This window comes from uncultured Nostoc sp. (genome assembly GCF_937863485.1).
Taxonomy (GTDB): Bacteria; Cyanobacteriota; Cyanobacteriia; order Cyanobacteriales; family Nostocaceae; genus Nostoc.
Map to the genome: position 1 here is coordinate 1 of NZ_CALMFY010000088.1, position 93,595 is coordinate 93,595.

The following is a 93,595-nucleotide window of genomic DNA, read 5'->3' on the forward strand; positions in this document are numbered from 1 at the left end:
AGGGATTTAGGGTGAGGGCAAAAACTACGGTTCTCAACATAGATGAGGTTTAATTTCCGTTAGACAACTTGAGAATTTTCTTAATTGAGATACTGTAAATCAATCGCGACAAATTCGTTACAACTTCTTATTAAACGTTTCCCAAGAGATTCAAGATATTATCGAAAATCGACGTTTTACCTGGGAAGCAAACGACCCTCTAAATGCGTTTCCTGTTTTAAACGCCAACCTGATAGCCGAAAGCAAGTTTTTGATGTTAATTCACTAGTACGTTACGGCGTAAATAGAGCAACCATTTAAAATCCCGAAAGAGCTTGTTGCATAATACTTTTGAATGCATGACTTTTGAATGCATGACTTCCGCCTTGCGGTACTAGCCGCCACCCTGAATACTACCATCTGGGATGATAGTGCTATAAAGAATAACTCAATATCAATTATTACTATGCATTAAAAATCGCTAATTGCACAATATATGGGTAATATTATCGACATAATACTTTTTATAGAGTATAAGAATTTATTGTTACTTATAAGGAGTTGTGTTAAAGATGATTCCCCCTAGTGTGTTTTCTAAGTACCGTAGCGAAGATGTTCTGATTGCAAAGCTGAAGTTTCTGAAATCAGCAAAGCTTTTATTTTTTAGTTTTTCAGTATTATCTTTTACCGTAGGCATGGTAGCGGTAAGTATAGCATTCTTGGGTACAAGCCTGGGTAGTGCGTCAGCGAAGCTCGCCGTTGGCGAAGCCTCTCGTAGAGAAGGCATCGCTCAGATTCCATTGACACCAAATTCAGCACCTCTGGGTGAAAAGGGAAGTTCTCAGGTGAACGTGCTGTTTGTCAACCCAAGTGGCGGAGATGACAGCAGAGGTAATGGCAGCGAATCCGCTCCTGTGAAAACGATTACCCAAGCGTTGCGATTAGCTAATACCAATACTGTAATTATGCTCTCCACGGGCACTTATAGCGCCGAGACAGGAGAGATTTTCCCCTTAATATTGAAACCGGGTGTTTCAATTCAAGGCAACCCTAGCAATCAAGGAAAGGATATTATCATTCAGGGAGGTGGTGATTACCTGAGCCGGAGCTTTGCCGGTCAAAATGTCGCAATTGTCGGAGCAAACCAAGCCTTCCTGACTGGGGTGACGGTGACGAACTCCAATCACCGTGGTTACGGTTTATGGATTGAATCTAGCAATCCGGTAGTCGCAGAAAATACATTTATTGGTAGTACACAGGATGGGATTTCCGTCAGTGGTAATGCTGCACCTACCATTAGCAAGAATTATTTTGATCGCAATGGAGCCAATGGCATCACAATTGCCGGTAACTCCAGTCCCCAAGTCAAGGAAAATGTCTTTCACCAAACGGGTTTTGGGATCAATATTGCCCAAAATGCCGCTCCTATAGTCATAGGCAATCAAATTCAGAATAATAGATCGGGAATTGTGGTACAAGCAAATGCCCGCCCGATTTTACGGAATAATTCTATTCAAGATAATAAAGAAGATGGTTTAGTTGCGATCGCTCAAGCAATGCCAGATTTGGGTAATGCATCCGAACCTGGGGGTAATGCATTTCAAAATAATGCTCGTTACGATATTAACGCCAGCGCTGCTAAACAAGTGATTTCTGCTGCTGGTAATAATCTTGTGAGTAGTCGCATCACTGGCAAGATAGATATTAACGGTACAACAGCACTAGCAACCCAAAATTCTCAACCCGCCCCTGTACCCAATAATGTGTTACGAGAAATACCATCAACTGGAGAAATCACCTTTTCGGCTGCTGATGTTTCTGAAACTACTAATTCACCAAATAATCCTGTTTCTACACAATTAAACAGTCAATTGCTGCCATTAGTGCCAGCTAACATGCCACTTTCCGTGCCCATATCCAATCAACAGCAAGCCACCTCTAAAGTTGCCGGTTTTCCTACTCCTAGCAGCTTGTCAAGAAGACAAATACCAACTAACACTTCAAGAGTTGCAACTTCCAGTCCAGCAGAGCCGCCTGATAGACCACAGTTGAATTATGTGCGGATTGATCCTAATACAATTGAGTTTACGGCTCCTCAGTACCCATCCAATTCAGTAGCACAGCCACCAGTTCCGAGCGTGAGGGATCAAACACAGCAGCCATTACCAATACTAGAAACTGCTGCCCCAAATGCTGAAGCACTTTTGCCAGTTCCCAATCACAATATCCCCATTGCTAATACTCGCAATATGCGAACAAGTTCTGCAAGTATTCCCTATAGTGGTAACTCTGCAAGACAACTTGGTGTACGTTATCGCATAGTAGTTCCACTCTTCACTAATAAAGATCAAGATTTAGTAAGATTCCTTGCTCCTGATGCATTTCCCACAGTTTGGCAAGGTCAAAGAGTTATGCAAGCAGGAGTATTTAGTAGTGAATATAACGCTAAAGAAATGCTAAAAACTCTCTCTAGCAACGGTTTAAGGGCCATTATGGAACCGTTGAATTGAGTAGGGAATTGGGCATTGAAAATGGGGTATGGGACAAAAGATATGGAATTGGCGAGAAAAGCACCTCAAAATGAATATTGATCCACTTGAGAGAGCGATCGCTTTCCGACTGGGGGGAGGCATCGCTCTTTTAGTCAAGGGGGTGATCGTATTTTGGGAAGTTGGTCAAAAGGCGATCGCAGTTAGGCATAAGTTATAGCATTCGCGTTCCTTTTCATTCCTTTTTTTGATTGTCATTGGCGATCGCGGTTCAAAATGAAATCAATCGACTTGAGACAACGATGCACTTCAAAATGAAATCAATCGACTTGAGAGAGCTATCGCTTTTCTAATGTAAAAGAGGCAATCGCGGTTTCATCAAGGGAGCGATCGCACACCCTTATATCTGCGCCGATTTGGCGACTTGCGTCTGGATACAGCAGGCTCAGTTTTTTCCGTTTTACCAACTTTCGGTGATTGGCGATCGGCTAAGATATCCAGGGCAGACAAATGACGAAACTCGACGGAACAAGGGGTAGCGTTACCATCAGTATCCCAGATTTTTATCGTTTTACCAACATTCGGTTATTTGTTGGATTTACAAAATATTTTTAAGGGCGTTTATTTTAGTTGCCTTCATGATAGCGGGTTATTTTTGACAAGCGAGGTACGCTCACCGTCGAAAATAACCCGTTATTGGGGTGTGTTCCACCAAATGGCTCTTTCGTGACATGCTGCATAAAGGAGTGCTGTTTATGACCTTAAGCATATTTATCGCGCAAGGATTTAAGATTTTCGTTCATCTGTAATTCCCCACCTTAGTTGTGTCATGGGATCGGGTTCTAACTGGCGAAAATCAACCCACGTTATGTTTGCTAGAAAAGGTGGTAATTCTTTTGGAGTTTGAACACAATCTGGAAGCAGTACAGGAATAACCGGACATCGTCGTTTAACAAATTCCTGCAAAAAAGCATCTAATTCTGCGTCTTGCCAGGGGCCAGTATTATTCTTTCCAATAAAGACAGCCACAGCTTTTATATTCCTGATCTGTTCTTCCAATGCCCGTCGCCAGGGCAAACCGGGTCGGAGTTCCCATTCATCTAGCCAAGGCAAAATCCCTAATTCTTTAAGCTTTTGGCCAATGAGCTTGACATTTGGCTTATCATCGCTGTTGTGGCAGAGAAATACGTCGAAGTCTTTTGTTGCAATTTTCCCTTGAACTGAAGAAGTCGCAGTTTCACGATTGCGTTGCAAGTTGGCAGTTTTATCCATTTCTGCAAGAGTGGATGCCTGTGTTTCTGTTATTTGCTCTGCCTGTTCTGGATCTATCAAAGAAATAGGAGTTTCACCACAAACGCTACAACCAATCCAGTCAAAACCACGTTCACGCCGCATCTGGATATACTGTTCAGGAATTGTTGCACCACAATTATGGCAAGCAAAAATGCGCCGCTGTTTGATACTTTCTGCTAACGCCCGTCGCTTCAAATGAATCAGGATGTAGTCTTCAAATTGAGAGCGGGTTTGTTCATTTGCCGCTCTGTCAAAAAAGAGTATTAATTCTCCCTTACCCTCTTGAACTTCCCGTAAGAACATACCGCATAATCCACCCACTTTTGCTTTGTAAGTTGCGGCATTCTTCCATAAGTCTTGTTTGATAAAAAATCCACTTCTTGTGAGCCTCACGGCTAAAGTCGCATAAATATTGAGAATTGCACCTTCAAATTCAAAGATTACTGTTTGACCTTCTGGATTAGGTGCATCGGGCCATTCACGGGTAAATTGTGATGGAAATACCAAATACGCGACATCGTCCGCCGATTGGCGTAACACTAACTCGTGGCATAGTAACTCTTCAACCGTTGCAATTAGCAGTAGTTCTTCGAGCGCTTTATCCTTAATTCGCTCATCTTCTGACATACGAAAACGCCCGTGTCGTGCATCTTCTTCAGCGATACTGCCTAAACCATCAGGTTCATCCTTAGCAGCATTAATTAGAGCAGAAGCGTAAGCATCAAGCAATTCGGGTTGCAGTAAAATATAATTTCCAAAAGAAATTCGTCGGATTAAGTCCCTCGACTCGACTCGTCCAATACAGATATCAAATTGGGAACGCAACTTTTCTGTCTCGGTAGGAGCGTTTTCAGATTTTAGGAATGCACGATATAGGTCATCTACTGTAGATAACAATCGCTCGGCTTTTTTCTCTGCAATTAAGAAATCTTTGATTTGCTGGAAGAGTTTTGTTGAGCTGACGCTTGGCAAAGCTTTCCAATTAATAGCGTTGCGAATTGCATCGACGAGTTCTGGAATTTTCCACCCCTCTTTGGCGCTAGTTTCAAAGTATCCATCAAAGCCTAATTCCTTTACCCATGTATCGATACGCTTTGGACTAACGCCGATACCACCCCGATCTGCACGAGCAGCAACCAGAAATTTCTTTAATGAAGAAGTACTAGAAGACTGAAGCCGTTGTGCTTGAGTGAGCGCCCGATCCCAGTGGCGCACTCCAGCGAAGGGATCGGTTTCACTACGAGTATCGAAGATAATGAGAGCGACAGCTACTTCGTTTAGGTGCAATTGATGAATCAAACGATAGCCTGGTTGCCCTGCCAGATCCCATAGCATAGTTTCACGAGTCTCTGCTTGAGAACTTTCTACAATGCCTTCCTTCTCAAACGTCCAAACTCGCCGTCCGTGAGTTGATTCCGTTGGCTGGAAGTATTCGCCACTTAGCACTAAACCAAGTCCAGATTTTCCTACTCCGCTATCTCCTACTAAAACAACTTTGGCATTGGCATAATGAACCGAAGATGAAACAGAAGGAACAGTCGATAAGGTAGGAAAGTCTAACTCCCAGATATGGATGATCGTGTCCTTTTCCCCAAGTGTGGCGAGAATAGGCAGCTTTGGATTGAAGGCAACGCTAGAGAGCCATTTACCCGAAGTGGATTCATGAATAACTGCTACAGTTTCCCAAGTTTTGCAATTCCAGAGTCGAACAGAGTTATCCAGAGATTTAGATACAAGAAATTGACCGTCAAAGGAAAAAGAAACATCAGTGACTGCATCTGCATGGCCTTCAAGAACCCTAGTTAGCGATCCAGTTGCAGTATCCCAGAGCATGATAGTACCATCAAGAATTGCTGATGCCAACACTTGACTATCCGGCGACCAAGCTATACCAAGAAATTTGCTATTTTCTAAATTTATGGACTCGGGGGATGTTTGAGTTATGTAATAAGCTACTAGCTCTAATTCATTTGTCTCGGCTAACTCGGCGTGCAACTTCCTTAGCTCTGCCATTTCAGCTTCTATGCTTTCCTTATTTTGAATCTCTATTAGAGTACTCAATATCTCTTTCAATTCTTGTGTTAATTGTTGTAACTTTTCTATCTTTTCTAAGTGCTTTTGCCGAGCAGCATTAATATTGTAAAGACTAATGCTAGTTAGATTTTGATCTAATAAGGCTAGCATTTGCCCGCTTAAATCCCAAACAATATTACCTAAACTTTTGTGTTCTAGTAGTTCATCTAATAGCTCACCAAAAGATTGACGTTTATACAAAAAATTTTCTGAGTAAAGATTCAAATTATTTTTAATAATTATATTATCACTCTTTATCTTCAGACTAATACTAACATTAAAAAGAGTTTCCTCAAGAATATTAAAAATCTTTTTCAAAACAGTTGGATTAACATTGTATTGTCTATAATGTTTCCTTGCTAGTAGAACATACTTTTGTAATCGTAGAGAAAAATTTTCAAGTTTTGCCCCTAGTTCCTCTATTTTTTTTTCGGTTTGTGCATCCCAAAACTGAATTTCTTTATTATTATGGTAATGGCTATTTCTTGATGCTAACGTCTTTCCAGATGGATTCCATGCGATCGCATTGCTGTTCTCATTTTCAATTGCAGATCGTAGATTGCCTGTGCTGGTATTCCAAATCTTTATTGTGTCATCGGCAGAGACTGATGCTAAAACTTCTCTATCTGGCGACCATGCTATTCCAAGTACAGTGTCTGTATGTCCTTCAAGTACGGAGATAAGCTCTCCAGTTTCTGTATTCCAAAGCTGAATTGTATGGTCTTTGGAGGCTGAAGCAAGATTTTTCCCATCCGCTGACCATGCAATTTTAGTGATTATGTCACTGTGTCCTTCTAGGGTATAGCGCAGCTTGAAACCTAAAGGTGGTGAGAGAACCGAATTTTCTTGCTCTGAACTTGCTACTTCAGACATACTGTCACTCCGTTTGGCACGAACTAAAGGATTCTAGAAGATTAAGGTCTACTGAGTTTTTTTCACGCAATCAAATAGGACTCCTATAGTTGAATTATATTTATAATACTTTTCAGCGCGATCGCCTTTGTTGGAAGTTAGGTTGAGCTAAGGAAACCCATCATCTAATACTCCAACACGACTTTGAAGTACCTCAAAACGACTTTGAAGTACCTCAAAACGACTTTGAGGTATCTGTTGCTTATTTGATGTTACTTTTTTGACAAATTTAATAAATACCTCAGTACAATCCACTAAAAATAATTAGGTCGATCTTAATTTGCTTTAATTTTTCCGAATTATTTCTCAGAGAAGTTTATGGTTGCATTGGCTAGAGTACATGCAGTAATCCTATAACTTCCTTCAGGAGCGCATTTTATGGCACGACTAAAACGCAGTTCACTGACTCTCGAAAACGCTCTCCGTCGAATTGCAGGAATGCGATCGATTAGCCCGACGCTAGAATTTGGCAACGGATTAAATTTGACAGACTACGACAGCCGCATCCAAACCTTGCAAACCCAGCTATCAACCTACAACACTTTACTCTCTAGCATAGATGAAATGGCAGGTCGCCTCTCTCTAATTGAAGAAGAATTGCGCGGCTACTCTGAAAAGATGTTAATGAGTGTGGCAACCCATTATGGCAAAGACAGTTTGCAATATATGCAGGCGGGAGGCAAGCCACGCAAGAAATTATCACGCCGTTCGAGCAACACCCAATCCCCATCTGAGAGTACAGCTACAATCTTGAATGGTGCAAACAACAATAGTAGAGAAACCTCTGTTGTTTTACCTTAATCGTTTAACTGCATCATCCTGACCGATTCAGTTATCAGTTTACTGTTCACTGTTCACTGATAAGTAATCTCCCTACTCCCTATCCTGGCTTATGATCCAAACGAGTCGCTTGCTCTAGAGCAGCTTTTTCTTTGGCTCGACGAACATAAGGTTGTAATTGGGCGCGATCGCAACCTGTTAAAATAATCAGGTTTTCTAAGGTGATCCCCCGCATTAACATTTCTACGCGCCAGGTTTGTTGTGCCTGGGCTATAGCTGGCGTTTGTCCTTGAGGAGTTAATAGTCCATCACTCCATACTTGCCAACGTGTCTGAAGTTCTGATTCTGAGAGTGGTTTGCCTGTTTCATTCAAAAACATGGCTGTTTGAGCATCTTTACGGCTTTTGTGCCATTTAATTAGAGGATTATTAGTGAAAGACCCATAGCGTTTGCCCAGAATCCACTGATTCACAGGTACTTGACGAACAAGTCCTGGGATTGTGATTTGCAGGAAGTGCCCTTGGGTATCATAGATTTGGTGTGATCGCTCCAAGCTAATTATTTCTGTGGCAGATAATCCAGCCCCAAATAACACATAAGCCAGAGCATAATCTCGTACTCCCCATTTTCTGGCTTGTTGCAGAATTTCATGAACTAAACTAGCTGGTAAATCAGTTACTTCTGTGGTAGTGAAGCCTCCTTGTAAGGAGTTTGTTGCTGATTCCGCTGAAGATGACATGGCTCCATGTAAAAACAACTCCACCAAATTTTCCAGAAAATCATCCCGATCCTCCCAAAGTTCGTGAAATTCGCTGGTGAACTCGATTACGGCATATCCTAAGATCATGCCATTGAGCAAACTGGCTAATTTTTCTGCGGGTAAATAGGTATTTAAGTGTCCTTGCTGGATTACAGTAGCTAAATACTGTGCTACATAGCGGTTTGCCTCTGTTACTCCCCTGCCTAGTGCGCGGCGATTTTCTGCTGGGAATTGGTCGGCTTCACCGACCACAGACCGCACGAACTCTGGCACTCGTTCTAATGCATGTAAGCTATCACTTGCATAATCTTTTAGAGCTTGGTAGACATTGCCGGGAGGCGTTGCCCGCCGCACCAGCGACTCACCTAAATCCTTGAAAGCTGCGGACTCTTCCAGCACAGCCAAAAGCAGTCCATGCTTATTGCCAAAATTCCGAAATAGAGTCACTTCGTTGACTTCGGCTTTTTCAGCAATTTGGCGGGTTGTGGTAGCACTAACTCCCTGAGCAGAAAATAATTCAAGTGCAGCTTGAATCAGGCGTTGACGAGTGGAAATGAGTTGAGACGACATAGAGAAATGCAAGTGGCACTTGCACGGATATCAGAGTTCTGCTAGCATAACAAATGAAAGTGATACTTGCTTTACTCTACCCTACAGGTGACAAGCAAATCGCTTTATCATCCATCAACAGGAATTTTTATGACCGCAAATTTTGGGGCGATCGCCCCTGAGAGAGGCAACTCACCTCAGCTCAGTTGGACAAATGTAGTATTTTTTGCTGCATTTCATGCTTTAGCACTTCTGGCACCTTGGTTTTTCTCCTGGTCAGCATTAGGTTTGCTAGTGTTTCTGCACTGGTTATTCGGGAGCATTGGTATTTGCCTGGGATATCACCGACTACTGAGCCATCGGAGTTTCCAAGTTCCCAAGTGGTTAGAGTATGCGATCGCCCTGATTGGAGCGTTGGCTTTGCAAGGCGGACCAATTTTTTGGGTAGGTGGACACCGCCAGCATCACGCCCACACGGAAGATATCAATTTAGACCCCTACTCTGCTCAAAGAGGATTTTGGTGGAGCCATATCCTGTGGATTTTCTACCCACGTCCAGAATTTTTTGACTATGACACCTATAAAAAATATGCCCCTGATCTAGCAAGACAACCCTTTTATTGCTGGCTGGATCGCTACTTCTTGCTGTTGCAAATACCCTTCGGGCTGCTGCTATATGCCTTAGGAGGATGGCCTTTTGTAATTTACGGAGTGTTTGTCAGGTGTGTCTTGCTTTGGCACTCAACCTGGTTTGTGAACTCAGCATCACACCTGTGGGGTTATCGCACCTTTGATGCCAATGATGGCGCTCGTAATCTTTGGTGGGTATCCATTGTTACCTATGGAGAAGGATGGCACAACAACCATCATACTTATCCCCACATGGCAAAATCTGGGTTCTCTTGGTGGGAAATTGATGTTACTTGGTGGAGCATCCTTGTTTTGCAGACTTTAGGTTTAGCCAAAAAAGTTGTTTCGCGTCCTCCTCAAGGTGCAACTCACGGCTAAATTGCAACTAAATTATCATGAATTTGTTATGCCGATTGCTTCCCACAGTCGGCTTAATAAGTTGTTATGCATTTTAATTGCATATTTACAGAGTTTCTGAATAATGGTGTGAGTGTTTGTCCATACTTAATGCAAAACTTATTGTCATTAGGAGTAAAGGGATTGGAGCAATTGGAATTAGAACAGTAAAGCATATTTGGGAATATATCAGCAGATAGTGTCTATGTTCAGTTTTCCCATTTTCTGTTGACTGGGTTTCACGACTCTCTATTTTTGAGCAAATTTACTTCTAGTGGTGTCTACAATCTCAAGTCACTTTTGCTAGCGTAGTGATATAGAGTTTATCGCTCCCCGGTAAGCGGCTGGAAGCAAAAGGATTAATATGGCTCATTTAAATCAACGTCGTTCCCAAAATCTCAACGGCGATTTTTATGTAGATACTACCTGTATTGATTGTGATACCTGTCGCTGGATGACTCCTGAAGTGTTTTCTCGTGTTGATGAACAGTCAGCGGTTTATCATCAACCAACGAATGATGCAGAAAGATTAGCAGCACTTGAAGCACTTTTGGCATGTCCTACTAGTTCTATTGGCACAGTTGAAAAACCAAAAGATATCAAAGATGCTCAACAACAGTTTCCAATATTAGTAGCAGAGAATGTTTACCACTGCGGCTATCATTCTGAAAAATCTTACGGTGCTGCTAGCTATTTAATTCAACTTCCAGAAGGTAACATATTGGTGGATTCTCCCCGCTTTACGCCACCTTTAGTTAAGCGTTTAGAAGAGATGGGTGGAATTCGTTATATATACCTAACTCATAAGGATGATGTGGCAGATCATCAAAAGTTTGCGGAGCATTTCCAGTGCGATCGCATCCTTCATGCTGATGATATTTCTGCGGGTACTCGCAATGTGGAAATACAGCTAACTGGTTTTGAACCATTTACTTTGACTCCAGATTTATTAATTATCCCAGTTCCCGGTCACACTAAAGGACAAACTGTCCTACTCTATAAAAATAAATTTCTGTTCACTGGCGACCATCTCGCTTGGTCAGAAAGCTTGCACCAACTGGCCGCATTCCGCGATTTCTGCTGGTATTCTTGGTCAGAACAGACTAAATCAATGCGTAACTTGGCTAATTACTCTTTTGAGTGGGTGCTACCAGGTCATGGGCGAAGGTTTCATGCTGATAAAGAAACCATGCGTCAGCAGATGCACAAGTGTATTGAGTTGATGGAATCTTTGAATTGACATTAAATAACTAACAATTCAGGTCATGTGGAAAACCCACGAAAAACCTAACCCCCTAACCCCCTTCCCGACGCGGGAAGGGGGAAAATTCAAAGTCTCTCTCCTTTTAGGAGAGAGATTTAGAGAGAGGTCAGACTGTGTTGCATACAAACGAAAAGCGCTATAACCTGGGTTTTAGCACCCTTTTAACCAAACACGGATTATGAAAAAGCTGATCAACAAGCCGGAAGACTTTGTGCGGGAAAGTCTAGAAGGTATGGCAGCGGCTCACTCCGATTTAATTAAACTGAACTATGATCCCGTTTTTGTCTATCGAGCTGATGCATCTATACAGGGGAAAGTAGCAATTATTTCTGGTGGCGGTAGTGGACATGAACCAATGCACGCTGGCTTTGTGGGCAAAGGAATGCTTGATGCAGCTTGTCCTGGTGAGGTTTTTACTTCACCTACTCCTGACCAAATGCTAGAAGCAGCCAAACGGGTAGATGCAGGCTCTGGTATCCTTTATATCGTCAAGAATTACAGCGGCGATGTGATGAACTTTGAGATGGCAACGGAGTTAGCCCGTGGTGAGGGCATTCGAGTGCTAAATATTTTGATTGATGACGATGTGGCAGTGAAGGATAGCCTTTATACCCAAGGACGCCGGGGTGTGGGAACAACAATACTGGCAGAAAAAATTTGTGGTGCTGCGGCTGATTTGGGGTATGATTTGCCACAAATAGCAAATTTATGTCGCCGAGTAAATCTAAATGGGCGGAGTATGGGAATTGCTCTAACATCTTGTACAGTCCCCGCTAATGGAACGCCGACATTTGAATTGGGCGATCGCGAAATTGAATTAGGCATCGGTATCCACGGTGAGCCAGGAATAGAACGTACAGCCATCAAATCAGTAGACGAAATCACCGAAATCTTAACGCGATCGCTCATTGAGGATACAGCATACAGCCGCACACTGCGTGAGTGGGATGAAAACAAGGGAGAATGGGTAGATATAGAACTAATAAATCTCCCATTTGCAAAAAGCGATCGCCTGTTAGCTTTCGTCAATAGCATGGGTGGAACTCCCATTTCTGAACTGTATATTGTTTACCGCAAACTCGCCCAAATCTGCGAACAGCAAGGATTGCAAATTGTGCGAAACTTGATAGGCCCTTATATTACATCTCTAGAAATGCAAGGTTGCTCCATTACCCTGCTGAAACTAGATGATGAGATGATCCGGCTATGGGATGCACCAGTAAAAACGCCGAGTTGGCGCTGGGGAATTTAACTAATTATGAATTACGAATTATTTTAATATGGTGAGTCAGGCGCAGATATTACAATGGTTGCAGGCATTTGCAACCGAGATAGAGCAGAATAAAGCATATTTGACAGAATTAGATGCTGCGATCGGAGATGCTGACCACGGGATCAATATGGATCGTGGCTTCAAAAAGGTAAGTACTCAGTTACCAATTCTTACAAATAAGGACATCAGCAACATTCTCAAAACTGTGAGTATGACCTTGATTTCTTCTATTGGCGGTGCCAGTGGCCCTCTTTATGGCACTTGGTTTTTGCGAGCCAGTACAGCAGTAGTAGATAAGCAAGAATTAACAGAACAAGATGTGTTAGGGCTACTCCAAGCAGGTTTAGACGGCGTACTGCAACGTGGCAAAGCGCAACTAGGAGACAAAACAATGGTGGATGTGCTATCTCCGGCTGTAGACGCTTTTAGACAAGCTGTAGGAGAAAGTAAAGGAACGCTAAAAGCTTTGCAACAGGCTGTAGCAGCAGCCCAAAGGGGGTTGCAAGAAACTATACCGATGCAGGCGAAAAAGGGACGGGCTAGTTATCTCGGCGAGAGGAGTATTGGACATCAAGATCCGGGAGGAACTTCTACTTATTTGATGTTGAAAAGTTTGTTAGAGGTGTTAGAAAGTTCTGGGGAATTTTGAGTTAAAATTTATTGCGGTTGCTAGGTGGGTATTAGTTTCAGAGTCAGAGCGATTGAAGAATTCAGGAATGAGAATCACTCTGACTGGAGGATTGGAATCACCCACTTCGTACTAAGCGAGCTTATCCTAGACATCGCCTAAAACTTCCAACTTATCTAATTGACAACAGATATACTCTGGATACGCCATTTACCTCGTTCTCGAATCAAATCATACCGAACTCGCAATTTATCATTAGAAGAGTTTTGAAACTGACCATTTTCATATAGCTGTGTTGCTTCCTTAACCGTAGCTTCCACTGCGGCACGATCTGCAAATAAATCAATTTTCTCTACAGATTCCACCTTCAGGCTATGGTTGTACTTGCGGTAGCGGTTGTCTGACCTATCCTGTTGAGCAATCAGCCGCCATTGAGATAAAGCCGAACCAGTTAAAATCTGCTCTAAATTATTAATCTCATGATTGGGCCCTAAAGCTGCGGCTTTAGTAGATAGCCAAGTCCGAATAACTTCCTCTGCCGTTGCATCTGTTAAAGGGCCATCTAGTGCTTGTGGTTTACTATTTGGATCAGGAATAGCTATTGGTGGTTGATTTATTTGTATAAACAACTGTGAGTCACGCACAGATGGTGTCGGAAAAAATAGATTTTTTAACCATCCAAAAGTTGTTGTGGCTAACACCCAGAAAACTAATATACTCACCAAAGAAATAAACACTCTCCATACCAGCCGTGTTTTCCCTTCTATGGTGTTAGCAAAGGTTCGCCGCCGCCGGGGACGGCGAGACTGAGGACGATTATCTGGTACACGCTCTCGGCTAGCAGATGGAGTCGGTTTTCTCCTTCTACGCTTTTGGTTATGACCGGGTGCAGCAGTCTTAGCTGAACCATTCAAATGCTGATTAGTATTTCTGCTCATCCGTTCGGCAGTAGGAACATCTGATTTTACACTTCCAAATGAATTCCACATTGGTGGTAATAAATTTGAATATTCGGGTGTTTGTTTTGTTGGTGTTTCTGGCAAATCTGGGTCAGGTGTTCTGCTGTGATTAAATTGCCCTGAAGTCCTAGTTGAATTGTTGGGGAAATGGGGATTATTTCTCTGGGGCTGGGGAAAATACTGGGGGTTAATTACAGCCCATTCATTAGTTGTTTCTGCATCAGTTGGCAGTGCTTCTAAATAAGCTTGCACCTGTTGGTTAGCAAAGTAATCTTTTAGGAAAGCTTGCTGGTTTACTAAATCTCGAAAATGGGGAAATACTTCGTGTTGCAACCACTGTTCTGCATATAGACACAGCCCCGGTAACAAATCTGGAGAGTCTTGAGATTTTTCCCGAATAAAAGCTAAAGCTTCGTACTCCTGACTAAGTTCTAAAACACGAGTTGCTTCTTGGGTTTGTCCCAAGAGTAATGCACATAGCGACTGTTCTAAATGTACATCTTGGCGTTTGCCCAGGCGCATGAGCATTTGCCTTGCTTGACGAATTAAAGCAGGTTGACGTTGAGCAAATCCGCGTGCTATCAAGGCATAAACAGCTAAGTAAGTGGCAACAGCAGAAGGACGTTTGCTTTGGGCTTCAAATAACTTGTGCTGCTCTGCGACTGTTAAGTGGTTGCGTAACTGCTGGATAAATCGCAGAAAGTCATCTATATTTAAACCAGATTCATCATTACTCGTGCCATCTATGCCACCACGATCTTCTAAGAGATTTTGCAATAATTCCAAGCCTTGGCGTCGTTCGGCAGTCTTTTCTTGAGGTAGTGCCAGCAACTCCAAAATTCGATATGGTCGCAATTTGTAAAGATCCGCCTGAATTTCTGCCTGTACGCTAGAAAACAACCCTTCGCGTGCTAGCAGTTCTTGACCAGTTTCTAGGGATATGGCGGCATTTTCATAGTGACCTTGCTGCCACTGTTCACGACCTAATTCTAGACAAGCAAGGGCAACAGTGAGAACAACATCTGGATGTTCAGCACTTTCGTGTATTTCTTCCTCTGCTAAATTATTGCCTTTTCTTGCACTTGTAGCACCATTTTTATTTACCAGGTACGGACGACCTAGTTTCAATACAAGTTCGTATTCCCCCAACTCTTGCAAAATTAATAAAGCGCCAACTAATTCGTCTTGGGTAATTTCGATCCCCAGACTCTGGGTGTCAATGCCCCGTTTAGTGCTTTCTGTACGATTTTCCAGTGCTACTGCGGCAGCAGCAAGGTTATCAGGGTCATAGGCGTGGGCAAGATAAAGCTGATCGTAGGTACTGCGTTCTTTTGGATCTGATAAAACCACGTAAGCTTCTTCTATGAGTTGTTTACGAGAAGAAATTGCTGCCTGAGAATACTCACGTCGTGGCAATTGTACAATGCGATCGCTATATGCCTGCCGCAATTGTTCATCACTTGCCGCCAACGGTAGTCCTAAAATTCGGTAGTAATCTAGCGGAATTCGCACAGCCTACTTCCCCTGCACCGTGATCAACATAATTCACCTAGAGCTTTCCAGGCCTGTAAAACTGTGCCATAAAAATGCCGTATAGAATTTACTCTACAAGTGTATATTCCAACAACTTGTTTTGTACCTTCCCGAAATTTTGAGTCACATTCTAGTACTAATTTTTTGCTTTCGCCTAGAAAGCCTCAATTGTTTGTCTTAATTCTTAGTATTTTTGTTTAACACGACTATTATCAGCCTTCGATACCACAAACCACAACTACCGCTTTTAATCACGGCATAAATGTTGTGGTTGCAAGAATCTATTGATGATTGATTTTTTTGGGACTTTCCCAGTAGGCGGTAACAAAAATACCACTATTGGGAGTTGACCCTGATAACAGGAGAAAAAAATCATATCATAATTAACTTTTAATTACAATTACCTATTTGGGTATAGAGACTTTTGCATCTTTTTTTTAAATTGTTAATGGATATGCAGAAAGCAGCCTATCTTGATTGCTAATCTATAAAGGGCAATCGTGAGAGAGAAAAACCCAAAGCGACAGATATTGTCGTTAGAGTCAAATCCTCACGGGGCATGGGCTGAAAACTTAAAAATCAAAAATTAAAAATTCAGCTATTCCCTAAGACCCTTTTTTGGTGCATAAATAAAGTTTGATTGTTGAGTCTTGCAAACGCTAGCCTGTTAAAAGCTGAGGTGTTATCAGACCAACTTATTTAAGACTGTAACTTTAAGTTGTACAACAGGGATACTCAAAAATAATGGTTCAAGAGCGTACTTTACCCACATTTAATCCTGCTACTACGCACATTACTAAGGAAGAAGGGTTACGGTTGTATGAGGACATGGTGTTAGGGCGCTTATTTGAAGACAAGTGCGCTGAAATGTACTATAGGGGCAAAATGTTTGGTTTTGTCCATTTGTACAACGGTCAAGAAGCCGTTTGCAGTGGGGTTGTGCAGTCAATGCGACCGGGTGAAGATTTCGTTTGCAGTACCTACCGCGACCATGTTCATGCTCTGAGCGCGGGAGTACCAGCAAAAGAGGTAATGGCAGAATTATTTGGTAAAGCCACAGGTTGCAGCAAAGGGCGCGGTGGTTCCATGCATATGTTTTCTGCTGAACATCGCTTGCTGGGTGGCTATGCTTTTGTGGCTGAGGGAATTCCTGTGGCAGCCGGAGCGGCTTTTCAAAGCAAATACCGCCGCGAAGTGCTAAAAGATGAAAGTGCTGACCAAGTGACAGCTTGCTTTTTTGGCGACGGTGCAGCTAACAACGGTCAGTTTTTCGAGACGCTAAATATGGCAGCCCTATGGAAACTGCCAATTCTGTTTGTAGTCGAAAATAATAAGTGGGCCATTGGGATGTCTCACGAGCGAGCCACTTCCCAGCCAGAGATTTATAAAAAAGCCAGTGTATTTAACATGGTGGGCGTGGAAGTCGATGGCATGGATGTACTAGCAGTCCGAGCCGTGGCCCAAGAAGCTGTAGCCCGTGCCCGTGCAGGTGAAGGCCCAACATTAATTGAGGCACTTACCTACCGCTTCCGGGGTCACTCCTTGGCAGATCCTGATGAAATGCGAAGCAAAGCAGAAAAAGAATTTTGGTTTGCCCGTGATCCAATTAAGAAGTTGGCAGCTTATTTACTGGAGGAAAACCTGGCGGATGAGCAAGAAATCAAAGCTATTGACCGTAAAATTCAGGATGTAATCGACGAAGCGGTTAAGTTCGCCGAAAGCAGCCCCGAACCAGACCCCAGCGAATTATATCGTTTCGTGTTTGCAGAAGACGAATAAAAAGTTAGAAGTTAGGAGTTAACAATTCTTAACTCCTGTACAGATGCGATTAATCGCGTCTCTCCTAAGTACAGACGCGATTAATCGCGTCTCTATCCTAAACTCAGGACTAAATTTGTGTTTACCATTGCAGTTCAACAGCAACAATACAAAACCTACATCCTTTCAGATGAAACCGCTGGTTCTCAACTGGAAGTTGTCCCAGAACGTGGTGGGATCATCACTCGTTGGCGTATACAGGGGCAAGAAATTTTCTATTTAGATACTGAACGCTTTGCTAATCCTGATTTGAGCGTCAGGGGTGGGAATCCTATTTTGTTTCCTATCTGCGGCAATATACCGGATAATACGTATACTCACAATGGGCAGCAGTATACTCTAAAACAACATGGCTTTGCCCGTAATCTACCCTGGGAAGTAACTGACCAAGTTACTCAAGATAAAGTTAGCCTCACCCTCGTCCTCAACAGCAACGAGCAAACATGGGCAGTTTATCCTTTTGACTTTCAAGTGCTGTTCACTTACGAACTCCAAGGTAATACTTTAGAAATTCGCCAGCAGTATAAAAATCTCTCATCCACATCATTGCCCTTTTCTACAGGTTTCCATCCTTATTTTTTGACGGTTAATAAAACTGGGTTAGAGTTTGAAATTCCTTCCCAAAAGTATCAAGACCAGATAACCAAAGAAATTTACCCCTTCAATGGTAATTTTGACTTTAGCCGCGATGAAATTGACGTTGCCTTTAAGCAGCTAACCAGTCAATCCGCCGCTGTGACAGACAACAGCCGCAAGTTGAAACTGACTCTGGATTATAGCAATGAATATCCGATTTTGGTGTTTTGGACGCTCAAAGGCAAAGATTTCTACTGTCTAGAACCGTGGAGCGCTCCCCGTAACTCCCTGAACACTGGTGAAAACCTGACTGTGTTAGAACCAGGAAGCAGCTACACGGCATCTGTGCGGTTAGCAGCGAATTTTTTCTAAAGTGCTTTACAAATCTATAAATTTATATGATATGATGGCAAAGTTGCGAAAAGCAAATTAACGGGTCGCTAACTCAACGGTAGAGTACTCGGCTTTTAACCGATTAGTTCCGGGTTCGAATCCCGGGCGACCCATATTCGAGAAAAAATACTTGCTAAGTCTTTAGGATAAAAGTCGAGGCTAGCTCTATCGCTATCAAGAAAATTGTGAATGTGATCGCTCTGGGGAATAAGAAATCAGATGAGCGTAGGCGTAGCCCGTCGTAGACATCGCTTTTCGCTGAAGATAAAAAAAAGATTACAGATTAATCGAAATTAACTGAGTTGTCTGCCTATTTCAGTGATTTTATGGCTACTTCTGCGAGCGCGGCTTGTAGATTCTGGTCTATCATTGTCCGCTATTAGACAGATACGTTCCTGCGTATTATCTCGTAACCTTTTTCAGAAATCAAATATGATTCCTATAAAAACTTAAATGTTAATTATTTAATACTTATGGGAATACTAATTAAAGTTGTGTAAAGCTGACTCTTTTCCTTTTATCGGAACAAAAGAAGAGTATTTGGAACAGACAATAGTCAAGAATTTGGGTATGCTCTTTATCTATTAATTTAGGAAGTAAATTAATATGGAAAATTTGACAAGAGAGCAAGCTGAAGAAGCTTTGTTTCGCCTAGCGGCAATTGTAGAGTCCTCTGAGGATGCTATTATCAGCAAAACCTTAGATGGAGTAATTGTTAGCTGGAATCTTGGTGCAGAAAGAATATTTGGCTATAAGCAAAAAGAAGTACTTGGTCAACATGGGACAATAATTATTCCTCCCGATCGGATCAAAGAGGAAGCCCAAATTATTCAGAAATTGAGGCAAGGAGAACGAGTTGAACATTTTGAAACTGTGCGTCAACACAAAGATGGCACACTGATTGATATCTCGTTGACAATTTCTCCGATTAAAAATTTGACAGGTACAATCACTGGTATCTCTAAAATTGCTCGTGATATCAGTGCTGGTAAACAAATTGAAAAAGCTTTGCAAGAGTCAGAAATTCAGCTGCGTCAAAAAGCAACTGAGTTGGAAACTACCTTACTTGAACTAAAGCGAACGCAAACTCAGCTAGTGCAAAATGAGAAAATGTCTAGTTTAGGGCAGTTAGTCGCTGGGGTAGCGCATGAAATTAATAACCCAGTGAACTTCATCTATGCCAACCTCAAGCCTGCCAATGACTATACTCAAGACCTATTAAGACTGCTGCGGTTGTATCAAAAGCATTATCCCAGACCAGTGGCGGAAATCCAGTACGAAAGCGAGGAGATCGACCTAGATTTCCTGCTAGAAGATTTGCCCAAGTTACTTTCCTCAATGGAAGTTGGAGCAGTGCGGATTCAAACGATTGTCCGCTCTTTACGGAACTTCTCCCGTATGGACGAAGCTGAGATCAAACAGGTCAACATCCATGAGGGCATTGATAGTACGCTGATGATTTTGCAGCATCGCCTGAAAGGCAAGTTTGACCAGGAAATTAAAGTGGTGAAGAATTATGGCAACCTGCCGTTGGTTGAGTGCAAAGCTTCTCAACTGAACCAGGTGTTTATGAATATCATTTGCAATGCAATCGATGCCCTTGAAGAACGAGATTTACAGCGTACATTTAGCGAGATTGAGCAACAGCCCAGTCAAATTCTGATTTGTACTAAGATGCTTGATTCACATTTGGTACAGATTCGGATTGTAGATAACGGTCAAGGTATCCCAAAATTCGCTCAAGAACGATTGTTTGACCCATTCTTTACTACTAAGCCAATTGGCAAGGGGACTGGATTGGGGTTGTCGATTAGCTACCAGATTGTTACTGAAAAGCATAATGGCTCATTGCGATGCCATTCCATACCCGATCGGGAAACCGAGTTTGTGATTGAGATCCCGATTCGACATAACTGTATAAACAATGTTTTATAAATTTAGGTATCTAATTTTACTTGAGTGCAGAACTTTTCGGTCTACTGAATTTGAAGACTTAGAAAAAGCGATCTTTGATCGTTCATTTAGGAAATGCGATCGCTTTTAATTTGAATTGAGATTTTACAGATGGTTTAAGTGCGATCGCAATCGCGTAGCGTCTGGCAGAAAAGCGTTCCTAACCGTCATATGCGCTTACCTTCAGTCAGGAATCTAGGATACAGAGCTACCAAAGCCTTTAAACGTAGGGTAGCTTACCATACAGTAGAATAGGTGAAGTATAGGGCATGTTTATGAGCAATGGCGTAAACTTTTTCAACATAGATACACGACACTAGTTATAATTTCCTATAAGTTGAAAAAACTCTTAAGATTTAGCGTAATCATTACGCTTCTTTCACACCGACTAGCTGACAACCACATTAGGAGGACTATCTATGGCGCTTGTACCACTGCGGCTGCTGTTGGATCACGCAGCTGAAAACGGTTACGGCATCCCAGCTTTCAACGTTAACAATTTGGAGCAGATTCAGGCGATCCTGAAGGCTGCTGTCGAGACAGATAGCCCCGTAATTTTACAAGCTTCACGCGGCGCTCGTAATTATGCAGGAGAAAACTTCCTTCGCCACCTGATTTTGGCAGCCGTAGAAACCTATCCTCATATTCCCATTGTCATGCACCAAGATCATGGGAATGCTCCTGCTACCTGCTACTCAGCAATCAAGAACAACTTCACTAGCGTGATGATGGATGGTTCTTTGGAAGCTGATGCTAAGACCCCTGCTAGCTTCGAGTACAACGTCAGTGTTACCCGCGAAGTCGTAAATGTAGCTCATGCTTTGGGTGTCAGTGTTGAAGGTGAACTCGGTTGTTTGGGTTCTCTAGAAACTGGTGCTGGTGAAGCTGAAGATGGTCACGGGTTTGAAGGTACACTCGACCACTCTCAACTGTTAACTGACCCCGATGAAGCTGTTGACTTCGTAGAAGCAACCCAAGTAGATGCTTTGGCTGTTGCCATTGGCACAAGCCACGGTGCTTACAAGTTTACCCGCAAGCCGACTGGGGAAATTTTGGCAATCAGCCGCATTGAAGAAATTCACCGCCGTTTGCCTAACACCCACTTGGTAATGCACGGTTCATCCTCTGTACCAGAAGATTTGCTTGCACTGATTAACCAATATGGTGGTGCAATTCCTGAAACCTACGGTGTACCTGTAGAAGAAATCCAAAAAGGTATTAAGAGTGGTGTACGTAAAGTAAACATCGACACTGACAACCGTTTGGCTATTACTGCTGCTGTACGTGAAGCTTTGGCTAAAAAACCAGAGGAGTTTGACCCTCGTCACTTCCTCAAGCCTTCTATTACATATATGCAGAAGGTTTGTGCTGAACGCTATCAGCAATTTGGCACGGCTGGCAACGCAAGCAAGATCAAGCAAATTTCTTTGGAAGATTTTGCTGCTAAGTATGCTAAAGGTGAACTCAACGTTGTTACCAAGTCAGCTGCTAAAGTTTAATTTTGACAACAAATAAATAGGGGCACAGTGCTGCTATGCTCCTAAAAGACTGAGGATTCTTAATATCGGCATAAACCGGGTGGTTACCCGGTTTTTTGTTTTATTCCCAGGTAATGGGCATTGATTATTTCCCCCCTGCTTCTCTGGTTACTGAGCGCAATCGTAAAGCCTGCGGCATAGCTACGCCCTAAGCGCCAGCCTCTGGTAGAGTTATATGCTCCCTCATCCCCCTTCCAGCACCTAGAATACTCGATGTTGTAAAGAGGGCATTTGACGGCGGACTTGTTCGAGCCTAGTGGGCTTGATTTGTGCGATCGCAATTCCCGGCTTTTCCCCAGCATCGGCTAAAATTACGCCCCAAGGGTCGATAATGACCGCGTGTCCGTGGGTTAGACGGCGGGCGTAGTTATTGCCTGCTTGGGCAGGAGCAATGACGTAGGCGGTATTTTCGATGGCTCTGGCTTGTAGTAGTACTTGCCAGTGGTCTTTGCCAGTTAAGGCGGTAAAGGCAGCGGGAACAAAGATAACGTCGGCTCCCTTCTCTGCTAGATGACGGTATAGTTCCGGGAAGCGGACATCATAACAAATAGAAAGTCCTAAATTACCAAGTTTTTCTGAGAAATGGACGGGGGGTAGTTGCGTACCAGCCACAACCGTGCTGGATTCACGATAGGTGTTACCGTCAGGGACGTTAACATCAAATAGGTGTACTTTGTAGTAGCGAGCAAGTTCTTGACCGTTTGGGTCGATGAGTAGAGTGGTGTTATAAACTTTGCCTGTATTGTCTACAGGAAGTGGAAAGCTGCCGCCCAAGATTGTAATTTGAAAGCGTTGAGCCATTTTTTTGAGAAATTTTTCACTTTCAAGAGCGATCGCATCACCTTGGGCGAGTTTGTCTTTTTCTTCTCCCATATAGGAAAAGTTTTCTGGCAAACCTACCAATTCAGCACCTTGACGCACGGCAAGCTCGATTAATTCTTCTGCCTGGGCCAAATTTTTCTGTAAATCTGGCACACTAGTCAATTGAATAGCGGCGGCTAAATAAGATTTCATAGGTTCAACAACGAACAGTTGATTTATGGAAGATAGATTATCAAAATATATCGCTAGTTAAACATTTGTGGAATTTAATTAGAAATGTGTCAGCGAAGATTTTCTTTAACGGACTTGTTTTATTGCTGATTTTAATATTCCTCTGGGTTCTAGCAAACTGAGCAAGATTAAGATTAGGTTGTGATTAAACCCTGATCAAAACTACCTGCTGTGGATATTCCTATTCTCATTCAAACATTTATCGCTGTGTTTGTCCTGGCAGATGCTGTGGGCAATATACCAATTGTTTTAGTTTTGACTAAGGGCATGATGCCAGACCAAAGAAACAAAGTTATAGATAAAGCAATTATCATTGCGATCGCAGTTCTTTTGCTATTTGCCTTTGCAGGGCAAATAATTTTAAATTATTTGGAAATCAGTATCGGCTCTTTGCGAGTAGCAGGAGGACTATTGTTGCTGTTAATTGCTTTGCAAATGCTGCGGGGAGAATTAGATCAGCCGATTATTGAGGAAGGACGCGATGTTGCAATTACTCCACTAGCTTTACCACTGCTAGCGGGGCCAGGGACTTTGACAACGGTGATGTTGCTAATGTCAAAATCACAGAGTCCGCATATTGCTGTGGCGGTGGGTATCTTAGGAGCGATGTTTATGACTTGGTTGATTTTGCGTTTAGCAAATCTGATTGACCAGTGGATTGGTGCAGAAGGTGGAATAATTGTGACTCAACTTTTGGGTTTTTTGTTGGCGGCGCTAGCAGTGGAAATTGGTAGTACGGGAATTAGGGAGTTGTTTTTGAGCTAGAAAACTCCTAAAAATATTCGCAATCGCAAACTGTATACAAATGTAAATAAGTTTGAAAGACGAGAAATTCGCGCCTCTCAAACTTGTTTATAAAAATTAACCTAAACTTAGAACAACATGGATAACTCAAGAGGATTTTATTGCCGATTGAGTTCAAAGATACTTTTCGAGGGTGGAAGCTAATGTAGTTTTAGGCACAGCGCCGACCACCATATCCACTTTTTGTCCACCCTTAAAAATCATTAATGTGGGAATGCTGCGGATGCCGTATTGACTAGCAACATTAGGATTTTCATCTGTATTGACTTTTACGACCTTTATTTGACCTTTGTACTGTTCGGAGATTTCATCGACAACAGGAGCTACCATACGGCATGGTCCGCACCAGGGTGCCCAAAAGTCAACTAAAACGGGTACCTCGCTGTCGAGTACTTCTTGCTTGAAACTAGAATCGGTAACTTGTGCGGCTGTTGACATGCCTAAAACCTTCGCCAATAATATCTGAACTTGGTGAAAATTCTACCATAGCAAAAACCTCAGCTTGGAAGTGCGAGGATGTACATTTGCAAAGAAGCTCTAGAATTTATTTATAAACATAAGGAACCGCCCGAACAGTAGTCCGGGCGGAGTGTGGTGTGAGGAGTGAACGGAAACATGCGTCTCCGCTATTTCTATTGTAGGCGACATATAGGATTTTTCCAGCAATTGTTTAGGGGCCTGGAAAAATTTATTCTCCAATTAGGTATTGGGCACTTGTACATTGGGCATTAATTATTTCTTCCCCATCTCCCTCATCTCCCTACTTCCTACTCCTTTATTTCCCCATACCTAATTGTTGAGCTTTTTGATAAACTTTACCCTCAGTTAATAAAGAAGGCGCAATCACAACTTCCACTTGTTGCATTTCTTTAATATTTTTAGCTCCTAAGGTGCCCATGCTCGTCTTTAAGGCTCCTAAAAGATTGTGAGTGCCATCATCTAGTCCTGCTGGTCCAACGAGTATTTGCTCTAGGCTACCAGTGGTGGCAACGCGAATGCGGGTGCCACGAGGCAAGACTGGGCTGGGAGTCGCCATGCCCCAATGATAACCTCGTCCTGGGGCTTCGGCGGCTCTGGCAAAAGGGGAACCAATCATCACACCATCAGCACCACAGGCGATGCATTTACAAATGTCGCCACCAGTGATTAAACCGCCATCAGCGATGACGGGGATATAGTTGCCAGTTTCCTTATAGTAATCATCTCGTGCGGCAGCACAATCAGCGATCGCAGTTGCCTGTGGCACACCCACACCTAACACGCCACGGGACGTACAAGCAGCACCAGGCCCAATTCCCACCAGTACCCCAGCCGCCCCAGCTTTCAACAAATTCAACGTGACTTCGTAAGTCACGCAATTCCCCAATACTACGGGGATAGGCATGGAACGGCAAAATTCTGCTAAATCAAGTGGTACTAAAGACTCTGGTGACAAATGTGCAGTAGAAACTACCGTAGCTTGTACAAAAAATAAATCTGCCCCAGCTTTTGCCACCGCCTCACCGTATTTACTTGCACCGGCTGGAGTTGCACTCACCGCCGCAATACCACCTTGTTGTTTAATTTCCTGAATACGTTGTTCAATTAATTCCGGCTTTATTGGTTCGGCATAAAGTTCTTGCATCAAGGCAACAAATTCATCTTTCCCCACAGAGGCAATCCGATCTAATATTGGCTCTGGGTCAGCATAGCGAGTTTGAATCCCCTCTAAATTGAGGACACCTAATGCTCCTAACTGTGACAAACGTACAGCCATGCGAACATCTACTACGCTATCCATTGCACTGGCAATTATCGGGATTTCTCGTTCAATATTGCCAATACGCCACTTAGTATCTGCCAAACTGGGGTCTAGTGTTCTGTTACCGGGGGCTAAAGCAATTTCATCTATTCCGTAAGCTCTGTGAGCCGTTTTTCCCCGCCCAAGTTGAATTTCCACGCTTTAATTTTTCTCAAATCTGTTTAAGCTAGGGTATCAAATTGTGAGATAGATTGGGGCGTTTTTTTTCCGAACTACACAGATAAATTCCAGTTACCCAAGCCGCCGCTCAAAACTTTGGTGGACGCAAAGTATCCACCAAGAAAGCAAATGAGCAAAAGTTGTTAATTGGTTTGAAGGTTAGTGTTGTTTGAAGGTTAGTGTTGCACTAGTTTTTCGACAATTGGACTTTGATGTGTTTGTTATTACTAAGTTCATGTCAAGATGATTGGCATTAGTTCTCTTAATTTCCTTGTATTGACTAAGGTCAAGCTCATGCAAATTCCTATAAATGATTCCAAATTGGAATAATTTGTATTGTTTCAAATCGAGAAACCTTCTGAATATGAAGATTTTAAATTCCATTATCCAAAATCGTTTGACTGAGCGACTTGTACCGAGGTAAGTCGAGGTCAAAAATCCAAAATTGGTTTGATTTATCGTTTATTTTTAGCTGCATCCACACCAGTGTAACCAGTGGCTAACCAAAGTATCGCTCTAGCTCCATCGCGAATAGATTTTTCGATAGATTCAGGAGGTTTTTCGGAAGGAACTGGCACTGGTTTTAAATAAATACCCCGACTACCCAAAATAATTTCGCCGATGACACAAGCTCGGCGCATATGGAAGTCTGAAGTAATCAAATAAACGCTCTTGATGCCGCGAGCTTGCAAATCATCCACCAACGTAGTAAAATTAGTAACTGTATCTACGGCTTCATAGTCCAAGTGTAAACGTTTGCGATCAACACCAGCTTTAGTAAACACTTGTTGGGTGAATCTAGGTGGACTACCCCCAGTAATCCAAATTGGTATATTTGGATGCTCTCGAACAAATTTTGCTGTAAACTTCTCTCGCTCTAAATGTCTGGTTGAACCACCTAACACTACAACTGCTTGCGGCTGTACAAATTGGTTTTGTACTTCTTTGTATCCCCACCAGATAATTAAGGGTAGGACAAAAGCCATAAAACGAAAATATTTACCTGTAAAGAGTAGCTTATTCAAGGCTGGATAACTTTATTTACTGAGTCCCTAATTTTATCTGGCTAGAAAAAAACAACAATTGATATGTAGAGTAGCAAACTCCTCAAAAATCTGCCCAAATTTATATTTGAATGGTTTTCATGTTACAGCGCGATTAAGCGTGCTTGAAGTTTTTCCTCTAATTGATGGATTATCCTAACCTGTATCGAACAATCTATCAAAGGGTTGTAGCAGCTTGTTGGAGAACCCCATTTAGTGGTACATTGTATTTTTTTAACCGCCCATTGTTGCAAAACCCAGAGTTACAACTCGTTCCTTGGCTGGTCGAGCATCAGCGCTCTATGGGCTTGCTTAAAGCTGTTCGTCAACGACACTGACACAACGCCGCAAGGTTTCTTGACATTCTGGGCTGATGGCTTTAACTTGACACCAATCGCGAGACACTCCGAAGTTCTGAGTGCTGGAAATCGGCGCTTAGACTTCTCTCCATCCCACAAGAAATAGTTGGATATTTTTTTACTTAGAACTCCCTAACTAAAAACAACTTTGTTAGGAAACATTACCCTTAAAAGATGAAAATATAATTAGCATCTATTTTACTCACTAGTTGCTGCTTCCAGCCAGACTTCCACATCATCTGCTAATAACTTTTGTGCAGCCTCCAGCATTGATGCTGCTATGTCTTTGAGGTCTTCGCGGTTGTTCAAGTAAGTTTTCAACGCTTCCATTGGGTCGATGCTGCTACTCGCACTCAATTCAGGAATCCGGGGTCTGGCTAGTTGACTGACTAATTCTGCTTGAATGGTGTAGGTATGAGCGGCACTTAAAGCAGTATGTAGAGAAGAACTATCAATTAAATCCATCTGTTCAGAGCGGAGTTTGTAAATTAGCCGCACTACTGCATCTTGAATATCATATTTGGCGATCGCTTTCATTAATACTGCCTGGGGATCATCTGCTTTCGAGACATCCGCTTCAATTGTGCGGAAAGTCCGAACTGTTAAGGGACAAAATTCCCACTCAGCGCTCCCCCGCTCCAGTTCTAACATCACATAGCCTTTGTCTTCTTTTTCTTCGCTAAAATCCACCCGCTCAATGCTCCCTGGATAAATCACCGGTGGGTTGTTGGATTTATTCAGATTTTGGTGGCGGTGGACATGTCCCAACGCTACATAATCAAAACAAGGTCGCGTCAGCAAAGATAGAGGTAGAGTAAAGCCTTTACCTACTGCCAAAAAGCGTTCTGCGCCTAAGGCAGCATTGTCAGACATCAAGTGAGCCAGAAGGACAGTTGGCACATTGGGGTCAAGACGACGAATTTCCCCTTCTAGAACAACTCGCAGGCGTTCCGTTAACAGTTGGTTGACTTCTGCCAAAGATAAACCTTCAGTCTCTTGGCGAGTCATCAAGGTGGAACGAGTTAGCCAAGGGAGGGTGATTACTTGCACTTTGCCATTGCGGGTTTCGATGCAGTGAGTTGTTAATGTATCACCAACAACAAATCCTGGCACTCCCAAAGTCCGGTAAATATTTAAACTCGCTCCTCCCTGTCCTTGGGAATGTTGGTCGTGGTTGCCCACCAACAGCACTGTCGGAATATTACCATCCATGAGACGGCGAAACTGGCTGGCAAAAGCTTGTTGTACATAGGGCGGTGGTGTAGCATCCGGGAAAGCATCGCCACCAAATATCACCATATCGACGGCATCTGTCAGCGCTCGGTCGATACATATAGACAAGGTATTGACAAAATCCTCCAATCGTGTATTTAATCCAGTTGCGGGATTAATTCGTCCGTGAGAGAAGCCGCTTCCCATGTGGATGTCGGAGAGATGCAGGATTTTAATCATATTTGTCCTTTATCATTAGTCATTTGTCTAAATACTAATGACAAATAATTAATGGAGCAACGCGATTTTGTGAGATTGGGCAAAAAACGTGCGTTCACGCAGTGTGCCGCAGGTATCGCTAAAAATTATATTTAAGTACAAGGTGAATTTCTTTGCAGCAAATATACTGTTTTACAGGATTTTCCCAACCTATGAATCGCGATCGCAAAAAATAAAGAGATAGACAAAAATATTTACAGTCAAGCTTTTCGCTTCTGCTCTGGCGTGACCTCCAGATGCGATCGTTTTTCCAACCGAGAATTCATCTATTAAACGACAGTCCGTAACTACCTTGTTGAGATGCGGTCGTCGGGTCGTATGTCCCTTGAAGCCTCTCCAGAAGGTCAATGAAAAACATCGGAAAACTGTTGTATGCCCATAGCAAATTCACGTTCTTTACAATGGCGCTGTATCCCTTATCAAAGTGATAGACATCATCTTGTGCATATGCAACTACAGTGTCGCCTTGTTTGGTAAGTTGAGGATTACCCTGGTCATCTGTCTGTAAACTGTCGATGTCCCTGATTAGTGGCATAGTGTTTATTGTTTCTAAACCATCAGTATAAAACTGGTAATAGCCCGTTAAGTTAGGATCAAAGCCTTCGGCCCGAAGAATAAGACCCCCAAAATACCCAGGGATGTTTTCGTTGTATAAGCCCTCTGCAAGCTTGCACGAAGACTGTTCTTTCTGTCTTAACTCAAAGAACACGGCAGCGGAAATAAAATGCAGGGGCAGGTGAGCTTCATACTCATTAAGTTCTTTCAGCTTTTCCACGGCTTCATTGATGCTGGCTTTCGTCAGAGCGGCCTTAACCTCGAACACAGCGTGTACGTACTTAGCGGGAATCGCCCTTGCACGGCCTTGTTCTGATTCATCAGGATTGTTAGACCCCCACAAAACAGGCGCGTTCATCACATCGTAGATAATTACATCATAGTGACGTATAACGTAATTCATCCTCTTCACATCTGGAATGATATACCCTGACGTGACGCTGTACTTCTTGGGCAAATACTCACTTAACCACTTGCGGAAACTCGCTTCGGCGACAGAACCATGTTCAGTGTGTACGGGGCGGTTGACACTGTTTTCCTTCGCTGAGTCGTAATTACTCAGAATGTCTTTCTTTTGCCGCAAGAATTCTTGCCATCCGACGGTTCCATATCGCCTCGATAACAGCTTTTTTGTGTCAGAAGAGACTATATACCATTCGATTGTTCCGTTAGTAGTGATTTCAGGAGCGGTATCTAATAGCGTAATATCGTAATCAAACTCACGTATTGCGTCAATTCGGATGAACTCAGCTTTCAAAAAACGCAGATGGTCATCCACAAAACGACGTTTCAGTGCGATGTTGTCTGCATTGGCACGCATCCTTACAGAAGGATACAGCAGCCCATCAAAGGGATCTCCAGCAAACAAATTTTCTGCGACTGCAACAGTCAATTTGTTGTAAAGTTGCTCTTCGCCCGGTGGGACAATCTGTGTGAACACATCGGATAGGAAATCCATGATCTCCTGTTGATCTCCCGTTGGAGCAGAAGGTTCCGATCCCCAACTAGCGACTGGACGGGTACTTCCAAGCGCATCCAACACGCGGCGTGTGTATCCTACGTAATTGACCATCAACGGGGCGGTCGTTACCCAATGGGCAAGAGCAACAGTATCGCCGACTTTTGGCTGTAATTCAAAAAATACGGCTTCTCGTGCTGTGCAACAATACAGAACAGGTTCTTTTGGCCGGTTTGCAAGACCGATCGGAGTCAAGCGCGCTGGCGGATAGCTGAGTTCCGAAATGTTTGCTGACTTATCTCCTAAGCGGCCACTGTAAAGAGGTAATCCAAGGTTAAAGCATGGAGCTTTTACTACATAGCCACGGAAGATTGGCGTTAGAAGCTCTTTAATCTCGTCAATTGAAGTCCCATTGAGGTCTAGTGTTCGGATTGTCTCTATAGCGGATCTAGCTGCTGCCACATCGAGCTTCAGTTGAGAATCATTTGTTATACTCACATCTTGCACTAATAAAAATTGATATAATTTGATTACTCAGTATTAAACTACCACTTCTCTTACTAATAACCTTGCAGCCTAGCTACGCTACAAGGAAAAGATAGGAATAATAAATTTCTTATTATCCCAGCGTTAATACCCTAGATGGCATATCCACCACCAACCGTCGAGTTTTTAACCACTGGCGACCAAGTAAAACTTCTGATACTCTTTCACCCACATAAACAGGAATATAAAAAGTTTCCCCGTCGATTCTTACTTGACCAGCATAGATATTAAAATCTGCTTCCCCCCGTGCGGTTCGCAGCGCTCGTGTCTGCACGTAAATCCAATCCAGTCCTTGTAAGTCTTGTTCGTCAATAGCCAACCAGCCAGAGAACCCTGTATCTAATATGACATCAACTGTTAGTTCTAATCCATCTGCACCAATAAGCTCAATCTCAAAAACTAGCTCGTCATCATTGCCGAACAACCCAAGTATCATATAGTTCCAGAAACCCCTGTTTCATTAATTCGGAAAAGAAACAATGGTACACTACCGGGGTGTTTAATACGTGCCATTTGCATAGCTACTTCTTGATCACGATCAATAAAATAGTTTCCACTTTCTGGTTCAACAACCATATACCAGTTGTAGTGAGTTTGGATGTACTCTGGCTTAACGCGGTCAAAAATCCCCTGGCTACGTTGATGAAACTCCTCGCGTTCTGCTCGACGTTTAGCTTTCTGTTCTTCTGTCCATTGAATTTGGGGGAATATTCTTCTCCGGCGCACTGTATGAGTAGACTTGGCTTCAGTCATGGTTGATTCGGCTTTACTGCATATATCTATATTGAACTGCATATCTACACTAATAGGGGCAGATATAGCTCCCGATCACACCAAGTGCAAACCTTGTCTGTTTAGTTTAATGCTTGCCCGTGTAATTTAGGTAAGCTCATCTCTAAACTCTATTTGGCATTTAGCCAAGATAGACATCTGAATCTATTAAGAACTTTTAGCAATAACTGTACAGTGGCTGGTTTATCAACGACAGAATGGGGATCATAGCGTAGTAAACTGTCCATAATATACCGTGTACACCGGACACTACCAGCGAGAGTCAATGAGGCCACCACCCCTAACTCGTCTACCCAACAAGCATTACAGGTAAGTGAGAATACCTTACACCAAGTGAAGTGCTTACATTGGTGGAGGTTGTAGGCGCTTGTGAGGAATACTCCTATATAATCTTTATCGCCCGTAAACTCAGCTATAAGGATACTAGACAGGGTGTAACTACTTTATTTGGTTTTTTGGTGTGATTAATATTGTATTTCTGGGAATCATATCTAGTAAAGCTTACCTGATTGAACTGGTTTTGGTTGTTGTATTAGTTTGGCTGGATTTAATAGCAGCGCGATAAATCACTAATGACTAATAGACATCTCCAGAAATTAATAGAACCATTATTCGTTTGAAACCCTTGTAGAGACCTAGCAGTGCTACGTCTCTACATTCATTTTCAGAGATGACCAATGACTAAATATGAATTCCACATTCTGTTTTTTCACTTCCCCGCCAGCGTCCGGCGCGTTCGTCTTCGCCTTCACCTACTTTGGTGGTGATGGGTTGATCGCCAATGCTGGGATAACCTTTGTCGTGCAGGGGATTGTAGATGACTCCGTGTTCAGCCACGTAAACCCAGCTGTCTTGGCGTGTCCAGGTGGCTATGGGATTTACTTTCAGCCGACCTTTACCGTCTAATTCAAATATGGGCATATTAGCACGCGTTACTGCTTGGTCACGGCGGCGTCCGGTGATCCAAGCGACGCTGTTGAGCTCGTCTAAACCCCGTAGCAGTGGTTCAATTTTTGTAACGTGGTGGAATTGGGCAATATCCTTATCCCAGAGTTTGTCGCCGTATTTGGTTTCAAAGGCTTCGCGGGTGTCTACATCTGGAGTTTTGTAAGTTTGCAAATCCAGGTTGTACACTTGTTTAGCTTTGGCAACTAATTCTAAGCTTTCGTCAAAGTGGTGCAAGGTGTCGAGAAATATCACAGGAACGGGATGCTTCAGTTCACTGTAAAGAATATGGGTAATTATCATGTCATCCACGTTAAAGGCGCTCGTTTGCACCAGTCCCGTTGGGATATTGTCTATAGACCATGCCAGTATTTCTTTGGGAGTGGCAGTTTCAAATTGCTCATTTAATTTGTCTAAGTCAAAAGCGATCGCTTGGTTTCTAGATGCCGTGGAGACTGTCATGATAATCTTCTGTTCAAATATTTCTACCTTGATTAAGATTTATTTTAGCTCACAAAGGCGCGTATTCCGCTCGGAGTTCAGGTAATTATTCTATTCGGGAATTACTACATTATGGAACTGGAGAGACCAAGAGAATAACCGATTAAAAGTAAAAATTAATATATGAGTAATAAATCCAGTATTTACTAAGAAACTTTACGGTTTCTTAATTTTTACAATACTTTTATAGATATTTATACTGATGTTGATATGGTTAAGGAACTATTAACAAAAAGGATTTTACTTAAATGAACAATTCAAAATCCCGCAATCCCTTAGGCGAATCTATTATTATGGGCGCTTTAATGATGTTAACCAGCGTAAGCATTATTACAATAATGAACTTTTTCTAAGATAAAGATTTCTAATTTTAGCAATAAAACTTCACATAGTCCGGCTCAAAACTGAGCAGGGCTTTTACTTTTCTGAGCCACATATATCGGTATATATTAAGCCTTTTTAGTGACTTCCGGTAGAGAATAATCTTTAAACCGTGTTTTTACGTAGTTTTGCAATTAGAGAATTTAAGATTACGTGAGTCCGACGGGTCATATCATGTCTGCCTAGTACCGCAAGGCGGAAGTCACTCATTCAAAAGGAGCCAGTGCGTTGGGCGGCTCTGCCGACTTAAAGCAACTGGCGTTCAAAAGTCAAAAGTATTACGGAATAAGCTCTTTAGGGTTTTTAAATGATTGCTCTATTTCCGCCGTGGCGTACTAGTTAGTCGAATCAAAAAACCTCTAAGAGGTTTGACTACGCAAAACCTGTCCTTCTCCGACTCCCAGAGAGACAGACTTGAACTAAAGTTCAAGGCAGGGAGAGGTTTGTTGAACTCATGTTAAAATGGGAGTGCGATCGCTATTTACTTTACCTCTAATGACCCACTGGCGCTTTCGCTCCTGCACCCCCTTTACCCAGGAATAATAACAGGGGTAATGAACAAAGGAACGCCACACCTACGACTCGAAAGCAATCTGCGTAAGATAAAACAGCAGCTTGGGTATCTACTATTTGACTTAATAAAGTTAGTGCTTGTTGTTGAGCTGTAGTCGCATCGATACCTTGGCTTTGGAGTGCCCCGTTGAGTGCATCGAGGCGCTGATTGGTTTCGGAATCATAAGGACTAAGTTTTGCTAACAAGATAGCTCGATGAAAGGCTTCTCGTCGATCAAGCAAAGTGGTGAGTAGGGCAATGCCGATGCTACCACCTAGTTGTCGGGTGAGATTGTAGAAACCAGAGCCGGCGGAAACATCTTGTTTGGGTAGCGGGCCTAAAACTGCCAAACTCAAAGGGAGAAACATCAACACAGTAAAAGCCCCACGCCATACTAATGGCCAAAATAAATCATCTGTGCCGGTTTGTGGGGTTATTGTTGCTAGTTGAAACATGACTCCAGATGATCCAACAGTGCCCATTGCAATTAAAAATCGGGCATCAATTTTACCAGACAGTTTGCCTAATAAAACCATAACGATCGCAGACGCTAAAGCCCCAGGTGCTAACAATAGTCCTGTCTGCGTTGCCGTAAAGTGCAGCACACTCTGAGCAAATATCGGCACAGCAAAGAGTGTGCCATAAAGCCCCATACCCACCAATGCTGAGAGAACGCTTCCCGCAGCTAAAGAACGGTGACGCAAAACTCTCAAATCTACAGCCGGGTGATCTGTTTTCAGTTCTCGCCAAATAAACAGTCCCAATCCGATAATACTAGCGATCGCCAACGTGGTGATGAAACTGGAGGAAAACCAGTCGTCTTGCTCTCCTTCCTCTAACAAAGTTTGTATAGAGCCGATAGCAATAACCAAAAACCCAATCCCGAACCAATCGACAGCTTGGCTTTGTGTCTGGCTCTTGTCTTTGTCTTTGAGCAAAAATACAAAGGACATCGCCACTGCAACGATCCCGAAGGGAATATTAACAAAGAAAATCCACCGCCAGCCCAAACCATCTACCAAGAATCCTCCTAAAGTTGGGCCAATGGCTGGGCCAGAAATTACACCTACCCCAAAAACTGCCTGGGCCATACCTTGTTCAGCAGGTGGAAAAGTCTCGAACAAAATCGCTTGTGCTTTAGCTAGCAACCCCCCACCACATAAACCTTGAAGAATTCGAGAAAAAACCAGCATCGGTAAATTAAATGCCAACCCGCATAAAACGGAGGCAAGGGTAAAGCCAATCAACGAGAAGATGAAGTAGGTTTTGCGCCCAAAGTAATCTCCCAGCCATGCAGATAAGGGAATTAAAACGACGTTAGCGATCGCATATCCAGTCACCACCCAACCAACTTCACTAACAGTTGCACCCAAACTAGCTTGGATGTCAGTCAGAGCAACGTTAACAATACTGGTATCAATCACTTCTAAGATTGCACCAAGGGAAGCCGTGAAAGCGATCGCCCACTTTAATGGCCCCTGCACATAACCAAATTGATCAAAAGTTGAATGTTTAATGTTGGTAGCCATTATTAGCACAAATAATATTTGGAGGATGTCAAAGCGATACCTGGCTTTGGCGTAGCCCAACCCAAAGCTAAAATTAAATATTGTATGTATACGCTACGGTAGCGTATCATATTAAAACGGTCAAGAGAGTTTTCAATGAAAAGTGGCAGAAATACCTATGCTAAAGATGGATAGTCACTCCTGCTGTTTTGATGTACAAGAATTGGGTTATAGGGCTTATTTGTTTCCCATCGGGTATGTTCTATGCCCAAAAGTAGAAGCAAATGGCCAAGAAGATATTGCTTGGGAATGATATTTTTATGAGTAATCAAATTAACAGCGCTTCTGGACGCCCACGCAGCATCCACGCTGACCAAGCTATTCTGCAAGCGACTTTGGATCTGCTTGCAGAGGTAGGATATCAAAGTATGAGTATAGAAGCGATCGCTTCTCGGGCTGGAGTTGGTAAAACGACCATCTATCGGCGTTACACTTCCAAAGAAGAACTAGTTGCAGAGTCGATAGAAAGTCTGAGGGATGATTTAGCGATCCCCGATACTGGGAGCTTTTGGGGAGACATGGATATTCTAATCAATAATGCCGCCAAAAAAATAGATAGTCCCCTTGGTCGTCAGACACTCGCCTTGATCATCAGTACAGCGTCTAGCAATCCTCAGTTTGCAGAGGTTTACTGGACAAAATATACAAAACTTCGACGTGAAGCCTTTTCTAAAGTACTTGAGCGTGCCAAATCTAGAGGCGAAATTCACAAGGATGCAGACGTAGACTTAATTATCGATCTTGTGAGCGGGTCACTATATTATGCACTGATCTTCAAACCTACAACTGAGCCAGTAGAAGCGTACATGCGCCGCACAATAAATCTTCTCCTCAAAGGTATTGGGAATCGTGAATAGGGCATTGGGCATGGCGCATGGAAGGAAGACAAGTTTGATCTAAGGCTTTCTTAAATCAGAACTTTAGAGGGACAACGAGAATAACTAATGCCCAATGCCCAATGCCCAATGCCCAATGCCCATTTCCAACTTGTTGCCAAAATAACTTTTCACTAACCGTCGTAAATGAGATGATGGATTAATTAGAGAAAAAGGTAAAGAATTGTTATTTTTCTCCTTCTGCTTCTGGTTGCAAAATGGCATCACAGTATTGAATGAGAGTTGTCAAGCGATCGCTAATCGTCTGAAGTCTCGTTTGTGCAGTAGATGCCTGCCGCGCTCCTTGCAAAAACATTACATCTATTTGCAACAGGCGCAGTTGCTTGCTCATCTCCGTTTGATAAGACTGCACTCGCCAGTTTTCATCAGCCAAAGGCACAATTTGTTGCCCGAAAAATTGCTGCAACGAGGCTACACGCACTCGCAGTTCGGGCGCAACGATTTGGGTAGTTGTGGCATCGGAGCGTAATTCCTCTAACAAGGTTACGAGTGCCAAATATTTCTCACGATTTAAAGACATCCAGTGCTAATTAAGATATATTAATGTCAAGTAATTTTTCTTCTACAATAAACTTTCTTAAAGACTTATCAGCACTAAAAGCCTCAAATTATGGTTTGAGGCTTTGTTTGCCATCAATGGATTTTCTTTATGATCCTTGAAACTTACACCGGATGACTACCAACGGCAATTGGAGAATCATCCTTACACTGTTTTTTCTACCCCTCTATGGGCGACAGCATCTTCTTAGGGCGATGCTGCCAGTTTTATTTATCATTCACATTATCTACCGATCCACTCTAAACCCAATTGTATGAGCAGCCTAGCTATAAATTCATTAGTTGATCTAACCATTCCAGAATGGTTAAAAAAATGTTTGAAGGAGTCATCGACAATTAGCGGCGAAGCGAAAGATGACCGAAGGCATAGTGATGCAGTTTTAATTGGTCGCGCATTTGAATTTGCCTACCAACTGCATCAAGGTCAATATCGCAAATCAGGAGAACCATACATTGCTCATCCCATCGCTGTAGCTGACTTGCTGCGTGACTTGGGAGGTAGTGCTGCTATGATAGCAGCTGGATTTCTCCATGATGTCGTTGAAGATACAGAAGTTACAAGTCAAGAAATAGAAGAACGCTTTGGCCCAGAAGTGCGGCAATTGGTCGAAGGTGTCACCAAGCTTTCTAAAATCAATTTCACCAGCAAAACCGAAAGTCAAGCGGAAAACTTCCGGCGGATGTTTTTGGCAATGGCACAAGATATTCGGGTAATTGTGGTGAAGTTGGCTGATCGTTTGCATAATATGCGAACTTTACAATACATGTCAGAAGCCAGCCGCCGCCGCAGTGCCCAGGAAACGCGAGATATCTTCGCGCCTTTAGCCAATCGCCTGGGGATCTGGCGAATTAAATGGGAACTGGAAGACTTGGCTTTTAAGTATTTGGAACCGGAAGCTTTTCGCCAAATGCAGGAGTATGTTTCCGAAAAACGGACGGCGCGAGAAGAGAAATTGGTCAAAACTACGAACATTTTGCAAGAGCGTTTGCAGCAAGCCGGAATCCAGTTTCAAGAACTCAGCGGTCGCCCTAAGCACCTTTATAGCATTTACCAAAAAATGTACCGCCAGCAAAAGGAATTTCATGAAATTTATGATTTGGCTGCATTGCGGATTATTGTCCAAACCAATGAGGAATGTTATCGAGCGTTGGCGGTGGTTCATGATGCTTTTCGCCCAATTCCTGGAAGATTTAAGGACTATATTGGATTGCCAAAGCCTAACCGTTACCAGTCGTTGCATACTGGAGTGATTGGACTAACTGGCCGTCCTTTGGAGGTGCAAATTCGGACAATCGAAATGCATCATATCGCTGAGTATGGGATTGCTGCCCATTGGAAGTATAAAGAAACAGGAGGTTCTAGTATTAGCCATTTGACAGCGACAGATGACAAGTTTACTTGGCTGCGGCAGCTGCTAGAATGGCAAACTGATCTCAAGGATGCACAAGAATATCTTGATAGCGTCAAAGATAATTTATTTGAAGATGATGTCTATGTCTTCACCCCTAAGGGTGATGTTGTTCCTTTAAGTCCCGGTTCTACTACTGTAGATTTTGCTTATCGCATTCATACGGAAGTGGGGAACCATTGTTCCGGGGCGCGGGTGAATGGGCGAATGGTATCTCTGTCAACACGGCTGCAAAATGGCGATATTGTAGAGGTTCTCACCCAAAAGAACAGCCATCCGAGTTTGGATTGGTTGAACTTTGTCAGAACTTCGGCGGCGAAATATCGGATAAAACAATGGTACAAGCGATCGCGCCGGGAAGAAAATGTCGCCCGTGGACGGGAATTGTTAGAAAAGGAACTTGGTAAAACTGGTTTTGATAGTCTGCTGAAGTCGGATGCAATGGAGATTGTCGCCGAAAAGTGTAACTACCACAGCGTGGAAGATTTACTTGCCGGTTTGGGTTACGGTGAAGTTACATTAAATCTAGTGCTAAATCGTTGGCGAGAAGTGGCGAAGGGACAACAACCAGTTTCCACTGTGCCGCCATTTCTCCCCAAAGAACCAACTACATCAAAAGCTTTGCGAGATGCACCTGCAACTACCTCCCGCTCCACAGATTCGCCAATTGTTGGGGTAGAAGGTTTGGTGTATTATTTAGCTGGGTGTTGTACCCCGATTCCTGGTGAACCAATTATTGGTGTGGTGACGCGAGGTAGGGGGATTTCAATTCATCGCCAAGGCTGTCATAATCTGGAGACTGTGGAGTATGAGCGTTTAGTACCAGTTAGGTGGAACCCAGCCGCCGAAAATAGTGGTCGTCCGCACACTTACCCAGTGGATGTTCAAATTGAAGCCCTTGACCGCGTAGGGGTGCTAAAGGATATTTTGTCACGGTTGAGTGACCAAGGAATCAATGTCCGCCATGCCCAGGTGAAAACCGCTACTGGTCAACCTGCATTGATGGACTTAGGAATAGATATACGCGATCGCTCTCAACTAGAGCAAGTGTTCGTCCAAATTAAGAAAATGAGCGACATTCTGAATATCCGCCGCGTTGGTCAAATTGACGAGTAGTAAGGGTATCAGTATCCCCATAACAAAAAACCTTCTCTTGCCAACATCCTAGTAGCCTGTTGGGAAACTCAATATGGTGGCTAGAAATTAGGTCTAAAGAGATAAGACCTTAGTTGGCAATTTTGTCAATCATTGATTTGGGTTATCATTAATGACATGATTTTGGTAAACTATAAAACATTGAGTAAAATAGCTGTGTTTACTGAAAGGAAATTTATCCGACTTACGCACTGTACAAATCAATTATGATATGCATTTCCCAAAATAGGACGTTTTAGGCTTTTATTAATCATTATTTAGGGGTAAATAGACTGGCACCCTACAGGTACAGCAATGTTCCCGACGGCAGATGTAGTTTTTCAAATTACCCATATTTGGTCTTTACTGTCAATGTCTAAGTCCTAGTTTCATCAGAAGATTGAAAAAAACTCTTTCAAGCGTAAAATCAGGACGATTTATTTAGTTATGCTTAGTTTTGTTGGTTCATTATTGATTCTATCAAATGTGTTTTATGTTGATTACACCCGATGAACGATCACTCATTTGATTTTAAAGTTGTTAGGAGAAATTAGAAATGGTTGGAGATAAATTTCTAGTAGCGAAAGGGAAAGCAGGGATGGGAAATCGTTTTCTCGCTCTCTTGGACAGTATTTTATATACTCAGCTTACTAATAGAAAAATAATTGTTGATTGGAGCGATGAGACTTACTCCGATAATCGCAGCAATGTTTTTCCTAAATATTTTAATCTTCATCATCTTACTCAAGCTTCAGAAATACCTTCTACTCAATCTGTCAATCCAAGTTTCTGGAAGAATAACTTAGAAAAATCTGTGAATGAATTATTGTTATTATATGAATCTGAAGCTGATTTAAGATACAATAATCCTAGAATATGGTCAAAATATACTACTAATATGTCGCGCATCGATTATAGTGAAGATGTTTTGATTAGATGGTCGTTTGTAACAGAGACTTATAAGCTAAGACAACATTTTTCAGGTGATTTTGCTTATCTACAAAGTCTGAGTAATGAAACTATCTTAAAAAAGATAATTAGAGAAAATCTGAGTTTACAACCTAATATTCAAGCAACTATAAAAAAAACTATAGATAATTCTTTTGAAGATAACGTAATGGGGGTTCATGTTAGATATACTGACAGAAAATCTTCAATTAATACATACTTAAATTTTATTGATAAGATTTATGAAAAAGATCCTAAAACTTTGATATTTTTAGCAACTGATAATAAAGAAGTAGAGGATTTTTTTAGAACTAAATATACTAATATTTTAGTAACAGATAAGTGGTATCCAATGTCAGGATCTTCTTTACATCAGAATCCTGAATGTCCAGATAGGTTTGAAAATGGTGTTCAAGCTTTAGTAGATATCTATCTATTAAGCAAATGTAATTATCTAATATACGACAAAACTTCTACGTTTGGTGTAGTTGCAAAGTTAATTTCTGATATTCCAGAAACTAATATAATTGAAACTTCTCAATACACTTTAAGAGGAAAAGTCAAAAACTTAATTTCTTGGCTCAGAGAAAAGGAAATTCTTTAGTGACTTAAGTTAGTTTTTTAATGTGATTTGCATTGCACAGATTACCCCCCTGTAAAGGGTGTAAATGATAAATCATGTTCCCTCCCTAATACATCGGGGAGGGTTAGGGTAGGGTAAAGCTGACGCTCAAACCCAATATTTGTAAGTTATTTCAAACCTGTGTATACACCGTAGCCTTGTAAAAAGGGGTTGGGGGGAATCGAGTCTTATCCGAACCGTATTGGAAGATGAGGGAGAAGAATTACTAACTCCTAACTCCTTACTTTCAGTCGCCCCCTAATTCCACCAGTTTGCCGATATTAAAATCAATCTTTACCCAGCCCTTGAGTTGTTGCAGATTTTTTAGCAGAAGTAAGGTAATCTGCCAATGGTGCAAAGTTAAAAATGGTATCGGATCATCCATGCGATAGACGGCATCTGTGCCTCGGACTAAGTTCTTCAACCAAGTTTGCAATTGTTTCCCAGAACGAATCTCAGTCAATCGCCAGATTTCGTGATACATCCAGTAAGTAGGCTTGCTATTAGTTAATGGTTCTAGGGGTGCAGGTAGAGGAGTTTTACCAAGATAGGCTTCTGCAACACCTGGGTGATTGTAGAACATTGTAATTGCCGAATGGGTGCGAGGATTACATTCAATGGCGTATACTGTACCATCTTCAGCTTGAATAAGGTCAAGAGACACTTGTCCAGTCAGCCCCAAACTTTTGACGAAGTGTTGCACCCATTCCCGAATTTGGGGATTTTCGACATTTTCGTAGTTAATCTGAAATGCAGAAGAATTTGAGCAGCAATGCAACCTTAATTCTCCATCCCGCACCGTGCTATGGGTGCATAATTCTTTCCCAGGAATAAATTCTTGCATAATCCAAGGTTTTTCTGGGCTGATGGGTAAACTCTTGACAAATGCTGCTGTTTCTTCAGGGGTATCACAGGGAAGTTTGGTTAAATTTAAGCGGCGAACTGAGTCGTAAGAAATACTTTTAAGAATATATTTGCGCGTTTCTTTACTAAAATCGAAATTGATAACTTGCTCAGGATCGGTGATTTTAAAAGACTTGGGAACAGATAAACCAAGCGATCGCGCCTGATCGCTAAAGGCAAATTTATCATCCAGCATCTTGGTTATATCAGCATCGAAGTGGAAAACCTCACAGTATTCTGATAGTGCAGACTTTGCTAAAGAGTCGTAATAACTAGCTACAGGGCTGCATACGGGTACATAAACGTCAATCTTTTCTTGTTTGACAATTTCCAATAGTGCCTGGGTGTAGCCTTCTGGGTCGTCTTCTGGTGTAGGAACCGTATAAAAACGACTCACAGCATTTGAGAATCTATGCCCAGATAGCCAGTATTTGTGACCTTCAATCAGAATAACTCTGTGTCCTGCTGCATGGAAGGAACGGGCAAGTTGCAATGCTTTGGTCATTTTGCCCCCACTCACTAAAATATTCTGAGGATGAGCAGCAAAGCCAGGTTTTTTTGTAAACGGGCGACGCACAATGCCCCACAGCAGGGATAGTAAAACTACAAAACCGTTGATAGGCAAGGCTATCAGCAATAGTGCTAAAGTAGCAAGGGTCTTGAATAGAACTACTATTTTTATCCTCACACCCTTTAATGGCGTTGTGGATTCAGGAACAGATAAAGAAACTGATTGGGCCATAATTTTATTCCTTTGCGTGGAATGCGGTCTTTTGTAGGGGCGTACAGCTGTACATTGGTGTCAACTCAACGTTACGGCGGTTAGAAACCGCGTCTACACAAATTTTACCCACTTGCGTGGGTTTCAAACCCTCAATTTTTCATTAGTCCGCTCCGCAAAGGAGAGTTTGTGTAGCCACGAATTCCATTCGCCTAGCTCTAGGTTGACATGAAATCGGCGGTTAGAAACCGCGTCTACACAAATTTTACCCACTTGCGTGGGTTTCAAACCCTCAATTTTTCATTAGTCCACGGAGGCAAACGAGAGTTTGTATAGCCGCGAATTTTATTCGCCCTAGCTCTAGGCTGACACTGTACGCCCCTATTGGATATTGCATCCAAATGAGAACCGCGATAAAATCGCCTTTTTCTGATGCTTTGAATTGAGAACTACCCCAATTCTCTGCACCTCTTACACTAAGCGTCTAATCAAAGTCAGACCATCTCGTATAGGTAACAGAACTTGCTCTACACGAGGATCTGCGGTGACAATACGGTTGAATTGAGCGATCGCCTCGCCATTGGCAGTCCGCTGTTCAGATGGTAGGTAAACTTGTCCCTGCAACAAAGTATTATCTACGCAGATTAACCCGTCGGTAGCCAGTAAGTGAGTATCCAAAATAACTTGGAAGTACTCTACATACTCCTTTTTATCGGCATCAATGAAGATCAGATCAAATGATTCTTGTGCCGCCGCCAGTTTGTGGAGTGTTTGTAGAGCGGGTGCCACTTCTACAACAATCTTGTCGCCGTGGGGAGACTCCTGAAAGCAAGTTTGAGCAAATTCGGCAACATAAGAATCTACCTCACAAGCAATCAGTCGTCCATTATCTGGTAATGCTTCCGCCATCGCCAAAGCTGAATATCCTGTGAACATTCCCACTTCTAGGATGGTTTTGGCCTTGGTCATATGCACAAACATCTTCAGTGTCTGTCCTTCAAGATGTCCTGAGAGCATTTCCTGCTCTAGTTGACGCACTGTTTCACCATCACTAAAGCGTTTACTCCAGTCTTCTTTGCTGGTTTTCTGCGCTAGTGCTGTCAATGCTGTTGATTCGGGGGTAGTGCAATCATCCAGGTAAGGATCTAAACCCGCCGCCAATTGGAACCCTTGGCGCAGAGATGTCAATATCTCTAAAGGAATATTACTTTCCTCTGCTATTTTGAGGGTTTTCTGTAGCTGCGCCACCAGAATGCTGTGTGGCGTTATCGGTCTAGCGGTATCTTGTCCTAAGATACTGGTCATGTTTTCACACTCCCAATAGTTTGGATTCTTCTTGAGTATCTATGTAAGCGTCAATTCCATCTCCACCACGAGGGTATGTAGCACACAGATGTTTGTGTTCAGCTAAGGCTGCATTTAATTCTTCACGGGTAAAATCGTTGACAAAAAAGCACTCACCAATGGGTTTCGGCATAGCTGCGCGTTGTTTGCCATCTCGCGTCAAGCTAATACACTGGGTAGCATACCAGAGCAAATCTGCATCTAGTAGAGGATGATCGATTGATAAACCTATACGATTCATCAAGCTTAGAATGCGATCGCGTTCTTCAGGTGTAATATAGCCACGTCTTGCTGCAATGGTTGCAGATAAAGCCATGTCTATATTGACTGCATGACCGTGATACAGGGGTATCATCGGAGCTAATTCTAAGGTCGGACTCCAAGTATGACCGTAGGCAATGACGCGATCAAGGTCTAATTCATGCAAGTTAGGAGTTTCTAACTCCAGCATGGTTTTAATTGCCTCATAATTGAGTTTGTGAGCGATCGCTTTCAGTTCACTTGTGCCATTCACATATCCAAAGTGAGTGGAAAGCAGTTCTTCGCCATACTTATCCAGCAATTCAAAGACTTCAGAGTTAGCAACAACAGCAATTTTGACTAACTCTGCCATCCCATTACGAACTTGAGCCGTTGGTAATGTTTGCAAAAAGGAGAAATCAAGGATAACTTTCAAAGGAGCATGATATGCACCCAAGCGATTTTTAAACTTGTGATGGTTGACTGCAACCTTAATCGCCACACCTGCATCAATCAAACCAATCAGTGTTGTAGGAACGCGAATGTAGTTACTCTTGCGACGGTAAGCAGCACACGCAAACCCAGCTACATCAGTGATTAAACCACCACCCACTACTAACACTGGTTCCTTGCGGATTAAGCCAAAGTCAGAAAAAGCATCAACAATTTTTTCAAAGGTTGCAAGGGTTTTAGCTGGCTCAGTAATCACAATCGGAACTACAGTTACATCAATGTCATAGTGTCTAAAATATGACTTGATTTGCTTCCCATATAGTCGATTGACATTCGCATCAATCACAGTCAAACAGCGACCAAATTTTTTATAGCTGTCTGCAATTTCTCTGTTATTGATATCAAATGCACCGTTGACATAGATAAGACTAAACTCAATTTTTTCGTAACCTTCCACACGAAATTCAGCTTCCGTTGCTTGAAACGATGCTTGAACATTATTCATTGCTGTTAACCTTGATCTAATTGAAAAATTTGTGAAAATTCCAGCAAAATTTTAGATTCACCCTGATGTGGGGCAATAATAAATGAGGCTTATGGACACCGAAAACTTCCGCCACCCTAAAGCAAGCTTTCTCAAGAAAAGCTTATTACTATTAGCAAATGATGTTAATAACTAACACCGTTATTTAGCTAAATTTCTGTTAACCTCTTATTCGAGGTTGCCTCAAGACTAATCAACTAGTCCCATTCAAAAATATAGGCATGACACTTGCGCTCTTTTGGGATTGTTGACCTAAATTCAGCAAGTTAACCTTAATTTAGATTAACTCCAGTATTGACTTATAGTAAATTCACCTGAATGCAGATTAACTTCACGATGAACTATGTTATATCCATCTATAGATATAGAGGTTTTACAACTGTTTTAATTCGCAAAATTTCTAATAGAGAAAACTGGATAAATAGTTTATCTCCGAGCTTCCATTTGAGATTACAGCCCTGATTAACCTTCAGTTCGCTGTTTTTTAGCATTAGTCTCGAACCTTTTTTCGCTAAACTTGCCACACTCTGTTTTACCCAGAATGGCAGTGGACTTCTAGTTTGATTCAGTTAACTTTCTGTTCAGTATTTAATATACCAAAGTCAGTAGCTTTTGAAAACCAAAATTTTTAATTTATCAGAGTTACTAATTACACATATCAGTTTAACTCAATACATGGGCCATTTTATCTTTACAAATCTTAAAAAAGAGTTAAATTGACTTTTTCGTTCAAAATCATGGGATTTCAGCTTAAATTGAGAGATAACTTGCTGGTTTATAACATAAAATGTGATATATGTATTCTGCCAAAAGTATATTGAGAGAATATTTTTTAATACTAAAAGTTGCCCCTACGATGTAGCGCGGATCTCAGTAATGATGGATGATTAATATTGATTAGTGTGTCTATTTGTTCTAATCCCCATGCAACAGCTATATCCTGGAGAGGTATTTACCAACACTGCTGATTTTGACACTGGTATTCGCCAACTGTTACCCAGATCCGATGAGATGTTCGAGGTAATTACCCGTTGTCTACTTTCCCCAAGCTGGCGTATTTTAGAATTAGATCGTCTCGCTTGATGCCTCTCCAGCAGTGCCACAAAAGTAACTTCTAGTCCACATAAACTCCTCTAGACAAGTTGGCTGGATGAAACAAGAATCCCACCCCTTCAAGGAATGGGAGCGTCAAAAAGTAGCACGAGAAGAATGGTCAGTTCAACAGGGAACTAATTTAACAGATATTCGCGCGAAGCTTGGCACTAGCAGCACCCAAGGTTACTCCAGTCAAAACCAGCTAGCTACCTTGGATGCTCATTTAGAAATGTTGACCAAAGCTGGATTTAAGATAGTTACAGTGCCTTGGAAATATTATAGTTTGGCAGTGTTTGGTGGCTGGCTATGAAAATTTGAGGTTTTGGATGCCTAGATTTGGATTTAGCTGTCCCCAATCGGTATTTATAAAATTAGCAGCCTTATGGTAACAAAACAGCAATAAATAAGATTATTTCCCTTGATAAGAACTAATATATAAACGCGTTGGGTCTGTGAAGGAGGTCTTGCTAACTCATGCAAGGATTTTGGCTGAAACTTGCGGTATCGAAGCTATCCTTGTATTTTTATGCAATATTTACACATCAGAAGTACCCGTAAGGGTACTATCAATCCTCCACAGACCTATCTGAAAATACAAAGGAGAGAATTTTCTTCAGAAAAGAAACCAGGGAGACGCGATTTGCATTCGTTTTTCTTCTTTTTTCTCCAGTGCAGTGAAAGCCACTGTTTGCCATCACTTAGTTTCAAAAGGAGAATATCTTGGATGGCTCGAAATAAAAAGAAATCAGCTGGGTTTAAGTATGAGCATCCACTTGCCTCTAGGTGCCCGATTTGTTGTATTGTTCCGCCCCACATGCTGGAAAATGTAGCGGTGAATGGCAACCCCCAGCAACGGAGTTGGGCTTTTCATACATTAAATGTTTCGGCACAATTTCTGGGGCGGAGAAATGTCATAGGTAATGTCTCATTTGCACCTTCTCCGGGTGAGAAGCGCCGCACTATTTACGATGTTAAAAATGGGCAGCAACTCCCCGGCACATTGGTGCGTGCTGAGGGCGATCCTCCTAGCAGTGATACAGCAGTGAATGAAGCCTATGATGCTGCTGGTGCTACTTATGACTTGTTTCATGAGATATTCGATCGCAATTCGATTGATGACAAGGGACTGCGTTTAGACTCCACTGTGCATTATGGCGTCAAATATGACAACGCCTTTTGGAACGGTGACCAAATGGTTTATGGTGATGGGGACGGAGAACTGTTTCAAGGCTTCACGAAGTCAATTGATGTGATTGGGCATGAGCTAACTCATGGTGTAACCCAGTATGAAGCGGGTTTACAGTATTATGGCGAACCAGGGGCACTGAATGAATCCTTTTCTGATGTCTTCGGTTCCCTCGTGAAACAAAAGACCAAAAATCAAACTGCACAAGAGGCTGATTGGCTGATTGGCGAAGGTCTTTTGGCACCCACTGTCAAAGGTATTGCCCTGCGCTCAATGAAAGCACCGGGAACAGCATACGATGATCCAGTACTGGGTAAAGATCCGCAACCAGCCCATGTGAAAGATAAATATACTGGTTCTGATGATAACGGCGGGGTGCATATCAACTCAGGAATTCCTAACTATGCTTTTTATCTAGCGGCTGTAGAAATTGGAGGCTATGCCTGGGAAACAGTTGGTAAAATATGGTACATAGCTTTACGCGATCGCCTAAATGCCAAAGCAGATTTTAAAAAAGCTGCCAACGTCACCATTCAAGTTGCTGGCGAACTCTACGGTGATGGGAGTAATGAGCAAAAAGCTGTGCAGAGCGCTTGGCAAAAGGTGGGAGTTATTAAGAGTTAGGAGTTTTTTCTTAACTTCTAACTCCTAATTCTTAACTCCTAACTTTACTTTTAGATGTGTTGTTTGTTGTTGCTAAACTGGGAGGTGAAAACTATCATTTCCCAGTCTTTGTATTTCTCCCAACTAAGTAGCACAACGGAGAGCAAAAAAATGCGGATATCCTTTGAACGCACGGGCGGCTTTGCTGGGATTACCAAGAAAACAACCGTTGATACAGACACTCTCCCGCCAAATGAAGCCGCCACACTTTCTTGCCTAGTGGAAGCTGCTGATTTATTTAGACTACCTGAACAAATTACTTCGCCAAATCCCCAGAGTGATCGCTTTGAGTATAAGTTAACAGTAGAAGATAACGGTAAGCAGCATACGGTGACTGTCAGTGAAGCAGCATTGCCAGGAACCTTAAGACCCCTAATTGAATGGCTACAGAACATAGCACAAAAAAGGTAATTTGCTGAAAAAGTTAAATAAAGGCTGACATAAATCCTAAATTTCTCAGGGTACTATGAATAAACCAATTAAGCGAGCTTTTTTAGACACTGAAGATGGACAGATTCTTTATCGGATCGGTGGTGAAGGAGAGCCTTTGTTACTGCTGCATATGAACCCCCGCAGTAGTGACGAATATCGGGAATTAATGTCAATTTTGCTAAAAAAGTACCGCGTGATAGCGATGGATTTCATGGGGTTTGGTGAGTCTGATAAACCGCCAAAATTGTATACAGTGGCAGACTACGCTAAAACTGTTATTGCCCTGTTGGATGAGTTGGGTATTGAACAAACAAATATTCTGGGGAACCACACGGGCGCTTTCGTTTCTGGAGAAGTAGCCGCAGCTTATCCGGAACGGGTTAATAATTTAATTTTGTGTAACGTTGCTGGTTTTGGTGAAGCTGGAAAAGCAGATTTAATGAGGCGGTTTCAGGAAGGTTTCGTCATAAAAGAAGACGGTTCACACCTGATGGAAAGATGGTTAGCTCGTGCAAGATATGTAGGTTCTGCTGAGTTAAATCATCGATGGGTTTTAGATGATTTAAAATGCTTTGGCTATCCATTGTATGCAGTTTGGGCTGTGGGAAATTACTGCATTGAGGCTGCCGAAAGATTTAGTTTAATTAAATGTCCATCTCTCATTCTTTGGGGAATTGATGATGTGGAAGAATTTGAGCGATTGGGTTTAGCACTAGCACAAGATAGATATTTTCTCTCTCAAGCTCTTCCTCATAGTAAAGTTATCGAGTTTTCAAGCGGAACTATTTGCATGATGAACCAAATACCAGAAATAATTGCAAAGGCAGTACTCGAATTTTTGGATAGTCTGAATCTTTAAAGACAGTAATATATTAGTATCTTTTGGTGGAAGATTTATTTTAGTTTCTGGATTGTCACCCACTATGAATCTTCTATTTAGACAAAACAGCTGTACACTTAATCTCAACTATCAATTCTGGTGTAGATAAACCAGTAACGCCGATACCAGTCCAGGTAGGATAGTTATTAGTAAAGTAGCGGTCTTTTACTTGCATAAACAATTGTAAAAATGGAATGATATGCAGTGGTTTATCAAAAGCAGTTGCTTCAGCTTGGAATTCCCCTAAGCCAGTACCAGTGACATGGTAAGTAATCATTTCTACCACATCATCAAAGGTATATCCTCCTGCATCCAGCACCTTTTTGACGTTTTCAAAAGCCTGAACAAACTGGGCTTCTATGCCTTTAACAATTTGCAAATTTTCATCTCTGCCTACCTGCCCAGATATGTACAAAGTATTACCAACTTTAACACCAGGGCAATAATGAAATTTTTCATATAAAATTTCCATGCCCTTGGGAACGATCACTTGGCGAGTGGACATCACGAATTTCCTTATACTTATAATGTTTTTTTAAATGACAACGAGTATACAGTTTAGCAATAAACACTAGTTTAGATCAATTTTAGATGTCACCATAGCAGAGAAATGAGAAAGTAATTGATTCAAAATTATTTTTAGTTTATGCATTCTTATTTGTCTATATTTTAGAATTTAAATAACGTCCTCTAGGCGCACCTATTACCTGTCCTCGATGGTAAATTATGTTCCCCCGCAAAAACGTACTTTTCACCCGCCCAGTTAACTCTACACCTTCAAAAGGTGTGTAACCTTGTTGTGACTCCGACTCAGCCGCACGTACCACAAAACTTTCATTAGGGTCTACTAACACCAAATCAGCATCATAGCCAACAGCAATATCACCTTTTTCTAACAAACCAAAGCGCCGTGATGGGTTCCAAGATAGCAACTTAGCCATGTGGTTGTAAGACATCCCCCGTTTGCTACCTTCACTAAATACACCAGAAAGTAAATATTCTGTACCGCCAAAACCAGACTTTGCTAACCAAATATTATTCGGGTCTTTAGCACTTCTTTTTTGTTCAGCAGAACAGCAAGCATGGTCGCTAACTATCCAATCTACTTGATTGTTGAGTACTGCTTGCCATAAGTATTCCACATCGGCACGGGGACGAATAGGAGGGTTGACTTTTGCCCAAGTACCATTAGGGGTATCGACATCTAATAGCAAATGTCCAACAGTAACTTCTCGCCGAAAATTGATGTGGGGAAAAGCAGTTTGCATAGTTAAAGCTGCTTCCATTGCTTTACGTGAACTCAGGTGCAACAAATTGATATTTGCACAGTTAGTTTCATGTGCCAAATAAGAAGCAATGCAAATTGCTAAACCTTCGGAATGAGGAGGACGTGCTGCACTATAGGCATGTAGTCCGCTAAGACTAGAATCATTTTCAACTATTTTGGTATAAGCGTTGAGAATTTCTGCAACTTCGCAGTGCAAACTCAAGCTGATAGTATCTCGCGCTTCTGGATGTTTTTCTATCAAGCGAGTTAGACCGCGCATAATAAATTCAAAATGGGCGAAGTCGTACCGTTCCTCTTTGTTAATCATCAAAAAGAGGTTTTGCTGGTCTGACAAACCATGCAACCCATAACCGCCATAAAACATGAAGATTTTAAACGAAGATACACCGTGTTCCTCAAACAATAGAGGTATTTCGTCGATATGCTGGCTAGCTATAGGTGCAACGTGATAGCTGTAATCTACAAAAAAATTACCTGCGGATAACGCCAACACCTCTGGAAAAAAATCGCGGTAGGAGCCGCCTTTGTTAAGATAATACTGCCCTGTACGGATGTAATTTAAGCTGGTAGTCACACCTCCCATAGCGGCTGCTTTGGTTTCAGTCACAGCATCTTTGTCGAGGGGTTGATAGATACCGATGTGCATATGGGCATCCACGACCCCAGGAAAGCCTAGCAGGTTTTTGCCATCAAATACCTCTTTCCCTGTGTCTGGGCTAATATTAGGGGCAATCTGAGCAAATTTTCCATCCTTAATTCCTAAATCAAGTAGTGCGTAGGCGTAGCCCGTCGTAGACATCGCATCCTGATGGGGACGAACTACGCGCACATTTTTGATAATTTGATCTAATAGGGGGGTTTCAGACACAGTAGACCTCACACTAAAATGAGTTTAGTCAGGAATTCCAACATCGAATCGTGACGAAGACCAAATCTGATCATTATATAACGGTTTTTTATGAAATCATCTTCAGGAGAAAAGACAATGGAAAGTTTTAATGAGTATCATATAGACCCAAAGGAATTTACTTTTCTCAAAAGTTTTCAAGATAGCTGGCAATTTATTAGAGATGAGTTTACAAGCTTTATTAATAATGCATCTAATGAAGAGTTAAAACTCACTTACGAGATTCTGGGACCTAAAAGTAAAACCATTAAAACGAAAGGTAATGCAAAATACACTGCTTTTGGTATTTTATTTCAAGGTATATTTATTGAAGAATATATTCAAGCACATCAAATACAATATCCTGATTATGGGTTAGATGATGCATCAGAAAAAGCACTTGCATTAAGAGAGAAATATTTCCCAAATTTGGCTAAGGTGATAGAAAAAGTGAACTTTAGCGATAATGGTGTGCTCAGAAATGTGTATTTTGGTACATTCCATCCAGGCTTGGATATCAAGCTACATGTGAACTATAATGCTCATATGAATCGTGGCTATCTAGGATTGATTGTGCCAGAGGGCGATGTGGCTATGAAAATATGCCATGAGCAGCTTTATTGGCATGAAGGAAAATTTCTGGTTTTAGATCACAGCTATCCACACTGTCCGCATAATTACACCAATTATGACAGAACTGTCTTGGTTGTAGACTTTTTTAAACCGGATAAACCCAGAGAGGAAGTTATCCAATTTGAGAAAGAGCAAGTCACACAACGGATGCAAGATAATCCTTACAGCTTAGGTGTTTTTGGTAAAAGTGATAAAGCTAAAGAAGAAGATTTTATCAAGTATGGTTTAGCTCATCAATTAAAGTGGGAGAAAGCCTTATAAGCTTAACGTAACGCACCTTAAAGGTTGTTTCAAAAGTGTTTAGCTGTGATTTTAGGCACTTATTGATCTCCCCTAGTCTACGCCATTAGCTCATAGGGGAAACCCCCTACAGCCCTTTTCCTAAAGAAGACACTATGTGAACGGGCATCCTAAGGTAGGCGCTAGCCTCTCCTTTTGAGAGAAGACCACGCTAGCTACCCGTGGAACTGGAATCAAAGTCCCTCTTTTTAAGGGGGATTTAGGAGGACTTACAAGTCTTTGATATATCACAAACAACTTTTCAAAAATATTCTTAGATTCTTGATGATACGTTAGCTGAAAGCATAATGTACCCTACAATTGAATGGTACTTGCTTAAGTAAAAGTTACTGCCCAGAATCCCGACTTAATCAAGAAGTCGGGATTTGAAATAAAGCCTAATTAAATTTATTAATATAGCTTAAAATATTTGCGCCAATTTACTTGATAAAAGATTCTTTTACAACCAACCTACTGCAACTAGTAATATCACAGAGGCTCAAAAGCTATACGTTAAAAACAATAATTGAGGAGTAAGGTAAACCTAATATTTAAATATGAACGTAACAAACTACAGAAAGTTAATTGCAAAGCAACTGAATCAAGATTTTAAATCTGCCGTTGAAATTGTCGAAATTTCTATTTCCAAACCTGCTGCTAATGAACTTTTAATTAAAAACAAATTTGCTGGCGTTAACGGTGGCTTTGATACTTTACTTTGTCGTGGTGATGTTCCCTATGTTAACTTAATTCCTCCCTTTGATTTAGGTGTGGAAGCTATAGGAAAAGTTGTCGCTATAGGTGAAAATGTTAAAGATTTTCAAATAGGTGATGCTGTCATAACTACAGCGCGTGGCGGCGGTTATCGAGAATATCAGGTTGTAGATGCAAACTTAGTAGTCAAAGTGCGTGAAGCTACACCAGAAGTTCTAACCCTGATTCCTACAGGTGTATCAGCCTTGGTGGCATTGGAACAAGTGGGGGAGATGAAAAGTAATGAAGTGGTTTTAGTGACAGCAGCAGCAGGAGGAACCGGTCATATTGCGGTGCAATTGGCAAAGTTAGCTGGTAATCATGTAATTGGTACTTGTAGTTCTGAGGCAAAGGCAAAGTTACTGAGAGAATTAGGGTGCGATCGCATTATCAACTATCGTACAGAAAACCTCAATCAAGTCCTCAAGCAAGAATACCCCAATGGGATTAATTTAATTTTTGACTGTGTAGGCAAAACCGTATTTGATACCTGCGTTGAAAACTTAGCAGTGCGGGGACGCTTAGTAGTGGTTGGTTTCATCTCCGAATACGCAAATAATGTAGAACAAATTACACAAGCCCGTATTTATCACCAGCTATTTTGGAAAGCTGCTTCTGTGAAAGGCTTTCTCATGCCTCATTATAAAGAACATATAGCAGAGGCACGCGATCGCCTCTTAAATCTGTTCTACACAGACAAACTCAAGGTTGCCGTTGACCCAACACAGTTTCAAGGTATAGAATCAATACCCGACGCTGTAGAATATCTCTTCAGTGGTCAGAATTGTGGGAAAGTGGTAACGAGATTTTAAGTAACACGGTATTAGTTTATATCCAGTCGGGGGTGAGAATGACACAAGATTCAGAAAATACTTTAAAAGTTGCTCAACAAGCATTTGAGCATTTTACACATGGTCTGGCCACAGGGGAGTGGCAAGCATTTCTAGATATGCTCACAGAAGATTTTACCCTTTGGTTTCCGGTGGGTAAATTTCACGGGTTAAATGTGGGAAAAGAACGAGCTAGAGAGTTTTTCGAGTACGTTTCTGAATCATTCCAAGGGGGAATCACCCTGACCCTAGAACGTTTTACTAGCAATGATACAACGGTTGTTTTTGAGTTTCGGGATGAGGGACGTTTGTTGGAACAACCTTACAAAAATCGTTTAGCGGTTTCCTGGGATGTGCGTGGAGACAAAATTTGCGCCTATCGAGAATACTTTGGCAGCGATGGTAAATCGTATTAAATAATTCCTAATGACGCTCTCTACGAGACGCGCAAGGGACGCGGACTCGTAAAGCCTGGGGCATAGCTACGCCCTAAGCGCCAGCCTCTCGTAGAGAAGAGAGCTGCGCTAACGTAATTCGTAATTAAGAATTATTTCATTCACTCTCCTTAGTTCCTTTCAGGGTTGAGTTCGTTGATTTCTCTGCATTTAGCCTCTGCGGCTTGATATGCTGCTAAATAGTCTTGACCACCCAACATCACATCACCGTAATATTCATAAGGTGGATGACCATAGATTGGCAATGGATCATCTTCTGGATAATCTTCTTTTGATTCTTCAATGATCGCTTTCAGTTTTTTAACGGTAAACCCTTGTGCAGCAAAATACCAAAGTTCTTGGGGATTTTTGTTCAGGTGCGGTAATGTGGGATCGACAATGCGGACATCGGAGGCGTCGCCTAGCTCAATCCAACTGTGTTCAATTGGTCTGTATGGCTTCCCGATAAAAGCTAAAAACCCCTGAATATATGTTGCTCCCTCAGTCGATAATACTGCTTTGTAAGCATTATCAAACGGAGTGCTAGCTCTGCTGTTTATGAGTTCAGCAATTTTGATTGACAGCGTTTCATCCAATAGTTTGTTCATCAATAGCAGGGATTAGAGCAGCCATGAAAACATATTACCACTGCTACTTCCTGTCTTGCTTGGGGATTCAGAAGGCTGAGGGATATAGGGGAGGCTTGGAAGCTCGTTCATCCACTTCAAAGACTCGTTCATCTCCTTCAGAGGAGGTCTGAAAAGTTTTTTGTATACTACACCCAACGCTTATAGTTCCCCCTAAATCCACGCCACTTGCTCATGGGGAGCCAATGCGGTTTGTCTCGTTCCCAGTCTGAGACTGGGAATGCCTAATCAGAGGCTCCGCCTCAAAACTAGCGGCACCGCAATGAATTGTATTTCCAGCCGAGGCTGGAAACGAGATTTTAAAAAAGTTTTTGCTTAAGTTGACACATATGAGCAATGATCTGCCCCTACAAGTAGTCTGTATTCCATGTAATTGAGAACCGCTATAAATATGTAGAAAATTTAAGGGTACACAGCTAGCTGTGCGCCCTAACTATGTTTATTTATAAAATCACGGGTTTTGTGGGGGCATCAAGTTTTATCCGAACCGTCTTGGGACAACAGGGGCTTCCCCAACAAACCTGCCCAGAGGGCATATTAGTAAAAACACTACTACGAGCGCCAATCACAGCATTAGCCCCGATTTGCACTCCCGGCGCAACAAAACAATCTGCTGCTACCCATGCACCATTGTCAATAGTGATACTCGCTGTTTTCAACCCAAAGGCAGCGTCTTGGAGATCATGACTACCAGTACAGAGGTAGCTTTTTTGAGAAATTACACAGTGTTCACCGATGTGGATCTGATCAAGGCTGTATAAAACTACGTTATCTCCAATCCAACTGTAGTTGCCAATGGTAACTTTCCAGGGGTAGGTAAAACGGGCAGTAGGTCGAATTAATACGCCTTTACCGATCCGAGCGCCAAATAGTCGTAGCAAAGCACAACGCAGAATATTTAACGGTTGAGGAGTCAGGGGAAAGGCGATCGCTTGTACAAACCACCATAAGAAAATATACCAACTTGGACGTCCCCGATCAAACCAAGATTGATCATATTTGCGTAAATCTACGAAAGCGTCATTAGTCATTAGTTATTTATCAGGAATCAATGGTCAATAGCTTTCCTTCTGATCCCCTGCTCCCCTGCTCCTCATCTCCTCCTTTTGGGCTAGTTGCAGTATTTAAGTGACCACCACAGTTGCGTAATTCGTAAAGCTTAACGCCAATTTGATATTCATATTGACTCAGCAAGCGTGCATAGATATATCCTGCTTTGCCATCCAAAAAACCACGTTGAATAATATAAAATAAAACAAACCGTAAAATGGGTTTAAATGGCAGGCGTACCCACACTTTTTTCAAAAAGCGCTTGCGTTGGACTGCATCACCAAATAGATTGGCATCGATAGTACCGCTATTATCTTTACCTGTGAGAATATTAAGATAAACACTAGCTTCCCAGTTTGAATAGCGGTTGTGTCGTTCTAACCAGTGGTAAAGGTCGCGGAAGTCCTCGTGGAGCATATCATTTTTGAGATACTCAACTTTGCCCTGCAAAATCACATGTTCGTGAACTTCATTGTCACCAGTGTTGGGAATATCTTCTGTATGTAGGTTTTCGTAGCGACCTTTTTTATGTTGAAATAAACGTAGATTCCAATCGGGATATTTACCACCGTAACGAATCCATTTTCCTAAGAAAAATACGCGGCGGTTGAGATAATAACCTGCATATTCCTTATTTTGAATTGCTTGGTCAATTTCTTCCCAAAGTTCAGGAGTGATCCGCTCATCACAATCTACAATTAGCACCCATTCGTTGCGGAACGGTAGATTATCTAAAGACCAATTTTTCTTTTTGGGCCAGCGTCCATTGAAGCTAAATTGCACGACATTTACACCATAACTTTTAGCAATTTCAACACTGTTGTCGCCACTTTGAGAGTCTACTACAAATATTTCATCTGCTCTGGTAAGACTTGCGAGACAGGCAGGCAAGTTTACTTGTTCATTTTTTGCCGGAATTAGTACTGAAACTGGTATTTTAGATGGCATACAAGTATAAATTATGTTATTAGTTATTTCTTATTTGATGTGGATAAAAGACCCTGAATAGCAGCATTTAAGTAACCAATCTGACCGTAAGCATATACAAGTTTGTCAAACCGTTCTGCTGGATCAGAAAAATATTGCAATGCCTTATACAAGCCGCGTACAAACCGTTCGCTACCTCGCTGCAATTGAGCGATTCCAGCTTTACCAGCGAGTTGTTCTCGATAGCATTCACTAATACCCTGCCACCAGCCTCGGTTTAAAAACCAGGAGCGTTGGAGGCGCTCTGGGGCAACATTGTGAGCGACTAGCGCTTCGGGAAGATAGGCGACTTGCCAAGCACGTTGTAGGGCAAATTCGGTCATTTGCAGTTCTTCATTTGATAATAGATTTTTCCCTACTCGACCGAGATGAGGATCAAAACCGCCAATTTCATCCAGGAAACTACGGCGGATAGAGTAATTTAAGCCTCTAGGTGTTAAGCCAGGTTGCTCGATGTAGATGCTACTCTCACCCAAATCATATGCACCCAGATTTGCAGCTAGCCCTGGAGATAGCCAGCGTGGTTGTTGGATTCCTGGGGGCCATAGGAGAGTGACTTTGCCACCTGCGATCGCTAGTTTAGAATTATTGTAATAGGCAAAATATAAAACTTGTAGCCAGCCAGGACTGGCAACGGCATCGTCATCCAGATAAGCAAGAATATCACCACTGGCTACTTTTGCGCCCGTGTTGCGGGCGACAGATAAACCGATTGTGGGTTCAAATACATACTTCAGACGCGGATTGTGGGTCCTTTGTTCTACAAACTCACGGGTGCGATCGCTAGACCCATTATCAACTACCACAATTTCAAAGTCAGCAGCAAAATCCTGCGCTAAAAGACTATCTATTGCAGCCCCTAAATAGGTATCTCGATTGTGGGTACAGATAATGGCAGAGATTTGCGTGTCTGGCATAGATTTAATTTTGGATTTGAGATTTGGGATTTTAGATAAAAATCTTAAATCCAACGCACACCTACTGAAAGTTAATCTAAACCAAAAATTACCAATCTACCAACCGAGTTTCTTCGGAAATAATCTTTAAAACTTTACGTTTGTTGAATATGACTGTGTAAAACTACAAGTGTTTGGGCTAGTTGACTTAGACGAGTTTCCAAAGATTGCTTGCGCCCCAACAGTTGACGTAACTTTTGGTAACGCGCGATCGCCATGCTAACATTGGCAACCTGATCCGCTGGACATGGGCGCGACCAGACTTTACCAGCATCGTCCACACCACAGAGGCGATAGCCAGTAATAGATGATTGATAAGATACTTTCCCACCAGTGGCGCAAATTTCTTCTACGTAGTTCATCAGGCGGTCAACTTCTGCATGGCGCAGTGTTGCAGTTCCTGCCGGTTCTGGTTCGGTGGGAATGGATTCTAACCAGCCATTGACAATTGGGCCTTCTAAGTAAATATCCTGGATTTGCTCCAAGATATTTTGCAGTTCTGTTTGCCAACCGGCGACACTTTCCTGAATTTCTTGCAATAGATTCATCGCCAATGCTGGATTAGCTCCGTGGCGATGGCTACTAAAGCTCGGAGTTTTCAACTTGGGTAGGCTGGGTGTTTTGCTACCATTCTCTTGTGCTTGAAAGGTCTGCACAGAGTCATGGTGAGGAAAGAAATTTTGTTCAGGAGGATAATCACTCTCAGTATCTACGCCGAGGTCAACTGTTTGTCCTTGTGGATTGAGTTCCCCATCCTGGGAGGATGGAGTCTGTGTACTTTCTGTGGGTTCGTTGGCTCCGACGCTGATTCTAAAGGAGAAAGGTCGTTTTGTCGAATCACCTGCTTCGGCGGCAGAGGCAGTGCCGCGATTCCCTAAATCGTGTAGAGTTGCTTCAATACGTTTTAAGCCTGCGTTCATAAAGACATCCTAGAGTTTGCTGTCCCCAATGGTGTTAAATAATTAAGAATGGGGTTGTTGGGATTTTCGGCTTTTGCCAGTTGTAACATCAATGATGCTGGTGCTAATTTTATCCCTTAAAAGTTATTTGAAACCAAAAATCTCACCCACAAAGTAAAAACTGCGGTGATAAATTGCAATTAGTACACTGGGTGAAAGTTTGCCTACCTTAAACTTAGGGCAAAATCCCCAAGTTTAAGCCCTAAGTCTTGCTAATTGAAATAGTAGCCGAATTTACGCGCCCGCTGTACTAGTTACTTATTGTTAAGATACTCAGGAAATAACTTTGGGTAAAATCATCTTAGTAACAGGGCCAGCACGATCTGGTAAAAGTGAATGGGCGGAAACTCTGGCCATGCAGTCAGGAAAAGCAGTTGTTTACGTAGCAACAGCCACCGATAATCCAGATGACCAAGAGTGGCATCAACGCATTTTAGAACACCAACAACGTCGTCCCCAAGACTGGGTAACTTTATCTGTACCTGTGGAACTGTCTGCTACCCTTGCTGATGCGAAACCCTATACCTGCCTTTTAGTTGATTCTTTAGGAACTTGGGTTGCTAATCTCTTAGAACAAGACGAAGCTACCTGGCAAAATATCCTTACAGAGTTGTTAGAAACGGTGGATCTTGTTGCTGCTGATATGGTGTTTGTAGCAGAAGAGGTGGGCTGGGGTGTGGTGCCAGCTTATCCGATTGGAAGGACGTTCCGCGATCGCCTGGGTTCTTTGGTACGCCAGCTAAGTGCGTTCAGCGAAACTGTTTATTTAGTTACTGGTGGTCATGTTCTCAATCTGGGCGTCCTTGGTTCGCCATTGCCAAATAAAGGGGAAGGAGGAGTGAGGAGTCAAGATTCTTAACTCTTGATTCAAATTAATCCAAAATCTAAAATCTAAAATCTAAAATTGTAATATGGCAACTAAACAAGAAGTTAGAGGATACCTCGCCTACTGGTTTCAGTTGGGTAAGAAATTGATTACGGCCAACGGTAAGGCAAGCTTTTTGCCCCAATCAGTGCTAGATGGCGATCGCTATAGTGAAGAATTTGAAGAGTGCTGGCAAAAAATTCTCTCACCCGAATCGGGTGATTGTTACCTAGAGGGTACACATGAAACCATTGCTGAACTGTTGACACCAGCATGGGAGATGCTACCTTGCAGCCGATGTAGTATGCCAGTAGCAGCGCGAAACGTCGGGATGCCGACATTGTTATGCCCCTGCAATAATTTACCTAACTGGCCTAATACCGAATTGCCAGCACCGCGAGAGCCAATTAAGACTCAAGACCAACTCAAAACAATTCGCGATCGGCTTGTAGATAATATTGCGTAAAAAAACAACCAATTTGTAAATCTGACAAGTTTTTTCTAATTATTTGATTATTTTAATTTCTTCTGTAGTGGCTTTTAGTCCCACCACAGAATTTTTGCTTGTTTGTGCTAGGGATGCACAGTTAAAAGGGCGGTTAGAAACCGCGTCTAGACAAACAAAAACCGCCTATCGTACTTGCGCTGCACTCCGCGCACCATACGGGTTTCAAAATCTTGATTTTCTATTAGTCCGCAGAGGCGCAGAGAAGCCAGTGCGTTGCGGGAGTTCCCCCGGTTGTAGCAACTGGCCAGGCACAAAGAGAAGGAAAAAATGCTTAACTTAACTGTATTGGGTTTTGTACATGGTTTTTTCTCATTTGTAAGAAATCCAGGTTAGTTCACTTTGGTGCTTGAGAATTTGGCGTTGGACAAGTTTTATTAGCAAAATCACACTGATAAATATATGGTTCTTGCCAACTCAAAGGAATTTCTAATAAGTCTCGCGTTCCTGTCATGCCTTGTCCTATAAATAGCAACAAAGCAATACAGTTTAAAATCGTATGGACGATGCGCCAGCGATTGGACTTATCTTGATAAATATCTTGAACAATTGCTAATGAAAAAATCATCAGCAATGCTGCGGTAATGCCAATATAATAATGTGACCAATACCACTCATTCGTCAGGCGATATACTCCATCCTGACAGCCTATAATTACTAAACCTGCACCAGTTAAAGTGGCAAAAACTGCCCGCCACAACCGCTGCTTTGCCCGATAAAGAAATACTAAAGAGGCGATAGTAGCAGCAAACATTAACACGATAAAAACAACTTGAAAAGGTGTTTTATTCCACAATTGATTTTTGATAATATTTTTACCAATAGGATAGCTTAATCCGATTAGAGTTAGTCCGACAACTGCACTTGTTAGTCTTTCACCTAACTGCTTATGTTCTCCACCCACCACTGGGGGAATTTTGCTCTTACTCCCGGCTAAAATTTGCAATCTGCGTTGGCGTGTTTGCCAAGCAAAATTAACCACTGTACCGATGAGTGGAAATACGAATATAATTGCGATCGCTGGATGTAAAAGACCAAGAAAATCTGTTAATTGCATACAACACCTTTCAAGGAATCATTAAATTAATATCAAATGACAATATAAAATATCGTTCTCTCACTTAAATTAATTTCAGATGAGAATCTGTTTAATGTTTATTTTTGTTATTCTTAGATTATTTTAAGAAAGCAAGTAAAAAATTATAACTTTTATAAACAGTTTTTCTGCCCATCTGCATGAAGCATCTAATGTGTAGCTTCCCACGCTATATATCAACTGGCAGATAACTTATTATTAGGTGGGATATTACGTCGGTGCAGCTTAGAAAATTTAGTCAATTTCCAAACCGAATAATAGTTGTCGCTGTAGACAATATCTGTCTTTGCTTTATACTTTTTTTCGATTGTTTCGCGCCAAGTATCTGAAGGATTGAATAAAAATACATCAGCAAACCCATCAGGAATTTTGGGAACTTTTTGGTTGTTCACCAACAGAAATCGCACTTTTGGTTCCAAAAGATAGCTCAGAGAAAAGACATTCCCATAATTGTCGCCTAAAGCATCACTAATCAAAAGTGGACGAGTCGTCTGGTTGATGATTTGGGCAACTTGTGGATTGCCATAGCTCATACCCTTATTCCACCAAGTTTCTGCCTGGGAACTCACCTTATAAGAAATTAGACCACAAATAATTACTAATGCCATGATTATGTGCCAAATGCTCCGGCGTGACACGTTCCCATTATATAGTTGCGTAGTTAGTAGGTAAGCAACAGCCAGTTGGATTCCTAAATAAGATGGTATTAAATATGGTTCGCTAGATGATCGTATACCTCCAGCAATTAAATCTGGCAGTATTACGGGTAGTGCTGGCACCATAATTAATATGATGATAAACAACCAGACTTTATAATTAGTTGTTTGACAAAGAAAATAAATTGAATATCCTACCAAAATTAAAAATAATGGTGTAATTAAATAGCCCAGAGGATTGTCTAAACTAAGGTCTATATCAAAAAAAATCCGGCTCAACTGCATCAGCAAAAATGGAAATATAGGCATTAAAGATGATTGCGTTGTTATCTTATCTGCTGAAATTAAAAGTTGAAAAAAGTCGCCCATCACAATTGTTATCCAAGGCATGAAAGCTAAAAAACCTACCAGTGATGCTAACAGATAAGTTCTGACAGTTCCCGTCAACTGAAATTTGGCGATGCTCATTACATAAATTCCGTGAGCCACTGCTACAAATCCACTCCAAAGAAATGTATAAAGACTGATGGCTAAAGTTACTGCATAAATGCTCCAGATAGCGAATAAATCTGGTCGTTGTCGTTTTTTTACTAGCTCATCTTTGTCTTGTGATTCCAGCCGCATTGCTCGCAGTAGAGACGCACTGGATAGCAATATAGTGACTAACCAGAGAATATATTCTTGTGCTTCTTGGGCGTATACTAGGTGAATTGGAGAAATTGCCATGAGTGCGATCGCTACACCAGGAACTGATAATGGCACATTAAATAATTCTCGGCATAGCCAATAAACACAAGGGAAAACCAGCAAACTGATGAAGACAGATAAACTTCTAATCGCCGTCACCGAATTACCAAAGATTTCCATCCACAATCTGGCTATTATGTAATAAAGTGGTGGATGGAGAGAATCTTCTTTTGCCAAAGTCATGATTGTGTCATTTAAGTTTTTTTGTTGATTTGCACCTTGAAACTGGGCAAAACTTTCTCCAGCAATGACACGATTATTAAAAATTTGCTGTTTTACTTCAGTTATTGTGTAACCAGAAATTCGTAATGAAGTATAAGTTTCATCATGCCAGTAAACTTTGCCATCAAGGTTAAAAAAGCGAAACAATATACCCATCGCTAATAAGAAAATAATTAAAAATCGCAACCAACTCGGAGCAAATTTGAGATGGCGCATAAGTAGTTTTCCTAAGAACTTGTCTAAAATAATCCAGTCAGCAAAGAGGACTATTGGGACTCTTGGGACAACCCCATATCTAATATTGGGACTTGTAATATGGACACCTTGTATCTAGCACTACGTGTCTTTCCCCAAATCTTTTTTTGTATTCCATAATCTTTAGACAGGGGCTTGTACCGATATAGAACAAGGTTTTTTCAACAGTCCCCAAGTCGTCTCAATACGGTTCGGATAAGACTCAATCCCCCCAATCCACGCCACTTGCTCCATTTGGGGAGACCCCTACAGCCCTTCCCTAACGGGACGCCTTGCGGCGAACGGGCATCCTACGGCAGGCGCTAGCCTCTGCCTTTGGGAGAAGACCGCAGTGGCTCCCCTTAAAATGTGGGGCTAATAATGGCTCTATTTCTCCCTTACAAAGGGGAATCTTTAAGAATTGTGCAGCTTAAACGAAGCGGATTGAGAGTCATCTGATTTTAAATATTGACAATAAATACCTCTCTTCTATTAACTATGAAAACAATTGCACAAGATTGTATCAAATACGGCAAAACTGACCTTTTTTTTACAGTCAAGATGTAGATGTAGAGTAAAATATCATAAATATTGCTATTCTTACAGTCCATGTATGTAGACTTTATTCCTGTAGCCGCGACTGAGCGCCATTAGGTAAAAAGATAATTTTTACAATATTTGGTAACGCCATTTAGCAAAGTCTTTGGTATTAGATATAGCTAAAAAATCAATAGTCTTAAAGTGTCGGTCAATAGCTGGAATACTGCATATTTTAGCTCCAATATTCAAGTATGCCTGCAAAATTTTGGGAATTTCAACATTATATGAATCTGGAAAATCTTGAGGCATTTCTAGACAAGATTGTGAATTTGGATAAACTAAAATATTTGGATGCATCAAGCCATTCTGCTGAAAATAATCATAAGCGTAAGTAGCTTGCCAAGGACATTGTGTTAGTAATGATGCACAGCCAAAGAAATATTGGTTTCTACTCCAGATCAGATAATTTGCTAGCCCTTTCCATAGTAGTAAAAGTGCCTGACTATTGCGGTATTCTTTAGCTATACATGCACGCCCAACTTCAACTGATGCCTGAAGCACAGAATGGGGAATCGCATTAAGATTAAATATATCGGCAGCATCAAAGCCTAGTCTTTGAGAAGCCATTGTATAGGTTTGCATCCGATAAGTTCCAATGGTTTTACCCGTTTGTTTGGAGATCAGGATTAAATGATGGCAAACTGCATCAAACTTATCTATATCCATCTGGGTAAAGTTAGAAGTAGAGAATCCCAACCCTAGTTCAAGATTAAAAACTTCAAAGCGCAACCGAAAAATTGATTCTAATTCTTCTTCAGTTGACGCTAGCCGTAGGGTATATTTTTCAGTTTGAAGGACGGGAAAATCTTCAAGAGGGGGAGGAGGATTCAGTGAGTAATTGATGTTGCGTCCAGAAACTTCCATCTATCTTCCTACTTAGATTTACGAAAATATTCTACTAGGATTTAGGCACTATACAAATAGCTCACATTATGCATTAATGTGTCGAAGCGTGATTGAGACGGTTTTTGATAAAAGAACCTTTAGAGAGCTTTTTTACTCTCTTGGATTAGGGGTAGAGTGCTTTTATTATCGACATTAATTTCCCAAAAATCTGGCAATAAGATACAAAATTTTCTTTTGATATCCGCTATAAATGCAAATCAGCAAAGAAAGTCAAAATTAGGGCAGAAAGCCCCCGGATAAATCCAGGGGCTTGGATAATTTTGGTTGCGATGTGCTTTTGCTTTAGGCATTGCGTAGACATCGCCTATGCTGGGCCGGTACGCGATCGCAATCTGCGGGAAATGCACTCTAAAATACTTAATCAATTACGGTGATTATTGCTGTAGTGAACCCTTGTACCTGCCCAAAGCAACTTATCTCGCAGCGTCTGATAATAGGAATTGTTCTCGCGCAAAATAATAAATTTAGCCCGACAATCTGCCATGCGCACATCAACGCGGTGTCCTGGCCAAATTGAAGTCCCCAAAACCCCATCTGTCCACAGCTTGGTACTCAAATCGTAATCCCCCAAAGGCCAAATACTCACCACAGAACCAGGGGGTAAAACCAGGGGGCGACTAGAAAGGCTCATTGCACAAATAGGAGTGATGGTAATCGCCTCCATACCATCATGCATAATTGGCCCATTGGCAGAAACGGTGTAACCAGTAGAACCTGTGGGAGTAGCAATGATTATCCCATCCCCGACGTATTGATCGACTACCTCACCGTCGATTTCCATTTCCAGAATTGAAGTAATCATCCGGTCAGCGGAGGCTGGTTTGACACAAAATTCATTCAAAGCCAGGTAATGCTCACTCACTGGCTCCAAATTAGACCCATGACCCTCGTAGACAGCAGCTTGTAACATCATCCGTCGTTGGATAGCATAGCGATCCTCAAACAGTCGATCCCAAACTTTCTCCGTATCCTGAAACTCCTCCACTGACTCAGTTAAAAACCCCAGATGACCTCCTACATTCACTCCCAGAATTGGGATGCCAGCTGGAGCTAAATGTCTGGCACTGGTTAAAACAGTACCATCGCCACCGAGTACCAAAGCGAGATCGATTGGTTGAGCCGCCGAAGCCAAAAAGACCGGATAGGGGTTGTCTTTCGGCCCGCTAGGCCCCATCAACACATGGCACTGGCGACTTTCTAGTTGTTTAGCACAGACTTCTGCCCATTCTTTACTCTGGGCATCCCGCGCTTTATAAGCAATGATTACCTGCTTGAGTTGCACGCACAATTACCACTTCAGGAGATTAAACTGCTCCATATCGACGGTATCACGGTTACGATAAATGGCAAGCACGATCGCTAAACCCACCGCAGCCTCGGCCGCCGCCACGGTAATCACAAATACTGTGAAAACCTGACCTTTAATTAATGTTGAGTCGAGGAAGTTGGAAAATGCCATTAAATTCAGATTAACAGCATTGAGCAGTAGCTCAATTGACATCAGCACCCGCACAGCGTTGCGGCTGGTAATTAAACCGTAGATACCGATGCAGAATAAAGCTGCTGCTAGTAATAAAAAGTACTGGAGTTGCATGAATCTGGGTATCCCTCCTGTAAAAACTGGCTTTTTCTCTGCGACTGAGGTCGCAAATCTTACTCTTTTGTTTCGCTGGTTGTTGATACCAGTTCTCTGGGGCGTTCTTGCAAAGTTAAAATGGTTTGCGGTACTTCGGATAGCGTCACTTGATCTGGCAAATACTCACGGCGTGCCAAAATAATTGCTCCTACCATCGCTATTAGCAGCAAAATGGAAGCCAATTCAAAAGGTAATAAAAAGTCAGTGAAGAAATGCTCTCCAATCAAAACTATAGAACTTTCACCACCCACCACAGGTGCAGTTGAGTAGGCCCAAGGAGTAGCCAGCACCATTGTACTTAAAAGAGCAAACAATCCTACACTGACTATACCTGTTAGCACTTTCCGCACCCAAGAGTTGGGAAATGCTACAAAATTCTGCCGCTTGTTCACCAACATAATGGCAAACAAAATCAACACGTTAACCGCCCCAACGTAAATCAGTATTTGTGCAGCTGCAACAAAATCAGCATTTAGCAACAGGTAGATTCCCGCAATGCTGATGAACACGCCCCCCAGCATAAAGGCAGAATAAACGATATTGGAGAACAGCACCACGCCAATGGCCGCCCCAATCATCATCACGCCCAGTATGCCAAGCGATACAAACTGTACTCCTTCCGCTAGATTCACTGTTTTTTGTCCTTAGTCAATCAATTTTGGATTTTAGATTTTAGATTTTAGATTTTTGTTTTAATCCAAAATCACTAATCACAAATTTGCATGGTCATTGGTCATTGGTCACTAGAAAAAGGACAAATGACAAACCACATTTATTTTTCTGTTTGTTCAACAAGGTCTTCTGGACGCGCACCCGCACGTGGCGCATCCGCAGGCAGTCCGTGGGGTTCAAGGACGCCCTTGGGTAGGTAAACTAGTTCGCGTAGTGGTGTAACCATTGGGTCATCTGTTACCTTATAGGGCAAACGGCCCAGCGCCACGCTATCATAGTTCAATTCATGGCGATCGTAAGTGGAAAGCTCATACTCTTCTGTCATGGATAGACAGTTAGTGGGGCAAAATTCCACACAATTACCGCAAAAGATACAAACTCCAAAGTCAATGCTGTAGTGGTTAAGTTTTTTCTTTTTGCTGGCTTTGTCGAATTCCCAATCTACTACAGGCAGGTTAATCGGACAAACGCGAACACAAACTTCGCAGGCGATGCACTTATCAAATTCAAAGTGAATTCTACCGCGAAACCGTTCGCCAAGAATCAGTTTCTCGTAAGGGTACTGTACGGTAATCGGACGCCGCCGCATGTGGTCGAAGGTAACAGAAAGTCCCTGACCAATGTAACGCGCAGCTTGTACCGTTTCTTTGGCGTAATCACCAACTTGTTTCAGGAACTTTAGCATTTTGTGTCTCTCTCTTTTGGATTTTGGATTTTGGATTTTGAATTTTAGATTTCAGACTTAATCCCTCCGGGTTCGGCAGTCACTCATGGGGAGCCACTGCGGTGGACGGGTTCCCCGGCATAAAGGAGCCAGCGCTGTGGGCGGGTTTCCCGACTTGAGGCGACTGGCGTCAAGTGGCGTGGAAACCCCCTTGGCGCTAGCCTCTCCCTTTGGGAGAAGACCGCGCTGCCTCACCAAAATCTAAAATCTAAAATCTAAAATTGGTTTACCCGCCAAAGGCGAAGGGAAAGGCTAGTTTCAGGGCGGCGGTTAATAGGAGATTAGCCAAGCCAACTGGCAACAAAAACTTCCATCCTAAATCTAACAGTTGGTCAATCCGTACCCGTGGCACTGTCCAGCGCAACAAGATAGCGACAAACACTAGTAAATAAGCTTTGAACACGGTCATCGTGATCCCCAAAGCCGCAGTTATTATCTGGAACACAGGATTTAGTTCACTGACTCCCAGCCAACCAGCGATGAGGTTGAGGGGAAGGGGAAAGTCCCAACCACCCAGGTAGAGAATTGCTACTAGTAGCGAAGAAAGGATCAAGTTAACGTAGGAACCCAGGTAGAACAGACCGAATTTCATGCCTGAATATTCAGTCTGATAGCCTGCTACGATTTCTTCTTCCGCTTCGGGTAAGTCAAAGGGTAATCGTTCGCATTCAGCTAGGGCGGCTATCCAAAAGATCAGGAAACCGACGGGTTGTCGCCAAATGTTCCAGCCCAGAATGCCATAGCCAGACTGTTGATTGACAATATCAACAGTATTGAGGCTGTTAGACATCATAGCGATCGCTAACACCGCTAGTGCCAAAGGAATTTCATAACTAATAGATTGCGCTGCTGCCCGCAACCCTCCTAAAAGAGAGTATTTGTTATTAGATGCGTAGCCAGCCATCAGCAAGCCAATGGGTTGAATGCTAGACAAGGCAATCCACAAGAATACGCCCATGCCCACATTGCTAATTACGATATTCTCCCCAAAGGGGACGATCAGGAACGACAGAAACACCGGAATTACAACAATAATTGGGCCGAGGGTAAACAGCCAGGGGTCAGACTTGGCTGGCACTATATCTTCTTTAAATACCAACTTCAGACCATCCGCTACAGGTACCAGCAACCCAAAAGGCCCCTGGTATTCTGGCCCAATTCGCTGCTGTGCTGCGGCGGAAATTTTCCGTTCTAGCCAAGTAGCAACTAATACCCCCACTGTTGCCCCAATCAGCATCAGTATCATTGGCAGGGGCATCCAAATCGCTTTGGCTGTTCCTGCTGGTATACCTAAATCCCGGAGGGATTCAATAAAAGTTCCTTGGAGGTCAATTCCTGAGTTCATGTTTCCGCTCTTTAAGACATCGAGTCATAGTGAGTTACAACTATTAGTTGAATTAATACCTGTAAATTCACCCATTTATAATTTTTGCTGTGATCACGCCCGATTGAAGATTTGTTGCCAATTCCCATGCCTAGTATATCGTTGGATGGTTTGAGCACCCTGAAGCGAGATGAGAACTTCTACTTATGGTTGGCATTGAGATTGGCTATTAAGCGGACAAGGGGACAGGGGAGAGTATATATTTCAGGACTTAGGCAGTGATGCGATCTGTGAAGACCGCCGAAACAGCGCATAGTATATCGGGCATTGGTTCGATATACTATGCCCAATGCCCAATGCCCAATTAACGTTTGTCAATGGGGGTATAAGAAACTTCGTGGTGACCGTTGTAAACCTGGGTAGGACGGAAAATCCGGTTTTCTGCTAGTTGTTCTTTCCAGTGGGCTAACCAACCGGCAACGCGGGCGATCGCAAATATTGGCGTAAACAAGTCTGTGGGAATCCCCATCTTCCTATACACCAAACCCGAATAAAAGTCAACATTGGGATAAATCCCTTTGCTACCGAGTTTTTCCTCTACCACGCGTTCCATCTCTTGGGCAATGTCATAGAACTTGTCATGCCCAAACTTTTCAAACAGCTGTTCTGCTAGACCTTGTAAGATTGTGGCTCGTGGGTCTTTCACCTTGTAAACACGATGTCCAAAGCCCATAATCTTCGCTTTGCGTTGCAGAAGATCCTCCACATAAGGACGGACATTTTCCACAGAGCCAATTTCTTCCAACATCTGAATCACTTCTTCATTGGCTCCACCATGCAGGGGCCCTCCCAAGGTTCCCACAGCACTAGCAACCACAGCGTAAGGATCAGTCAAGGTTGAAGCTGTCACTCTGGCACTGAAGGTGGAAGCATTCATTGTATGCTCGACCTGAAGTATCAAGCAGATATCAAAAATCCGCGCCATCAGAGGATCGGGTTCTTGCTCATTGAGCATGTATAGAAAGTTGGCGGAATAGTCTAAGTCATCACGGGGACGCACCGGGTCATTGCCTTTTCGCATCAGTTGGAACGCCGCCACCATCGTGGGAATGGTTGCTATCAAGCGCACCACGGAATCTCGAATGTAGGCAGGATTATGTAAATCGCGGAGCGAATAAAACAAGCCTAAAGCAGCAGCAGAGGCTTGCAAGGCATCCATTGGATGACCGCTTTCTGGAAAGCATTTCATCATGTCTCGAATGCGGTATTTTATCCGCCTGTGGAAACGAACTTCATGCTCAAATGTTTCCAGTTGTTCCTTGCTTGGCAGTTCACCCCAGATTAAGAGATAAGCAGTTTCTATGAATGTACTTTTTTCTGCTAATTCTTCAATCCGGATGCCACGATATTCTAGTATTCCTTTTTGCCCATCAACATAGCTGATACTTGATTGGGCGGCGGGAATGCCTTCTAAACCAGGCTTGTATTCGCACACCATCATGGCAACACCATTTGCTTTTTGAAATATCTGATCAAGCTAACTTACCAGAAATTTATTGTCGCCATAACAGTAGCCGTTCTAACAACAATCAAAAATGTTGAAAAACTGTTATAGCAGGTACTTGGGTGGTGTCAACCAAAACATCTGACTACGACCCAGAGGAGAACCTGTTTCTGGTAGTTTTATCCCAATCATACCTGCTTTTTTCAAGACCAAGCTTGCTTTGACTTCTCCCCATAAGAGAATTTCTGCCCAATTGGTCAAATCAGGTTCGTGTCCAACCAGCGCCAGTTGGGTATTTTGGGAATAATTCCTTGGCTCTAACCAGTCTTTTAGCCAACTAGAAATTTGACCATCGTGGGCGAGGTGGCTAGATTCCTCTAACTGGGAGCTTAGTTTTTCTGCTATAAGGATTTCAGCCGTTTGGCGGGCCCGCACTAAGGGACTGGTAAGAATCAAATCAAAGCTTAAACCCAATTTAACAAGTTTCAGGGCAACTTTCTCAGTTTTTTGCCTTCCTTCTTTGGTAAGGCTGCGCTCCTCATCCTTGATGCCTAATCCCTTGTCTTCGGCGATGCCATGACGAATTAAGTATAGTTCCATACTTTGAGTTTTGTTAGCGTAGCGGGGCGTAGCCCGTACTTAGTTAGGAGTTAAGTCTGATATTAATTAACCTATCTTAAATCTTAATCATTATTACGTATTCGTTGAGCTGCCATCTATTCAGTGCAACGCGGCGTTAGGTGTTCTAACGTGTTATGGATATGGCAATAGGTTTAAACCTTGAATAAATCTGTAATCCCGTTGGTTTTTTGTGATAAACGGGTAATTCGACACTATTGCTGTAGTTGCAATGAGACTATCAGAAATGAGCAAGCCATGACTTAGCCGATAAGACCGCAATAAATCAACTGCTGTGTCAGATACAGCCTGGTCAATCTTAATGATATAAACTGCGTCCACCTTGAAAACTGTAGTTCTTTCGGTATGAAAAGAAAAAACCCTTATCTCCCAGCCCCTTCTCCCTTTCTTTGGGAGAAGGGGAGCCGGAAATAAGTCCCTCTCCCTACTTGGGAGAGGGATTTAGGGTGAGGGCAAAAACTACGGTTCTCAAGATAGATGAGCTTTAAAACTGCTTAAAGAAATTTTCTAGTGTTTGTAGTTCTGCTTTGTTAGCACAACCTACCACTAGTTCCATCTGTGTGATTGTGCTAATTGCCAAGGCAGAATTCGCTTTGAGATTTTGCAAACACTTTACTGCTTCAAGAACACTGCGACCTGCATCAATTAGAATATCAGTATCAACGATGGTTGAATTAGTCATCTGACTTTGACCACTCATTTTCTCGAACACCACGCACCCAAGCAGTGCTATCAGCTAAATCTTGGCGATGTCTACGACGGGCTACGCCTACGCTCCACATCCCAATAAAGCTATCTTTATCAAGTCAATATCAGCCGACTGAGAGGCAGATTCAACTAGTGCATATCTTTGTCGCAAAAAAGCAATATAGTTGATGACTTGACGCTGTGCTTCCGCAGGAAGGGATAAAAACTCATTAAACAATTTTTGCTGTGTCATTTTTATACCTCTCAGAAAAATAAACTCACTCAAATTAGCGTTGTCAAAAACTCATCTGGCAGCATTGCCGCAACTGAAGAAGCTACAAAATCGGGTGTGTTTCGCGTCACAATTATTTCTAAACCTGCCGTAAGCGCCGCAGCACTCGTTACTGCATCCTCAAAATCCTTAATTGAGCTATTCAAAGCTTGCCGAATAACTTCATCTGTCACGCTGGCAACTTGAAGGTGCTGCAATAACTTTGCTAATAGTTCACGCGCTACTTCATTACCAACTTTACGACGCAGAATATAGAAAATATTGGTTACTGCATGACCTGAAACATAACCTTATACTTGATTCTGCATTACTGTATTTAACGCTCTTGCGGAAGCTACATCAAATGGTTCACGCTGTGCCAAAATATCGAGCAACACCCGTTTCAACCGTATTTCTCCTCTAAATAATCCACATAATTTTCTGTCGGATTTTCTTCTCCTAGCTGGATTACACCTATTAAACTCTGAGTCCAGGAGTCAAGATCGGTTAAAGGTTCTAAGGTTGGACTGTCAGTAATAGATGATAGGGTTTCTTGTTGAGCCACATCTTTTTCAATCTGTTTATCCCAAGCTGCTGCATCGAATTCCGTAAACCAGGCACGAACTACATCCTCAATCAGTTCAGCCTCTGTGAAAAGACCAAAATTCCCGACCTTTTAAAAAAGTCGGGAAATATGTTGATCACGAATGACGTAGGGATGCTATCTGACCAAGCACTTTGACTGCTACATAAGTTAGGAGTTCTCCCCATCTCCTTGATCTCCTTCTATTCTGACTGAATCGGGTTGTCTCTAGGATTAACCAACCTCAGCAGTTTTTGCTTAATTTGAGCGTCGAATACTTCCCATTTCATTTTCGCATAGGCGGAATTTTCATTACTGCCAGATAAGAAACCCATTGGAATTTCAAAGCCGCCTGCGCTTGTCCTTCCACCGCCAAAAAACCGCCCAGCGCTATCTTGTCCAAAGGCTTCTTTGATGAATTCATCAGGGTCAAGGGTAAGTTTGGTGGTTCTCAGGGAGCCGATGACTATTTCTAGTTCTTCGTCTTCATCGTGAACAATGCCGTAAACTACGGCGGTGTGAACGTTTTCTTCAGTGACGAGAAAATCAGCCGCTTGGGGGATGGCATCGCGGTCATCGTAGCGTAAATAACCAACACCAGCAATGGAAAAGTTATTTTGAACAATGCGGTTTTTGAGCGATCGCTCGATCACATCCATTACCCGCTTGGAACAGTTCGCCTGTAAAATGGCGTTTAGCAATTGGGCGTCATAAAATCGGCTTAAATACGCAGCTGCCATAAAGTCTTCTTCTTGCGCTTGCATTAGCCGATTTGTATCTGATCGCAAGCCGTGCATCAAGGCAGTAGCGCATTTGACGTGTTGATTTATGCTGGTATCTAATGCCAGTAATCCCGTTTGGAGGTATTGAGTAAAAATTGTTGCCGTTGCTCTTACATAGGGACGGATATCCTCAAACTCTGCTTGGAGATCACCTTGGATACTGTGATGGTCGATCAGGGCTACTAGCGGAATTCCAGCCTGCTGCACCGCTGAGAGTAGCTGTGAAGTGGTTCCCTGGTTATCAATTAATACAAAACCTTGATAAGATGACAAATCTTTGGTTTTCAAGGTTTGCGGCGTCCAGCGGTGGATAGGTAAATTAGTCAGCCTCACCAAGGCAATATTTTCTTGATGGCTCAATGCGCCAGCATAAATGATTTCACATTTGATATCATATTGTTGGGCAATTAACTGGTAAGCCCAGGCACAGGAAAGGGCATCAGGGTCAGGAAAATCTTGCAGAATTATCAGTTGGCGATCGTGTCGGTGTGCCAGAAAGGTTTTTTGCAGTTCTTCTGACTTTTGTTGTACCAGAGAATTACCACGGTGACTGAGATATATAGCTCCTTCACCTACCGATGGCGGTAATGACGGACTCTTAAATGCAACTTCCACTGGCGCTTTCTCGATTTCAGGTTCCTCTGGGTTTGGCTCTGTGGTCAATGACAAACTCTCTAACTGAGTAACGGGAGAATTCAAGTACATAGGGAACTTTTTTAAAGTGTGAGGCTCCTTTAATTCAGAAATACTACGAGCAGCAATTCACTGAATTTAGCCACTTTCTTATGATCTTCGCAAAAATATCAAGACATTGCACTATACATCTAAGTATATTTTTTATCCGTAACAACGCTCAAGAATCAACTAAATTCCACTAGAGGGTGTATAAGCGCTAGGAAACAAGGAAGTTTAGGATATCGGGCTGTATCTGGCAGCATATAATCTGTTTTAGGAGCTTTTTTTTCTCTTCCGTAAATTTAATAAGCGAAATTTTTATCTGCCTTAGGGTATACTTCCTATTTTATACTTTCAGGCTAGTCTTTGATATTTGAAATATTCTTATGCTCAATACTCTCATTATTGTGACTATTGAGCAATTAACAATTATTTTTAATGAACAGCGCTAGCAACCTACTAGCGTCGGCTGCTGTTTTATTACCTAGATTTATGCAGACTACTACGTTGGTTTCTGCCAAAAAATGTGCATTCCAATGCCTGGACAAACCTGAGTCAACAGACAATTTGTTAAAGCAAATGTGTGCAACACAATTTTAGCCAGACTCTAAAAATAAGCACAAACGCGAACCTGTGACTATTTCTTTATGCTTTTAGGATTAGGTTACGTCATGTTAAAGACCTATAACATACTTTTGCCACTCTGTGTGTAATCCACTCTTAAGATGTTTGCTGACCTCGAAATAGAGGCTGCTATAAGGTTGGCGGGGGGGATGACGCAAAGGCATATGAGCTTCGTGGGGAGTACGACTGCCTTTTTTGACATTGCAACGGACACAAGCGGTCACAATGTTTTCCCAGGTATCGCCCCCGCCGCGCGATCGCGGTATTACATGGTCTAGGGTCAACTCATCCCCTGTGTAACCACAGTATTGACAGCCATGACCGTCACGGTGCAATATATTTCGGCGAGTCAGAGGAATTTCTTTATAAGGAACGCGTACATAATGACGCAACCGGATCACAGTCGGCAACGGGAAATCCGAATAAAGGAATTTACCGTTATGTTCCACGCGTTCTGCTTTCCCCTTGATTAACAGAACCGCAGCACGACGCCAACTCGTTATATTGAGAGGTTCGTAAGATGCGTTTAAGACTAAAACCTTCCCCATTTATCTGCGCTCAGGGTATTAGCTTTACATAAATATTAACACAAATACACCCTGCTAGGGAGATGAGAATAAATTATACTTTCGGGAGAATTCGGAAATTAAGTTATGAGTTGAGAGTTAGTAATGCAACATCTTGTATCTATTCCAATATGAAGGGTAAACTTCCTATTTAATCTGATATCGCTTTTAGGAGCGTGTATAGATAGATAACTTGGAAGTTTAGCCGTGGTGGAATAGGAGTCAGTACAAATGTTAAGTCGCAAACAAATCCCTGGTGTAGTTTCTAATCAGCAGTGCGACACCTACGCGTGGTTTTCGCAACGAGCCTGGGTAGAAATTGATTTAGGGGCGTTGTCGTACAATATACAGCAATTGGTGCAGTTTTTATCACCGCGTACCCAGTTGATGGCGGTAGTAAAAGCTGATGCTTATGGACATGGAGCGGTAACAGTCGCCCAAACTGCAATTCAATCGGGAGCTAGTTGGCTGGGAGTCGCTACAGTTCCAGAAGCTATTCAATTGCGAGAAGGCGGAATTCAAGCGCCCATTTTGATTTTAGGGGCAACTCATACACCAGAGCAGATTCATGCGATCGCTCACTGGAAACTTCAGCCCACACTCTGTAGCCCTAAACAAGCTTTGGTATTTTCTGATGCCCTAGAATCCATGAATTATGGTTCCCCTATCCCAGTACACATCAAATTAGACACGGGAATGTCCAGGTTGGGAACTAATTGGCAGCAAGCTGGCGAGTTTGTGCAATTAGTGCAGCGCTTACCACATCTATCTATTGCCAGTATTTATTCCCATTTGGCAACAGCAGATGATCCTGATACTACGGCAATGGAAGAACAGCATAAACGATTTGAGCAAGCGATCGCTCAAATCAAAGCAATGGGAATCCAACCGCCTTGCTTGCACTTGGCAAACTCAGCAGCAGCACTCACAAATCCAGCATTGCACTACGACATTGTGCGAGTAGGTTTAGCCGTTTACGGACTCTACCCAGCAACCCATTTACAAAATGCGATCGACCTCAAACCCGTTTTGGAACTTAAAGCAAGAGTCACCCAAGTTAAAACAATTGCCGCAGGAACTGCTGTCAGCTACGGACATCAATTTATTGCTCCGCGTGAACTTCGCCTCGCTGTCGTGGGAATTGGCTATGCTGACGGTGTTCCTCGCGGTCTTTCCAACAAAATGCAGGCGTTAATTCGCGGTCAGCGAGTGTCGCAAATTGGGACAATTACAATGGATCAGTTGATGCTGGATGTGAGTGCCATACCCAATATCCAAGAAGGAGAAGTAGTCACCTTACTAGGGGAACAGGGAAAAGAACAAATTTCAGCGGACGATTGGGCAGAAGAATTAAACACTATTTCCTGGGAAATTCTCTGCGGGTTCAAGCATCGTCTGCCTCGTGTTGCAGTCATGTAATTGGGTATGGGGCATAGGAAATTAATTTTTCCCTTGTCCCACATTTTCCCTTTCCATAAATAATTTATTATGGTATTCTAGTAAACTGATGCGGATATGGCGAAATTGGCAGACGCGCTAGATTTAGGTTCTAGTTCCGAAAGGAGTGAAGGTTCAAGTCCTTTTATCCGCATTTATTAAGTTTGCGATCGCTGAGTTATTGGGTAAACGCTGGTTTGCTTTGAGAATCTGCTGCGTTACACCCTCTAAATATTTGAGATAAATTTAAGATTAATAGGACTTACGCAATTGTGAAGAAAAACCAGCCTTTGCGATTACTTCGCTTATCTACGAGAGGCTGCGCCAACGCTCGTAATGACGTAAAATCGTAGTCCGTGTGTAAGTCCTGATTAATTTTCTCTATAAATTCAGCCTTTGATTTTCAAAAAAAAATTAAATCGTTCCGCTTCGCTACACTCAAAAAGGATAAAGAAAAATAAGAGCAAAGGACAAAAGAACTAAAGTGTAAAGCGCTAAAGAGTTCTCCCAACCGCGCAGACAACACGAAAACCAATATCGTAGTTGAAGTAGTCGCGCACCGCCCTAAGGTAGCTGTAGCGGGACGCAGAACGGCAGAGTTCAGGATTGCTGAACCAGGAACCGCCCCGCAGTATTTGATATTGATTATTATTATCTATCCACGCACTTCCATCTCTAGGCGCTCCTTTATAGCTGTCATGCCAACTATCTTGACACCACTCCCAGACATTCCCGTGCATATCGTACAATCCAAAGGCGTTGGGTGGAAAACTTCCTAACTCTATTGTTTCTCCACAATTTTTTCCTTTTGGTGCAGAAGCGTAAGTAGAATTTCCATTGTAGTTAGCTAACTCAGTCGTTATCGTCTCGCCAAAATGAAAGGGTGTATTTGTTCCTGCACGACAGGCATATTCCCATTCAGCTTCACTAGGTAGACGATATTGCTTGTTTGTATATTTCGAGAGGCGATCGCAAAACTCAACTGCATCGTACCAGGACACTCGCTCTACTGGTCGTTTATCTGCCTTGAAATAAGATGGGTCTGCTTTCAGGTAACGCTTAACTTTGGGTAGTGCTGCTAATCTTCTCCATTGCGTTTGGGTGACTGGATGTTTACCCATCAAGAATGATTGAACCGTCATTTCATGCTGAGGTTTTTCGTCATTATTTCCTTCCCCTGATGGTGAACCCATCAGGAATTTGCCACTGGGAATCGCAATCATTTCCAAGCTGACACCATTTCCTAAGTCTTCGGTGAAATATTGGGCTTCACTTCTGTCTCGTTTCACCTCTTGACCACTTGCATTTACCTTCACTATTTCAAACTGAAAAACCTGTAGTCCAGCTTTATGTCCTGTAGGTGCTGACTCAGAAACTACTGATCTATCTCGCCTTGGTAAAGTAATAACTTCAGTAATTTTTGGAGGCACAGAAGACTCTCCAAGTCGCTGGGCAATTCTAGAAAATGCCTCAATTGCTTGCATATCGGAACCCCTAGCAGCCACATTCACCCGAATCCATAACTGTCTGGCTAATTCCCACTCTCCTTTGACTTCCGCTTGATAAGCGTCAAGTTTCATCGTGGCAATATCATGGAGAGTGGCATAATCGGGCAACAAAATTAAGTGTAATTTGGTGGCTGGTTCGGCGATCGCATAGGGATATTGTGGAGTTTTCCGGTGCGTTTGATTGATTGTGGGAACTCTCCATTGTAAATATCGCTCCAGCCTTTCTACTGTGGCACAGTTTCCTTCACCTGCTATTTTCAACCCGTCTAACAACGCCTGGGTAAATGAGCCGTGTTGCAACTGCTCAATTTCATAAGACCTTTGACTGGGACTGCAAGAGTAAAAGGTGACTACTCCCTGATGTTCTTCACCAATACCCTCTCCTCGCCTGCTTCCTTCATCGCGGCAGGCATCTAAAAACAACACTACATTATCTGCTCCACTACGGCGCAATCTTTGGGTAACAAAATCAACAGGGATTGCCGTATGTTCTACATCCCCTGGATCGCTATCTATCAGCATAAGATAGTCACGGTCAGCTGACCGACAACCGTGACCAGCAAAGAAAAACCAGAGATTATCCCCTGGTGCTAATAGTGGGTTTTCAAAGTTTGCCCGTAAAAACCGCCGCAAGTTACCGTAAGTAGGCTGAGTGGGAATGGGTGGAGAAGTGGGAATTGCAATTGAATCCTCTGTAAACAGAAACACTCTATCAAACCGCACTTCCTTTTCAAACCAATCGCGCATAGCTTCGGCATCTAGTTTGGCGTAGTTTAGGTGTTGAAGATTGTTGTACTGGTTAATGCCGATCGCGATCGCCCAATTTTTAGCCATTTCTGCGTTGGTATTGACTAATATGTTCTTCCCTATTGCAAGTTTACGTGTTACTACTGAATAATAGTAATGCACTGTCATGCAGTTTATAGTCTAGAACTAAAAAATAATTGCCTGCCATGACCAAACCTCAAATTGTCGTCAGAATTCCCCCGTATCTTCTAGAAAAGCTTAACAACTACGCTCAACAGACTGGCACATCTAAAACTGAGGTAGTAGTTGGCGCTTTGGCGCACTATTTAGGATGTGTTGAAAATTTACCATTAAATCAAAGAGTTGCCGAACTGGAAGCGAGAACGGCGGTGCTAGAAGCTTTGGTAAAAGCTAGTTAAATCGGGAGCATCCCAAATGTGCAAAAACCTTGATAACCCTCATCCTCTAACCCCTTCTCCCATGTTTGGGAGAAGGGGAACTAGAGTCATTTCCCCCCTCTCCCAAACATGGGAGAGGGGCTGGGGGTGAGGGAAAAGAGTTAAGCAAAATTGGAATGTTCCCGTTAAATCAAGAATAATTTCAATAATAAAATTTATGTCAGCAGAAAATTCCACCCCAAAAGCCATCTGGATTATTACCGAAGAAACGGCTGAAACATCAAGTACCACCAATGAAACATTCAGAAATATTGGAGCAAGAAGCAGTGGAGATAGAGGAGGACGACTCGGAGTTGAAACCACTGAAGAAATAGTTGTGAGCCGAAAAAAAGACGAAATAGTAATTACTAGACACAAGGTAGAGGTAACTAAACTCAAGCAAGAAATGAAGGGGTTTCTGGAAGCAATGCGGGAAATGCTTGATGAAGCTGACCAACCCGATTCTAAGATGCAGCTTAACGAGGTGGAACTCTCAGTAGAAGTCAATGGCGAAGGACAAATCAGTTTGTTCGGGATTGGTGGTGGTAAAGCCGGGGGAAAAGGAGCGATGACTTTTAAATTCAAGCGGAAATAATTGGGACTTGAATATGGGTAGGAATTGGGCGATTGTTATTGGGATTAATCACTATGAGAATCTGCGTAGGCGTAGCCCGCCGCAGGCATCGCTAAACTTTGCCAAGCGAGATGCTTCTGCGATCGCAACTTGGTTTCAACAAGAAGCCAAGTTTAATCAAGTTTTCCTCTTCACTGATGATTCTCCCGCAATTGCAGCCAATTCACCAATTCCCAATCAGGAGAAAAGTATCGAGACAAAAGTGCAGGATCACAACACGCAGTAGCGAATTCTATTCGCCTAATACTTTTCTTGAGTCTTGCTAGGCATACTAGGGTATAACCCATGTCAGGACAGGTTTCGACCTTTATAACTTTTCAAAAATAAAATAGAAATCTTAGTACTAGTGACAAAAGTAACTATTTAAACATGACTTTGTATACAGGCGTGTACCTGATTATTCTGAGTAAATTGAGAATGTACAAATCAAGTAATACAAGGCAGATTAAAGGATATATGAACCACTTTAAATCTATTCTTCTTGGAGGCTTATTAGCAGTTGCTTCAATTGCTGCTCTTTCTCAAAATGCTAATGCTGCTGAATTTAAATCTGAGCATGATCATTTGAATCGTAATACTGTAGCTTTTAATAATAGTAAACTCAAACTCCAACACGAACGTCAAGTTCGTGAACAACGCGCTCGTGAATTACGTGAACGTCAAGCTCGTGAACAACGCGCTCGTGAATTGCGTGAACGTCAAGCTCGTGAACAACACGCTCGTGAATTGCGTGAACGTCAAGCGAGACTTCATCACTAAGAAAAGAAATTTTAACTCACTCATATTACGTTAGGAGAGTAGCAACACTCTCCTTTTTTTATTTATATAAACCTGCTCAAATTAATGCCCAAATTCAGCTAAATCTGAGGTGATGAGTTTTTCAATTAGTTCTATAACACTATCTCCACGACTACCATTAGTCACAAAATCCACACGCTCTTTGAGCGTTGGTAAAGCATTCGCAACTGCTACTGAATAACCACAAAAATTGAGGAAATCATGGTCATTTTCTGCATCGCCAATCCCGATTACATTTTCAGGTCATAACTGCATCTCATCCAAGGCGGCGGCTAACCCTGTGGCTTTATTAATTACTGACGGTAGCACCATTATTGCACCTTTATTCAATATGACTTGTAATTCTAATCCCATCTGGCGGATAGTTTTTAAAACTATGGTTTCTTGGGGATGCAAAGTGGCAACAATTACACGACCAACTGACAGGGAATTGACTTGGCGATCGCACAATGCGTTAATAAATTCTGCAGGTGGTTGAGAACCTAATAGTTTCTCCTGACGGGTGGTTGGTGAGTACAGCAAAGCGCCGTTTTCTGCTACTACATAATCAAATAAATCTACATCTCTAAAAACTTGCAGCAATTCATCTAGTTGTCTACCTGTCACCAAGATAAGTTTGTAACCAAAATTCCGCAGACGTGAAAGTGCTGCCAAAGTATTTTCATTTACATGATTATCAGTTGCTAGTGTACCGTCGTAGTCAGTGGCCAATACAGAATAACGCATAAAGCCAGTAAATAAATACACAAAATATTCAGCAATTATACATCTAATACCTAATCTAGAGGTGTGGCGATGTCTACGACGGGCTATGACGCTCTCTTACGAGACGCTGCGCGTAGCATCTCCCCTTCTCCCAAAGGGAGAGGCTAACGCCTGCCGTACGATGCCCAAAGGGCTGTAGGGAGAAGAGAACGCTTTACGCAACTCTACAAGACGCTCTTGCTAGCAAGATCCCCGTAGGGGAATGCTATCGGCGTCGCACTCACACAACATCCACAGTAGGAATAAACTGGCGATCGCACAAGTTTTTTGGACAACTAGAACAATTCACCTGGAGACTTGGTTAATTTCACGCCTTTTTCTGGTATTGTCATTAGCCCTTCTAAATTATGTTTTATTTTTGTTAAAAAAATCAGTATTATTGCTGTGGTCAAATTGAAGTTATTCAATGCAAAGTGGCTTCATCTAGCCCTTGGCTAGTTAAAGACTAGATTTTACTTAAGTGTAAATACAGAAGTTCAAATGTATTACCGCCAATAAAATCGGTATTATTCCTGTGGTCAGATAGGGGTTACTCAATGGAAAGTGGCTTCATCTACTCTTGACATTCTTATGTCTTATTCTCCAAAGATGTCTGTAAATCTCGGTAACAGGTAGTAAATTAATAAGAATTTACGAATTTACTGAGATTTGATCATTTGAAAATAACGCTGTTGTCGTTGAGTTTCTACCACAATCCCTAAATATAAACTGATGTACTTTAAAATACAAAGGTTTGATTCTTTTTACTTAATTGCAATTGTGGAATAACTCTGCACAAATTTAGCTTACACCTATCGAATTTAGCTGAAGTAAAAGTAAAATGAGCACAACTCCTATAGGTAGCTACAGGTTATTCCAGAAACTACATCCGCTATCTTTGTTGGCACAATTAACCAGTCGGCGTGCTACAGGCTGCTTAAATATATTTACTGAAATAGTTTCTTGGTCAATCTATCTAGAGGACGGGAAACTTACTTATGCCTCCTATTCAGATAAACTATTTGAGCGCCTTGACAGTCACTTGCGACGCTTGAGCCAGCAAATTCCTGCTCTCAACAGCGCTACTCGCGTGCAGATGCGGCTGATGTTTGAGACGAAGAATGAACATCAATCAATACCAAATGCGGATTACCAAGCTATTTGTTGGTTAGTAAATCAGGACTATATCACCTCTGTGCAAGCAGCAAGGCTGATAGACGAATTGGCAAAAGAAGTACTGGAATCATTTCTATGCTTAAAAGAAGGTAGCTATGAATTCAGTCCTGAAAGCTCTTTGGATGAACTACCAAAGTTCTGTTGCTTGGATTTGCGGTTACTTGTTGAACACTGTCAAAAGCAGTTACGAAATCGGCAAAATATCCAGTCATCAATTCCGGCTGGTAGAGGTTCTCAAGTTTTATCTAAAATACAACCGTCTCAAGTTCAGCCACAACTGCAAATAAAACTTGGGCAAAAATTGCCAATACAAATCAATTTTGATATTCCTGAGGATAATAAAACTACTCAGCCAACTGTTGGCAAAAAACTATATACAATTGCCTGTATCGATGATAGCCAAACAGTTTTGAATTCCATCAAACACTTTTTGGATGAAAACACCTTTTCAGTTGTGATGATTAATGATCCAGTAAAAGCTTTAATGCAAATTCTCCGGAGTAAGCCCGATCTGATTTTGCTAGATGTTGAGATGCCAAGTTTAGATGGCTACGAGCTATGTTCCTTATTACGGAAACATTCGGCTTTTAAAAATACACCGATCATTATGGTGACTGGTAGAACAGGATTTATCGACAGGGCAAAGGCTAAGTTAGTCAGATCATCAGGATATTTGACTAAGCCTTTTACACAATCAGAATTGCTAAAAATGGTTTTTAAGCATCTTGGTTAATTTAGTAGTCAGAATTCCGGAGTCAGAAGAAATGAGACAACCAGCAAAGACATTTCAAGACTTGATATTTGGCAGGAAACACATCCATTTATTTTATGATTATATCGATTTTCTAAAATTGGCATGTTCATTCTAAATTTTGACTCCTGAATTCTTATACCAAATTTAATCGCCTTAAGTTACTTTTTAGGAGATTTAATAGTGAGTCTGACTTTACTTGGCACAATTCTGATTGTAGAAGATTCTCCCAGCGAATTGGAATTAATGAGCCATTATCTTAAAGAGAGTGGTTACAACGTAATTAAAGCTTCTGGTGCAAAAGAAGCTTTAGAAAAAGCTGTGTTAGAAAAACCAGACGCGATCGTTACTGATGTAGTAATGCCCGAAATGAGTGGATTTGAATTGTGTCGTTCTCTAAGAAGAAATCCGATTACTGCAAAAGTGCCGATTGTAATTTGTAGTTCCAAAAATCAAGAAATTGACCGTTTGTGGGCAATGAAACAAGGTGCAGATGCCTATATAACTAAACCTTACACCCGCGAACAACTCCTCCGTACTATTAAATCAGTGGTAATTTGAATCAATGACTAGTACAAACATTACACTTCCTTCCAAACCAATCCAAAATAATTTAGCAGATGGTTATCTAAAATTTCAGTTAAATCAACAGACTACTGCTGTTTTATCAATGAAACATACGCAAGAAGCAATCATTGTACCTATTGAATCTATCACCTCTATACCTAATATGCCCCCCTGCATATTAGGATTAATGAATTGGCGGAGTCGGATAAATTGGGTAGTTGATTTGCCAAGAATGCTCAATTTAGAATCTCTAGATTATCGACTGCGACAGTACAATGCGATCATTATTCGGGTGGAATCATTGGTGTTGGGCTTAGTTGTCCAAGAAATAAAAGGTACAACTAAGTTCGCAGCTGATGCTATTCATTCTCCTATAGGACAAGTGGCATCCAGTTTAGTTCCTTATTTATGTGGGTGCGTTGTGCAACAGGAAGAAATATTACTGGTACTAGATGCACAGGCGATTGTGCAGTCTTCTATTCTCCGTAGTGATTAGAGTGTACTACTAAAAAAAGATTTTTAGTATTCTTATTCACGTACTTAGGAGAACTACTTTTATGTTTAATAAAACCAACACGAATCAAAGTAGTGGCGCTCAAAATCGAGCATCGCTGATTTCATCCCAAAAAATCACTGGTAGTGTAGTAAAACTACCAAGTAAGCTTACTACTGAAACGGCTAATAATTCTTCCCTAAATCAGGCTATTGCCTCTTTTACAAAGCTGGGATTGATTAAGAAAGCGACTATTTTGGCGATCGCAATCGGTACAATACCAGTATTGGGCATAGGCGCGATCGCTTTTAGCTTTGCCAACAAGTCGATTACTAAGCAAATTACTCAATCTCAACAAGCCGAAGCCACTGGCTTAAGTGATAAAGTTAACCGTTTTATGTTGGGACGCTACGGTGATATTCAGGTAATATCAAGTTTGCCTTTTTTGACAAATTCCCAAGCTAGTGCCGGTATCACCACTCAAGAAAAACAAGCAGTCCTAGATCGCGTTGTCGAAGCCTACAAAGCTTATGACAGTATTGCTGTCTTTGATCGCCAAGGTAACTTGATTGTGCAATCCACAGGCGAACCCCTGGAAAACCAAAAAGACAGTAGCTATTTTCAAGACGCTTTACAAAAAGATACTCCTGTAATCAGCAAACCTGAAGCAGCAAAAAATACAGGTAAAGTGGGTATTTATATAGCTGCACCTGTGAAAGAGACAAGCACGGGCCAAACTATTGGCGTGGTACAAGCACGTATGCCCGTAAAATCTTTAGAGGAAGTCATCAAAAACTACGTAGCCAATGGACAACAATACTATTTGCTCGATGCTTCGGGAACAGTTTTCTTGAGTCCACAACAGAAATTATTGGGGAAACAGGCAAAGGGAGAGTATTCTAGTTTAGCTAAACTCCTTGCAGCCAAAAAGGTAGATAGTTTTATAGAAGTTCCCAAAACTCACAAAAAACAAGAACTAGTCAGCTACGTACCAGCCAGTAAGTTAGACGGCTTGCCAGATTTAAACTGGCAAGTACTTTTATCCACAGATACAGCAATTTTATTTGAGCCGCAAAGACAATTGTTGTGGATTATAGCCATTGGTACAGCACTGACAGCATTGATTGTGGCTGCGATCGCATCTCGGTTAGCTAAACTTACTACACAGCCAATTATCAATGCGACTGCGGCATTAGCAAAGCTTGGTCAAGGTAAATTCAATACCCGTTTGGAAATTGAAACAGAAGACGAATTAGGGGTATTGAGTGCAAATATCAACCAGATGGCCGAACAATTGCAGGTCTTAGTTAAGGAACAAGAACTGGACGTTGAAGGCGTAAAATTATTAGCAGATATTACCCGACAAATTCGGAGAACTCTCAAAACCGAAGATATTTATGACGCAGCAGTAAAAGAAGTTCAGCGATCGCTAAAAACAGACCGGGTAATCATTTATAGTCTGAATCCAGATACTTGGGATGGCATCGTCGTTGCGGAATCGGTAACTGGTAATTGGCCAGAAATGATCGGAGTGCAAATCGACGACCCCTATTTTCGGGAACGTTATCTAGAAACTTCTGATGATAGCCGGGTGCAAGCAGTTGCTAACATTCATCAAGACCAAAGCTTGAAAAATGCCAATGGTTACATTCAACTGTTGGAAAAATTTGCTGTCAAAGGTCATTTGATTGTACCGATTCTTGCCCAAGAGCAACTTCTCGGCTTATTAATTGCTCATCATTGCGAAACTCCTCGTGTTTGGCAACAGCCGGAAATTGACTTGTTTCAACAGATAGCAACTCAAATTGGCTATGCCTTGGAACAAGCCAAGTTGTTAGAGGAGATAGAACAAGCTAGGAATGTTGCAGTAATCGGTTCTGACGACGAACGGCATCAAAAAGAAACACTGCAACAGCAACTTTTAGAACTGCTCAACGACGTAGAAAGTGCAGCCAGAGGCGACTTGACAGTGCGTGCAGACGTGACCTCTGGGGAAATAGGCACTGTTGCCGACTTTTTCAACTCCATTGTGGAAAGTCTCCGGGATATTGTTACCCAAGTTCAACAGGCTGCTACCTACGTGAATACTGCTATTGGCTCTAACGAAGGAGCCATCCGCCACTTAGCAGAGGAAGCACTCACCCAAGCTGTCGAAATCAACCGCACCCTCGATGCTGTTGATGGAATGACCCAATCCATGCAAGTCGTAGCCGAAAGTGCCGAAAAAGCTGCTTTCATTGCCAACCACGCCGCCCACACCGCCACTCAGAGTGGACACGCAATGGATTTGACAGTACAAAACATCCTCTCTTTGCGGGAAACTGTGGGTGAAACTGCAAAAAAAGTGAAACGCCTTGGAGAATCTTCCCAACAAATTTCTCACGTGGTGTCCTTGATTAAGCAAATCGCCATCCAAACCAACTTGCTTGCCATCAACGCCGGTATTGAAGCAGCGCGTGCAGGTGAAGAAGGTCAAGGTTTTGCCGTAGTTGCTGAAGAAGTCGGCGAATTAGCAGTCAGAAGTGCCGCTGCAACCCAAGAAATTGAACAAATTGTTGAAAATATCCAACGAGAAACCAGTGAAGTGGTGCAGGCGATGGAAATAGGAACCACCCAAGTGGTAGAAGGGACTCGAATTGTGGAGTCAGCTAAACAAAATCTGAGTCAAATTTTGGATGTATCGCATCAAATTGACTCCTTAGTGCAGTCAATTTCCACTGCAACTGCATCTCAGGTAGAAACATCGCAAAGTGTCACCCAATTGATGAAAGATATTGCGGCTGTATCACAACGCACCAGCGATTCTTCTCGCCAAGTTTCCGAATCTCTGCAACAAACTGTGGAGATTTCTCAACAATTGCAAGAGACTGTCGAGACTTTCAAAGTTAGTTAGTGGTCATCTGTCAGTTGTTTGGTTTTCACTACTTACTACTGACAAATGGCCGAATTTTAGATTTTAAATTTGGGATTTTGGAATTGTTGGCGGAGCCTCTCGTAGAGAAGATTCAAAATATAAAAATGTCTGGAGCAAGCGAATTTCAACATGAGAATAATTCTATTATCCAAAATCTAAAATTAAATGGCAAGCCTGTGAATTTAGGTATGGGTCAATCTAAAATCGTTCGACTGAAGCGTTCGCAAGAGCGTCTCTAAGAGTTGCCGTACCCCTACGGGGAAGCAAGCTACGCGTAGCGTTCCGCAGGAAAGTCTAAAATCCAAAATTTGACTATTAACAAAAACTATGCTGCAAGACAAAGAACTAGAAATCCAGATGCAGTTTCTGGAAGAAGCAACTGATTACTTAAATATTCTGGAAGGAGTATTACTGGAAATCGATACTACTAACCGGATCGATTTGGATAAAATCAATGCTGCACTCCGGGCTGCTCATTCTATCAAAGGTGGTGCGGGGATGATGGGATTTAGATCGCTAAGTGATTTATCTCACCGTTTAGAAGATTCCTTTAAAGTTTTAAAAACTAAAAAAAATTCTCTAGAAATTGATACTCAGTTACAAAGTTTATTGCTATCTGGAGTTGACTGGCTGCGTCAGATTGTAGAATTGCTTGCTGAAGGAAATGTTGTTGAAGATCAGTGGTTAGTAACCTTTTGTTACCCAATTTTTGATCAGTTGCACGATCGCTTGGGCGACCCCACCCCTGAGGATGCCTCAACCATGCTATCCCCAGAAGATGGGCAAGACATTATCCCCTTGCTATTTGGCACAGAAGTAGAAGAGTGTTTGCAGCGCCTAGAATCTATATTGGCAGATAGTGAACAGCCTGGTTTGCATGAAGAAGTTGTGATCATGGCAACTGAATTGGGCGGTTTAGGGGAAATGCTCCAGTTGGCTGCTTTTACCAAGCTTTGTGAGTCAATAACGCAGCAATTAGAAATTGTTAGCAGTTCACGCATTCCAGAAATTGCCCAGTTAGCATTGCTTGCATGGCGGCGATCGCAAGCTTTGATCCTGACAAATCAATTAGATAACTTACCTACAGAAATTGAATTGGGTAGTTATACGCAATCACAGCCACTATTACAAGCAGAAGTAATACCACAGGTTATTGCTACAGATACAGAAGTAGTGTCAACATCGGTTTGGCAACCAGAAAACACTGGAGAAAATTGGATTAATCATGAAGCGTTGGTGCAGCCCACCGCAGGTATTGCTGCCAATTTTACATTTGTAGATGCAGAATTTGCCGATGATGTTAATGCTGTCAATGTCACAGAGCAAAATACAATATTTGCTAAAGAAAATAATCCTCCAGATGCCAGATTTGGCGAAGGCAAAGGAGAGCCAAACGGCGTTGGGAAAGAGCGGGAAATTCATGAAAATAGCGTTCGAGTTCCCAGCAAACAGCTAGAGCAAATTAATGATTTATTTAGTGAACTGATTGTTCAGCGGAATGGGTTAAACTCGCAACTAGAAAGATTAGGCAAACTCCTTCGTAACCTGAAGCAACGAGTACAAGTTCTCGACCAAGAAAACCAGGAGTTACGTACAGCCTACGACAAAATTTCTCCCCAAGCTGCCATGTCTTTTGGGGTGCAACCGCAAGCTGAAAATGGCCACCAAATACAAGGCACAGACAGAGAATTTGATCCCTTAGAAATGGATCGCTATAGCGATTTCAACCTGCGATCGCAGGAAGTTATGGAAACCATTGTTCAGGTACAGGAAGTCACAACTGATGTGCAACTCAGTGTAGATGATACAGACCAAATTGCTCGGAAACTAAACAAAACATCCAAACAGTTACAAACCAAACTAAATCACATCCGAATGCGGCCGCTGTCCGATTTAATCGAACGTTTTCCCAGAGCCTTGCGCGATTTAAATGTAGAGTATGGTAAAAATGTCCAGTTAAAAATTGAAGGTGGCAATACTTTAATTGAACGCAGCATTTTAGAAGCATTAAATGAACCTTTGATGCATCTGTTAAGGAACGCCTTCGATCATGGTATCGAAGACTCTACCACCCGCCGCCTTCTGGGTAAACCAGAACAAGGATTGATTGAAATTACAGCTACTCACCGCAGTAATCGTACCCTGATTACTATCCGTGATGATGGTTGGGGCATTTCTCTAGAGAAAATTCGCATCCGCGCCCTAGCTATGGGATTGGATGCTTCTCTACTCGCTAATGCTAGTGATGAAGAACTGTTATCACTAATTTTTGAACCAGGTTTTACCACCTGTGAGCAAGTCACAGCATTATCTGGCCGCGGTGTCGGTATGGATGTAGTTCGCAACAACCTCAAACTAATTCGAGGAGATGTCAAAGTTGATACGGAACCAGGAGTTGGTACTACCTTTACCCTATCAGTACCATTTACACTTTCTGTGGCGCGAGTTCTGCTGGTAGAAATCAACAAAATGCTATTGGCATTTCCCACAGATGTTATTTCAGAAATATCCTTACTCCAAGACGAGCGAGTTTTCCAAATGGCTGGTAGCGAAGTCCTAAATTGGCAAGGAACCATGCTACCACTGATTCGCCTGACTCCTTACTTAGAGTTTAATTGCCTGCGCTACGATATCTCAGAGTTAGAGACTCCGGCAGCGATTAATGCTAACAGTGTGTTAGTAGTCAAAGGGAATAATCAGCCAGTAGCAATCCAAATAGACCGTTGCTGGGGTGAACAAGAAGTTGCTATTCGCCAAGTCGAGGGAAATATACCTTTACCTGAAGGTTTCAGCAATTGTACGATTCTCGGTGATGGTCGAGTAGTGCCACTAGTTAATGTCAATGAGTTGCTGTATTGGATTGCTACGAATCGGCAGACTCCTAGAGGCACTCAATTACCATCAGCAAGGTTAAAGACACCGTTCCTGATATTTGATGAAGACAAAATATCAGCAGCGTCTATTAAGCAGAAAGGCACAATTTTAATCGTAGATGACTCGATTAATGTTCGCCGCTTTTTAGCCCTGACTCTTGAAAAAGGAGGGTATCAAGTAGAACAAGCTAAAGATGGTCAAGATGCTTTAGATAAACTCCATAGTGGATTGAGAGTTGAGGCAGTAATTTGTGATATCGAAATGCCTCGCCTAGATGGTTATGGCTTTTTAGGTAAGGTAAATTCAGACGTGGATACAAAAAATATTCCAGTTGCGATGCTGACTTCTCGTAGCAGCAATAAACATCGGCAATTAGCTATGCAATTGGGGGCGCGGGCTTACTTTTCTAAACCTTATAACGAGCAAGAATTACTCCAAACGCTGGAGGAAATAATTCGTAATGTTGCAGAAAAGGCAGCGTCTAATTAAAAATTGATAATTCATAATTAGGTTTCAAATATTTTCGTAGGGTGCGTTACGCCAAAGGCTAACGCACCGCTTGTTTTAACTTCTAATGCGTTGGCGACTAGAAGTCGCGGCTATACAAACAAAACCCACCTTCGTGGGTTAAAAAAACTGAGTTATATCAGTTATAATTGCCCAGCTTTTGCGTAATACTATTTGTGTCAATTGAAATAATTTCTATATTAACTCAATTTGTAGTGAATTTATGGTTACTGTAACACTGACGGCTGTTGCTACTGCGATCGCAACTACGCTTTGGACTAAAGCCCAGGAGAAAATCGGCGAAAATATTGGTGATGTTTTATCGACGGCTCCTGGTAAGTTAATAGAAAAGCTCCGCCAAAAGAATAAATCGCCATTACTCACCAGTGCTGTAGAGGGAAATGAACCGCAGCGTTTAGATTATGGTCAAGCAGTGCTGGAACTGAAAGCAGCAGCAGACGCAGATTCAGAAATTGCTCAAGCAGTTGTAGAGGTGGAAGCAGCAGCAAAAGCAGAACCAAAACTGACTCAAAAAATTCAAGAAATAGAAAATACCCTCAAGTCTCAACAGCCAACTATTCAAAATTTGACACAGCTAGCAGAAAAAATTGGGGTTGTAAATCAAGGACAGATAAATAACCAAACTAATAACATCACGTTTTGACTACAGTCGTCTCAAGGGGAGGATGGGACAAAGTTAACTCCTGCTCACTGGAGCAAAGTCTGCCGTGAATTGTTGGCAGAACGGCGAAAACTGACTACAAATCCTCTGACATCAACTGAGGGAGTAGCCCTGCAAGTTGATGATGTTTACGTGCCACTGGGATTAGTTGAGCGCAAAAAACAATCCAAGCATAAAGATAATGTTTCTCCAGAACAGAAGTCAGACAAGGCTCAGGGTGATATTTCTCCAGAACAGGGTTCAGAACTGTACAAGGAGATAGAAATCACCAAAATATTTGAGCATGATGCTTTTCTAGATGAAGTTCTCAAACAGAAGAACACGCCTAAAAGTAAAGGTAAGCGAATTGCGATTATTGGCGAACCAGGAGCAGGAAAGACAACACGATTACAGCAGATTGCTGATTGGGTATCTCGTGAGATTGACCAGTCCATTGTCATTTGGGTATCTTTAGCAGATTTGCGAGGTGAGGATCTAAAATCTTATCTGTTTAAGACTTGGTTGACTCAAGCTGCTGAAAAAACAGGAAAAGCTGAAGCCACTGAGCAACTGAAGAAAGATTTTGTTGCTCTATTTAATCAAAATAATGTCTGGCTGCTGCTAGATGGGTTAGATGAGATGTCCGCGTCTTCAGGTAATCCTCTAACAGAAATTGCACGGCAATTCCGTGAAGGAGGGTTAATTGCTCAAGCGCGAATTGTGCTGACTTGTCGAGTTAATCTGTGGGATGGCAGCATTAATGCACTTGATGATTTTGACACCTATCGCAGTTTAGATTTTTCTTATCCAGAACAGGTCGAGAGATTTATTGATAAATGGTTCAATAAAATTGAAATTCCCGAAACTGGGAAGCAGTTATGCACTGCGTTGAAAGAATCAGGTAAAGAACGGATTCAAGATTTAGTGAAAAATCCTTTGAGATTGACGCTGCTGTGCTTAAATTGGCAATCAGGAGATGGCAAATTACCCAATACTCAAGCGGGACTCTATCAGCAATTTGTTGATGACTTCTACAAGTGGAAAAAAGAGGAATTTGCTATAAATTCTCATCAGCGTCAGGAACTCAATGTCAAACTAGGGGAATTAGCTAGAAAAGCGATAGATAAAGAAGCAACCCGTTTTCGCTTGCGGCAGGATTTTGTTAAAGACTTCTTAGGAGATGCTGATGATGAAAATTCGCTGCTAAAATTGGCACTAAATCGCGGCTGGCTGAACTGTGTAGGCATAGATACAAATAGAAAACCTGTTTACGCTTTCTTTCATGCCTCATTTCAAGAGTACTTTGCTGCTATAGCAATTAATGATTGGGGCTTTTTCTTACCCCATAAGCACAAAAATAAACCTGTTAAAGGTGAGAGATATCGTATTTTTGAACCGCAGTGGAAGCAAACAATATTACTTTGGTTAGGACGAGAAGAAGAAAACCTAAAAGAGCAACAGCAGCAGTTTATCGATGCTTTAGTTAATTTTAAAGATGGATGTCGAAAATTTTATGAATATCGCGCCTATTTTTTAGCCACCGCAGGAATTGCAGAGTTTAGAGATTATTTCAGAGCAGATGAGATAGTAACACAAATTGCCAAGTGGACAATTGATAGTTTGAGTTCAATCAAAGAGGAAGCTAAGTCAGCACTACAACACACAGATCGTACAAAAGCGATCGCCGCCTTAGTGCAACTGCTGCAATCAACAACTGTGGATGACTCCACCCGTAAACTGGCAGCATCAAGCTTAGAGAAAATCGGCACAGGCAATGAAATTGCGATCGCCGCC

Annotated in this window: 78 protein-coding genes, 2 tRNA genes and 3 pseudogenes; 39 read left to right on the forward strand and 44 right to left on the reverse strand. The window is 42.1% G+C overall.

The window, feature by feature from the left end:
- The first annotated feature begins 551 nt into the window (after positions 1-551).
- Positions 552-2,489: a DUF1565 domain-containing protein gene (locus tag Q0541_RS11620; protein ID WP_298910016.1), complete on the forward strand. Its 1,938-nt coding sequence runs from the start codon at positions 552-554 to the stop codon at positions 2,487-2,489.
- A gap of 28 nt (positions 2,490-2,517) precedes the next feature.
- Positions 2,518-2,688, forward strand: coding sequence for a hypothetical protein (locus Q0541_RS11625; protein ID WP_298910018.1), 171 nt, complete (start codon positions 2,518-2,520; stop codon positions 2,686-2,688).
- Positions 2,689-2,846: 158 nt separating this feature from the next.
- Here the strand turns inward: Q0541_RS11625 and Q0541_RS11630 are convergent, their stop codons facing one another.
- Together Q0541_RS11630 and Q0541_RS11635 are read right to left on the reverse strand one after the other, a co-directional pair.
- Positions 2,847-2,978, reverse strand: a complete 132-nt coding sequence (locus Q0541_RS11630; protein WP_298910021.1) for a hypothetical protein — start codon at positions 2,976-2,978, stop codon at positions 2,847-2,849.
- 276 nt (positions 2,979-3,254) lie between these two features.
- The gene (locus Q0541_RS11635; protein ID WP_298910024.1) at positions 3,255-6,707 is read right to left on the reverse strand and encodes a TIR domain-containing protein; all 3,453 of its coding nucleotides are present in this window, start codon (positions 6,705-6,707) and stop codon (positions 3,255-3,257) included.
- A 417-nt stretch (positions 6,708-7,124) separates the two neighbouring features.
- Between Q0541_RS11635 and Q0541_RS11640 the strand changes: the two genes are divergently transcribed.
- Positions 7,125-7,547, forward strand: a complete 423-nt coding sequence (locus Q0541_RS11640; RefSeq protein ID WP_273763676.1) for a hypothetical protein — start codon at positions 7,125-7,127, stop codon at positions 7,545-7,547.
- 79 nt (positions 7,548-7,626) lie between these two features.
- Here the strand turns inward: Q0541_RS11640 and Q0541_RS11645 are convergent, their stop codons facing one another.
- On the reverse strand, positions 7,627-8,856 hold the full coding sequence (locus tag Q0541_RS11645) for a TetR family transcriptional regulator (RefSeq protein WP_298910027.1): 1,230 nt from the start codon (positions 8,854-8,856) through the stop codon (positions 7,627-7,629).
- 129 nt (positions 8,857-8,985) lie between these two features.
- On the opposite strand from Q0541_RS11645, the gene Q0541_RS11650 reads away from it, so the two are divergent.
- The 4 genes from Q0541_RS11650 to dhaL all read left to right on the forward strand — a co-directional run bounded on the left by Q0541_RS11650 (position 8,986) and on the right by dhaL (position 13,047).
- Positions 8,986-9,843, forward strand: a complete 858-nt coding sequence (locus Q0541_RS11650) for a fatty acid desaturase (RefSeq protein WP_298910034.1) — start codon at positions 8,986-8,988, stop codon at positions 9,841-9,843.
- Positions 9,844-10,225: 382 nt separating this feature from the next.
- Positions 10,226-11,101: an MBL fold metallo-hydrolase gene (locus Q0541_RS11655; protein WP_298910037.1), complete on the forward strand. Its 876-nt coding sequence runs from the start codon at positions 10,226-10,228 to the stop codon at positions 11,099-11,101.
- 202 nt (positions 11,102-11,303) lie between these two features.
- On the forward strand, positions 11,304-12,377 hold the full coding sequence (gene dhaK, locus Q0541_RS11660) for a dihydroxyacetone kinase subunit DhaK (RefSeq protein ID WP_298910040.1): 1,074 nt from the start codon (positions 11,304-11,306) through the stop codon (positions 12,375-12,377).
- A 28-nt stretch (positions 12,378-12,405) separates the two neighbouring features.
- Positions 12,406-13,047 carry a dihydroxyacetone kinase subunit DhaL gene (dhaL, locus tag Q0541_RS11665; protein ID WP_298910043.1) on the forward strand — a complete coding sequence of 214 codons (642 nt, stop codon included), beginning with the start codon at positions 12,406-12,408 and terminating at the stop codon, positions 13,045-13,047.
- A 155-nt stretch (positions 13,048-13,202) separates the two neighbouring features.
- Here the strand turns inward: dhaL and Q0541_RS11670 are convergent, their stop codons facing one another.
- A complete protein-coding gene (locus Q0541_RS11670; RefSeq protein WP_298910046.1) occupies positions 13,203-15,497 on the reverse strand; it encodes an IMS domain-containing protein in 2,295 nt (764 codons plus the stop codon).
- A 765-nt stretch (positions 15,498-16,262) separates the two neighbouring features.
- On the opposite strand from Q0541_RS11670, the gene pdhA reads away from it, so the two are divergent.
- The 5 genes from pdhA to fba all read left to right on the forward strand — a co-directional run bounded on the left by pdhA (position 16,263) and on the right by fba (position 21,757).
- Positions 16,263-17,297 (forward strand): pyruvate dehydrogenase (acetyl-transferring) E1 component subunit alpha, encoded by a 1,035-nt coding sequence (gene pdhA / locus Q0541_RS11675; protein WP_298910048.1) that lies wholly within the window; start codon positions 16,263-16,265, stop codon positions 17,295-17,297.
- Positions 17,298-17,414: 117 nt separating this feature from the next.
- Entirely contained in the window at positions 17,415-18,284 is an 870-nt protein-coding gene (locus tag Q0541_RS11680; protein ID WP_298910051.1) for an aldose epimerase, read from the forward strand.
- A 62-nt stretch (positions 18,285-18,346) separates the two neighbouring features.
- Positions 18,347-18,418, forward strand: a tRNA-Lys gene (locus tag Q0541_RS11685).
- Between the two features lie 493 nt (positions 18,419-18,911).
- Entirely contained in the window at positions 18,912-20,240 is a 1,329-nt protein-coding gene (locus Q0541_RS11690; protein ID WP_298910055.1) for a PAS domain S-box protein, read from the forward strand.
- Positions 20,241-20,677: 437 nt separating this feature from the next.
- The gene (gene fba, locus Q0541_RS11695; protein WP_229485451.1) at positions 20,678-21,757 is read left to right on the forward strand and encodes a class II fructose-bisphosphate aldolase; all 1,080 of its coding nucleotides are present in this window, start codon (positions 20,678-20,680) and stop codon (positions 21,755-21,757) included.
- Between the two features lie 240 nt (positions 21,758-21,997).
- Here fba and Q0541_RS11700 read toward each other — a convergent pair whose 3' ends face one another.
- Positions 21,998-22,810, reverse strand: coding sequence for a carbon-nitrogen hydrolase family protein (locus Q0541_RS11700; protein ID WP_298910059.1), 813 nt, complete (start codon positions 22,808-22,810; stop codon positions 21,998-22,000).
- A 210-nt stretch (positions 22,811-23,020) separates the two neighbouring features.
- On the opposite strand from Q0541_RS11700, the gene Q0541_RS11705 reads away from it, so the two are divergent.
- Positions 23,021-23,614, forward strand: a complete 594-nt coding sequence (locus Q0541_RS11705; protein WP_298910062.1) for a MarC family protein — start codon at positions 23,021-23,023, stop codon at positions 23,612-23,614.
- Positions 23,615-23,767: 153 nt separating this feature from the next.
- Here the strand turns inward: Q0541_RS11705 and trxA are convergent, their stop codons facing one another.
- The 9 genes from trxA to Q0541_RS11750 all read right to left on the reverse strand — a co-directional run bounded on the left by trxA (position 23,768) and on the right by Q0541_RS11750 (position 35,266).
- On the reverse strand, positions 23,768-24,091 hold the full coding sequence (trxA, locus tag Q0541_RS11710; protein ID WP_273763647.1) for a thioredoxin: 324 nt from the start codon (positions 24,089-24,091) through the stop codon (positions 23,768-23,770).
- A 337-nt stretch (positions 24,092-24,428) separates the two neighbouring features.
- Complete coding sequence (locus tag Q0541_RS11715) at positions 24,429-25,592, reverse strand: GuaB3 family IMP dehydrogenase-related protein (protein WP_298910068.1); 1,164 nt, start codon at positions 25,590-25,592, stop codon at positions 24,429-24,431.
- A gap of 476 nt (positions 25,593-26,068) precedes the next feature.
- Positions 26,069-26,599, reverse strand: coding sequence for a YdcF family protein (locus Q0541_RS11720; protein WP_298910070.1), 531 nt, complete (start codon positions 26,597-26,599; stop codon positions 26,069-26,071).
- A 614-nt stretch (positions 26,600-27,213) separates the two neighbouring features.
- Positions 27,214-28,467 (reverse strand): exonuclease SbcCD subunit D, encoded by a 1,254-nt coding sequence (locus Q0541_RS11725; protein ID WP_298910072.1) that lies wholly within the window; start codon positions 28,465-28,467, stop codon positions 27,214-27,216.
- Between the two features lie 301 nt (positions 28,468-28,768).
- Positions 28,769-30,517: a DUF6602 domain-containing protein gene (locus Q0541_RS11730; protein WP_298910076.1), complete on the reverse strand. Its 1,749-nt coding sequence runs from the start codon at positions 30,515-30,517 to the stop codon at positions 28,769-28,771.
- Between the two features lie 121 nt (positions 30,518-30,638).
- Positions 30,639-31,001, reverse strand: a complete 363-nt coding sequence (locus Q0541_RS11735; protein WP_298910079.1) for an aspartyl protease — start codon at positions 30,999-31,001, stop codon at positions 30,639-30,641.
- Positions 30,998-31,318, reverse strand: coding sequence for a hypothetical protein (locus Q0541_RS11740; RefSeq protein ID WP_298910082.1), 321 nt, complete (start codon positions 31,316-31,318; stop codon positions 30,998-31,000). The genes Q0541_RS11735 and Q0541_RS11740 overlap by 4 nt, the downstream gene beginning before the upstream one ends.
- A 720-nt stretch (positions 31,319-32,038) precedes the next feature.
- The gene (gene cysH, locus Q0541_RS11745) at positions 32,039-32,764 is read right to left on the reverse strand and encodes a phosphoadenosine phosphosulfate reductase (protein ID WP_298910084.1); all 726 of its coding nucleotides are present in this window, start codon (positions 32,762-32,764) and stop codon (positions 32,039-32,041) included.
- 912 nt (positions 32,765-33,676) lie between these two features.
- Entirely contained in the window at positions 33,677-35,266 is a 1,590-nt protein-coding gene (locus Q0541_RS11750; RefSeq protein ID WP_298910087.1) for a DHA2 family efflux MFS transporter permease subunit, read from the reverse strand.
- Positions 35,267-35,565: 299 nt separating this feature from the next.
- Between Q0541_RS11750 and Q0541_RS11755 the strand changes: the two genes are divergently transcribed.
- Complete coding sequence (locus tag Q0541_RS11755) at positions 35,566-36,162, forward strand: TetR/AcrR family transcriptional regulator (RefSeq protein WP_298910090.1); 597 nt, start codon at positions 35,566-35,568, stop codon at positions 36,160-36,162.
- Between the two features lie 205 nt (positions 36,163-36,367).
- On the opposite strand, the gene patD is transcribed toward Q0541_RS11755, so the two are convergent.
- A complete protein-coding gene (gene patD / locus Q0541_RS11760) occupies positions 36,368-36,721 on the reverse strand; it encodes a heterocyst frequency control protein PatD (RefSeq protein WP_298910093.1) in 354 nt (117 codons plus the stop codon).
- Positions 36,722-37,013: 292 nt separating this feature from the next.
- Here patD and Q0541_RS11765 point away from each other — a divergent pair, with 292 nt between their 5' ends.
- Complete coding sequence (locus Q0541_RS11765; protein ID WP_298910096.1) at positions 37,014-39,284, forward strand: bifunctional (p)ppGpp synthetase/guanosine-3',5'-bis(diphosphate) 3'-pyrophosphohydrolase; 2,271 nt, start codon at positions 37,014-37,016, stop codon at positions 39,282-39,284.
- A 574-nt stretch (positions 39,285-39,858) separates the two neighbouring features.
- On the forward strand, positions 39,859-40,854 hold the full coding sequence (locus tag Q0541_RS11770) for a nodulation protein NodZ (protein WP_298910099.1): 996 nt from the start codon (positions 39,859-39,861) through the stop codon (positions 40,852-40,854).
- A 265-nt stretch (positions 40,855-41,119) separates the two neighbouring features.
- Here the strand turns inward: Q0541_RS11770 and Q0541_RS11775 are convergent, their stop codons facing one another.
- From Q0541_RS11775 to Q0541_RS11785, 3 genes are all read right to left on the reverse strand, one after another.
- The gene (locus Q0541_RS11775; protein ID WP_298910103.1) at positions 41,120-42,517 is read right to left on the reverse strand and encodes an ATP-grasp domain-containing protein; all 1,398 of its coding nucleotides are present in this window, start codon (positions 42,515-42,517) and stop codon (positions 41,120-41,122) included.
- A gap of 450 nt (positions 42,518-42,967) precedes the next feature.
- Positions 42,968-43,801 (reverse strand): class I SAM-dependent methyltransferase, encoded by an 834-nt coding sequence (locus tag Q0541_RS11780; RefSeq protein ID WP_298910106.1) that lies wholly within the window; start codon positions 43,799-43,801, stop codon positions 42,968-42,970.
- A 4-nt stretch (positions 43,802-43,805) separates the two neighbouring features.
- Positions 43,806-45,038 (reverse strand): sedoheptulose 7-phosphate cyclase, encoded by a 1,233-nt coding sequence (locus tag Q0541_RS11785; protein WP_298910109.1) that lies wholly within the window; start codon positions 45,036-45,038, stop codon positions 43,806-43,808.
- Positions 45,039-46,001: 963 nt separating this feature from the next.
- Between Q0541_RS11785 and Q0541_RS11790 the strand changes: the two are divergent.
- The 5 genes and pseudogenes from Q0541_RS11790 to Q0541_RS11810 form a co-directional block, all read left to right on the forward strand.
- A pseudogene (locus Q0541_RS11790) lies at positions 46,002-46,145 on the forward strand (SAM-dependent methyltransferase); the annotation flags it as partial.
- 124 nt (positions 46,146-46,269) lie between these two features.
- Positions 46,270-46,482: pseudogene (locus Q0541_RS11795) on the forward strand (SAM-dependent methyltransferase); the annotation flags it as partial.
- Positions 46,483-46,896: 414 nt separating this feature from the next.
- Entirely contained in the window at positions 46,897-47,982 is a 1,086-nt protein-coding gene (locus Q0541_RS11800) for a M4 family metallopeptidase (protein ID WP_298910112.1), read from the forward strand.
- Between the two features lie 150 nt (positions 47,983-48,132).
- The gene (locus Q0541_RS11805) at positions 48,133-48,432 is read left to right on the forward strand and encodes a protealysin inhibitor emfourin (protein WP_298910114.1); all 300 of its coding nucleotides are present in this window, start codon (positions 48,133-48,135) and stop codon (positions 48,430-48,432) included.
- A 55-nt stretch (positions 48,433-48,487) separates the two neighbouring features.
- Entirely contained in the window at positions 48,488-49,312 is an 825-nt protein-coding gene (locus Q0541_RS11810; RefSeq protein WP_298910117.1) for an alpha/beta hydrolase, read from the forward strand.
- Between the two features lie 73 nt (positions 49,313-49,385).
- On the opposite strand, the gene Q0541_RS11815 is transcribed toward Q0541_RS11810, so the two are convergent.
- Both Q0541_RS11815 and Q0541_RS11820 read right to left on the reverse strand, forming a co-directional pair.
- Complete coding sequence (locus Q0541_RS11815; protein WP_298910120.1) at positions 49,386-49,838, reverse strand: RidA family protein; 453 nt, start codon at positions 49,836-49,838, stop codon at positions 49,386-49,388.
- A gap of 157 nt (positions 49,839-49,995) precedes the next feature.
- Complete coding sequence (locus Q0541_RS11820; RefSeq protein ID WP_298910122.1) at positions 49,996-51,489, reverse strand: amidohydrolase family protein; 1,494 nt, start codon at positions 51,487-51,489, stop codon at positions 49,996-49,998.
- Positions 51,490-51,606: 117 nt separating this feature from the next.
- Between Q0541_RS11820 and Q0541_RS11825 the strand changes: the two genes are divergently transcribed.
- From Q0541_RS11825 to Q0541_RS11835, 3 genes are all read left to right on the forward strand, one after another.
- Positions 51,607-52,401: an aspartyl/asparaginyl beta-hydroxylase domain-containing protein gene (locus tag Q0541_RS11825; protein WP_298910294.1), complete on the forward strand. Its 795-nt coding sequence runs from the start codon at positions 51,607-51,609 to the stop codon at positions 52,399-52,401.
- Positions 52,402-52,976: 575 nt separating this feature from the next.
- The gene (locus Q0541_RS11830) at positions 52,977-53,984 is read left to right on the forward strand and encodes a zinc-binding dehydrogenase (protein WP_298910125.1); all 1,008 of its coding nucleotides are present in this window, start codon (positions 52,977-52,979) and stop codon (positions 53,982-53,984) included.
- Positions 53,985-54,022: 38 nt separating this feature from the next.
- A complete protein-coding gene (locus Q0541_RS11835; protein ID WP_298910127.1) occupies positions 54,023-54,418 on the forward strand; it encodes a nuclear transport factor 2 family protein in 396 nt (131 codons plus the stop codon).
- Positions 54,419-54,567: 149 nt separating this feature from the next.
- Here Q0541_RS11835 and Q0541_RS11840 read toward each other — a convergent pair whose 3' ends face one another.
- The 5 genes from Q0541_RS11840 to Q0541_RS11860 form a co-directional block, all read right to left on the reverse strand.
- Positions 54,568-55,044, reverse strand: coding sequence for a hypothetical protein (locus tag Q0541_RS11840; protein ID WP_298910132.1), 477 nt, complete (start codon positions 55,042-55,044; stop codon positions 54,568-54,570).
- A gap of 482 nt (positions 55,045-55,526) precedes the next feature.
- Positions 55,527-56,114, reverse strand: coding sequence for a hormogonium polysaccharide biosynthesis acetyltransferase HpsU (hpsU, locus tag Q0541_RS11845; protein WP_298910134.1), 588 nt, complete (start codon positions 56,112-56,114; stop codon positions 55,527-55,529).
- Positions 56,115-56,124: 10 nt separating this feature from the next.
- Entirely contained in the window at positions 56,125-57,081 is a 957-nt protein-coding gene (locus tag Q0541_RS11850) for a glycosyltransferase family 2 protein (RefSeq protein ID WP_298910137.1), read from the reverse strand.
- 23 nt (positions 57,082-57,104) lie between these two features.
- Entirely contained in the window at positions 57,105-58,037 is a 933-nt protein-coding gene (locus Q0541_RS11855) for a glycosyltransferase family 2 protein (protein ID WP_298910140.1), read from the reverse strand.
- Positions 58,038-58,171: 134 nt separating this feature from the next.
- Entirely contained in the window at positions 58,172-58,996 is an 825-nt protein-coding gene (locus tag Q0541_RS11860) for a hypothetical protein (protein ID WP_298910141.1), read from the reverse strand.
- 325 nt (positions 58,997-59,321) lie between these two features.
- On the opposite strand from Q0541_RS11860, the gene cobU reads away from it, so the two are divergent.
- Both cobU and Q0541_RS11870 read left to right on the forward strand, forming a co-directional pair.
- Positions 59,322-59,894, forward strand: coding sequence for a bifunctional adenosylcobinamide kinase/adenosylcobinamide-phosphate guanylyltransferase (gene cobU / locus Q0541_RS11865; protein ID WP_298910144.1), 573 nt, complete (start codon positions 59,322-59,324; stop codon positions 59,892-59,894).
- A gap of 52 nt (positions 59,895-59,946) precedes the next feature.
- Positions 59,947-60,366 (forward strand): hypothetical protein, encoded by a 420-nt coding sequence (locus tag Q0541_RS11870; protein WP_298910146.1) that lies wholly within the window; start codon positions 59,947-59,949, stop codon positions 60,364-60,366.
- 376 nt (positions 60,367-60,742) lie between these two features.
- Here Q0541_RS11870 and Q0541_RS11875 read toward each other — a convergent pair whose 3' ends face one another.
- The 16 genes and pseudogenes from Q0541_RS11875 to Q0541_RS11950 form a co-directional block, all read right to left on the reverse strand.
- Positions 60,743-61,462 carry a DUF4079 domain-containing protein gene (locus Q0541_RS11875; protein ID WP_298910147.1) on the reverse strand — a complete coding sequence of 240 codons (720 nt, stop codon included), beginning with the start codon at positions 61,460-61,462 and terminating at the stop codon, positions 60,743-60,745.
- A gap of 215 nt (positions 61,463-61,677) precedes the next feature.
- Positions 61,678-63,342 (reverse strand): glycosyltransferase family 39 protein, encoded by a 1,665-nt coding sequence (locus Q0541_RS11880; RefSeq protein WP_298910151.1) that lies wholly within the window; start codon positions 63,340-63,342, stop codon positions 61,678-61,680.
- 687 nt (positions 63,343-64,029) lie between these two features.
- Positions 64,030-64,824: a GNAT family N-acyltransferase gene (locus Q0541_RS11885; protein WP_298910154.1), complete on the reverse strand. Its 795-nt coding sequence runs from the start codon at positions 64,822-64,824 to the stop codon at positions 64,030-64,032.
- A gap of 403 nt (positions 64,825-65,227) precedes the next feature.
- Complete coding sequence (locus Q0541_RS11890) at positions 65,228-66,148, reverse strand: NAD(+) kinase (RefSeq protein ID WP_298910160.1); 921 nt, start codon at positions 66,146-66,148, stop codon at positions 65,228-65,230.
- A 6-nt stretch (positions 66,149-66,154) separates the two neighbouring features.
- Complete coding sequence (gene nuoK / locus Q0541_RS11895) at positions 66,155-66,460, reverse strand: NADH-quinone oxidoreductase subunit NuoK (protein ID WP_006199065.1); 306 nt, start codon at positions 66,458-66,460, stop codon at positions 66,155-66,157.
- Positions 66,461-66,519: 59 nt separating this feature from the next.
- Positions 66,520-67,134: an NADH-quinone oxidoreductase subunit J gene (locus tag Q0541_RS11900; protein WP_298910236.1), complete on the reverse strand. Its 615-nt coding sequence runs from the start codon at positions 67,132-67,134 to the stop codon at positions 66,520-66,522.
- Positions 67,135-67,274: 140 nt separating this feature from the next.
- Positions 67,275-67,859, reverse strand: a complete 585-nt coding sequence (ndhI, locus tag Q0541_RS11905) for an NAD(P)H-quinone oxidoreductase subunit I (protein ID WP_273763572.1) — start codon at positions 67,857-67,859, stop codon at positions 67,275-67,277.
- A gap of 265 nt (positions 67,860-68,124) precedes the next feature.
- Positions 68,125-69,243 carry an NADH-quinone oxidoreductase subunit NuoH gene (gene nuoH / locus Q0541_RS11910; RefSeq protein WP_298910240.1) on the reverse strand — a complete coding sequence of 373 codons (1,119 nt, stop codon included), beginning with the start codon at positions 69,241-69,243 and terminating at the stop codon, positions 68,125-68,127.
- 343 nt (positions 69,244-69,586) lie between these two features.
- The gene (locus Q0541_RS11915; RefSeq protein WP_298910242.1) at positions 69,587-70,723 is read right to left on the reverse strand and encodes a citrate synthase; all 1,137 of its coding nucleotides are present in this window, start codon (positions 70,721-70,723) and stop codon (positions 69,587-69,589) included.
- 108 nt (positions 70,724-70,831) lie between these two features.
- A complete protein-coding gene (sixA, locus tag Q0541_RS11920; protein WP_298910244.1) occupies positions 70,832-71,326 on the reverse strand; it encodes a phosphohistidine phosphatase SixA in 495 nt (164 codons plus the stop codon).
- 523 nt (positions 71,327-71,849) lie between these two features.
- On the reverse strand, positions 71,850-72,047 hold the full coding sequence (locus Q0541_RS11925; protein ID WP_298910246.1) for a hypothetical protein: 198 nt from the start codon (positions 72,045-72,047) through the stop codon (positions 71,850-71,852).
- Between the two features lie 87 nt (positions 72,048-72,134).
- The gene (locus tag Q0541_RS11930; protein ID WP_298910247.1) at positions 72,135-72,305 is read right to left on the reverse strand and encodes a hypothetical protein; all 171 of its coding nucleotides are present in this window, start codon (positions 72,303-72,305) and stop codon (positions 72,135-72,137) included.
- A gap of 29 nt (positions 72,306-72,334) precedes the next feature.
- Positions 72,335-72,622: pseudogene (locus Q0541_RS11935) on the reverse strand (PIN domain-containing protein); the annotation flags it as partial.
- A 104-nt stretch (positions 72,623-72,726) separates the two neighbouring features.
- On the reverse strand, positions 72,727-72,888 hold the full coding sequence (locus Q0541_RS11940) for a hypothetical protein (RefSeq protein ID WP_298910250.1): 162 nt from the start codon (positions 72,886-72,888) through the stop codon (positions 72,727-72,729).
- 221 nt (positions 72,889-73,109) lie between these two features.
- The gene (locus Q0541_RS11945; protein ID WP_298910253.1) at positions 73,110-74,393 is read right to left on the reverse strand and encodes a bifunctional oligoribonuclease/PAP phosphatase NrnA; all 1,284 of its coding nucleotides are present in this window, start codon (positions 74,391-74,393) and stop codon (positions 73,110-73,112) included.
- A gap of 644 nt (positions 74,394-75,037) precedes the next feature.
- Positions 75,038-75,535, reverse strand: a complete 498-nt coding sequence (locus Q0541_RS11950; RefSeq protein WP_273763553.1) for an HNH endonuclease — start codon at positions 75,533-75,535, stop codon at positions 75,038-75,040.
- Positions 75,536-75,784: 249 nt separating this feature from the next.
- On the opposite strand from Q0541_RS11950, the gene alr reads away from it, so the two are divergent.
- Positions 75,785-76,972 carry an alanine racemase gene (gene alr / locus Q0541_RS11955; protein ID WP_298910259.1) on the forward strand — a complete coding sequence of 396 codons (1,188 nt, stop codon included), beginning with the start codon at positions 75,785-75,787 and terminating at the stop codon, positions 76,970-76,972.
- Between the two features lie 90 nt (positions 76,973-77,062).
- Positions 77,063-77,144: transfer RNA gene (locus tag Q0541_RS11960), tRNA-Leu, on the forward strand.
- Between the two features lie 340 nt (positions 77,145-77,484).
- On the opposite strand, the gene Q0541_RS11965 is transcribed toward Q0541_RS11960, so the two are convergent.
- Positions 77,485-79,332, reverse strand: a complete 1,848-nt coding sequence (locus tag Q0541_RS11965; RefSeq protein ID WP_298910261.1) for an SUMF1/EgtB/PvdO family nonheme iron enzyme — start codon at positions 79,330-79,332, stop codon at positions 77,485-77,487.
- A gap of 119 nt (positions 79,333-79,451) precedes the next feature.
- Here Q0541_RS11965 and Q0541_RS11970 point away from each other — a divergent pair, with 119 nt between their 5' ends.
- The 4 genes from Q0541_RS11970 (at position 79,452) to Q0541_RS11985 (ending at position 81,075) form a co-directional block, all read left to right on the forward strand.
- A complete protein-coding gene (locus Q0541_RS11970; protein ID WP_298910263.1) occupies positions 79,452-79,664 on the forward strand; it encodes a DNA-binding domain-containing protein in 213 nt (70 codons plus the stop codon).
- Positions 79,665-79,860: 196 nt separating this feature from the next.
- Positions 79,861-80,277 (forward strand): hypothetical protein, encoded by a 417-nt coding sequence (locus Q0541_RS11975; RefSeq protein WP_298910265.1) that lies wholly within the window; start codon positions 79,861-79,863, stop codon positions 80,275-80,277.
- A 13-nt stretch (positions 80,278-80,290) separates the two neighbouring features.
- Complete coding sequence (locus Q0541_RS11980; RefSeq protein ID WP_298910267.1) at positions 80,291-80,542, forward strand: hypothetical protein; 252 nt, start codon at positions 80,291-80,293, stop codon at positions 80,540-80,542.
- A 230-nt stretch (positions 80,543-80,772) separates the two neighbouring features.
- Positions 80,773-81,075: a hypothetical protein gene (locus tag Q0541_RS11985; RefSeq protein WP_298910269.1), complete on the forward strand. Its 303-nt coding sequence runs from the start codon at positions 80,773-80,775 to the stop codon at positions 81,073-81,075.
- A gap of 81 nt (positions 81,076-81,156) precedes the next feature.
- On the opposite strand, the gene Q0541_RS11990 is transcribed toward Q0541_RS11985, so the two are convergent.
- Both Q0541_RS11990 and Q0541_RS11995 read right to left on the reverse strand, forming a co-directional pair.
- Positions 81,157-81,345, reverse strand: a complete 189-nt coding sequence (locus tag Q0541_RS11990) for an HAD hydrolase family protein (protein WP_298910297.1) — start codon at positions 81,343-81,345, stop codon at positions 81,157-81,159.
- Between the two features lie 12 nt (positions 81,346-81,357).
- The gene (locus tag Q0541_RS11995; protein ID WP_298910271.1) at positions 81,358-81,861 is read right to left on the reverse strand and encodes an HAD family hydrolase; all 504 of its coding nucleotides are present in this window, start codon (positions 81,859-81,861) and stop codon (positions 81,358-81,360) included.
- Positions 81,862-82,699: 838 nt separating this feature from the next.
- Here Q0541_RS11995 and Q0541_RS12000 point away from each other — a divergent pair.
- From Q0541_RS12000 to Q0541_RS12030, 7 genes are all read left to right on the forward strand, one after another.
- Positions 82,700-83,767, forward strand: a complete 1,068-nt coding sequence (locus Q0541_RS12000; RefSeq protein ID WP_273763536.1) for a response regulator — start codon at positions 82,700-82,702, stop codon at positions 83,765-83,767.
- Positions 83,768-83,968: 201 nt separating this feature from the next.
- Positions 83,969-84,346: a response regulator gene (locus tag Q0541_RS12005; RefSeq protein ID WP_298910278.1), complete on the forward strand. Its 378-nt coding sequence runs from the start codon at positions 83,969-83,971 to the stop codon at positions 84,344-84,346.
- A 4-nt stretch (positions 84,347-84,350) separates the two neighbouring features.
- Positions 84,351-84,848: a chemotaxis protein CheW gene (locus Q0541_RS12010; RefSeq protein ID WP_298910280.1), complete on the forward strand. Its 498-nt coding sequence runs from the start codon at positions 84,351-84,353 to the stop codon at positions 84,846-84,848.
- A 61-nt stretch (positions 84,849-84,909) separates the two neighbouring features.
- Entirely contained in the window at positions 84,910-87,738 is a 2,829-nt protein-coding gene (locus Q0541_RS12015) for a methyl-accepting chemotaxis protein (protein WP_298910283.1), read from the forward strand.
- Positions 87,739-88,086: 348 nt separating this feature from the next.
- The gene (locus Q0541_RS12020; protein WP_298910285.1) at positions 88,087-91,122 is read left to right on the forward strand and encodes a hybrid sensor histidine kinase/response regulator; all 3,036 of its coding nucleotides are present in this window, start codon (positions 88,087-88,089) and stop codon (positions 91,120-91,122) included.
- 241 nt (positions 91,123-91,363) lie between these two features.
- Positions 91,364-91,804 carry a hypothetical protein gene (locus tag Q0541_RS12025; protein ID WP_298910288.1) on the forward strand — a complete coding sequence of 147 codons (441 nt, stop codon included), beginning with the start codon at positions 91,364-91,366 and terminating at the stop codon, positions 91,802-91,804.
- A 72-nt stretch (positions 91,805-91,876) separates the two neighbouring features.
- Positions 91,877-93,595, forward strand: a 1,719-nt coding sequence (locus Q0541_RS12030) for an NACHT domain-containing protein (RefSeq protein ID WP_298910291.1), incomplete at its 3' end; no start/stop codon positions are given.

What these genes read in the sequence shown, in the direction of transcription:
- Q0541_RS11620 (WP_298910016.1), top strand. Translation starts at nt 552, where the DNA reads ATGATTCCCCCTAGTGTGTTTTCTAAGTACCGTAGCGAAGATGTTCTG.
- Q0541_RS11625 (WP_298910018.1), top strand. Translation starts at nt 2,518, where the DNA reads ATGGGACAAAAGATATGGAATTGGCGAGAAAAGCACCTCAAAATGAAT.
- Q0541_RS11635 (WP_298910024.1), bottom strand. Translation starts at nt 6,707, where the DNA reads ATGTCTGAAGTAGCAAGTTCAGAGCAAGAAAATTCGGTTCTCTCACCA.
- Q0541_RS11640 (WP_273763676.1), top strand. Translation starts at nt 7,125, where the DNA reads ATGGCACGACTAAAACGCAGTTCACTGACTCTCGAAAACGCTCTCCGT.
- Q0541_RS11645 (WP_298910027.1), bottom strand. Translation starts at nt 8,856, where the DNA reads ATGTCGTCTCAACTCATTTCCACTCGTCAACGCCTGATTCAAGCTGCA.
- Q0541_RS11650 (WP_298910034.1), top strand. Translation starts at nt 8,986, where the DNA reads ATGACCGCAAATTTTGGGGCGATCGCCCCTGAGAGAGGCAACTCACCT.
- Q0541_RS11655 (WP_298910037.1), top strand. Translation starts at nt 10,226, where the DNA reads ATGGCTCATTTAAATCAACGTCGTTCCCAAAATCTCAACGGCGATTTT.
- dhaK (WP_298910040.1), top strand. Translation starts at nt 11,304, where the DNA reads ATGAAAAAGCTGATCAACAAGCCGGAAGACTTTGTGCGGGAAAGTCTA.
- dhaL (WP_298910043.1), top strand. Translation starts at nt 12,406, where the DNA reads ATGGTGAGTCAGGCGCAGATATTACAATGGTTGCAGGCATTTGCAACC.
- pdhA (WP_298910048.1), top strand. Translation starts at nt 16,263, where the DNA reads ATGGTTCAAGAGCGTACTTTACCCACATTTAATCCTGCTACTACGCAC.
- Q0541_RS11690 (WP_298910055.1), top strand. Translation starts at nt 18,912, where the DNA reads ATGGAAAATTTGACAAGAGAGCAAGCTGAAGAAGCTTTGTTTCGCCTA.
- fba (WP_229485451.1), top strand. Translation starts at nt 20,678, where the DNA reads ATGGCGCTTGTACCACTGCGGCTGCTGTTGGATCACGCAGCTGAAAAC.
- Q0541_RS11700 (WP_298910059.1), bottom strand. Translation starts at nt 22,810, where the DNA reads ATGAAATCTTATTTAGCCGCCGCTATTCAATTGACTAGTGTGCCAGAT.
- trxA (WP_273763647.1), bottom strand. Translation starts at nt 24,091, where the DNA reads ATGTCAACAGCCGCACAAGTTACCGATTCTAGTTTCAAGCAAGAAGTA.
- Q0541_RS11720 (WP_298910070.1), bottom strand. Translation starts at nt 26,599, where the DNA reads ATGGCTTTTGTCCTACCCTTAATTATCTGGTGGGGATACAAAGAAGTA.
- Q0541_RS11725 (WP_298910072.1), bottom strand. Translation starts at nt 28,467, where the DNA reads ATGATTAAAATCCTGCATCTCTCCGACATCCACATGGGAAGCGGCTTC.
- Q0541_RS11735 (WP_298910079.1), bottom strand. Translation starts at nt 31,001, where the DNA reads ATGATACTTGGGTTGTTCGGCAATGATGACGAGCTAGTTTTTGAGATT.
- Q0541_RS11740 (WP_298910082.1), bottom strand. Translation starts at nt 31,318, where the DNA reads ATGACTGAAGCCAAGTCTACTCATACAGTGCGCCGGAGAAGAATATTC.
- cysH (WP_298910084.1), bottom strand. Translation starts at nt 32,764, where the DNA reads ATGACAGTCTCCACGGCATCTAGAAACCAAGCGATCGCTTTTGACTTA.
- Q0541_RS11750 (WP_298910087.1), bottom strand. Translation starts at nt 35,266, where the DNA reads ATGGCTACCAACATTAAACATTCAACTTTTGATCAATTTGGTTATGTG.
- Q0541_RS11755 (WP_298910090.1), top strand. Translation starts at nt 35,566, where the DNA reads ATGAGTAATCAAATTAACAGCGCTTCTGGACGCCCACGCAGCATCCAC.
- patD (WP_298910093.1), bottom strand. Translation starts at nt 36,721, where the DNA reads ATGTCTTTAAATCGTGAGAAATATTTGGCACTCGTAACCTTGTTAGAG.
- Q0541_RS11765 (WP_298910096.1), top strand. Translation starts at nt 37,014, where the DNA reads ATGAGCAGCCTAGCTATAAATTCATTAGTTGATCTAACCATTCCAGAA.
- Q0541_RS11770 (WP_298910099.1), top strand. Translation starts at nt 39,859, where the DNA reads ATGGTTGGAGATAAATTTCTAGTAGCGAAAGGGAAAGCAGGGATGGGA.
- Q0541_RS11775 (WP_298910103.1), bottom strand. Translation starts at nt 42,517, where the DNA reads ATGGCCCAATCAGTTTCTTTATCTGTTCCTGAATCCACAACGCCATTA.
- Q0541_RS11780 (WP_298910106.1), bottom strand. Translation starts at nt 43,801, where the DNA reads ATGACCAGTATCTTAGGACAAGATACCGCTAGACCGATAACGCCACAC.
- Q0541_RS11785 (WP_298910109.1), bottom strand. Translation starts at nt 45,038, where the DNA reads ATGAATAATGTTCAAGCATCGTTTCAAGCAACGGAAGCTGAATTTCGT.
- Q0541_RS11800 (WP_298910112.1), top strand. Translation starts at nt 46,897, where the DNA reads ATGGCTCGAAATAAAAAGAAATCAGCTGGGTTTAAGTATGAGCATCCA.
- Q0541_RS11805 (WP_298910114.1), top strand. Translation starts at nt 48,133, where the DNA reads ATGCGGATATCCTTTGAACGCACGGGCGGCTTTGCTGGGATTACCAAG.
- Q0541_RS11810 (WP_298910117.1), top strand. Translation starts at nt 48,488, where the DNA reads ATGAATAAACCAATTAAGCGAGCTTTTTTAGACACTGAAGATGGACAG.
- Q0541_RS11815 (WP_298910120.1), bottom strand. Translation starts at nt 49,838, where the DNA reads ATGTCCACTCGCCAAGTGATCGTTCCCAAGGGCATGGAAATTTTATAT.
- Q0541_RS11825 (WP_298910294.1), top strand. Translation starts at nt 51,607, where the DNA reads ATGGAAAGTTTTAATGAGTATCATATAGACCCAAAGGAATTTACTTTT.
- Q0541_RS11830 (WP_298910125.1), top strand. Translation starts at nt 52,977, where the DNA reads ATGAACGTAACAAACTACAGAAAGTTAATTGCAAAGCAACTGAATCAA.
- Q0541_RS11835 (WP_298910127.1), top strand. Translation starts at nt 54,023, where the DNA reads ATGACACAAGATTCAGAAAATACTTTAAAAGTTGCTCAACAAGCATTT.
- Q0541_RS11840 (WP_298910132.1), bottom strand. Translation starts at nt 55,044, where the DNA reads ATGAACAAACTATTGGATGAAACGCTGTCAATCAAAATTGCTGAACTC.
- hpsU (WP_298910134.1), bottom strand. Translation starts at nt 56,114, where the DNA reads ATGACTAATGACGCTTTCGTAGATTTACGCAAATATGATCAATCTTGG.
- Q0541_RS11850 (WP_298910137.1), bottom strand. Translation starts at nt 57,081, where the DNA reads ATGCCATCTAAAATACCAGTTTCAGTACTAATTCCGGCAAAAAATGAA.
- Q0541_RS11855 (WP_298910140.1), bottom strand. Translation starts at nt 58,037, where the DNA reads ATGCCAGACACGCAAATCTCTGCCATTATCTGTACCCACAATCGAGAT.
- Q0541_RS11860 (WP_298910141.1), bottom strand. Translation starts at nt 58,996, where the DNA reads ATGAACGCAGGCTTAAAACGTATTGAAGCAACTCTACACGATTTAGGG.
- Q0541_RS11870 (WP_298910146.1), top strand. Translation starts at nt 59,947, where the DNA reads ATGGCAACTAAACAAGAAGTTAGAGGATACCTCGCCTACTGGTTTCAG.
- Q0541_RS11875 (WP_298910147.1), bottom strand. Translation starts at nt 61,462, where the DNA reads ATGCAATTAACAGATTTTCTTGGTCTTTTACATCCAGCGATCGCAATT.
- Q0541_RS11880 (WP_298910151.1), bottom strand. Translation starts at nt 63,342, where the DNA reads ATGCGCCATCTCAAATTTGCTCCGAGTTGGTTGCGATTTTTAATTATT.
- Q0541_RS11885 (WP_298910154.1), bottom strand. Translation starts at nt 64,824, where the DNA reads ATGGAAGTTTCTGGACGCAACATCAATTACTCACTGAATCCTCCTCCC.
- nuoK (WP_006199065.1), bottom strand. Translation starts at nt 66,460, where the DNA reads ATGCAACTCCAGTACTTTTTATTACTAGCAGCAGCTTTATTCTGCATC.
- ndhI (WP_273763572.1), bottom strand. Translation starts at nt 67,859, where the DNA reads ATGCTAAAGTTCCTGAAACAAGTTGGTGATTACGCCAAAGAAACGGTA.
- nuoH (WP_298910240.1), bottom strand. Translation starts at nt 69,243, where the DNA reads ATGAACTCAGGAATTGACCTCCAAGGAACTTTTATTGAATCCCTCCGG.
- Q0541_RS11915 (WP_298910242.1), bottom strand. Translation starts at nt 70,723, where the DNA reads ATGATGGTGTGCGAATACAAGCCTGGTTTAGAAGGCATTCCCGCCGCC.
- sixA (WP_298910244.1), bottom strand. Translation starts at nt 71,326, where the DNA reads ATGGAACTATACTTAATTCGTCATGGCATCGCCGAAGACAAGGGATTA.
- Q0541_RS11925 (WP_298910246.1), bottom strand. Translation starts at nt 72,047, where the DNA reads ATGACTAATTCAACCATCGTTGATACTGATATTCTAATTGATGCAGGT.
- Q0541_RS11930 (WP_298910247.1), bottom strand. Translation starts at nt 72,305, where the DNA reads ATGACACAGCAAAAATTGTTTAATGAGTTTTTATCCCTTCCTGCGGAA.
- Q0541_RS11945 (WP_298910253.1), bottom strand. Translation starts at nt 74,393, where the DNA reads ATGTACTTGAATTCTCCCGTTACTCAGTTAGAGAGTTTGTCATTGACC.
- Q0541_RS11950 (WP_273763553.1), bottom strand. Translation starts at nt 75,535, where the DNA reads ATGGGGAAGGTTTTAGTCTTAAACGCATCTTACGAACCTCTCAATATA.
- alr (WP_298910259.1), top strand. Translation starts at nt 75,785, where the DNA reads ATGTTAAGTCGCAAACAAATCCCTGGTGTAGTTTCTAATCAGCAGTGC.
- Q0541_RS11965 (WP_298910261.1), bottom strand. Translation starts at nt 79,332, where the DNA reads ATGGCTAAAAATTGGGCGATCGCGATCGGCATTAACCAGTACAACAAT.
- Q0541_RS11970 (WP_298910263.1), top strand. Translation starts at nt 79,452, where the DNA reads ATGACCAAACCTCAAATTGTCGTCAGAATTCCCCCGTATCTTCTAGAA.
- Q0541_RS11975 (WP_298910265.1), top strand. Translation starts at nt 79,861, where the DNA reads ATGTCAGCAGAAAATTCCACCCCAAAAGCCATCTGGATTATTACCGAA.
- Q0541_RS11980 (WP_298910267.1), top strand. Translation starts at nt 80,291, where the DNA reads ATGGGTAGGAATTGGGCGATTGTTATTGGGATTAATCACTATGAGAAT.
- Q0541_RS11985 (WP_298910269.1), top strand. Translation starts at nt 80,773, where the DNA reads ATGAACCACTTTAAATCTATTCTTCTTGGAGGCTTATTAGCAGTTGCT.
- Q0541_RS12000 (WP_273763536.1), top strand. Translation starts at nt 82,700, where the DNA reads ATGAGCACAACTCCTATAGGTAGCTACAGGTTATTCCAGAAACTACAT.
- Q0541_RS12010 (WP_298910280.1), top strand. Translation starts at nt 84,351, where the DNA reads ATGACTAGTACAAACATTACACTTCCTTCCAAACCAATCCAAAATAAT.
- Q0541_RS12015 (WP_298910283.1), top strand. Translation starts at nt 84,910, where the DNA reads ATGTTTAATAAAACCAACACGAATCAAAGTAGTGGCGCTCAAAATCGA.
- Q0541_RS12020 (WP_298910285.1), top strand. Translation starts at nt 88,087, where the DNA reads ATGCTGCAAGACAAAGAACTAGAAATCCAGATGCAGTTTCTGGAAGAA.
- Q0541_RS12025 (WP_298910288.1), top strand. Translation starts at nt 91,364, where the DNA reads ATGGTTACTGTAACACTGACGGCTGTTGCTACTGCGATCGCAACTACG.